The organism is Cryobacterium roopkundense, from assembly GCF_014200405.1.
Classification (GTDB): Bacteria; Actinomycetota; Actinomycetes; order Actinomycetales; family Microbacteriaceae; genus Cryobacterium; species Cryobacterium roopkundense.
Map to the genome: position 1 here is coordinate 1,771,862 of NZ_JACHBQ010000001.1, position 113,043 is coordinate 1,884,904.

Sequence of the window (113,043 nt, forward strand, 5' to 3'; positions counted from 1 at the left end):
CGACGAGCGAGTCAAGCGATTCAGACCATTCCGCGGTTTCATCCGGGTCGGCGTCGGCATTGGTCGTCGAGTACGGGTCCTGGTCGTTGACGGTCACAGTCGACCTCTCTCTGTTGTTCGCACAGCACTGTTGGTCACAGCACAGTTGGTCGAGCCGCGCAGTCGGCAGCTCGCATGTGATTCGGTGTGCCAGCAGAGGACGGGTCGGATTGCGACCATCGGCACCTCGCAAGCCTACAGATTCTCCGTGCGATATGCGCGCCGGGACACACGCGGGGTTAGGCTGAAGGATTGTTACTCCCGCGAAGATTCGCGGCGGAAGGGAAGCGCACCATGGCTCTTGAGAATGACACTCAGGCACCTGATTTCGAGCTCGTCAACCAATTCGGTGAGAGTATTCAGCTCAGCCAGTTCCGCGGGACCAAATCCGTTGCTCTGGTCTTCTTTCCGCTGGCCTTTTCCGGCATCTGCAGTGGCGAGCTGTGCGAACTGCGCGACAATCTCTCCCTCTTCGCGGACAGCGAGGTCGAAGTCATCGGTGTTTCCGTGGATTCCAAGCACGCCCTGCGCGTGTGGGGGGAGCAGGAGGGATACACATTCAACCTGCTCGCCGACTTCTGGCCGCACGGCGGCGTGGCCAAGGAATACGGCGTTTTCCTCGAGGAGAAGGGCTTCGCCAATCGGGCGACATTCCTGATCGACCAGCGGGGCATCATTCGTGCGAGTTTCATTACCGCGCCCGGTGAGGCCCGTTCGCTCGACGCCTACAAGGCGGCGCTCGAAGAACTCCAGCCCGCCTGACTGCGCGCAGGCGCGTCGAGGAGACTGTAGGCTAAGTACGTACCTGCCCGTGAGACCACGTGCTGCAGGGGCCTTTAGCTCAGTTGGTAGAGCGCCACGTTTACACCGTGGATGTCATCGGTTCGAGCCCGGTAGGGCCCACACTATTACTGCCCAATCAGAGTTTCAAAAAGAAGGGAGCCATGCGTTGTCGCGTGACTCCCTTACTAACTTAGTGATCTAGGTGGCCGCAGGATTCCCCTTGACGGACGTCGGCCGTGATCCATGCCGGTGCACCCACCGGCGCAGCAGCATCCGTTCAATGAGCGACCAGGTGGCAGAGACACCGAGGTAGAGCGCGGCGGCGAGGGGAACGATGGCCGCGAACCCGACCGTGATCAGCGGGAGCCAACTCAGCGCGCTCAGGGTCGTTGAGGGCGCGCCGAGCGTGGGCGCCACGCGCAGCATCCACCAGCGCGAGAGCAGAACAACGAGGCTGGTTGCGATCAGCAGCAGCGCGGGAACCGCGATGCCGAGCGCCGAGCCGCCCTGCACAATCAGTGCGGCGGGGCTGATGCCGAGCGCGCTACCGAACAACGTGTGGCCGAGCAACTCATTGGGATGGCCGCTGATCGTCGGCAGCACGAACAACCCGTAGACGACAGAGAGCACCGGGGCTTGCAGTAACAGTGGCAGGCAGCCGGCGAGCGGGGAAGCGCCCTCCGTTTCATAGAGCCCCAGGGTTTCGCGTTGCAGGCGTTCTTTATCAGCGCCGTGGCGCCGGCGCAGCTCAAGCAGGTGCGGAGCGAGGCGTTCTCGGGTGTGTTGCGCCCGAGCCTGCGACAGCCCGACGGGGATCAGCAGGAGGCGAACCAGAATGGTGAGCGCCACGATGGCCAGAGCCGCCGCGTTCGCTCCGGCAAGCGGAAACAGGGCGACGGCGAGGCCCTGGAGGAATTGATAAGCGACGTTGAGCGCCGCGGCGATTGGTGCGAAGGCATAGATATTCATGAAAAGCTCCCATGCGAGATACGGATATGTGGACCGTATGGTCGCGGGGAGCACACTCGTGCCCCGGTCAGGGGCGAGAAAGGACTCTAGGCGACCGCGAGAGCGCGGCCGGGAGCCCGTGCCTGCGGCTTACCGGGGGCATCCGGAACGCTTTGGCGAATACTGAGCGCAAGTTCGGGTGCGGCGAGCGGCTGCGGCCGCACGGAGCCCAGCAGCAAGGCAACCAGCGTGCCGAGCACCTCGCGAACGGATGCCGCGGCCACCGTCGCGACCGCCAACAGGGCGAACACCGCGAGCAGGGCTCCGTCGCCGCCGCCTGAAGCGGTCTCCAGCGAGGCTGCCCCCAGAGCGAGGACAACGCTGAGGCATTGCAGCAGCGGTACTCCCAGCCGGCGCATGGCGCTCTCCTCGTCTCGTGTTGGCTCGAGACTAGCAAAGCCCAGACTCACTTGGTGGTTGTGGGCGAAACGAGCGGGTAGAGCTGGTCTCGCGGGGCACCTGGCACGACTCCTTGCTGGTCTTGACCGCTCAGGACGAGGACGGGGGCTGACGGCGGGCCGCAATCGACATGTGACGCGCAGCTCGCCATGCTCGGCTAGAGTCGTAAACAGGCAGACCAATCTGGGTGTCTTGAGTAGGTGAGGCGTTGGTCTTCCAGCGGCAGGATTCGCCACCATCCCGGATTTTCTCGGAAGCCCAGCCCGACGACATGATTGTGGGGGCCATCTATGGCAGGACGCCAGCCATTCGGTGTTGCCATCGATCAGCTGTCGCGTGCCCACGAACAGAGCAGCAGCCTCTGCGATCCGTTTCTGACCGTGGTGCCGGTAGATGGCGCGGTGGTGTCCACCTTCGGTGCGCCCTTTGGCGCTGAAACCGTGTGCGCGAGCGACCAGAAGTCCGCTCGGTTCGACGAACTGCAGTTGGACCTCGGAGAGGGTCCGGGCTGGGATGCCCTGAGAACTGGGCTCCCCGTTGCCGTGCACGACATTCGTTCGGGTACGGAATCCCTCTGGCCGGCTCTCCTGAGCGCTGTGGGCGGCGTGGGGATTCGGGGCGTGAGCGCATTTCCTCTCATGATGGGGTCGCTGATGATCGGTGCCGTCGGCCTGTATTCGTGGAATCCCGGCACTCTGACGCCCCCCGAACGGCTCGATGCGTCCATGCTCGCCAGCATCGTCGCCAAACAAGTCCTGCGCCGCGCGCTGAACGCACAGACGTTTACGTCCCCCGAAGGGGATAATGAGAGTTATTCGCGACGTGTCGTGCATCAGGCGACCGGCATGGTTTTGGCTCAGCTCAACCTGTCGGCCGCGGATGCGTTGCTGATTATTCACGGGCATGCTTTCTCGAATGGTCGCACCGTTCGGGACGTGGCAGCCGATGTAGTGGCACGACGACTGGATCTCTCGTCGCTGCTGGATTCGTAAGATTGGATTATGGTGCCCCAGACACGTGAAGGTCAGTTGTTGGAGACCTTTGTTACCCTCGCCGACACACTCGTAGCGGACTACGACGTCGTTGACCTGTTGTGCACACTCGTAGACAAGTGCGCAGCACTGCTTGAGGCGGCCGCTGCCGGCATTATCCTCTCGGCCGGGGACGGTCAACTCGAGGTGGTGGCGTCGACTAATGAGCGCAGCCGGTTGGTCGAACTCTTGCAGCTGCGGGCAGGAAGCGGGCCGTGCGTCGAGAGTTTTCTGACGGGTCGGGCCGTTGCCGTTCCCGACATTGACACTGTCGGCGAGGTGTGGCCCCGATTCCGCGCCGGTGCTCTCGAGCAGGGGTTCGCGTCAATGCATGCCGTGCCGCTGCGCCTGCGGGCAACGACGATCGGGTCTCTCAACCTGTTCTGGGAACGCACGGGCGGATTGAGCGAAGCCGATATCAATACGGTCCAAGCTCTCGCGGATGTGGCCACCATCGGTATCCTGCAGGAACGCGCTATTCGCGAGAGCGACATCGTGCGCCAACAACTGCAGCGGGCCCTGAACAGTCGCGTGCTCATCGAGCAGGCCAAGGGAGTTCTGGCCTACACCCACGACGTTCACATGGGCGATGCCTTCGACCTGATCAGGGACTACGCGCGCAAGAATGGGATTCCCCTGGCCGATGTCGCCGAGCAGATCGTCAATCGCGCACTGTCCCTGTAGAGCATTCCCGTCACGCACGTTCCGTGCACGGAACGGTGCCCGCACGGAGCGGTACCTGTAGGACCCTCTCCGTACTCACGGGCAAGTCTCGAAATAATCTCAGTTTTCCCGAGAACCCCCAATCGAGGGTGAGTTGCGGCGTACACTGTTGTAAGCCACCCCAGACCCCGGTAGCGCTCAATTTCGTGGGCTTGCTAGGGGACATAATGAAGAATTTGTACTATCCGGGCGGTTCCGTCGTCACGGGAAGTGCTCTCGCTGACGCCATCATGGTGTACGCCGAAGCGTTGTGTAATCGGCGTCAGGTCGACGTTGTCGACATCCCCGTTGTCGGAGCCGACGGCCAATTGCTGAGGGCGCAGTTTCTGATCGGTGCGGCCAGCCAATTGGTCAGCGTGACGGCGGTGTCACTCCTGCCCGAGCTGGTCGAACCGGAAACACTCGACTTCCTCAATCGGAAGGCTCAGTCCGGAGCTATGATTCCTGCGGCCTGGACCCGTGAAGACCCTGCCCCGGCACAGTTCGACGAATTCGATTACTAGCTCGCCGGGCGGGCGTGTGTAATCGACGCCCGGCGTAGCGTCACCGGTAGGCTGAACCCGTGCCTTTTTCGCTTGCCGACGTCTCCCGTGTGGCCCATGACCTCTGGCCGCTGTCCGGAGCGGAAGCGTGGGACGCACCCGGGTTGACCTCGGGCAGTCTCGATCGCCCCGTCGCCTCTATCCACCTCGCCGTCGATGCGGTCGCGGGCACCGTGGATGAGGCCATCGCGGCCGGAACCGACCTTCTTCTTGTGCACCATCCTCTTCTTCTTCGAGGACTCACCTCGGTGGCGGAAGACCGGTATAAGGGCGCACTCCTGAGCCGACTCATTCGCGCGGATTGCGCCCTGCTGGCGGTTCACACGAATGCGGATGTCGTGACCGACGGGGTGTCGGACATTCTCGCCTTACTTCTCGGCTTGACCGGCGTGCAGCCGATCGTTCCGGGTGGTACTGCCCATATCGGTCTGGGCAGGGTCGGACAGCTCGTTGAGCCGATGACGCTCGGCCACCTCGCGCACGTTCTCGGCCGCCTGCTGCCGGCCACGGCATCGGGCATTCGAGTGGCGGGCGATTATCAGGCAGTCGTGCGCAGGGTTGCCCTGTGCGGTGGAGCGGGCGACTCCCTTCTGCGCGAGGCACAGGTTCTTGGATCCGACGTGTACATCACCTCCGATCTCCGGCACCACCCGGCTTCAGAGGCCCGGGAACAGGCTCGACTCTCCGTCGCGGGCACCCCTGCACTCATCGATGTCTCGCACTGGGCCAGCGAATGGCTCTGGCTCGATGGCGCTGCGGCCCAGCTCCGGGCGGCGTTGCCCGGGGTCCAGGTGACAGTCAGCGATCTCAACACCGATCCCTGGGACTTCGTCGTCATGCCGTGAGCGTGCCCCTCATTACTCTTCATCCCATCAATTACACACACGCAAAGGTCAGGACATCGTGAAGGCATCTCCACTCCAGCAGAAGGAGCTCCTGCGGCTCCAGGCCCTCGATATCAAGGTTGTGCAGGTGACGCACCAGACCTCGTCGCTGCCGCAGCTGTCGGAGCTGACGCTTCTGCAGCGCGAAGCGGATGCCGTCCGGGCCAAGATGACGAGGGAGGGTGGTGCCCTCGACGACGTGCGCACGGAACTGGGTCGCATCGAATCCGATGTTGCCGTCGTCGAAAAGCGCATAGCTCGTGACACAGATCGGGCCCAGCACACGTCTTCGATCAAAGATGTCCAGGCCTTGGAAACCGAGCTCACGGCGCTCCGCAAGCGTCTTTTCGACCTTGAGGAGATCGAGATTGCCGTAATGGAACGCCTCGAGGAGCACGAAGCGTCCGTTGCGGTCGTCGTTGCGGAGCGCGAGGCTCTGGCCGCGCGGATTCTCGCCGCCGAAACGGCTCGAGACGAGTCCCTGGAAGACCTCGACCGGCAGCTCGGCGAGCTTCGCCGCGATCGAGTCACCGTTGCGGCCACAATCGACGAAGAGTTGGTGGCTCTCTACGAGAAGCGCCGTGTCACCGGCCGCGGAAACGCGGCGGCACTCTTGCGTGCGCGCACCTGCAACGGGTGCACCATGACACTCACCGGAAACGACCTCGCCGAGGTCCGCCAGGCCGCTGCCGACGAAGTGCTGTTCTGCCCGGACTGCGGCGCCATTCTCGTTCGCACGGACGAATCCGGCATTTAGCCCTCGCCGGGAACGGTAAGCTTAGTATCCGGAATGGGTCGGCAAGACGGTCGCGTCATCTGAGTGTTTCCGGGATTCGTTTCGGGGACAGCGGGTGCCGAGGAACGTCCGGGCTCCACAGAGCAGGATGGTGGGTAACACCCACCCGGGGTAACCCGCGAGACAGTGCCACAGAAAGTAGACCGCCACCGGGCCGGGCCTTCGGGTTTGGGTTGGAGGTAAGGGTGAAACGGTGGTGTAAGAGACCACCAGAGGCCAGGGTGACCTGGTCGGCTAGGTAAACCTCGTCCGGAGCAAGGTCAGACAGAAAGCGCCAAGGCTGCTCGCCGAGCTTTCGGGTAGACCGCTAGAGGGCTGCGGCAACGTAGTCCCAAGATAGATGGCCGTCCACGGCACTTCGGTGCCGAGACAGAACCCGGCGTATCAGCCGGCCCATTCCACCCCCTGCATCGGCGCCTCTCACGGGCAGCTCCACTCGTATAATTTCTCCGGGCGCCCGGCCTGGCCGTATTTTTGGGTGATCGTCGCCTGGTCCTGGGTCACGAGAAATTCCAGGTACCGGCGGGCGCTTACCCGAGCCAGGCCCAACTCTCCCGCCACCGCGGCAGCAGACGATCCCGACGTGGCCGCGCGAAGCGCCGCCGTTACGGCGTCCAGAGTGGTGGGAGACAGACCCTTGGAGAGCTCCGCTGAGCCTCGTGGCACGTCGGGTTTCGGTCGTGGTCGGAGCATCTCATCGATTCCTGCTTGGTCAAGCGGACGTGCATGCCCGTTGTGACGCTCTCGCAGGGTCAGCCGGTGCTGCACATACTGATCGAGGCGATCCAGCAGCACGGCCGAGGCGAACGGCTTCACGAGATAGTGCATCACCCCGCCGGCCATCGCAGCCCGAACCGTCTCCAGCTCGCGCGCGGCCGTGATGGCAATGATGTCCACGGGGTCACCGGGGAGGAGGCGGGCAGCCCGCAACACATCGATTCCCGAGATATCGGGCAGGTGTATGTCGAGGAGCACTAGGTCCGGGCGCTTCGTCGAGATGAGCTCCAGACCTTCCGTCCCGGTCGTGGCCACCCCCACGACATCAAAGCCGCCGTGGGCCAGGAGGAAGCCGGTGTGAATACCGGCGATGTGACGGTCATCGTCGATGATGACCGTGCGGAGCAGTTTCATCTGAGAGAGTTCTCCTGGGTTGGTGGACGGACAGGCAAATCCAGCGCGGAGTCGAATCGTACGGTAAATTCTGCGCCGTTATCGGCGGAATCCCCTGCGCAGGCGAAACCGTGCCGACGGCGGGCAACGCGGCTCACGAGGGCCAGCCCGAACCCCCGCCCTCCTGGGTGCGTGGCATCCTTCGACGACAACCCCGGTTGAAAGATTCGCAGACGATCGGCCTCAGCCACGCCGGGGCCGTCGTCGCTGACCGTGAAGTCGATCTGCTCCCGCCACGAGCGAATACTCACATGAACGCGACCCCCTGAACCCACGGCATCGATTGCATTGTCGACGAGGTTTCCGAGCACAGTCACAGAGTCCGTTGTTCCGTCAGGGGCCAGCACGGAATCGGCGTCGACCACCAGGGTGATGCCCTTCTCAGCGCTGATCGTGCTCTTGGCCATCAGCAAGCTCGCCACGTCTGGATCGGTGATGCCGGGAGCGAGTCCTCCCGAGATCACCGAGCCGCCGTGACCCGATCGAGAGATGAAGTCTACGGCCTGCTCTATTCGACCCAGTTCGACGAGTCCGGAGATGACGTGCATCTTGTTGGAGAACTCGTGGGCCTGGGCACGCAGGGCGGCTGTCACATCACGTGCGCCGTCCAGATCGCTAAGAAGTTGATGCAGCTCGGTGCGGTCGCGGAGAATGATGACCCGGCCCACGAGCCGCCCATCCACCACGGCATCGCTCGCCCGGGCCAGTAAGACGCGCTCGCCCACCAGAATCGTCTCGTCGGCGTCGCTACCGCTCTTCAGAAGCCGCGCAAGATCCACACCGAGCACAGCAGCGGCCGGTCGTCCCACGACATCGCCTGGGGCCGCCAGGAGCCTGCGGGCTTCGTCGTTGAGCAGGGCAATGTTTGCCGAGGCATCAATGGCGGCCACCCCTTCGCCGATTCCATGGAGCATGGCGTCCCGGGTTTCCAGGAGGGCCGCGATCTGTTCGGGTTCGAGGCGATAGATTCGCCGCCAGGCCAGACGCGACACGTAGATGGCCCCCGCTGTTCCCACCAGCGCGGCACCGACGAGCCACAGGAGCAATTCGGGCAGAACTTCGCGCAGGTCGGTGGTGAGTGTGGCCTCCAGGATGCCCACAGAAGCCATACCGATAATGGTGCCGCCACCGTCGTAGATGGGAAGTTTGACCCGCCAGGATTCTCCCAGGGTGCCGGTTTGCGTGCCGACGTAGGGACGACCGGAGAGTGCAATGGAGGGATCGGTGGAGGTGGGTTTGCCGATGAGAGCGGGATTGGGATGCGAATACCGGATGCCGGCATCATCGGTGACGACAACATAGGTCACGTTGGTGGCTTCAGCAATCAACTCGGCGATCGGCTGGATGGTGGCGCTGGGGTCCGGGTCGTCGAAGGCCTGCACGATCGCCGGCAGCTCGGCAACGGACTGAGCCACAGTGACCATCCGCGCCTCGTACGCGGAACGGATCTGCTTCTCCTGCACGCGGACGGCCACCGAACCGGCCACCAGGACGACGATCAGCACGATGAGGAGCTGCAGGAAGAACAACTGCGTTCTCAGCGACATCGACTGGATCATTTCCCCATTCTCACACGAGACTCCCAGCCGACCTGTTCGGATGGGCCAGGGACCGGAGACTTCCTGACCGAAAAGACCAGAATGTGCACTATGACCGAATTCTTCCGTCGACCCGCACGCGTCTCTACGCTGGGATCCTGCGCAAGGATGCGCATCACACCGATGTGAGGAAATACCATGAAGCTCGACCCAATGACGCGTCGCTCGGCCTATGCCGTCGCTGCCGCGGCATCCGTGATTCTGCTGGCTGCCTGCAGCACGACGGCCGCCGACACCTCGTCGTCTACCGGCATCGACACACTCAACATCGTCGTTCCGGCCGACCCGGGCGGTGGGTGGGACCAGACCGGCCGCGCCATCGAGAAGGACCTGCAGACCAACAACCTCGTGACGAGCGCCTCGGTCGTCAATATCGGCGGGGCCGGCGGCACGAACGGCCTGGCATCGTTGAAGACCGAAAAGGACATGAACACTCTCCTGGTTATGGGTTACGTCATGGTCGGTGCCGTGGAGACCAACAATTCAGCGAATCGCATCGAAGACACCACACCGATCGCGCGGCTCACAGACGAACCGCTCGTCGTGGTCGTTCCCGAGAACTCGCCATACGAAACCATTGACGACCTGCTGGCCGACATCAATGCGCAGGGCCAGGGAGTATCGATCACGGGCGGTTCCGCGGGCGGTGCGGACCACATCTTGGGGGGAATGATGCTCAAGGCCGAGGGAATCAGTGCCGACAAGCTCAACTACATCCCGTATTCCGGCGGCGGCGAGTCGCTCGCAGCACTGTTGGGCAACAAGGTCAACGCGGGTATCTCCGGAGTCGGGGAATACGCCGAACAGGTCAAGGCGGGCAAGCTGCGAGCCCTGGCCGTTTCGGGCTCTGATGCCGCCCCGCAGCTCCCCGACGTCGAGACGTTGACCGACCAGGGCATCGACGTGGTGCTGACCAACTGGCGCGGCGTCGTAGCCCCCGGCACGATTGACGCTGCCCAGGCGCAAAAGCTCACGAAGTTGATGGAAGACCTGCACGCGAGCGACACCTGGAAGAGCACCCTGTCCGACAACAACTGGGCGGACGCCTTCATGATCGGCGACGAGTTTGCGACCTTCCTGACCGACGACATCGCCACCGTCAAGGTCACCCTGAAAGACATCGGTCTGCTGCAGTAGCCATGAGTTCTCAGCTACCTGAGACGGCCAGCGGGGGCAGCGCACTCGGCGTCACCCCCGTTCGGCCCGTCGGAGAAATAGTTTTCGCCCTGGTGATTCTCAGTCTGGGCATTGTCGGATTTGTTGCCGGAGCCGGAATCATGACTCCGTCGTCGGCCAGCGACATCGGGCCACGGGCCTTCCCTTTCCTCGTGTCCGGCCTGCTCGTTGTCATCGGAATCGGCTTGATCATTCAACTGCTGCGCGGGCATGTCGGCGTGGCTGACGAGGGTGAAGACGTGGACCCCACTGTGAAGACGGATTGGCTCACGGTGGCGAAGCTGGTTGTCTGCATCGCTGTGCACACGATTCTGATCGTGCCCCTCGGGTGGCCCGTTGCCGCGGCAGTGCTGTTCTTCGGCGCGGGCTGGTCCCTCGGGGCGAAGCCCTGGTGGCGCAACGCCCTCATCGCCGTCGCCCTCGCCCTCGTCCTGCAGTACGTGTTCGCCGGACTCCTCGGCGTGTCGTTGCCTGCCGGATTCCTCCTCGAAGGAGTGAGTTTTCTCAATGGATAATTTCATGAACCTGATGGATGGGTTCTCGGTTGCCATGCAGCCCATGTACCTGCTCTACGCGCTCGGCGGCGTCTTCATCGGAACGGCCATCGGCGTGCTTCCAGGGATCGGGCCGGCCATGACTATCGCTCTCCTGATGCCGATCACGTACAGTCTCGAGCCGACGGCAGCCATCATTGTTTTCGCCGGGATCTACTACGGCGGCATGTACGGGGGCTCGACAACATCGATCTTGCTCAACACGCCGGGGGAATCGGCGTCCATCGTAACGGCCCTCGAAGGCAACAAAATGGCGAAAGCCGGGCGCGGGGCTGCCGCGTTGGCGACCGCCGCGATCGGTTCGTTCGTTGCGGGAACTCTTGCGACGGTTCTGCTGAGCTTTCTCGCCCCCGTCGTGGCGGAATTCGCGGTTCAAATCGGCCCAGTCGAGTACGTCGCCCTGATGCTCGTGGCGTTCCTCACCGTGGGGGCGCTACTCGGGGCATCCGTTCTTCGTGGTCTCGCTTCTCTCGCTCTCGGCCTCTTCATCGCCCTCATCGGAGTCGATGCGCTGACAGGTCAGCAGCGCTACACCTTCGGTAATCCGTTCCTGGCCGACGGCGTTGACGTTGTGCTCGTGGCCGTGGGCCTCTTTGCCGTCGGAGAGGCGCTGTACGTCGCGTCGCGCCTTCGCCACGGCCCGGTGAAGGTGATTCCGGTCAGTGGCGGCTGGACGAAATGGATGAAGAAGGACGACTGGAAACGCTCCTGGAAGCCGTGGATCCGGGGCACCTTCATCGGCTTTCCCATCGGCACGATTCCGGCAGGGGGAGCGGATGTCGCCACCTTCCTCTCTTACGCCGCCGAGCGCCGGCTGGCCAAGGGCCCGAACAAGCGCCAGTTCGGAAAGGGGGCCATCGAGGGCGTGGCCGGGCCCGAATCCGCCAACAATGCGGCCGCGGCCGGAGTCCTCGTTCCGTTGCTCACCCTCGGAATTCCCACAACCGCCACGGCCGCCATGATGCTCGTGGCCTTCCAGCGATATCAGATCCAACCCGGGCCACTGCTTTTCGAAACCCAGGGTGCCCTCGTGTGGACGCTGATCGCGAGCCTGTACGTGGGCAATCTAATGCTGCTGGTGCTGAACCTGCCGCTCGTGGGGATCTGGGTCAAGATTCTGCAGATCCCGCGACCGTACCTGTACGCGGGAATTCTGGTGTTCGCCGGACTCGGGGCCTTTTCGCTGAATTTCACCCCGGTGGATGTCGGCATCCTCTTGGTCGTTGGGCTGCTGGGCTTCTTCATGCGACGCTACGGGTATCCGATCGCGCCGATGGTGGTGGGTTTGATTCTCGGGCCCATTTTCGAGAACCAGCTTCGGCGTTCTCTGGCCATCTCGCAGGGGGACCCGACAGCACTCGTTGCTTCTCCCATTGCGGCGACGATCTATGCGTCGCTCATTGTGATCTTCGCGCTGTCATATTGGATGAAACGACGCCAGCGCTCCATGGAGAGTGAGACCGCGTCGAGCGACTCGCCTTCTGAGAGAAGTGACGTCGCGGCGTAGGCGGCATCACCAGTGGATTCGACTGAATTCGGCGCGAAGTTTTCGACCTCGCGCCGGGTTCAGCGTCTCCAGCCAGGACAGGCGTCCCAGCAGGTGGGCGCGAAACTCCGGATGTGCTCCCCGGTTCTGGGACTCGGGTCCATGACGCGCACAGTTGTGGATGATCGCCTTGAGCCGGTCGCTCTCCTGGCGTGACATGTTAGTCTGCGTGTTCACGACGATGCCGGTTACGGTCTGTTTTACGCTTGCCCGCCGCACTCGGGTCTTGTGGGGGTTCACGAGGTGTCCCTCTGCGGCGACGATGCGCTCTACGCCGCGCGCGAAGGCATCCGCTCGTCGGGCCAGCGTCAGGTCGCCGCTAAACGCCAGGTCGTCGGCGTATCGCGTGTAAACGCTTGACGCCGCGGCCGCCCACCCCGCCAACCGTGAATCCAGCCTGCGAAGCGCGAGATTCGCGAGCATGGGAGATGACGGTGCACCCTGCGGCAGATGTGTGGCGGCGAGGGCCTGTCGGAGCGCGAAGCGCTCTTCGGGCCGTCCGCCGGCGGGCATGGCTGCAATGACCCGCGGGGGAGCGGCGGTCGTGCACAAGCCCGTGATTGTGTAGGCGACCGCTTCGGGAAGCCCGGCGCGGCGGAGTGTGCCGTAGATTCGGGCCCCCGTCACGCGGGCGAAGAACGTGGTGAGGTCCAGGGAGATCACCACGTCCGTACCGGTATGCCGTGACGCTCCCGTCACAGCGCTTCGGCCCGGCACGAACCCGTGCGCGGCATCGTGCGTGGGTACCAGCCCGATGACACCGGTCAGCAGGGTGCGCTGGGCGGATCGGAGCCGAGCGCCGGGGATTTCCAGCAGCCGCGGCGTGCGTCCTGCACGAGCGCGCCACTCGTAGCGATAGTGCTGGAGGGCCCCGGACGGGGCATGCCGATTCCACTGTCTTGTATCGGCAAACCAGTCAAGGTCGCCGATGGGCAGCTCGAGAAAGTCGGCGAGCTCGGCCAGGGTGCCGAGTGGCGGAACGACGCCGGGCACGGGTCGTGCCCTCGTCAGCGGAATGCGGTGATGCGCGAGGCCGATCGGAACGCCACTGGCATCCGCGTGGGCGACCGCGGCCCGGAAGACGTCGGCCGCTGCGATGAACGCTGTCAGTGCACGCGGGGCGTCGTGCGGAGCCTCCCGGTAGACCGTCAGGGTCTCGCGCACGAGCGGACCCAGCCACCGGCGTCGAGCGCCGAGAACCGCGCTGCCGGCTTCCGATAAGGCGGTGGCGTGCCAGAACTTCGACGACAGAAATGCGAGCGCCAGCGTGCTGGCAACCTCAGAAGACGACGGATGCGGTCGACGCGCCAGCACCAGGGCCGCCGGGGTGGCACCTCGCAGCTTCGACGTCATCGGGCGGCTGCAGGATCGGAAGCGAGCATGCGATGGTTTCCGGGCGACTCGTCACTGGGTGCAGGCGCCGAGCTGCGCGGAGCGCAGAGACGCGCCTGCGGCGCTCGTTCCAGGTCGGTCTTCGTGCCCCGGGGTAACCCCGGAGAGGGCAGCACATCACGTGCACTACCCGCCTCGCCCGGAAACCACCGCATGTGGGTCACACTAGCAAGCCAACGGTGCCAGGCGCTGGCTACCGGGCCTGTACGAGGTCGGCGGACACCGTGAACGTCTGCACCCGCGGCGGAAATTCGGGCGTGAGCCGCATCTCAACACGCAGGCGGCCAGCGCGGCCTTGAACGTGCCACACGAGATGCGTGGGGCTGGTCGAGGTTTCATGGGCGCCGATCAGGAGCGCCGCAGCGTCCGGTTGCCTAGACCCGGGTGCCAGACCGCCGACAGCCCGGATGGCCTTCGCTATGTCCTCCTTGCGGCGCTCGTAGCTGTCGTCCAGGGAGATGTTGTCGGCGAATACGACCTGGGCCGTCACGTCATCCCACTCTCGGATGAGTCCGGTCAGTGATCGTTGCGCTGATCGGGCGGCGGGTAAGACCGTGGACGCAGGGTGATGTGCCGCCGCGTCGAGCACGTCGAAGGCCTGCGTGGTCGCCAAGGAAAGCCGAGAATGCGTGGCATTGCCGAAAGCGACAATGCCGTGACCTCCGGCGGCTGACCAGCGCATGTGGGCGGAGAAACCCGGGTAGCCGCCGGAGTGCGACACCACGGCGCCGTGCGGGTACTGCTCGACGAACAGCCCGAAGCCGTAGCCGGTGGGGTGCCGCGGAAGCGTCGGAACAAAGCGGTGCAGTTGCTGCATCTCGCGCCGGCTGGCGCGAGAGAGCGGCGAAGGCGGTTCCACGGCGGGAGAAACGTCGAAGGCTTCGGCCAACCAGCAGGCCCAGCGCGTTACATCGGAGACGGTGCTGAAGAGCCCGCCGATGGGCGAGAAGGCGCCGGGCGAGGAGAACGGGAGCGCACGCCATCCGCCATCGAGCCAGCGGGTCCCCTCGGCGAGGCCGCCGGCGGCGGCAACCGAGGCGTCGAAGCCCGTGCCCGTCAGGCCCAGTGGAGTGAGAAAGCGTTCCGTGATCAGGTCGCGGTAGCCACGGCCGGCAGCCTTCTCGATGACACGCCCGAGAAGCGCGAAACCCAGGTTCGAATAGGCGAACCGCGTACCGGGCATCGACTCGATTGTGACGCCGCGCCGAAGGACATCGTCAAAGTCCGAATCTCCGAGGGCCTCCTGCCGATCTGCCCAGGGATCGTCGGTCGGCAGCCCGGCAGACATCGTCAGGAGCATTCGAATTGTCGGCACCGGGGCATCCGCTCCGGGAAGACGGGCCGAATCGAAGGCCGGCACGAAGCGGGTGATGGGGTCGTCGAGGTTCAGGGCGCCGCTGTCCCGCAGCAGTAGCACCGCGGCCGCGGTGAAACTCTTCGTACACGATGCAATACGGTAGGCGGTGTCGGGCCCAGGCAGAGCGCCGTCTGGCCCTTCCCCCGCCGCGCCGAACCGCACAAGGCCCACCCGTTCGAACGTGCCCCAGGCCAGGCTCGGTGCGGATCCGCGTGAGTGGTGCTCGGCGAAAACGGCGTCGACGGCATCGAGTGCGGCGGTCACCGTCTACTCCCGGAATTTGACCGCGAGCGCAGCCGCACCGAGGATTCCGGCGTTGTTGCGGTGCACGGCGGGAATAATGCGCGTCTTCAGGCGAAGTAACGGGAGGAAGTCCTCGTGATGCTTGGACACCCCACCGCCTACGATAAAAAGATCGGGGGAGAACAGCTGCTCGAGGGTCGCGTAGTACTTCTGCAGGCGTGCGGCCCATTTGTCCCAGCTGAGATTCTCCCGCTCCTTGGCGGAGTATGCGGCCCGGGTCTCGTAGTCTTTCCCGTCGATCTGGAGATGACCGAGCTCGGTGTTGGGCACGAGCACGCCATCGTTGAGCAGGGCGGTACCTATTCCCGTGCCGAGAGTCGTGAGGATCACGACACCGGCAACACCTGTGGCCGCGCCGAATTGGGATTCGGCGTAACCGGCGGCATCCGCGTCATTCACGAAGTGAATGGGAACCTTCAGTGCCTTTTCGAAAAGGGCCTCGGCTCCCAGACCGATCCATCTGTCAGAAACGTTGGCGGCGCTCATCGTGTGACCATGCTTGATGACGGCCGGAAAACACACGCCGACAGGGAGATTCTCGGTGTCGGAGGCCACCTGGCTAAGGAGCTGCTGCGTGGTCTCGATGATGTCTTGCGGGCGTCCGCCCTTGGGCGTGGGTAACTTGACCCGATCCGAGAGGAGGGCACCCGTGGAGAGATCGACGATCGCTCCCTTGATTCCCGTTCCGCCGATGTCAATGCCGATGGCCGTCGTTGCGCTCATTGTTAAAACCTACCCGTTACGGGAGAGTCAGAATTTCGGCGCCGCGCTCGGTCACCACGAGCGTGTGCTCGAACTGTGCGGTCACGCTGCGGTCCCTGGTCAACACTGTCCAGTCGTCGCTCCACATATCCCAGTCGGCCGACCCGCCCAGGGTGAGCATCGGTTCGATCGTGAAGACCATGCCCACCTCCATCACGGTGTCGTAGTGCGGGGCGTCGTAGTGGGGAATGATGAGGCCCGAATGGAACGCCGCACCCACGCCATGGCCGGTGTAGTCGCGAACGACGCCGTAGTTGAAGCGTTTCGCGTAGGACTCGATGGCGCGACCGATCACGTTGACCTGTCGTCCGGGAGCCACCGCCTTGATGCCGCGGTTCATCGCTTCCCTGGTACGGTCCACGAGCAGGGTGACCTCCTCGGTCGCTTCGCCCACGATGAATGTGACGTTGGTATCTCCATGGACTCCGTTCTTGTATGCGGTGATATCGAGGTTGACGATGTCTCCGTTTTCCAACACGGTGTTGTCGGGGATGCCGTGGCAGATGACCTCGTTCACCGAGCTGCACAACGATTTGGGGTACCCGCGATAGCCGAGGGTCGACGGATAGGCATCGTGGGCGACGATGTAGTCGTGCCCGATGACGTCGAGCTGCTCGGTGGTGACGCCGGGGCGGATGGCACGTCCCACGGCCTCGATTGCACGCGCGGCGATCAAGCCCGACTCGCGGATGAGCGCAATCTGTTCGGGGGGATACACGTCCGAGCCGGCGAAAGGGCTCGGACCTTTCTTACCGACGTATTCGGGACGCACGATGTGTGACGGAACGGGGCGCATCGACGACACGCTTCCAGGGATGAGGTGACCAGTTGAATCCTTAGGCATAAGATCAACCCTATGGCCGAGGACAAAGAAAACCAGTTCTGGTACAACATGCGCACAGGTGCCGTTGAACGGGGCTTCCAGTCGCCCTCCGTCGATCGGGTGGGCCCGTTTGCCAACCACGACGAGGCGACTCACGCCCTGGAAAAGCTTCGTGCCAATAGCGCCAAATGGTCTGAAGACGACGCGCGCGACGATCGCTAAACCGGAAACGTCCGAGAAGCACCGACCGAGGGACCTTACTCGTAGTTGTGCTCTGCAGCCGGGTAGGCGCCGGAGTTGACGTCATCCCGGAAATTGTGTACGGCATCCGTCAGGACCTGCCGCACATTCGCGTATTGGCGGACAAAACGCGGCACACGCCCGTCCGTCATGCCCGCGAAGTCAGTCCAGACCAGCAACTGACCGTCAACCGAGGGGCCGGCACCGACTCCGATCGTGGGAATGTCGAGCGCCGCCGTCACCCGTTTGGCCACCGAACCGGGCACCATCTCGAGCACCACGGCAAAGGCTCCGGCCTCCTGCACCGCCAGGGCATCGTCGATCAGATTCTGCGCGGCGTCACCTCGTCCCTGGATGATGTGGCCGCCGAGGCCGTGTTCGCTCTGTGGGGTGAAGCCCACGTGGCCCATCACCGGGATGCCGGCCGACACAATGCGCTTGATCTGCTTGTGGCTGCGAACGCCGCCCTCAAGTTTCACGGCGTGGGCTTGCGCCTCTTTCATGAAGCGAACCGCGGTCGCGAGGGCCTGGTCGGCGCCGCTCTCATACGAGCCGAACGGCATATCCGCCACGACGAGGGCACGCGTGACGGCGCGGGCAACCGCGCGCGTCAGGGGAATTAGCTCATCAATCGTGACCGGCAGGGTCGTTTCATACCCGAAGACGTTGTTCCCAGCCGAGTCGCCCACGAGTAGAAAGTCGATTCCGGCCTGATCGAAGATCTGCGCGGTCAGCATGTCGTAGCTGGTCAGGCCCGTGATCGGAATTCCCTGCTTCTTCGCGTTGTGGAAATGCCGGGTTCGAACCCGCTTGGGCCCGTCCGGGGCATGGCCGTAAGGGTGCTGCTCGGGAGCGGGCTGTGACGAGTCTGGCGTAGCGGGGCCTGGCGCGATCGATTCTGACATGCCACAAGTGTAGTCAAACCCGCAATACGCACGCCGAGACAGTACCCTAGAGGTGAACCAGAAGGGGCTGAATGGACAAGCAGCGCGATTTCGTTCTTCGTACCATCGAGGAGCGAGGAATCAAGTTCGTTCGACTGTGGTTCACCGACGTGGTGGGAACTTTGAAATCCGTCGCCATCGCGCCGGCAGAAGTCGAGGGCGCCTTCAATGAAGGCCTCGGGTTTGACGGCTCCGCGATCGAAGGCCTGACCCGTTCGTTTGAGGCAGACGTGCTGGCCCACCCGGACCCGACGACGTTTCAGATCCTTCCGTGGCGCGGCGAAGTCGACCCGACCGCTCGCATGTTTTGCGACATCACCACGCCGGACGGACAGCCTGCCGTCGCCGACCCCCGCAACGTGCTCAAGCGCACCCTGGCCAAGGCGGCCGAGCGCGGCTTCACCTTCTACACCCACCCCGAGATTGAGTTCTATCTGCTCAAGTCGTCGAAGTTCGGCAAGAACGGGCCCGTACCGGTTGATTCGGCCGGGTATTTCGACAACGTTCCCGGCGGAACCGCGCACGATTTTCGTCGCCGTTCGGTGCGCATGCTCGAAGACCTCGGTATCTCCGTGGAGTTCAGTCACCACGAGGCTGGGCCCGGCCAGAACGAGATTGACCTCCGCTACGCGGATGCGCTGACGACGGCAGACAACATCATGACCTTCCGCACCGTGGTGAAGGAAGTGGCCATCGAGCAGGGCGTCTACGCAACATTCATGCCCAAGCCCATGTCGGAGCATCCCGGATCCGGCATGCACACCCACATGTCGCTTTTCGAGGGCGATGTTAATGCGTTCTTCGAGGCGGGCGCACAATACCAGCTGTCTAAAATCGGTCGGCAGTTCATCGCCGGTCTGCTCAAGCACGCTCCGGAAATCACCGCCGTCACCAACCAGTTCGTGAACTCCTACAAGCGACTCTGGGGCGGCGACGAAGCCCCGAGCTTTGTCTGCTGGGGACACAACAACAGGTCGGCGCTGATCCGCGTGCCGCTCTACAAACCGAACAAGGGACAAAGCGCACGCGTCGAGTATCGCGCCATTGATTCGGCCGCGAACCCATACCTGGCCTACTCCCTCATGCTTGCTGCCGGCCTGAAGGGTATCGAAGAGGGCTACGAGCTTCCGGCGGAGGCCGAGGACAACGTGTGGAGTCTGAGTGACACCGAGCGCCGTGCCCTGGGCTACACGCAGTTGCCCGCCAGCCTCGACCACGCCATCCAATACATGGAAGAATCCGAGCTTGTTGCCGAGACCCTCGGGGAGCAGGTCTTCAACTATGTTCTGCTCAACAAGCGCCAGGAGTGGCGTGACTATCGCTCCCAGGTGACTCCGTTCGAGCTTCGCAAGAACCTCGAGATGTTGTAGGAGCGAACCGGGAGCTTGGCGATGGCGCGGGAAGTGCTCACTCTGACCGAATTGGCCAGGGTTGGTTTCGTCCATCTCAGCGAGGTGCGTGTGCGCCTCGCCGAGGTGAGTGAGCTGGGTGGGCCGGAGAGCGCGGAACTTCTGCCGCTCTTGGCGCGGGCCGCAAATCCGGATGCGGCACTCGGTGCCCTCGTCGACATGCTGCGCCAGGGAACGCCGGAGATCCACCACTTCCTGGCGAGCCCAGATTCCGCGTTACGTCTGGTGCGGGTGCTGGGAGCGTCAAGCGGATTGGCGGGTTTCTTTCTGCGGCACCCGGAAGAACTTGATGTCCTCGAGCAGCCGATGGGGTCGTTGCCCACCGTAGAGGAGCTGACCGACGACCTCCTCGACTCCGTCGGCGCTCGGGACGGGTTCTCCACTCTCGTCGATGACGCCGCCTGGGTAGCCCTTCGAGTGCGCTACCGGCGCCGGCTCGCGGCCGTCGCCGCGTTTGACCTGGAACAGGCCGACCCCCTGGCGGGAGTGGATGGTATCGCCGGCACGTTGGCCGACCTGGCGACGGCGGCACTCGAGGCGGCCCTCGCCGTTGCCCGCAGCATGACGAGCGGCACAGTAGCCGCACGGGGCGTGTTCCCACGCGAGCAGGTGGGGGCAACCCGGCTGGCCGTCATCGGCATGGGCAAGGCCGGGGCAAGCGAACTCAACTACGTCAGCGATGTCGACGTCATCTTCGTGGCCGACGGTAACCCGGAGGCCGGCCTGGATACGACCCGCGCCGTGGAAATCGCCATCAGACTGGCGATCCTCATGATGCGAGGCATGAATGAGGCATCCGTCGAGCCCGAACTCTGGGAGGTCGACCCGAACCTCCGTCCGGAAGGCAAAAGTGGTGCCCTGGTGCGTTCCATCGAGTCCCACATCGCCTATTACGATCGCTGGGCAAAGAGCTGGGAGTTCCAGGCCCTCCTGAAGGCGCGCACCCTCGCCGGTGATCGCGAACTGGGCGCCCGCTACGTGGAGGCCGTTGCCCCCAAGGTGTGGAGCAGCGCCGGCCGCGAGAATTTCGTCGAATCCGTGCAGCGGATGCGCGAGAGGGTCACTGACAACATCCCGGACGATGAAGTCGACTTCCAGCTCAAGTTGGGTCCAGGCGGACTGCGGGACATCGAATTCACCGTGCAGCTGCTGCAGCTCGTTCACGGTCAGTCCGACCCCGCTGTGCGGCAGAGGGGCACTCTTCCCGCCCTCACGGCTCTGGCCCAGGCTGGCTACGTCGGTCGAGCAGAGGCCGCCGAATTCGCCCAGGACTACCGAATGTTGCGCCTGATGGAACATCGCCTGCAGTTGGAGAAGCTGCGCAGGACGCATCTTGTGCCCCGGGACGAGGCCAACCTGCGTGTTCTCGCGCGCGCCACCGGGCTCGCAACAAGTGCGAGCGCCCTGTCCTCGCGCTGGGCGGAGACGAAGCAGCGTGTCCGGGGACTGCACGAGCGTCTCTTTTACCGTCCCCTGCTCAGCGCCGTGGCGGCGCTGCCGGCCGAGGGCCTCAACCTCACGAGCGCGCAGGCGGAGGCACGACTTGCCGCCATTGGCTTTATCAATACCCCGGGCGCGCTCGGTCATATCGCGGCGCTCTCCGGTGGGGTGTCCCGTCGGGCCACGATCCAAAGGCATCTCTTACCCGTGATGCTCCAGTGGTTCTCGCAGGGCGCCGATCCCGATTACGGTCTGTTGGCCTTTCGTCGTCTGAGCGACAATCTCGGCTCGACGTACTGGTTCCTCCGGATGCTGCGGGATTCTTCCGGCGCGGCCGAGCGTCTGACTCGAGTTTTGTCCGGGTCGCGCTACGTGGGGGAGCTGCTGGAGAAGATTCCTGAGGCGGTGGCCTGGCTGGAGAATGAGGAGGACCTGCGCCCCCGGCCACTGTCGGCCCTGCTGGATGAGACACGGGCAGTACTCGCCCGGCACGAGAGTGCGGATGCTGCGGCGTCCATCCTCCGCACGGCGCGTCGTCGGGAGATGCTGAGGCTCGCCTTCGGGTCGATCCTGGGCAGGATCTCCATTGATGAGTTGGCCGTCGGTCTCACCGATGTCACCTCCAACTTCATTCGCGGGGTGATCGCTGCGATACGCGGCCGCGAGCTGAACGAGCCGGGGGTCGCGCGGCCGCTGGCTCCGCAGACTCCCGACGGCATCGAGTTCGCGGTGATCGCCATGGGCAGGTTCGGAGGATCCGAACTCGGCTTCGGTTCCGATGCCGACGTCATGTACGTCTTCCGCAGCGGACTACTCGAGGGGGCAGCCGCCCACGAAAGGGCAAGTTTCATCGTTCGAGAGCTCAAGCGTCTGACCGATGACGACCGCCTGCCGCTCGACCTCGACATCGGTCTGCGCCCGGAGGGGAGCAACGGGGCCATTGTGCGGTCCCTCGACTCCTACGCGGCCTACTATGCACGCTGGTCGCTCACGTGGGAGGCACAGGCCCTGCTGCGCGGGCGCGGTGTCGCCGGTGACGTCGGCCTGCAGCGGGACTTCGAGCGGCTCGCCGACGAGGTGCGGTACCCGACCGCCATCGCCGACAGCGAAGTACGCGAGGTGAAACGCATCAAGGCGCGCGTTGAAAAGGAACGGCTGCCACAGGGGGCCGACCCGAACCGGCACCTCAAACTCGGGCGTGGGTCCCTGAGTGATGTCGAATGGTTCGTACAGCTCATGCAGCTACAGCACGCCGCGGCAGTACCGGCATTGCGCACGACATCCACGTTGGTGACCCTCTCCGCTGCTACGGATGAGGGGCTCATCGGCGCCGAGGACGCGGCTACCCTGCGCGCGGCCTGGCTTTTCGCCTCCCGCGCGCGTTCCGCAATCACCCTATGGACAAATAAGACCTCCGACGTGCTTCCCGGCGACAGGGCTCAGCTCGAGGGAATTGCTCGCGTGCTCGAGTACCCGCCCGGCTCGGCGACGCAACTCGAGGACGACTACCTGTCGGTGACCCGACGTGCCCGTGCCGTGTTCGAGCGTCTCTTCTATGGACCTATCGAGCGCCCAGGGCCCAACGTCGCCTGATCGGCTCGCGCACGGACGAGAGAAGGACCGCGTCCGGGGACGCGGTCCTTCTTGGTTCTCGGAACTACTTACACCCCGTAATAGAGCTCGAACTCGAAGGGGTGGGGACGCTGCGCGAGCGGCTTGATCTCGTTCTCGCGCTTGTACTCGATCCAGGTCTCGATGAGCTCCGGGGTGAACACGTTGCCTGCGAGCAGGAAGTCGTGGTCGGCCTCGAGCGCCTGCAACGCCTCTTCGAGAGAGGCGGGAACCTGCGGGATGTTCTTGGCTTCCTCGGGCGGCAGCTCATAGAGGTCCTTGTCGACGGGCTCGTGGGGCTCGATCCGGTTCTTGATGCCGTCGAGGCCGGCCATCAGCTGCGCAGCGAAGGCGAGGTACGGGTTGCCGGATGCGTCGGGCGCGCGGAACTCGAGACGCTTAGCCTTCGGGTTCGTACCCGTGATCGGGATGCGAATGGACGCGGAACGGTTTCCTGCGGAGTAGACCAAGTTAACCGGTGCCTCGAAGCCCGGAACGAGGCGGTGGTAGGAGTTCACCGTGGGGTTTGTGAAGGCGAGCACTGCGGGGGCGTGCTTGAGCAGGCCTCCGATGTACCAGCGCGCGACATCCGAAAGCCCGCCGTAGCCGGCCTCGTCGTAGAACAACGGCTTGCCCTCGGCCCACAGGGACTGGTGGGTGTGCATGCCGGAGCCGTTGTCGCCGAAGAGCGGTTTGGGCATGAAGGTGGCCGTCTTGCCCCAGTCGTGTGCCGTGTTCTTGACGATGTACTTGAACTTGAGCAGGTCGTCCGCGGCATGGACCATCGTGTCGAACTTGTAGTTGATCTCGCCCTGTCCTCCGGTACCCACCTCGTGGTGGCTGCGCTCGAGGATGAGGCCGGCGTCGATCAGCTTGAGGCAGATGTCGTCACGCATGTCGACGTGCTGGTCGACGGGGCTGACCGGGAAGTAGCCGCCCTTGAAGGGCGTCTTGTTGGCAAGGTTTCCCCCTTCTTCCTTCTTGCCGGAATTCCAGGCGCCTTCGCTGGAGTCAACCGAGTAGAAGCTCGTGTGCTGGTTCACTTCGTAGCGAACGTCGTCGAAGATATAGAACTCCGCTTCGGAGCCGAAGAAGGCGGTGTCTCCGATTCCGGTGGAGGCGAGGTACTTCTCGGCCTTCTTTGCTACCTGGCGTGGATCCTTCGAATAGATTTCGCCGTTGCGGGGGTTGTAGATGTCGAACAGCATGATGAGGGTGCGCTCGGCGCGGAAGGCGTCGATATAGGCGGTGGACACATCGGGGATGAGCTGCATGTCTGATTCGTGGATCGACGCGAATCCGCGGATCGACGAACCATCAAACATCTGGCCGACTGTGAAGAACTCTTCATCAACGGTCGAAGCCGGGATGTTGAAGTGCTGCTGCACACCAGGGAGGTCTGTGAAACGGATGTCAAGAAACTTGACGTCAGTCTCTTTGATGAACTTGAGCACTTCTGACGAATCGCGGAACATGCGGGTTTACTCCAAACGACGTGGGCGTGGATCTCGCAGTGTTGCACACTGCGGCTCCCTTGAGATTAGTGTGGCGGCATTACCCGACCGTGACGCTTATGTTTCACACATGTTACAGGCGGGGTCACTCGATAGACTCATCGAGTGCCCGACTCAGCCTCCAGATCCAGCCCCTCCGGACCACCCGCGCCGAGCGAATGGCCCGGTGAGCGCCTGGGTCTGCCGCGTTCGGGACCCGGCTCCGTGGCCAGGCCCGGACGAAGAATCGCCGGGGTTGCTATCGACTGGGCTCTCGCCGTCGTGGTCTCCGTCTTTTTCTTTCAGTACAACGCCTTGGCAACGACGGTGATCTTCGTGGTGCTGCAGCTCGTGTTCATCCCTACCCTGGGCGGGAGCATCGGGCACCGGTTCGTTGGCCTCCGGGTCGTCCCGCTCTTCGGCGGCTGGATCGGCCCCTGGCGCGGCATCGTACGGTCGGTGTTGTTGGGTGTCGTGCTTCCCGCCCTGGTCTGGGATTCGGACCAGCGCGGCTTCCACGACAAGTTCGCCGGTACCGTGCTCATCCGATCCTGACCGCTTCACATCATCCGGATACACAAAACGGGCACCCGCTGTGCGGGTGCCCGTTTTTGTGATCTGTGCTTAGCCGCGCTGCGGCCGAGCCTTCATGGGATCGACGCCTTTGGGGATGGGCAATTTAGTCGTCATGGAGGACAGACGGTTGTTGACGGCCAAAACCTCGGCCTTGGTGAGAGTGGGCTTGATGCGGGTCAGACGACGCGCCAGCTTGTGCAGGGGCACCGCGTCGGTGTCCGGTCCAACGGAAATGACCGTGACGGTGACGTTTCCGCCGACCTTCGCGACACGTCGTCGTTCGTCATCGACCATGCGTGCCGTCCGGGTCTTGGGACCCTCGCTGATGAGCACGACGCCGCCACGCCCCACGGCACGGTACACCGCGTCCTGGGTCTTGCCATTCACGGCCACCGGCATTTCACTCCCTACCCAGCCGCGCTTGAGCGAGCTGCGCAGCACGGCCCCGACGGCACCCGGCTGTCCTTCGATCTGGGAATAGGCGGCTTTCTCGGCCCGTCGACCCAGCACGATGAGCATGACGAGGATTCCCGCCAGCACCCCGGACACGGCCCACAAGATGATTGTGAGCACACTTCCCGGAGAGAGGAGCAGCCCGAGGGCCACACTGATGAGAACCGGGACCAGAAAACCGAGAATCAGGATCCAGACGATGTTGGAGTCGTAACGCCTCGTCATCTGGAAGACCTGCCACATTTGCTTCATGCGACCGGGCTTCTTCGGTTTTTTGGGGGACTTGTCCTTGCTGCGTGCCATGAACCTAAGACTACCCAGTCGCCTGAATGCTTCGTGACCGAATTTGGTTACGAAACCGCCTGCGCGAACCCGAGCGAGGCATCCGCGAGGCTACGCAATTCTTCGGGCACCTCTCGGCCCGTCGCCTGCATCGATTGAGCCCACAGTCGCCCCGCCCGGTAGGACGAACGCACGAGCGGTCCGGACAGCACCCCGATGAAGCCGATGGCCTCTGCCTCTTCCTTGAGTTCGACGAACTCCTCCGGACGAACCCAGCGTGCGACGGGCAGGTGACGTGCGCTCGGCCGCAGGTACTGCGTGATTGTGATGATGTCGGTTCCGGCGTCGTGGAGATCCTGCAGGGCCTGGCTCACTTCGGCGCGATCCTCGCCCATACCCAGAATCAGGTTGGACTTCGTGATCATGCCTGCGGTCCGGCCCTGGGTGAGAACGTCAAGGGAACGGTCGTAGCGAAATGCCGGACGAATGCGCTTGAAAATGCGGGGGACAGTTTCAACGTTGTGCGCGAAGACCTCCGGCTGGGCACCGAATACCTGGGCGAGATGGTCCGGATTTCCCGAGAAGTCGGGAACCAGAATTTCGACACCCGTTCCGGGGCTTTGCTGGTGGATCTGGCGAATGGTCTCTGCGTACAGCCACGCCCCCTCGTCGGGGAGATCATCCCTGGCCACGCCCGTCACCGTGGCGTAACGGAGGTTCATGGACACGACGGACTCACCGACACGACGCGGCTCGTCGGTGTCGTAGTCCGCGGGCTTACCGGTGTCGATCTGGCAGAAATCACAGCGTCGGGTGCACTGCGAGCCTCCGATCAGGAACGTTGCTTCACGGTCCTCCCAGCATTCGAAGATGTTCGGGCAGCCGGCTTCCTGGCAGACCGTGTGCAGCCCTTCGCTCTTGACGAGGTTCTGGAGTTTTCGGTACTCAGGGCCCATTTTGGCCACTGTCTTGATCCACTCGGGCTTGCGCTCGATGGGGGTTTCGGCGTTTCGAATCTCGAGCCGCAGGAGCTTGCGGCCTTCGGGGACGGCGCTCATGCTGACACCTTCGCTGTTGTGGAGGGAACGGAATTGGGAAGCCCCGAAAATTGCAGGCCGGATTGGAGGAAGTGTGCGGTCACGGATGCGATGACGTCGATCGGTTCGACGGTTCGCCCGAGCGCCCGCGACATTGTCGTGACCCCGGCGTCCCTGATGCCGCACGCGATGATGCGTGTGTAGGGTTCCAGGGAATTGCTGCAATTGAGAGCGAACCCATGCATCGTGACACCATTGGCGACACGGATGCCGATGGCGGCGATCTTCTCCTCGTTCCCGGCCCGCCCGACCCACACCCCGGAGCGCCCGGGCACGCGCACGCCGGCGATCTCGAAATCAGCCAGAACACCGATCAGGATCTCTTCAAGCTGACGCACATAGCCGACGACGTCGATCGGCTCGGCGAGTCGAAGGATGGGATACCCGACAAGCTGACCGGGACCGTGCCAGGTGATTTTGCCCCCACGGTCCACGTCAATCACTGGAGTGTCATCCAGCGGACGTTCCTCGGGCAGGGTTCGTTTGCCCGCCGTATACACAGCGGGGTGCTCGAGGAGCAGAACGGTGTCCGCTTTCTCCCCTAAGACGACGGATTGGTGGACTGCGCGTTGGAGCTCAAGGCCCTCAACATACGGCACGGAGTTGGCGCTTAGCCCCGCGACGACAAAGTCGAGCATGGGGGAAGTCTACGCCGTGAAGCCCCCGCGTCTCGCGGGGCACACTCCACCACCGGCTGCTTCGGGGTACGCAAGTGCACAGACGCACCTCAACACCCAAGCCTGGGCCAGGAATGCGCCACTCTGGTGTCAGTCGCCACCCAGCCCAGGAGGAAGCCCATGAAGCGAGCGCACGCGCCGGTCGACACATCGGCGCCACAGGAAGAATCCGATCCGGTCTGGGCCACCTTCCCGTCCGGGCAGGGCGATCGAATCGCGGGGGAGACCCTGCTGGCCGGCTACAGGGTGGTTCGACGCCTCGCCTCCACGTCGCGGGCCGACGTCTATCTGGGGCATTCGTCGCATGCCGGCGACGCCCCCGTGGCGCTCAAGATCTTCCGGCCCGACGCCGACCCCGAATCGATCGAGCGAGAGGTCAGAACACTGTGCGATTCCCGCCCGGGGCGATTCGTGCACCTGATCGATGTGGCCACGCTTCCCGATGCCCGAGTGTGTCTCGTGCTGGAGCGTCTAAACCCGCAATCCCTGGGTCGCCTTCTTCAAGATCGAAAGACCCTTGCGCCGGGCGAAGTTGTCTCGATCCTGGCACCGATCGTGACGACGTTGTCGTATCTGCACGAACACGGCCTGGCGCACGGGGCCCTCGACTCCGGCAATGTTTTGCTGCACCCGTCAGGGCGTCCAGTTGTGGCGGGCCTCGGGTCCCTGCACGAGCTCCCGGCCTCCCCGTCCGCGAAGATAAGTCTTCTTCGTGAGGACTATGACCGCCTCGCTGCGCTGCTAGACGACGTGCTGGGCCACCTAGACAGCGCGTGCGACGCGGCCGCCACTCAGGGTGCCACGCGGCTCATGGCTGACTTCAGGTCCGCCGCCCGGTGCAGCCCGTTCCGCCCAGCCCTGGGCGAACTGGAACGCAGCCTCTTCGAGTGGAACGTCGCCGCGCCACTCAAGATCAACCTCACCGGGCCGGCTGTGACACACGTGCAGCCAGCCGCCCTTCCCCGTGGTGCAGAGCCCGTTGCGGTCGACCGACGAGGCCGTCACAGCCTGCCCACAGCCCAGGCTATGCGAACACCCGACGTCTCACCGGTGAACGGCTGGACCTGGGACGACCTCGAGGGGACTCGACGGGGCGGTGAACCTCGGTCGGCCGGGCCGAACGTCGTCGAGGCCGCGCAGGGGCTGCCGCGGCGTCTGATCGCACGTCTGCTGCGTACGGTGCGGCCGACCGGCAGAGGAGCACGAGCGGGGGTGTTGGAACTGGCTAAGAGACAGGCCCTGGTTGCTCTAAGCACGCGTCTCGTGCAGAGTCTGAGGGCGCGGCGACGACCCCTGTCAATCGCCGCTCTGATTGCGGCGTCCGCTCTGGTGGGCGCACTGACCCTTCTCCCGCCCGGTGGGCAAGCGAGTCGCGGACAGATCGCCGCCCCGGCAGCACCCTTGCCGGAGGGCGTGGACCTGCCCGACCCCGCCGCGCCGCTCGCGATCGCAGACGATCCCGTGCGTGCCGTCCCTGGCTTGCTTACACAGCGGTCAGCGTGCCTGGAGGCCGCTTCTGTTGTCTGTCTGGACACAGTCGACCAGTCTGGATCGGCGGCCATGACGGCCGACAGCTACGACGCGCGTCAAGCGCAACAGGGGGCCGCTGTCGGCCCGATCCCGTCGTACGAGTCGTGGGTTGCGACTCTGGTGGAGCGAACGGGAAACATGGCTCTTGTCTCGCTGACACCGCCAGAGTCCATGGACCAACACAAACCGGCCTCGGTCCTTGTGGTCAAGGGCGAGGCCGGTTGGCGAGTGCGTGAAATCTTTACCTATTGAACGGGCAAGTTTCTGTCGTGCTGGGTCAGATTCCGAGGTTACCCTCGAAATCGCCGGCCTCGAGACGGGACTTCATGGTCGTCAGGAAGAGCGCCGCGTTGGCACCATCGATGATTCGGTGGTCATACGACAGGGCCAGGTACACACTCGAGCGAATGGCGATCGAGTCGAGGCCGTCGCTGGTGACAACCAGGGGTTTCTTGTACACGATCCCGGTACCGAGAATGGCACTCTGCGGCAGGAAGACAACGGGCGTGTCGAAAAGAGCGCCGCGCGACCCCGTGTTGGTCAGCGTGAACGTTCCTCCGGACAGCTCATCGGGCTTGAGCTTGTTGTCCCGCGTGCGTGCCGCGAGATCCGCGATCTGGTCGGCGAACCCGGCCAGGTCGAGGTCACCGGCGTTGCGTACGACCGGTGTCAGCAGACCACGTTCGGTGTCAACAGCGATGCTCATGTTTTCCTGGGCGGGGTAGACGATCGTGTCGCCCTCGATCGTCGCGTTGACGATCGGAACGGCCTGAAGAGCCTCGGCCGCGGCGAGGGCGAAGAACGGCAGGAACGACAGCTTGTTGCCGGTCTTCGCGTGGAACGCAGCCTTGACGCGGTCTCGGAGCATCGCCACGCGTGTGACGTCCACCTCGATGACTGTCGTGAGTTGGGCGGACGACTGCATCGAGATGACGGCACGTTCCGCAATGACCTTGCGCAGGCGCGACATCGGCTGAGTGGTTCCGCGCAGAGGCGACACCTCGACGGCGGGGGAGGCGCTGGGCGTCGTGGCTGCGGTCGAGGCCGCTTCAATGTCCTGCTTGCGGATGCGTCCGCCCACTCCCGTGCCACTGATCGTGGAGAGATCCACACCGGCCTCGTTCGCGAGCTTGCGCACGATCGGCGTCACGTAGCCGCTCGTACCCGCGTGCGATCCGCGGGCCGCAGGGACTGCGGCCGCAGGGACTGCGGCCGCAGGGACTGCGGCCGGCGCGGCCGCAGCGACCACGGCAGGCGCAACGGCCGCGGGTGCGGCAACCGCCGCAACCACGGGAGCCGCCACGAGCTCGGGTTCGGCGACGGGCTCGGGATCGGCGACGGGTGCCGCAACGGGAGCCGCAGCCGGCTCGGGAGCCGCCACGGGCTCCGGCGCGACCTCGGCTGCGGGAGCGGCAGCTGAGCCGTCCCCGATGGTGACGAGGGGGGTCCCGACCTCAACCGTTTCGTCTTCCTGAACCAGGATCGCTTCAATTACACCGGCAATGGGCGACGGGATCTCCGTGTCCACTTTGTCGGTCGACACCTCGAGCAGTGGCTCGTCGACCTCCACGCGGTCGCCCACGTTCTTGAGCCAGCGGGTGACCGTTCCCTCTGTAACACTCTCACCGAGTGCCGGGAGGCTGACGGATTCGCTCATGCGCATGTCTCCTTCAAAACCATTTGTTTTTTCATTGATTGCTTACTATCTGACTGTGGAGCCGGGGGAACCGGCTACATGGCGTGCAGGGGCTTGCCGGCGAGGGCCAGGAAGGCCTCACCGAGCGCCTCGTTCTGGGTGGGGTGGGCGTGGATCAGCGGAGCGATGTCCTCCGGGTACGCTTCCCAGTTGACGATGAGCTGGCCTTCGCCGATGAGTTCGCCGACGCGTGCGCCGATCATGTGCACTCCGACGACGGGGCCGTCCTTCACGCGCACGAGCTTGACGGATCCGCTCGTGCCGAGGATGGAGCTCTTTCCATTGCCGCCGAGGCTGTACTCGTAGGTCGCGATCTCGTCCTTGCCGAACTTCTCCGCAGCCTTGGCCTCCGAGTAGCCCACGGAAGCGATCTCCGGGTCGCAGTACGTGACCTTGGGAATATTGATGTCTTCGACGATGATCGGGTTCAGTCCCGCGATCTCCTCCGCCACGAAGATTCCATGCTGGAATCCGCGATGGGCGAGCTGGAGGCCGGGCACGATGTCTCCCACGGCATACACGCCGGGAATATTCGTGGCGAGCCGCTCATCGGTGATGACGAACCCGCGATCGACGGTCACGCCGACTTCCTCAAAGCCGAGGCCGGCGGTGGCCGCGCCGCGGCCGACGGCGACGAGAAGGAGGTCAGCCTCAATCGTGGTGCCATTCTCCAATGTCACGACGACGCCGCTCTCGTTCTGCGCGACGCTCTGGAAGCGCACGCCGAGCGAGTACTCGATGCCGCGCTTGCGGAAGGCCCTCTCCAGCTGCTTGGAGATGGATTCTTCCTCCATCGGCGCGAGGTGGGGCAGCGCCTCGATGATGGTGACGTCTGCCCCGAAGGACTTCCAGACGCTCGCGAATTCTACGCCGATCACACCGCCGCCGAGCACGGCGACCTTCTTCGGAACGTAATCGAGCGCCAAGGCCTGCTCGCTCGTTATCACGCGGCCGCCGATTTCCAGGCCCGGCAGCGAACGGGAGTATGAGCCCGTGGCCAGGATGATGTTCTTGCCCACGACGGTGTCGTCGCCCACCTGGACGGTGGTCGGGGAAATCAAGCGTCCCTCGCCGGAAATAACGGTGATTCCACGCGCCTTGATGAGGCCCTGCAGACCCTTGTACTTGCTCGAGACGATTCCCTCGCGGAAAGCCGTTACAGCCTGGATGTCTATCCCGTCAAACGTGGACTTCACGCCGTACTTGGCGCCTTCACGACTGACGTCGGCCACCTCGGCCGAGTGCAGGAGCGCCTTCGTGGGGATGCATCCCACGTGCAGGCAGGTTCCCCCGAGCTTGTCCTTCTCGATGAGACCTACGGTGAATCCCAGCTGCGAGGCACGCAGCGCTGCTGCATATCCACCGCTTCCGCCACCGAGAATGACAATGTCAAAGTTTTGTTCCGACACTCAACTACTCCCTCGCGCAGTACGCACTGCCGCTACTTTCCGGTGCGTGTGCTCCGGACAGGCAACAACGGCAAGCTTTTCTTGCCCCTCCGACTGTACTACGAGCGCGAAAAGTCCTCCGCCAGTCGGATGAGGGCCCGAACCGAGACGCCGGTCGGACCGGCGCCCGTGAAACCCCACGCGCCACCGGAGTTCTGAGCCGGGCCCGCGATGTCCAGGTGCGCCCAGGGAATGTTCGGTGCCACGAATTCCCTCAGAAACACACCGGCGAGGAGCATTCCGCCGGCCGTGCTGCCGATTTTCGCATTTGCGATATCTGCCACGTCGGAGTTCAAGGTGGCGCGCAATTCGTCGGGGAAGGGCATCTGCCAGGCATCTTCGGCCACTGTCGAGCTGGCCGTGATGACGCTTCGAACCAAGGCGTCGTCACCCATAGCGCCGAAATAGCGGTTTCCGAGGGCCACGACAGAGGCTCCCGTGAGTGTTGCGACGTCGATTATGGCGTCGGGGTTCTCTTCACCCGCAGCAACAAGTCCATCTGCCAGAACGAGGCGGCCCTCTGCGTCAGTATTCAACACCTCGACCGTGCGCCCGCCTCGCATGCGCAGCACATCGTTCGGCCGAATTGCCGACCCTGATGGCATGTTCTCCGCGATGCACATCCAGGCAGTGATTCGCACCGGCAGGGCCAGGCGCGCGGCGGCGATCGTGACCGCCAGCACGGTGGCGGCACCCGTCATGTCGTATTTCATGCCGACCATGGAAGCCGGCGGTTTGAGGGAAAGCCCGCCGGTATCAAAGGTGATTCCCTTTCCGACCAGGGCGAGGTGCTTGGCGGCCCCCTCCGGCGAATAGCTCAGCTTCACGAGACGGGGTGGGCGGGTTGAGCCCTGTCCAACTCCCGCGATGCCACCGAATCCCTCAGCGACCAGTTGTGCTTCATCCCAGACCGTGACGTCGATGGGAAGGTCGGCGGCAGCCTCCGCCGCGTGGCCTGCGAGGGACTCGGGGTAGAGATCGAGCGGCGGCATGTTCACGAGATCCTTCACGAGCCGGACAGCCTCTGCGCTGGCTTCAGCACGGGCCACGGCGGCAGGAGCCGCCACCGCAGTGTGAACCGACACTGCCTGAGCGGGGACCTTGGTGTCCTCCCGTGAACTGTGACGATACTGCGTGTAGCAATAGCCGCCGAGGGCGGCTCCTTCTAGAACGGCCTCCACCTCTGCCTCCGTCGTCACCGGCACAGCGAAGGCAACCGTGCGAAGACCCGTCAGTTGGCGAACCGCAGATCCGGCCGCGTACCGGAGGGAGTTGGTCGAGGTCTCCCGTCCCAGTCCAATCACAGCGATGCTGCGAACGGTGGGGTTGGAACCCAGCGGGGCGGCGATGCGCACAAGCTCGTCCCTGGCTCCAGTCATTCCGAGAGCCGAAAGCTGCCCCGCGACGAAATGCAGGGCCGGGTCGGCGAGCAGGGTGGGGCCGTCGGCCGACTGCACTGCGGCCACGACGATAACGTCCGCATCTGACTCGAAGACGGGCTGGTTGGACAAGAAAAGCTGGGGGACTGTCATAAGCCGATGGTACGCGCAGCCCGGGTGTTCGCTCTCGGCATCACGCTTCTGCGCTGGATACAAGCCCGGCAGGCGCGCCTCGGATTAGAGTTAATGCATGCGGGATCCCCTAGAACTTTACGAGCTGACCGCGGACGCTGACGGCGTACCCGAAGGGTTGAACTTGGTTGCCGGCCTGACCGGATTCGCGGACGCCGGGGGAGCGGTCTCTCAATTCACCGAATATCTTCTGGGCACTCTCGAGCACACTGTGATCGCCGAATTCGATGCCGACGCGCTGCTGGACTACCGTGCCCGTCGGCCGATCATCTACTTTGACAAAGACCATCTCACCGACTACCAGCCACCGCGCCTGCGGCTCTATCTGGCCCGCGATGAAATCGGTCAGCCGTTTCTGCTGTTGGCCGGTTTTGAACCCGATTTTCGCTGGGAGCAGTTCACCGCAGCGGTCTTGCAACTCGTGCGCCGCTTTACCATCGCGTCGACCACCTGGGTGCACGCCATTCCCATGCCGGTACCGCACACACGCCGAATCGGCGTCACGGTGAGCGGCAATCGATCCGACCTCATAGGGAGTATGTCGGTCTGGCGTCCGCACACTCAGGTCGCCGCCAATGTGCTTCACCTCATTGAATACCGCCTGCAGGAGACGGGAGCATCTACGGTCGGTTATGTTTTGCTGATTCCGCACTACCTCTCTGACACTGAGTTCCCGTCGGCAGCCCTCGCCGCATTGGAAAGTACGAGTGCCGCCACTGGCCTGATATTTCCGACCGACCGGCTTCGCGAGTCGAATCGCGAGTTTGTGGCCCGCATCGACGAGCAGGTACGCGACAATCCTGAACTGGCGAAGTTGGTCGGCACTCTTGAGCAGCGATATGACGCCTACATGGAGGGAAGCCCGCTGCGTTCTCCACTGACGGACGAAGACGGCGAGCTGCCGTCCGCCGATGAAATTGCGGCGGAACTCGAGAACTTCCTGGCGATCCGACGCACGAAGGACGATGGCTCCCTGAGTTGAGTCCTCTCAGTCCACGCTGATTTTAGTCGGGAAGAGGACCGCGGGTACATTGGGGGAGTGAACTCCCGTCGCTCGTGGTTAGTCTTCTACATCGGGTCGTTCGCGTACCTGTCTGCGGTATTGCAGCGCACATCACTGGGCATCGCCGGCGTCTCCGCCACGGAACGCTTCGGCGGCTCCGCCGCGGTGCTCTCGAGCTTGGCGGTGGTGCAGCTCATCGTCTATGCGGCCGCTCAGATTCCAGTCGGTGTCATGGTGGACCGCTTCGGTCCCCGCACCCTGATGTTGGGCGGAACTGCCCTCATGGTTGTAGGCCAGCTCACCCTCGCCTTTTCTCCGACCATCGCCGTCGCCATCGTCGGCCGTATCCTCGTCGGTGCCGGGGACGCCGCAATCTTCATCTCGATGATCAGGTTGATCAGTTCCTGGTTCTCCGGTCGCATCGTCCCTCTGCTCTCACAGTGGATGGGGAACATTGGCCAGCTGGGCCAGGTTCTGTCCGCCATTCCCCTCGCTTGGCTGCTGCACATCGGTGGATGGACGCAGGCGTTCGTCGCGGCCGCATCCGTCGCCGTCATCGCCCTGATCGTGTTGCTGATCTTCGTGCGCGATCGTCCCCCCGACGCCCATGAACTGCCACGATCGCAGAGTTGGGGGGACGCTCTCACGCAGCTGCGCATCAGCTTCAGACGGCCGGGCACCCAACTGGGCTTCTGGTCGCACTATGTGACGCAGTCCTCGGGGACCGTTTTCACTCTCCTCTGGGGATTCCCGTTCATGGTGTACGGACTCGGATACGAGCCCGCGCGAGCGGCGGGAATGCTGACGATTCTGGTCGGCGCCGGCCTGGTTTTCGGGCCGGTCCTGGGGATCCTCACGGCACGGCATCCCCTGCGTCGCAGCAACATCGTGCTCGGCATCGTGACGGCCATCGGCATCGCATGGTCGGTCGTGCTGCTCTGGCCCGGCACCCCGCCGGTCGCCGTGATCGTCGGGTTGCTGATCGTGCTGGGCATCGGTGGGCCCGGATCTCTCATCGGGTTCGACTTCGCGCGCACATTCAACCCGCAACGAAGCCTGGGATCGGCTAATGGAGTGGTAAACGTCGGTGGGTTCACCGCGAGCTTCACCATCATGTTCCTGATGGGTCTCGTCCTCGACATGCTGAACAATCTGCGAGTGGCCGGCGGCGCCGCGAGTGACCTGTACTCCCTAGACTCCTTCAAGCTCGCCTTCGCCGTGCAGTACGTCATCATCGGAATCGGTGTTGTCTTCCTCCTGCGCGCCCGCTCGAAAACACGCTCGCAGCTCTCCCGGGATGAAGGAATAGAAGTAGCACCCGTCTGGGTTGCACTCTCTAGAGCATGGAAAAGACGTAACGGGAGAGCGTAGTCGACCACCTGGCTTGCCGTCCAGACAAAACGTGCAATAATTAACAACAGGACCCGTTCTGGTCTTGGGAGTTCCGGCACACAGCTGGCACGGTTATCCCGGGACTTGACATGGGTCCTAGTACTGCCCGAAATCCCCGGAAATGTGGGGAGGCTGGCATGTGCGCATAACTCGGCATGAGAGGTGTTCGAATGGCAACCCCCGTAAAGACTGAGGTGCCCGAAGAGGCTGCGACCGCAGCTGCCGCGGCAGCACCGGCCGCTAAGGCCCCGGCCGCCAAGACAACAGCCGCACGGGCCACCGCGGCGAAGACGACAGCCGCTGCCAAAACGGCCGCGGCTAAGGCTGCTGCCGCCAAGCTGGCCGCCTCTGGTCCCGCCGCCGACAAGCCCGCCCCGCGTAAGCGTGCCGCCACCAAGAAGGCTGCGGCAAAAGACGAAGACACGTCCGACGAGGCCCCACTCGAGGACGACGACGCCGATGATGACTCGAAGCGCAGCGCTCCGACGGAGCCGTTGCCCAAGGGTGCGCTCGTGCTGTCGCTCGTCGACGACGAAGATGAAGTTCCGGTCTATTCCAGCGCGATCACCGGCGCAACCGCAGACCCTGTCAAGGACTATCTGAAGCAAATTGGCAAGGTCGCCCTGCTGAACGCGGCCGAAGAAGTCGAACTTGCGATGCGTATCGAGGCGGGCCTGTTCGCCGAGGACAAGCTGTCGGAGATGTCTGATGCCGAGAAGAAGACGGCCCTCGGCCGTGAACTCCAGTGGGTAGCCAAGGATGGCGCCCGTGCGAAGAGCCACCTCCTCGGAGCCAACCTTCGCCTGGTGGTTTCCCTCGCCAAGCGTTACACCGGCCGCGGGATGCAGTTCCTGGACCTGATTCAGGAAGGAAACCTGGGCCTCATCCGCGCCGTCGAGAAGTTCGACTACACGAAGGGCTTCAAGTTCTCGACGTACGCCACCTGGTGGATTCGACAGGCGATCACCCGCGCCATGGCCGACCAGGCTCGCACGATTCGCATCCCCGTGCACATGGTTGAGGTCATCAACAAGTTGGCACGCGTTCAGCGCCAGATGTTGCAGGACCTCGGCCGCGAGCCCACTCCTGAGGAGTTGAGCCGGGAGCTGGACATGACGCCGGAGAAGGTCGTGGAAGTCCAGAAGTACGGCCGTGAACCGATCTCGCTGCACACCCCGCTCGGTGAAGACGGCGACAGCGAATTCGGCGACCTCATCGAAGACACCGAGGCCGTCGTACCCGCCGATGCCGTGGGATTCACCATGTTGCAGAAGCAGCTCGAAAGCCTGCTCGATTCCCTCTCGGAACGCGAAGCCGGCGTCATTCGCATGCGCTTCGGCCTGGGAGACGGCATGCCGAAGACTCTCGACCAGATCGGGGACACCTTCGGCGTCACCCGTGAGCGGATCCGCCAGATCGAGTCCAAGACAATGGCCAAGCTGCGTCACCCGTCCCGGTCGCAGTCCCTACGCGACTACCTCGAGTAGGAGCGCCGGGTGCAGTATGCCCCGGCAATCCTGATCGGTAGGGTTGTCCGGGTGCTGGCGCGCTGGCGCAAGCCGGGTGGAGGTTCGGCGATTCCGGGTGTCGTGGTGAACAAGATCGCGCCCGGATTCCTGGCGTCGACGCTGAACGGGTTTCCGCGCGGCCTGGTGATCGTCACAGGTTCCAGCGGCAAGTCAACGACGACGAAAATGCTGGTCGCTGTTCTCCGTGCGCACGGATTGACCGTCTTCACCAACTCATCCACGGCGAATATCAGCCAGGGCCTCACCTCGGCCTTGCTGGAGCGCGTGAGCATAACCGGACGGATGTCGGACTCCATCGCTGTTTTGGAGATGGATGAGGGACACGGTGCACGCATTGCCGGCGACCTGTCACCGCGCGTCGTCGCGCTGACGAACGTGATGGTCGACCAGATCGACCGTTTTCATGATTCCGAAATGGTGGCCGCACTCCTGGCCAGGATTGCCGCCCGCGCCACCGAGACTGTCGTAATCAACGCCGACGACCAGTTCCTCATGGAGCTGGCCGGGGCTCTGACGGCTGCAGTGGCGCCGTACGGGGTGAATGCCGCCGTGCTCGCCGCCAACCCGCGCGGCCTCGGATACTCCCGCACCGCCCCTGAACGGCTGAAGGCCGTCGAAGGGGTGCTCGTGACGCGCGTCGATGGCCGACAAGCAGATGTCTGCTTCCCACCCTCCGCGAAGTCCGACCAGGTTTCACCTTCGATGACCGTGGCGCTCCCCGCGAGGGGAACGCATTACGCCGTTGACGCAGCCACCGCGCTGGCCACGGCTCGGGCGGCGCTCGGTGAGGAATTCGACCCGGCGGTGGCCGTCGCCGCGGTTTCGACGATCCCGGCTGTCTTCGGGCGCGGGGAGACTGTGACGGTACGCGGACAGCAGATTGAGTTCGTGCTGGTACAGAACCCGGCCAGTTTTCAGCTGAACGTTGACGCGCTCGAGCCGCAGACGGAACAGATTCTCGTCGTGATCGGTTCCGATGTGCGTGATCCGTCGTACTTCTGGCCCGTGGACACGTCGAGCCTGAAGAGGGTTGTCATCGCATCCGGGTCAAAGGCCCACGATATTGCGCTCCAGCTGGCCTACGACGACGTTGTCGTCGATCGGATCGTGCCGGATGTTGGCCTGGCTCTCGACGATTTCCTGGCCTTGCCGGCTCCCCAGCACGGTCTCAAGACCATCATTTTTTCGGCTGACGGCATGCGCCGCACACGCGCGCACCTCGGCCTGGCCACGAACAGCGAGGAGTAGGCATGCGCCCGCTCACAATCATCTCGATTCTTCCCGATCTCCTCAATACCAATGGCGATGCGGCCAACGCCAGGGTGCTCGCCCAGCGAGCGCGCTGGAGCGGCCAGGAGGCGAACGTCGTCGAGGTACGCACCCGGGCGGATCTTCCGGCAGACGTCGACTCGGTCGTGATCGGTTCCGGGTCCGACTCGCAACTGGTCGCGGCCCGCGATGTCCTGCTGACGATGGCGGAGGACCTCCGAGCCTGGACGACCGCGGGCGTTCCGATCCTCGCGGTGGGCACGGGGTGGGAGTTGCTCAGCTGGGGCATCGAATTGTCCGGGGGAGTGGTCGTCGAGGGACTTGGCCTCGTCGCCGGACGTGCCGTGCCGCGGGAGTCCCGCGCAATTGATGACCTTGTCGTCACGTCGAAGTACGGTCGCCTGGTGGGCTTCGAGAATCACGCCCGCGACTACGTTGGTGCCGAGGGTTCACCCCTCGGACGCGTCGTGGCGGGAACCGGAAACGGACACGGCACGGAGGGCGTCGTGATGGGGGACGTGATAGCCACTCACCTGCACGGGCCCGTGCTCGCCCGTAACCCCGGGCTCGCGGATCATCTGCTCCGTGCCGCGTTCGCGCGCCACGCCGTCGAGTACACGCCAGGCGCCCCCACCCGGCCGGTGGATGAGCTGGCGCGCGCGGCACGGAATCAGGTGGCGGTCCGCCTGTCCCTCGCGATCGACTGACGAGCGCCAGTACACGAAACCGGGCACCGCGTCTCTGACGCGGTGCCCGGTTTCGTGTACTCAGAGAGAACAATTACACAGAGTGTGTGTTCACAGAGTAATTAGGACCGCTGATCCTCGAGGAGTCGGCTCGACTCGTCGTGCCAGCTCTCGGCGATTGCCGACAACTTCTCCTGGTGCTTGCGGCCGTGGTGAGCACAGAACAGCAATTCGCTGTTGTTGACGACTACCCGAATGTAAGCCTGTGCGCCGCAGGCGTCACAGCGATCGGCTGCGGTCAGCTGGTGGGGGGCGCCCTGCGGGTCTGCTGCACCATTTTCGGTGGCGATCTTGGACATTTTTTCCTCCTCCAGACAAAAAACCTTGTTGCCTATGCACCAATGTAAACACGCCGTGCCTGTGTTATCGAGCACAATACGGGGTATTTCGCTTGCGGCGTACCGCCGGCGCGCGTGAGTGTCGATCACAGCGGCGCCTGCGCGGCCCGGTAAACTCGACAGTTGTGAGTTCTGACTATTCCGCGCGCCATCTTTCCGTCCTTGAGGGGCTGGAGGCCGTTCGCAAGCGCCCCGGCATGTACATCGGCTCAACGGATTCCCGCGGCCTCATGCACTGCCTCTGGGAAATCATCGACAACTCTGTGGACGAAGCGCTCGGAGGACACGGCAGCAGCATCAAGATCGAGCTGCATCCAGACGAAAGCGTCGAAGTTCGCGACACGGCCCGCGGTATCCCTGTCGATATCGAACCCAAGACCGGGCTGACGGGCGTCGAGGTCGTCTTCACGAAGCTACACGCGGGGGGCAAGTTCGGAAGCGGCTCCTACGCCGCCTCCGGAGGACTGCACGGCGTGGGCGCTTCCGTTGTCAACGCGCTGTCGGAACGACTTGACGTCGAGGTGGACCGTGACGGCAAGACCTGGGCCATGTCCTTCCACCGGGGCGAACCCGGTATTTTCGCCGACTCGGGGGAGAAGAGCCCCGACGCTCCCTTCACCCCCTTCGAGAACCAGAGTGAACTCCGAGTCATCGGCAAGGTGCGTCGGGGCGTGACCGGAACTCGCGTACGATACTGGGCCGATCGCCAGATCTTCACCAAGGGCGCCAGCTTCCAGACGGAGGAGGTGCTGGGACGGGCGCGCCAGACTGCCTTCCTCGTTCCGGGCCTCGCGATCGAGGTCGCCGACCGGCGCACACCAGAACCGGTGATCAGTTCCTTCCAGTTCGACGGCGGCATCTCGGAGTTCGTGGATCATCTCGCCACCGACACTCCGATCACCGACACCTGGCGCCTCACCGGCAGCGGCACGTTCAAGGAGACGGTCCCTGTTCTCTCCGACAAGGGAGCTATGGTGCCCACAGAACTCGAACGGGTCTGTCAGGTGGATATCGCCCTGCGCTGGGGAACCGGCTACGACACCGTGATTCAGAGCTTCGTGAACATCATCGCCACCCCGAAAGGCGGCACGCACCAGGCCGGATTCGATGCCGGCCTGCTGAAATTCCTTCGGGCCCAGGTCGAGCAGAACGCCCGCCGTCTGAAGGTCGGATCCGACAAGCTCGAGAAGGACGACGTGATGGCCGGCCTGACGGCTGTGCTGACGGTGCGCCTGCCCGAACCGCAATTCGAGGGACAGACCAAGGAAGTCCTCGGCACCCCGGCGGTTCGCGCTATCGTCGCGGCGGTCGTCGCGAAGACGATGAATGAGCGTTTCGTGTCGCCGAAGCGCGATGACAAGGCCCAGGCATCCGTCGTTCTGGACAAGATCGTGGCCGAGATGAAATCGCGCATTTCGGCGCGTGCACACAAGGAAACCCAGCGCCGCAAGAACGCCCTGGAAAGTTCGTCCCTTCCCGCCAAGCTCGTCGATTGCCGAAGCAATGACGTGTCAACAAGCGAGCTGTTTATCGTAGAGGGTGATTCGGCGCTCGGCACCGCGAAGCTCGCACGTGACAGCGAGCACCAGGCGTTGTTGCCCATCCGCGGCAAGATTCTCAACGTACAGAAGGCCTCGGTTTCGGACATGCTCTCCAATACGGAGTGCGCCTCGATCATCCAGGTGATCGGCGCGGGATCCGGCCGGAGCTTCGACCTCTCGGCGGCCCGCTATGGCAAGGTGATCATTATGAGCGACGCTGATGTCGATGGCGCACACATTCGAACCCTCCTCCTCACCCTGTTCTTTCGTTACATGCGTCCGATGATCACGGAGGGTCGCGTCTTCGCTGCCGTTCCGCCGCTCCACAGGGTCGTCGTAGTGAACCCGGGTAGCAAACCGAACGAAACGATCTACACCTATTCTGAGGTTGAGCTTCATAGCGTGCTGACGGCCCTCGAGAAAAAGGGCCGCCGCTACCAGGACCCGATCCAGCGCTACAAGGGCCTGGGGGAGATGGATGCCGACCAGCTCGCGACGACCACAATGGAGCGCGCGCACCGTACGTTGCGCCGCGTAAGGGTGACGGATGCGGACGCATCCGCGCGCGTCTTCGAGCTGCTGATGGGCAATGATGTGGCACCCCGTAAGGAGTTCATCATCGACAGCTCCGACAAGCTCAGCAGGGACCGCATCGACGTGTGACCGCGCGCGGGGTCAGGACGCCGCCGGCGTGAGGGAGGCGAAAGCGGTACTGGGCAGATCTTTCTCGCCGCTTTCGATCGCCTGCACGATTCGCAGGGCAACCGACGCCGGCGGGTAGCCGGCGGGCAGTCGCGGTGCCGTCCCGGCCAGGGGATGCGTAGACAGCGCAGTTTCGGTGTGCCCGGGTCTGGCGTCGATGACCCTGATCCCCGTTCTGCGCAGCTCCCGGGCCGTCGCCTGCACGAAGGCCGCCACGGCCGCCTTGGACGCCGAGTAGGCCGCCATGTGTGCGGTGGGACTCTCGCTGACCACTCCACTGAGCGTCAGCACGAAGGGCTCACGTCCGGCCGCGGCCGATTCTGCAAGCGCGGGAACCGCCTCGCGAAGGACCCGCATCGGCGCGAGAGCGTTGACCAAGAACAGCTCGGTCAAGGTCTCATCGGTCAGCTCGGAAGCCGGGCCGAAGGCAACGACACCCGCCGCGTTGATGATTCCGTCAAGCCGGCCACTCACCGCCAGGGCCTCACGCACCAGGGCCGCAACGGCGACGGGGTCCGACACATCCGCCACCACTCGCGCACCCGGCACATCGAGGGAGGCGAGCCCTGCCTCAGAGCGGCCGGAGAGGACCAGGAGCGCTCCACGCTCCGCGAGGAGTCTGGAGAGTTCGCGGCCGAGTCCGCCGGTGGCGCCGATGACGAGAATGGACGATCCTGCGATAGCTGTCATGCAGGTTACCCTAGCGCAGCGGCTGGCGCTTAGATCTCCGTTCCGATGGTGCCGATGATCGCGTCCAGCATGATTCCGGAAGCGTCACGACGCGCACCGGAATCGGGGAGCGAACGCGGAACGCCGTCAGGCGACACTGCGCGTGCCGGGCCTGGCCCGACCCAGGCCACCGAAATGGTGTCCTCGCCCTTGAGGAAGCGCTGAGACCGAACTCCACCGGTCGCGCGCCCCTTCGCAGGGTACTCGGAGAAGTCCGAGAGTTTCGCACTACCGGGGTCGGTCCCGGGCAGGGTTTGGCTTCCCACGGCAACGGTGGCAACGACGGCTATTTCGGCGTCCTCGGGAGCCAGACTCGTAAAGAACACCGCCTGGGAACCGGGGGAGAGCTTGACGCCGGCCATGCCGCTGGCGGCCCGCCCCTGCGGTCGCACTCCGGCGGCCGGGAAACGAAGCAACTGCGAGTCGGAAGCGATGAAAATCAACTCATCGGCCTCAGTGCCCTGCGCAACGCCCACGACTTCGTCCTTCGGCTTGAGAGCGATGATCTCGAAATCGGGCTTGTTGGCCCAGTCGCCGGGTGTCACACGCTTGACCACACCCTGCCGAGTGCCGAGGGCGATGGCGTTGGCCGTCTCCAAGGAGACGAGCGCAAGCACCCGCTCGTCCCTCCCCAACGCGAGATAGTCCACGACACGCACGCCCGCGGCCAGCAGGATCGAGGTGGGCGGCATCACCGGCAGGTCGACGGGGGAGAAGCGGATGAGGCGGCCCCGGTTAGTGACGGCTCCGACCTCGGTCCTGCTCGTGGTTTCGAGGGACGAGAGGATGGCATCGTGTTTGCTGCGGCGCTGCGGCGGTGTGATGCGCGGTGGCACGGAATCGTCAACCGCCACGAGATCCACTCGGGCGATGCGGCCCGTGGATGTGAGGAAGATCCGAGTGGGGATGTCCTGCACCTCCAGCACCGCGGCCTGCCTTTTCGCGGCAGCGGCGGACATTCCGGCAATGCTCGGCTTGGCCTCGGTCAAAACTGTACGCCGCGGCGTGCCGAACCTTTCCGAAACCGCGGCCAGCTCGTCCGACACGAGCGTGCGAATGGCGGCCTTGCTCGACAGCAACTTCTCCAGCATGGCAATTTCGGCGAGGAGTTGGTCGCGCTCGGCTTCCAGCTCAATTCTCGAAAAGCGGGTCAGGCGGCGAAGGCGCAGCTCCAGGATGTACTCGGCCTGTACCTGGCTCAGGTCGAAGACGTCGATGAGGCGAACCCTGGCCATCTCGGTGTCGTCGCTCGCCCGGATCACCTGGATGACCTCGTCGATGTCGACAATGGCGACGAGGAGGCCCTCCACGAGGTGGAGCCGCTCGAGCCGCCTGGCGAGCCGGTACGAGGATCGCCGCGTCACGACCTCGATGCGGTGGTTCACGTAGACCATGAGCAGCTCGCGCAACCCCAGCGTCTGTGGTGCACCATTGACGAGCGCAACGGCGTTGATGTTGAAGGAGTCCTCGAGCGGCGTGTAGCGGTAAAGCTGTTCCAGGACTGCCTCGGGGCTGAAGCCTGTCTTGATGCCGATGACGAGCCGGAGCCCCTTGGTGCGGTCGGTGAGATCGGTGACATCGGAGATACCGCTCAACTTCTTAGAGTTGACGCCGTCCTTGATCTTCTCGATCACTTTCTCCGGACCCACGAGGTAGGGCAACTCGGTCACGACAAGTCCGGTCTTGCGCGCGCTGATTGACTCGACTGACACCCGCGCCCGGGTCTTGAAACTGCCGCGGCCGGTCAGGTAGGCGTCTTTGATGCCCGTGAGTCCCACAATCGTCCCGCCGGTCGGCAGATCCGGTCCGGGTATGAACTCCATGAGGTGCTCGAGGGAGGCCTCCGGATAGCTCAGCAGGTGCCGGGCGGCGCCGACCACCTCGATCAGGTTGTGCGGAGCCATGTTGGTGGCCATGCCAACGGCGATCCCGCTCGCGCCGTTCACGAGAAGATTCGGGTAGGCGGCAGGCAACACGTCTGGCTGGGTGAGCTGGTTGTCGTAGTTGGGAACGAAATCCACGACGTCTTCGTCGAGGTTCTCGGTCATCGCCAACGCGGGCGCCGCGAGCCTGGCCTCGGTATACCGCGGCGCGGCGGGGCCGTCGTCGAGGGACCCGAAGTTGCCGTGTCCGTCGATGAGCGGCACGCGGAGCGAGAACGACTGCGCCATGCGCACGAGGGCGTCATAGATAGCCGTGTCGCCGTGGGGATGCAGCTTTCCCATCACCTCACCCACGACGCGAGCGGACTTCACATGTCCACGATCGGGACGCAAACCCATGTCGTTCATCTGGTAGAGGATGCGGCGCTGCACAGGCTTGAGCCCGTCGCGCGCATCTGGCAGGGCACGAGAATAGATGACTGAATAGGCATACTCAAGGAACGAACCCTGCATCTCAATCGAGACATCGACGTCTTCGATGCGTTCGGTGCCCGCGGTGGAAGTGGCGGCGGGTGGGGTGCTGTCTGCGCGGCTCATTCGTGAATTCTGCTTCAATCGTGGTTCAGGCGATCGGAAACTCGCCGGGATGCGCTGGTGACGGTGCACCGGCAGGGGTGCACTGGAAATTTCGGGTCGTGCCTATGTCAGACTTGGCCCAATGTCAACCATGATACCGGCCCGTCAATTCAGCAACCTGCGCCTTGCCGATGTTCTGACAAGTTCCCTCGCCGCCATCCGCGGCGAGCCGAACCCGCTCGGCCTGCCCGCCGTCGCGGCGGCAGTCGTCGTCCTCGCCGACGGACTGGGCGTGAACGCCCTCCGGGCCAGGGCCGGCCACGCCAGGTACCTGTCAGCCCGGTTGAACAAACCAGACATCATCGACGGCGTGTTCCCCGCCACGACGGCTGCGGGCATCGCAACGCTCACGACCGGGGTCGAACCCGGTCAGCACGGTCTGGTGGGATACCAGGTGCTTGACGCCGCCGGCGACCGCATCGTCAATCAGCTGACCGGATGGGACGACGGCATGCAGCCGGCGACGTGGCAGCGAGCACCGACGGTTTTCACGCAGGCGGCCGATGCCGGCGTGCCCAGCTTCGCCATCGGCCCCAAGCGTTTCGTCGACTCCGGCTTCACGCGTGCGGTCCTGCGCGGGGCGACCTACGTCGCTGCCGAGAGCATCGCCGATCGGTTCGTCGCCGCCCGCGGCATCCTCGCCGCCGAACCTTCCGCCCTGATCTATCTCTACGTCGCGGAGCTCGATGTGGCGGCGCACGCCCATGGCTGGGAATCCGGCCGCTGGCTGGCCCAGCTGGAGTCCCTGGACTCCGAAGTGGCTCGGTTCGCAGCGGACCTCACAGCGGACCAGGGACTGCTGCTGACGGCCGACCACGGAGTAATCGATGTTCCCCAGACCAAGCATGTGCTCTTCGACACAGTGGCGGCTCTGGTAACCGGCGTTCGCCACATCGGCGGCGATCCGCGGTGCCTCCAGCTGTACCTGGACCCGCGCCAGACGGAGATGACGGCTGACTCGCTCGCCGACGCCTGGCGTGCGGTCGAGGGCGATCGGGCGTGGGTTTACACCCGAGAAGAGGCAGTTGCCGCCGGCCTGTACGGACGGGTGGCGGACGACGTTCTCTCCAGAATCGGGGACGTGCTCGTGGCGGCTCGCAAGGGCGTCGCGTACTACGATTCCCGGCCGGCCAATCAGAGTTCACGTTCGATGATCGGCCAGCACGGTTCGCTCACCGACGACGAGCTTCGGGTGCCGCTGATCCGGTCGGGGGCGTTCTCGCGCTAACAGCACAAAAGCCGGACCCCAGCCCGTCGGGGCGTGGTCCGGCTCGTCGAGCGGGACCTACTAGGCCGGGTATTTTCCGCGCTTAACCTGAGGCTTCGGAAGGCGCATCGGTCGAAGCTGCAGGGCACGCATCGCCGAGTACCAGCGAACCTTCTCGACCTTGTCGGCACCGAATTTGGCTTCGATCTTCTTCGTGACGATGAAGCCCAAAATGACGCAGTCCACGATGGCCACGATGAAGAAGGCCCAGAGGGCGATGATGCCGTACGTAGCGATCGACGGAATGGTCGAGAGCAGGATGACGAGGAACATCACCGGAATCATGAGCTCGCCCACGTTGAACCGAGCATCCACGTAGTCGCGCACGTAGCGCTTCTGGGGGCCCCGCTCGCGCAGCGGAAGGTACTTGTCTTCGCCGTTGGCCATCCCGATGCGGGCGCGGTCTCGAGTCACCCGTGACTTGGCGCGAGCCTGCTGCGCCGCAAGCTTCCGGTCGTCCGGAACGAGCGGACGCTTGTTGGCAGCTTCCTGGCTCCGGCGCGTTGGAGTGGGCTGGCCTTTCCCGGCGGAAGTGCCGTTCAGGCGCGCTGCGGTCTCCGCAGCGCTTTCGATCGACGGCTGTGCGTCGGGGTTTACTGGTTGCTTAGCCACATCAAATCCTTGCAATTGGGTGCCTTAAGATTACCCGTATGACGGATAACTCACTGACAAATGCTGTGGAGACACAGGTAGACCCGACAGAGAACGACGATTCTGCGGTGCGTGTGGCGGTCGAACGCGGCCTTCCCTCGACCATCGCGGAGCTGTGTGCCCTCGTGCGGATTCCCTCCGTGGCCTGGTCGGCATTCGACAGGGCAACTGTGCTGCAGAGTGCTGAAGCCGTCGCACAGCTGGCACGCGATCTCCAGGTTTTCGACTCGGTCCAGATCAAGCAGGCGGGAATTCCCGGGGGCGACGAACTGGGCCAACCCGCTGTTCTCGCCACACGTGCCGCCCGAAACGGCCGGCCGACCGTGCTGCTCTACGCCCACCACGACGTGCAGCCTCCCGGTTTGGACGGCGACTGGGACTCCCCGCCATTCGAACCCACGGTTCGAGGTGATCGCCTGTACGGCCGCGGCGCGGCCGACGACAAGGCCGGTGTCATGGCGCACATAGCGTCGATCCGTGCCCTCGTCGAAGCGGCCGGAAGTGATTTCGAACTCGGGCTGGCCCTGTTCATTGAGGGAGAAGAGGAATTCGGCAGTCGCTCCTTCGCCACATTCCTGGACGAGAACAGAGATGCCCTCCGCGGCGACGTCATCGTCGTCGCCGACTCAAACAACTGGGACGTTTCCACGCCGGCGCTGACAACTGGGCTGCGCGGAAACGTGACGCTTCGCCTCGAGGTTCGCACGCTTGATCATGCGTCGCACTCTGGAATGTTCGGGGGAGCAGTCCCTGATGCCATGATGGCCACCATCACGCTGCTGGCCACCCTCTACAATTCGGACGGCTCCGTCGCCGTGGCCGGTCTCACCAGCCACCCCGGCCAGACGCCCGACTACTCCGAGGAGCAGTTGCGCGCGGAAACCGGGCTGCTCGACGGCGTGTCGCCCATCGGACACGGCTCCATCCTGAGCCGAATTTGGTCTCAACCGGCCATCACTGTGACCGGCATCGACGCCCCGTCGGTGGACAACGCGTCTAACACTCTGTCGCCCTGCATCACGGTACGCCTCAGCTGCCGGATCGCTCCGGGCCAGAAGGCCGACGAGGCAGCGGCAGCGCTCGAAGCGCATCTTCGTTCGCACGCCCCCTTCGGGGCGCACATCGACATCTCGGACGTGGATTGCGGTGAGCCTTTCCTGGTTGAAACGACGGGCTGGGCAGTCGCCGAAGCCCGGAAGGCGATGAACGACGCGTGGGGAGTCGCCCCCGTCGACATCGGTGTGGGAGGCTCAATTCCTTTCATCTCCGATCTGGTGCGGGTCTTTCCCGAGGCTCAGATCCTTGTCACTGGGGTGGAGGACCCGGATTCCAGGGCGCACAGTCCCAACGAGTCGCTGCATCTCGGAGTCTTCAAGCGAGCCGTCCTCTCTGAATCGCTGCTTTTGGCCCGTCTCAATCGCCGCACGGGGCACTAGCGGTAAACAAAACCCCGAGCTGGGAATGTCCCCGGGCCCACCAGCGTTCAGCGAGGTAGAATTGACCCTGAATTCTTCAGTGCGCGAGTCACTCGCGCACGACACCTTTAGACCGCCGCACCACGCGAGCACCAAGGAGAACCATGACTGACACCATGACCGACACGACCAGCACCGCAGCCCATGGTGTTGGCCTCAGCGATGTCGCTGCCGCCAAGGTTCGCAGCCTTCTCGCGCAGGAGGGCCGCGAGGACCTGCGCCTGCGTGTAGCGGTGCAGCCTGGCGGATGCTCCGGCTTGATCTACCAGCTTTACTTCGACGAACGAGTCCTCGAGGGTGACGCCGTCGTGGATTTCGATGGAGTGGGTGTCGTTGTCGACAAAATGAGTGTTCCGTACCTTGACGGTGCCAACATCAATTTCGAAGACACCATCGAGAAGCAGGGCTTCACCATCGACAACCCCAATGCGGGTGGCAGCTGCGCCTGTGGGGATTCATTCAGCTAACTGAATATCTGCGACATTCGGGAGATCATCCACGTGTGGATGATCTCCTTTCGCGTTATCCCGAGGCTCTCACCCGGCTCCGAGCACATTGGAAGTCGACTTGCCCCGAGGCGTGCACGGAAGACCGCCTCCCGCGGAGTAGGCTAGGAATCGGTCAAAGCACTTCCTGAGAAGTGTCCTCGAATCTCCCGAAAGGTCCCCGGTGCGCATTAACCACCGTCTCCGATGGGCTGCATTTCCGCTTGCAGCGACGCTAGTCATTGTTCTCGCCGGCTGCACGCAGGCCCAGCTACATGGCTATCTCCCCGGTTTTGAAGAAGGTCAACCGGCGGTGACTAACCAGACCGAACGCGTGGCCGGTCTATGGACCACGTCGTGGATCGTGCTCCTCATCGTCGGCATCATCACGTGGGGGCTCATCCTGTGGGCCGTGATCGTCTACCGACGACGCAAGGGACAGACCGGACTTCCTGTGCAGCTCCGCTACAACATGCCGATCGAGATTTTCTACACGATCGTGCCCCTCATTCTTGTCGTCGGATTCTTCGCCTTCACCGTTCGGGACCAGATCGCCATTGAATCGCGGTTTGAAAACCCTGACGTCACCATTGAGGTGCAGGCCAAACAGTGGGCCTGGGACTTCAACTATGTGAACGAAGACGTCTACTCCGCAGGTGTTCAGGCGCAGGCCGACCCGGACGGCGAACCTGGCGCACGACTCGAGGACGAACTGCCGACCCTCGTGCTGCCGGTGAACCAGAAGGTCGAGTTCAAGCTCGAATCTCGCGACGTCATCCACTCCTTCTGGATCATTGACTTCCTGTACAAGAAGGACATCATTCCCGGAAAGACCAACTACATGTCGGTCATCCCGGAGCGCATCGGCACCTACGCCGGAAAGTGTGCGGAACTGTGCGGCGAGTACCACTCGCTCATGCTCTTCAACACAAAGGTTGTCTCCCAGGCGGACTATGACGCGTACATCCAGTCGCTCCGTGCCGCCGGAAACACCGGTCAGATCGACAACGACTTCAACCGCCAACAAAACCTGCCGGGCACCGGCGCACCCACGGCTCAGGAGGGCAAGTAGGCCATGAGCACGACCATCACACGAATGGAGACCCCGGTCTCCGATTCCGCGGAACGCAAGGGCAACGTCCTCGTCAAGTGGATTACGTCCACTGACCACAAGGTGATCGGGTACATGTACCTGATTACCTCGTTCATCTACTTCTGCATCGGTGGCGTCATGGCGCTCATCATCCGGGCGCAGTTGTTCGCGCCAGGCCTCGAAGTTGTGCAGACCAAAGAGCAGTACAACCAGCTCTTCACCATGCACGGCACGATCATGCTGCTCATGTTCGCGACCCCGCTGTTCTTCGGATTCGCCAACTTCCTCGTGCCCCTCCAAATCGGAGCTCCCGACGTTGCCTTCCCGCGCCTGAACGCCCTGGCTTACTGGTTCTTCAACTTCGGAAGCCTCATCGCCGTAGCCGGCTTCCTGACCCCGCAGGGCGCGGCCTCGTTCGGCTGGTTCGCCTACCAACCGCTGGCGAGTACGACGTTCTCGCCGGGCGTCGGTGGAAACCTCTGGATGGTCGGGCTCGGCCTATCCGGTTTCGGAACCATCCTCGGTTCCGTCAACTTCATCACCACGATCATCACGATGCGTGCTCCGGGCATGACGATGTGGCGTATGCCGGTGTTCACCTGGAACTCCCTCATCACCGCCCTTCTCGCGCTCATGGTCTTCCCTGTCCTTGCCGCGGCTATGCTGGCCGCAGCTTCGGACCGTATCTTCGGTTCGCACATCTACGACCCTGCGAACGGTGGAGCGATCCTCTGGCAACACCTGTTCTGGTTCTTCGGCCACCCCGAGGTCTACATCATTGCCTTGCCGTTCTTCGGCATCGTCTCCGAGGTTTTCCCGGTCTTCAGCCGCAAGCCCATGTTCGGTTACAAGACGCTCATCTACGCCACCATTTCCATCGCGGCCCTGTCCGTGTCGGTGTGGGCTCACCACATGTACGTGACCGGCTCGGTACTTCTGCCGTTCTTCTCGCTCATGACTATGCTGATCGCAGTTCCCACTGGAGTGAAGATCTTCAACTGGATCGGCACCATGTGGCGAGGGTCAGTAACGTTCGAAACCCCGATGCTCTGGGCCCTCGGCTTCCTGGTGACCTTCACCTTCGGTGGACTGACCGGCGTTATTCTGGCCTCTCCTCCGCTCGACTTTCACGTCTCCGACACGTACTTCGTCGTTGCACACTTCCACTACGTGATCTTCGGTACCGTCGTATTCGCGATGTTCAGTGGCTTCTACTTCTGGTGGCCGAAATTCACCGGAAAGATGCTCAACGAAAGCTTGGGCAAGTGGCACTTCTGGTTGCTGTTCATCGGCTTCCACACGACCTTCCTCATCCAGCATTGGCTCGGAGTCGTGGGCATGCCTCGCCGGTACGCGACGTACTCTCCTGACGATGGGTTCACCTGGATGAACCAGGTGTCCACGGTCGGAGCCATGATCCTCGCCGTCTCGATGATCCCGTTCTTCCTGAACGTCTACATCACCGCCCGCAAGGCACCCAAGGTCACGGTCAACGACCCCTGGGGTTATGGATCGTCACTCGAGTGGGCCACGTCCTGCCCGCCGCCGCGTCACAACTTCACGTCCATCCCGCGCATTCGCTCGGAGCGACCGGCGTTTGATCTGAATCACCCGGAGGCCGGACTTCCCGTCGGCATCGGTGCGATCAAGGACGCGCCCGATTCCCCGACCTATGACGCCACATCGAACAAGGTGAAGTAAATGAGAACCAATGCACGCCTCTTCTGGGGCCTGGCCGTGTTCTTCGCCGTGGTGACAGTGATCTACGTCGCGTGGAGTCTGCTGGATCCCATGCACGCGGCCATCGAGTGGGCTGGCACGTTCATGTTGGCCCTGAGCGCGCTTCTTGCAGCCTTCATCGGTTTCTACCTGGGCAAGGTCTACACCGCACAGGGTGGGGAAGCCCCCGAGGACCGGCTGGACGGCAACATCGATGATGGCGACCCCGAGGCTGGATTCTTCAGCCCGTGGAGCTGGTGGCCCATCGTGCTCGCCGCCGCCGCAGCGCTTGTGTTCCTGGGGCTCGCCGTGGGCTTCTGGGTCGCGTACATCGGCCTCGCCTTTGGACTCATCGGCCTGGTCGGCTGGGTCTACGAGTACTACCGAGGCCTGTTCGCCCGCTAAGAGACACCGCATAGAAATACTGCCGACCTTCACTTCGAAGGTCGGCAGTTTTTTGTGTTCACGGCGTGTTGTCTCGCCGCCGGAAGCTGAAGAGATCGAACGCCGCAGTCACCGCGCGAAGAGCGGGCGTGCCCGCTGTGGCCGGGGCAGTGCCCACGGCGCCTGAGTGGTGCGCTGACGGCCCCATTCCGATCAGAGCGGCGACGGCTGGGGCCGGAAGGTTCAGCTGCTCAGACAGCCCCTGACGGGATTCCAGAGTGAAGTGTGCTGCGAGCCCCCCGGTGAGGTGCTGTGCCTTATCCGGCTGAATATCGAGGGCTAGGCCCGCCTTACGGAGTTCCTGAAGGTGTTCCTGTTGTGGAACCACGACCAGCAGGAGCCCTCCCTGACGAAGCACCCGGTGGAACTCGGCAGCGTTGCGGGGAGCGAAGACATTGAGGATGACGTTTGCCGCGCCGTCGCGGATGGGCAGCAGGGACCACACATCAGCCACGAGACCATCTATGCGGTCCGATGATCGCGCAGCGCGTGAAACGGCTGCGGGGGAGAGGTCCATGCCCAGGGCACGCGCGCTGTCGCCCACAGCAGCCAGAGCGCCGCGGAGGTAGTAGCCGGTGCCGCAACCGACATCGAGGATCCGCTCTGGATGCTCGGCGGCGACGGTGAGTGCGACGGTGCGCTCAAGGGCCTCGTACCAACCGGCTGACTGGAAGTTGTCGCGCGCGTCGAGCATGACGGCACTGTCACCGATGAATTTACGCGCACCGGGAAGCATCGTTGCGTACCCGCGTTTGTTGACGTCAAAGGAGTGCCCAGTCGGGCACGTGAATGTCAGGCCTTCGCCGACACCGAGGGGGAGAGAACAGTTCGGGCACCGAAGCCACTCCGATAGCGTCTGGAGTGACATCGATGCCCGATCTGGCTGGAGTTGAACTTCCTACTTCTCGGTGATCTCCGTCTGGTGATCTCCGTGAGCCTGACTAAGTTCGGCCTGGCTCACCGGCGTGATCCGGTCTTCGAAGAACCACCTGGACAAGCCGGCACGCACCTTCTCGACCACGGTGATCTTGCCCTGAGCGTTCGGGCGGGTCATGAGCGGCTTGAAGTCGTTGTAGCTGACCAGCTTCCAGCGCTCATACTCGTCCACCGGCTGGTGAACTTCGATGAACTCGCCACCAGGAAGCCGAACAATACGGCCAGACTCGTACCCGTGAAGCACGATCTCGCGATCCTTCTTCATGAGAGCGAGACACACTCGCTTCGTGATGAAGTACGCGACAACCGGACCCAGGATGGTGATCGCCTGGAGGGAGTGAATGACGCCCTCCATCGTGACGCGGAAGTGCGTCGCAATGATGTCTGACGACGCTGCGGCCCACAGTCCGGCGTAGAACGTGACACCGGCTGCGCCGATCGCGGTACGGGTCGGGGCGTTGCGCGGACGGTCGAGCACGTGGTGCTCACGCTTGTCTCCGGTGATCCACGCTTCGATAAACGGGTAGATCAGTACCAAAACGATGAAGATTCCGATAACGACCAGCGGCACCAGGATGTTCAGGGAGTACGTGTGGTTGAGCCAGACGAACTCCCACCCCGGCGGAATAAGGCGGAGAGCACCATCGGCAAAACCGATATACCAGTCCGGCTGGGTACCGGCCGAAACCGGTGAGGGGTCATACGGACCGTAGTTCCAGATGGGGTTGATCGTGAACAGCGAGGCGATCAGCATCACGACGCCGAAGACGATGAAGAAGAAACCACCGGCCTTGGCCGCGTAGACCGGAAGCACTGGATAACCGACAACGTTCTGGTTGGTGTGTCCAGCGGACGGGTACTGGGTGTGCTTGTGGACGACGACAAACAGGAGGTGCATCGCGATCAAAGCCACGATGATGGCCGGCAGGATCAGGATATGCAGTGAATACAGCCGCCCGACAATGTCGACTCCGGGGAACTCTCCGCCGAAGAGCAGGAAGGAGATCCACGTGCCTGCTACGGGTATGCCCTTGATGATGCCGTCGATGATACGGAGGCCGTTGCCGGACAGCAGGTCATCGGGGAGGGAGTAGCCCGTGAAGCCCTCGGCCATCGCCAGGATGAAGAGGATGAAACCGATCACCCAGTTCAGCTCGCGCGGCTTGCGGAATGCTCCCGTGAAGTAGATGCGCAACATGTGCAGGCCGATGGCCGCCACGAACAGCAATGCCGCCCAGTGGTGAACCTGACGCATCAGGAGCCCGCCACGGATGTCGAAGGATATGTCGAGGGAAGAGGCCATGGCCGCCGACATCTCAATGCCCTTCAGTGGCGCGTACGAACCTTCATAGTCCACGGGAACCATGGACGCCTGGAAGAAGAAGGTGAGGAACGAACCGGAAAGCAGGATGATGACAAAGCTGTATAGCGCCACCTCGCCGAGCAGGAAGGACCAGTGGTCAGGAAAAATCTTCCGACCGAGCTCCTTGACCGCACCGGAAATGCTCGTGCGTTCGTCGATGTAGTTAGCTGCTGAAGCGGTGAAGCCGGATGACTTCTTGACCTCGGCGTTTTTGCGGGTGTCTAACGAGGTCATTTACGCTCCCAGAAGCTCGGACCGACCGGTTCAGTGAAATCGCTCTGCGCGATGAGGTAACCTTCGGCGTCGACGGTGATGGGCAACTGCGGCAGGGCACGCTTGGCCGGGCCGAAGATGACCTCACAGTGGTTCGTGACGTCGAATTGTGATTGATGGCACGGGCACAACAGGTGGTGCGTCTGCTGCTCATACAGGGCAACGGGGCAGCCGACGTGGGTGCAGATCTTGGAGTATGCGACGATGCCCTGGTAGGACCAGCCTGCTCGCTCCGGGGTCTCGATCAGGAGGTCCGGATTGAGGCGCATCAGAAGCACGGCCGCCTTGGCCTTTTCCTCCAGACGACCGTGGCCCATCTCGGCCAGGCCTTCAGGGATCACGTGGAAAGACGAGCCGAGGGTGAGGTCGGCGGCCTTGATCGGAGTTCCGCTGGGGTCCAGCGCCAGGCGCGTTCCCTTTTTCCACATGGTCTCGTTGAGCAGGGCCACCGGATCCAGGTCCTGCGGGCCGAGGCCGCGGAAAAGCACAACCGCGGGAAGCGGGAAAGCGATGAGGGCACCGATGAGACTATTGCGGATGAGCGTGCGACGGCCGAAGCCGGACTCGTCGTTGGCCTGCTGGAAAACCTCTACGGCCCGAGCTCGTACCTCGTCCGTGCCACGAACCGGGTGGCGTTCGTCGACGCCCTCGTGGTCAGACATCAGGGCCTTGCCCCAGTGAACGGCACCGATGCCCAGCGCGAGCAGGGCTAGCGAGAGTCCAAGACCGATGAAGAGGTTGTTGAGTCGAACGGAGCCCGGGTCCTCGGCAGAGATCGGGAACGCCATGTACGCTGCGATGGCGAACACGCTGCCGACGATCGAGAGGTAGAAGAGCGTGTAGACAGCTCGCTCGGCCTTGCGCTCTTCCTTGGGATTGAGATCCGTGATGCGGGGGCGGTGCGGCGGGAACCCCGGGTTCTCTAGCGCATTCCGCACGACGACGCCGGTACCTGCAGACGTATCCGCACGCACGACGCTCGACGAGGCGGCGGCGGTTTCGTGCTCCGCGCCGTTATCGTCCTTGGCCATTGTTCTCCTTCTTACCAGCTGTCAATGTAATGCTGTGTCGCACGAGAAACCGATCAGTTCGACTTGGCTGTGATCCACACGGTCAGGGCCACAATGGTACCCAGTCCGAAGATCCAGATGAACAGACCTTCCGCAACGGGACCCAGAGATCCAAGGGCAAGTCCGCCCGGTGACGGGTTGTTCTCGACGTACTTGAGGTACGTGATGATGTCGCGCTTGCCCTCGGCCGACACGTTCATGTCGTTGAACACGGGCATGTTCTGCGGGCCGGTGACCATGGCCTCGTAGATGTGTGCCGCGGAGACATTCTTGATGGCGGGGGCAAACTTGCCCTCCGTCAAGGCTCCACCCGCGCCGGCCACGTTGTGGCACATCGCACAGTTGATGCGGAACAGCTCGGCTCCGTTGGCGGCATCGCCGGCTCCGTCAAGCACTTCGCCGGTGGGAATGGCCGGACCTGGTGCGAGGGAGGCAACGTACGCCGCAAGGGCTGCCGTCTGCTCCTCGGTGAACTGAACGGGCTTCTTCTGCGCCTGCGGGCCCTGCATCTGCATGGGCATGCGTCCGGTCCCGACCTGGAAGTCGACCGAGGCCGCGCCGACGCCGATGAGGCTGGGAGCTTCGCTGGAACCTTCGAGATCGAGGCCATGACAGGTTGCGCAGTTGGCAGCAAACAGCTTCTCACCCTCGGTGATGGTCTGCTGCGAAGTGGCGTCAGATTGTGCGGTCGCCGAGTTCGTGCTGAGTGCTGCATAGCCTGCGCCCGTGAAGAGCAGTCCGATGGCAATTAGTGCGACGCTGGCCAGGGGATGACGTCGACCGGTCTTGCGCTGCTTCTTGGCCTTGCGCGGCTGGGAAGCTGGGGTGGTGGTATTCGTGCTCATGCTGAAGGTGTCCGCTCCTGATTCTTATTTAAGAACGTAGACGACCAGGAAAAGCCCGATCCAGACGACGTCGACGAAGTGCCAGTAGTAGGAGACCACGATGGCGCTGGTCGCTTCCTTATGGCCGAAGTTCTTGACCGCGAACCCGCGACCAATGATGAGCAGGAACGCGATCAATCCCGCCGTCACGTGAATTCCGTGGAATCCGGTCGTGATGTAGAAGGCGGAGCCGTAAGCGTTCGAGCTGAGCGAGATGCCTTCGGATACGAGAGTCGCGTACTCGAAAATCTGACCGGTCACGAAGATCGCGCCGAGCGCATAGGTGAGGAAGAACCACTCCACCATGCCCCACTCGCTGAGCTTCCAGCCTGTTGAGCGTGCTTGCAGTCGTTCTGCCGCAAACACGCCGAACTGGCACGTCACGGACGAGGTCACCAAGATGAGCGTATTGATCAACGCAAAGGTGAAGTTGTGCTTATCAGCCTCGAAGAGCCACAGCTCAGGGGAGGTAGATCGAAGGGTGAAATAGATGGCGAAGAGTCCCGCGAAGAACATCACCTCGCTACCCAGCCACACAATGGTGCCCACAGCCACGCTGTTAGGCCGGTTCACAACGGGCGCATTGGCCGTCTGAGTAATTGAGGTGCTGGTCACCCCTCCATTATGGCCGATATCCGCACAGCTTTTTCTCAATCGGGCATGCGAGTCGATATTTTCTCGGGGTTAGGCTCCCCTTAAACAGGGGCCCCTGCCCGCGTGGATACGGGGAAGAACGGGCATTTCGCTAGGATTGGCGACATGCTCGAATCGCAGTCCTGGCCAAATATTCTTTCCGCCCTTCTTGACGGCGAAGACCTGAGCGTTGCTGATGCCGCCTGGTGCATGGAGCAGGTCATGGTGGGGGCGGCAACACCGGCGCAGCTGGCGGCCTTTCTGGTTGCCCTCCGGGCCAAGGGGGAGACGGTGGATGAGATCGTCGGATTCCGCGATGCGATCCTGGACCACGCGATTCCGCTCGATGTCGATGCCATGGGACTGGACATCGTGGGGACCGGCGGCGACAGGTTCGGCACCGTGAACATTTCGACGATGGCGTCCATCGTCTGCGCCGCAGTGGGTGTTCCCGTCGTCAAGCACGGCAACAGGGCCGCCAGCTCAGCATCCGGGTCATCGGACGTTCTCGCGGCGCTCGGGATCGACCTCGGTCTCCCTGCGGGACGGGTCGCCGAGATTCTGCGATCAACGGGTATCACCTTTGCCTACGCCGCGGCATTCCACCCGGGTTTCGGAAACGCGGCCGGCGTGCGCAAAGACCTCGGCATCCCGACGGTCTTCAACTATCTGGGGCCGCTGTGCAACCCGGCCCGGCCGGAGGCATCCGCCGTGGGCGTGGCGAGCCTTGACCGCGTGCCGCTGTTCGTCGGCGTCTTCCGGACGCGTGGGGCGACGGCGCTGGTCTTCCGCGGCGATGATGGCCTGGATGAACTCACCACGACCGGCCACAGCCACGTGTGGGAGGTTTCTCGCGGTCTCGTGACGGAGCACGACATCGACCCACGCGACCTGGGGATCAAGCGTTCCCAAATGAGTGATCTCGTAGGCGGGGATGCCGAGCACAATGCGGGTGTGGTGCACTCCGTGCTGGCCGGGGACGTCGGCCCCATTCGCGACATAGTTCTGCTCAACGCCGCCGCCGGTCTGGTGGCATTCGACCTCGCCAACGATCCGTCCCAGGTTCAAGTGGCGATCCTCGACCGCTTCCGCAGCAAACTGCTCGTCGCGGCGGACGCGATCGACTCGGGGGCGGGCGCCGCGAAACTCGAGGAATGGGTCACGGCCACCCGCATGGCATAACAGGCGGCGTATGTTGGGCATGGCGCCGCCGCTCTAGGCCGTCAGGTCTGCACGCTTCCCCCTGAGAGATTGGATGACCATGAAGAAACTCATCAACGATCCGAAGAATGTTGTGACTGAGGCTGTGGCGGGCTTTGAAGCCGCGCACTCAGACCTGATTCGCGTGTCACAGGAGCCGCTTTTCATCGTGCGCAAGGACGCGCCGGTGCGAGGGAAGGTCGGTATCGTCAGCGGCGGCGGCAGCGGGCATGAGCCCCTGCACGGGGGCTTCGTGGGAATCGGAATGCTCGACGCAGCCGTCCCCGGACCGGTGTTCACATCGCCGACCCCCGACCCCATCCTTGCCGCGACCAAGGCCGTCGACGGAGGCGCGGGCGTGCTGCACATCGTCAAGAATTACACGGGCGACGTGCTCAACTTTGAGACGGCGGCGGATCTCGCGTCGCTCGACGACATCGAGGTGCGAACCGTCATCACCAACGACGATGTCGCGGTCAAAGATTCGCTGTACACCGCGGGACGACGAGGCGTGGCTGGCACGGTGCTCGTGGAAAAGATCGCTGGAGCGGCCGCTGAGCTCGGGGGTGACTTGCAGGCCGTGACCGCCGTGGCCGAGAAGGTCAACGCTCGAGTTCGGTCGATGGGCGTCGCCCTCACACCGTGTGTGGTGCCGCACGCCGGGGAGCCGAGTTTCGTGCTCGCCGAAGACGAGATTGAGATCGGTATCGGAATCCATGGCGAGCCGGGCCGGTCGCGCATCCCTCTGGAGCCTGCGGACGCCGTCGTCGATCGACTTCTCCAACCGATACTCGAGGACCTTCCGCCTGCGTCCGGTGACCGCGTGTTGTTGTTCGTGAACGGCATGGGTGGGACGCCCCAGATCGAGCTGTACATTTTGTTCCGGCGCGCGGCAGAGGTGCTCACAGGAATGGGAGTCGTCGTCGCCCGTTCACTCGTGGGCAACTACACCACGAGCCTGGACATGCAGGGCGCTTCGATCTCAGTGCTTCAGCTCGATGACGAGCTCATCACGCTCTGGGACGCGCCGGTGCAGACCTCTGCGCTGCGGTGGGGAAGGTAGCGCATGCCACTGACCGGGGCATGGGCGACAGCCTGGATGACACTGAGTGCGCAGGTGGTCTCTGCGCGCCGCGCTGAGCTGAACACCCTGGATCGTGACATCGGTGATGGTGACCACGGTGAAAACATGGACCGCGGGTTCGAAGCCGTCGCAGGCAAGCTCGACACTCTGCCTGCGGAGGCGAGTCCAGCCGACGTGCTCAAGCTCGTGGCAACAACGCTCATCAGCACCGTCGGCGGCGCGTCAGGTCCGCTGTACGGGACGGCCTTCCTGAAGGCAGCGATCGCGGTCGGGGGTCTGGATCGCCTCGATCCGCAGGCGCTCGTGGCCCTACTGACGGCCGCACGCGACGGGATCGTCCTTCGGGGCAAGGCCGAGCTCGGCGACAAGACCATGGTGGACGCGTGGACGCCGGCGGTCATCGCCGCGGCCGCTGTGCAGAAAGACGGCGGGGATGTTGTTGCGTTACTGCGGGCGGCCGCCGAGGCCGCCGACCGCGGCGCGGTCGCAACCGAGCCGCTCGTGGCCCGCAAGGGGCGGGCCAGCTATCTGGGGGAGCGCGCACGGGGTCATCGCGATCCGGGGGCGGAGTCGACACGTCTGCTGCTGCGGGCCGCCGCCGACGCTGCGGACGTCTCATGACGACAAGCACACCTGGTGTGGGCATCGTTTTTGTGTCCCATAGCTCGAAAATCGCGGAAGGGCTCGTTGACCTGGCGCGACAAATGGCCGGGTCCGTGCCGCTTATGCCCGCAGGGGGAACAGATGACGAGGGGATCGGCACCAGTTTTGGCCGCGTGAGTGAGGCGATCGTCGCGGCCGACGGGGGCTCCGGCGTCGTCGTGCTGTGCGACCTCGGTTCCGCCATCCTGACTGCGGAAACTGCCGTGGATTTTCTGGACGAAGCCGTGCGGGCACGCGTTCGCATTGTTGACGCACCGCTGATCGAGGGAGGGGTCGCTGCGGCCGTCGCCGCACAGTCCGGGGGAGATCTGGACACTGTCGTGGCCGCGGCACGTTCCGCCCTCGGCCCTACGGTGCCCGGAACACGATCAGTCGCACCGGGCGTGCCGGGGGAGCCACCCGTGGTGACACGCAGCGTGACGCTCGTGAATCGAGACGGACTGCACGCACGGCCGGCCGCGGAGTTCGTGACGCTCGCGAGCACGTTTCGGGCTCACGTGACGGTGAACGGTACCGATGCGACCAGCTTGCTGGGGATCATGTCCCTGGGCCTGAGCCAGGGCATGACGGCCGAGATCTCGTGCTCGGGCAGCCAGGCTGAGGCGGCGGCGATGGCTCTCGCTGGACTCCTGGAATCCGGATTCGGCGAATCCGACGCTGGGGAAAATACGCTATAGCACAGTCTGTTGGTCCTGTCGAATTCGGCGTAGGGTAAACGCATGGTCGAACAGATGGAACCCGACAGAGGCGACGCACGCCTCCGGACCCTTGCCCAGGAATTGGGAGACAAGGCCTGCCCCGTGTGTGCCCGCCCGATGCGTGAACACTTCATCGATCACTCGACCAGGAACGCTGTGCTGAATTGCCCCGTTCCCCACCCCGGGGCCTGGGACAGGGACGCCTTCGAGCCCGTCAACGAGCTCGGAATGGTGATCCACGCGAGGCCGAATTCCACGCCATCCACACCCTGATTCACACTTCTCGGACACCTGTCCGAGAAGTGCTATACTAATTTGATGCATCCGGAAAAGGCCCTCGCGAACGTGCCGTCCGGAGGCACCGAAGCAACGCTCTCCCTCGCGACGCTTTCGCTCAAGGATCCGCGAGCAGAGCGAACCCGTCAGCTGATTTTCGGAGCGGTGGCAGACCTGATGTCCGCCCCTGCTGCGACGGCGCCTGCGACGGCCTCAGTGACGGATATCGTCAGGGGAGCGGGCATAAGCCGCAGCTCGTTTTATGCGCACTTCTCGAGCCTGGACGACGTGGCTTCCGAACTAGTGCGCACGCAGTTCGCGAGGATATCCTCCTCAGGGCCGCCGATCCCGGGGGAGACCCGGCCGGTTGGGCGACGAGCCGCGCGAGCGGGCTACACCCGTCTCGTGGAACACCTCGCATCGCACTCTCCGCTCTACGCCAGGGTGCGCGAACTGCCGCTCACCCGATCGACCTACGACGGCCTCGTTCGCGACTATTCCCGGCGGGTTGTCGAGACCGCAGCAATGCCGCGGTTCGTGCCCGATGGTATCAACGCTCAGATGGCTGCGACGTACACGGCCGCCGGGGCGCTGGGTTTGATCACGTCTTGGATGGGCGGCGACTTCGAGGCCTCCGCGGACGAGATCGTAGATGAACTCGTCAATTTGCTTCCCACCTGGCTCATTACCTCCGGCACCTGATTCATCGCCGACACACAGTCTCACTCAATAGAAACGGTCACCACTATGAACATCCAAATCGGCGAAACCCTCGTCTACCCGCACCACGGTGCTGTCACCATCACCGGCCTGGAGCAGCGCTCCATCAAGGGCCTCGAGAAGCAGTTCATGACCCTCAGGGTGCACACGAGCGAACTCACCATCCAGCTGCCGGTTGAGAACATCGACCTTGTCGGCGTGCGCGACGTGATCGACGCCGAAGGCGTGCAGGCCGTCTATGCCGTCGTCGTAGAGGAATTCGTCGAAGAGCCCGGAAACTGGTCGCGCCGTTACAAGGCCAACCAGGAGAAGATGGCAAGTGGAAGCGTTTACCGCGTCGCAGAGGTCGTGCGCGACCTCTGGCGTCGGGACCAGGACCGCGGCGTGTCCGCCGGCGAAAAGAGAATGCTGGAGAAGGCCCGCCAGATCCTCACCTCGGAGCTCGCCCTGGCGCAGAACCTCAGCGACGAAGACGCGGCCGAGCGCCTCGTGGAAGTGCTGGCCTCGTCCTTGGAACAGCCGACCGCAGTGAGCTGATCTGCCGGGAGGTTCGTGGGCCGAAACCTACCGCCTCTCGAATGCAGCGCCCTTCTGTTGACATAATGTGCATTATCGGTCATGTATCGAGGGCGGTGACACAGGCGATTGCAGCCGTGTGACTGGACTCGCCTGCGTCGGTTGGCTACGTCTGTTGGCTACGTCTGTCGTGTGCGTCAGGCGCCCACGTACGCGGCAAGGTGCTCTCCGGTGAGCGTGGATTGTGAGCGCACGAGGTCTGCGGGCGTTCCTTCGAAGACGATCCGGCCTCCGTCGTGGCCGGCGCCGGGTCCCAGGTCGATGATCCAGTCGGCATGGGCCATGACGGCCTGGTGATGTTCGATCACTATCACGGACTTGCCGGAGTCGACGAGGCGGTCGAGCAGGCCGAGCAGATTCTCCACGTCCGCGAGGTGTAGGCCGGCTGTCGGCTCATCGAGCACGTAGACTTCACCCTTTTCCGCCATGTTCACGGCGAGTTTCAGCCTCTGGCGTTCGCCGCCGGAGAGCGTCGGCAGCGGCTGACCGAGGCTGACGTAACCGAGCCCCACGTCGACGAGCCGGCCAAGTATGGTGTGAGCCGCAGGCACACGTGCCTCCCCCGTACCGAAGAACTCCTCGGCCTGCGTCACTGACATTGCGAGTACCTCGCTGATGTCACGGCCGCCCAAATGAAACTCGAGCACGGATGCGTCGAAGCGCTTCCCCTCGCACACCTCACACACCGTTGCCACACCGGCCATGATTCCCAGGTCGGTATAGATCACTCCCGCACCGTTGCAGTTGGGGCACGCGCCCTCTGAGTTGGAACTGAAGAGCGCAGGTTTCACCCCGTTCGCCTTGGCGAATGCCTTGCGAATCGGGTCGAGCATGCCGGTGTAGGTGGCGGGGTTGCTGCGTCGGGATCCCTTGATCGCGCCCTGGTCCACGGTCACGATTCCTTCCCTGCCGGAGACGGATCCCGTGATCAGGGAGCTCTTGCCTGACCCGGCCACACCGGTGAGCACAGTCAGCACCCCGAGCGGGATGTCCACGTCGACGTTCTGCAGATTGTGCGCGTCAGCACCGCGCACCTCGAGGACGCCCGAGTGCGATCGTACCGACGGTTTCACCACGGCCCTGTCGTCCAGGTGTCGTCCGGTGAGCGTGCCGCTGGATCGCAGCCCGTCCACGCTGCCCTGGAAGACGACCTCGCCCCCGTCGGAGCCGGCGCCAGGACCGAGGTCGACGGCGTGGTCGGCGATCACGATCATCTCCGGCTTATGCTCGACGACGAGTACTGTGTTGCCCTTGTCCCGCAACTGAAGCAAGAGGGTGTTCATGCGTTGGATATCGTGCGGATGCAACCCGATGGAGGGCTCATCGAAAACGTACGTGACGTCGGTCAGGGACGAACCAAGGTGGCGGATCATCTTGGTGCGTTGCGATTCCCCGCCCGAGAGCGTGCCTGACGACCTGTCGAGTGAGAGATACCCCAACCCGATCTCCACGAAGGAGTTGAGGGTGTCCCGCAGCGCTCCGAGAAGCGGCGCGACGGAGGGGTCGTGCAGTCCCGTGACCCAGCCGGCCAGGTCGCTGATCTGCATCGCGCAGGCGTCGGCGATGCTGATTCCCCCAACCTTCGAAGATCGGGCTCCCTCGTTCAGCCGTGTCCCGTCACAATCTGGACAGGTGGTGAAGATAACTGCCCGATCCACGAAGGCACGGATGTGCGGCTGAAGCGCGTCGACGTCTTTGGACAGGAAGGACTTCTGCATCTGCGGGATCAGGCCCAGATACGTCAGGTTGATCCCCTCGACCTTGATCTTGGTCGATTCCTTGTGCAGCAGATCGTGCAGCTCGTTCTTCGAGAATTCCCGAATGGGCTTGTCCGGGTCGAACCAGCCGCAGCCCCGAAAAATGCGGGCATACCAGCCCTCCGTGGAATAGCCGGGGATGCTCAACGCGCCCTCGTTGAGGGACTTGGAGTCGTCATACAGTGCCGTCAGGTCGAAGTCCGTGACAGACCCTCGACCCTCGCAGCGGGGGCACATCCCACCGGTGATGCTGAAGCTGCGCCGCTCCTTGACGGTCTCTCCCCCGCGTTGGATGGACACAGCGCCGGCACCGCTCATCGACGCCACGTTGAAGGAATACGCCTGTGGCGAGCCGATGTGAGGCTCGCCGAGCCGGCTGAAGAGGATGCGGAGCATCGCGTTTGCGTCGGTGGCCGTGCCGACGGTGGAGCGCGCATTGGCGCCCATCCGCTCCTGGTCCACGATGATCGCTGTCGTCAGGCCGCTCAGCACGTCGACGTCCGGGCGTGACAGTGTCGGCATAAAGCCCTGCACGAACGTGCTGTACGTCTCATTGATCATCCGCTGCGACTCCGCGGCGATAGCGCCAAAGACGAGCGAGCTCTTGCCGGAGCCTGAGACACCCGTGAACACCGTGAGACGTCGCTTCGGGATCTCGACGCTGATGTCCTTCAGGTTGTTCTCGCGTGCGCCCTGCACGCGAATCACGTCGTGGCTGTCGGCTCCGGGCCGCGTGCTCATCGTGGTTCCTTCCCTGCGTTGATTTCTGCGTTCCGGGTCGTGGGCAGGTGTCGCGCCCACCAGTCGAGAATGATCTCACTGCGCTGCACGCGGTGACGCGGGCGCCCGCTACGACTCAGCTCATGGTTCTCCCCCGGGAAGATCACGAGTTCGGCGGGGACACCGGCCTGGGTGAGCGCCGCATAGTAGCGTTCGCCCTGGGACAGCGGACAGCGATAGTCCTGCTCGGAGTGCAGCACGAGCGTGGGCGTGGTTACCTCATCGACCACTGCCTGCGGACTCTGGCTCACGACCAGTTCCCGGTCGGTACCGACATATTCTTCGCCGAAGAAATCGCCAATGTCTGAGGTGCCGACGAAGGCTTCAGGGTCAAGGAATCCACGCTCCACGATGGACGCGGCAAAACGATGGTCGTGAGCGATGATCCAGGCCGTGAGGTAGCCGCCGTAGGAGCCACCCATGATGCCCACCCGAGCTGAATCCAAGGCATCCGACGACGCGAGCGCCCCGTCAAGAAACTCCAGCACGTCGGTCATATCAACCGTGCCCATGGCTTGGCGAATCACCCGGCCGTGTGCCTGACCATAGCCAGCGGACCCACGAGGATTGCACATCACGACGGCATACCCGGCCTCCACATAGATCTGCGCCTCGTCGAGGAGGGCCACGGTGTACTGCGCGAACGGTCCCCCGTGGATATTCAGCAGCACCGGATGAGGGCCGGGACCTTCCGGCGCGAGAATCCAGCCGTGCACTGGATAGCCGTCCCCCGCAGTGACCACAGTCTCTACCGGATGACAAATACCGGATTCCCTGATCGAAGCGGAAAAATCTGTCAGGAGTCTCGGCCGCGGTCCCGCGAGCATCAGCTCTCCCCACGACCCGGCGTGCTGAACAGCGACGACCACGGTCTCACCGAGCACATCATGGGCAGTCGCCACGTGGGAGCCGTGGAGGAGGTTGGTCACAGCGCCGTCGCCGACGCGGTCGGGGTCGATGCCCACGATCTCCACGCGTCCACGTACCGTGTTGTGTGCGAGGACCACCCCGGCCGGGGTGACGCTCAGGCCACCGCTGGGGTCGAGGTCGATCGCTTCCGGGTCGGTGAGCCGCCGAGGTTCGGATCCCGCTGAGGTGCCGACGCTGTAGGCGGAGGTGTTCCTGGCAACAAAATCTCGGCCGCTCTTCCCCACATCGGAGGCCAAAAATACCACGCTGTCCGCGGTCGCCCATTCCAGGGCGGAGACGGCCAACTGCGCTTCGGCACTGAGCACGAGCGCGCAGTCCCCCGCCGAATCCAACGACAGTCGCCAGATCTCCGCGCACAGGTCCCTATCGCGGCGTGCGTGGCGAGCTGACACCGTCAGAACGCTGAGACCGTCCGCTGACAGGGCAAGCCCCGCATGGTCGTAATCGCCCGAGCTGATCCGGCGAGCGTCGGGGACCGATGTATGGTCAGCTGCCGACGCACCAGACGAGGCAGCATCGATGCTCGGTGCGGCCGCCGCGTGCGGCTCTGCCCACACATCCGGAGCAGCCACAAGGAACACATGTGCACGCCGGTCGACGGTGTAGCCGACCCCGTTTGCTCGGTAGCGCCGCGTCAGGATGCGACGGGCCGGTTCCGCTTCGAAGGTGAGGCCAGCGACCGTGCCGTACCGCCCCGGTTCGGGCACCCTCGCGAGGAACACCAGGTCGTGTGTGCCGGGGCGCCACCGGAAGTCGCTTACCCCGAGTGCCGCTGTCGTCACCTGCACGGGTTCGCCGCCCGCGGCATCGACCACGTACAGCTGGCCTCGACCGCCCGGACTTCTGCGCAGAAAACCGAGGAGTGCGCCATCGGGCGAGAACCTCGGCTGGGAGTCGCTGTGGCCACGGGTCACACGTCGAGGCTGCGGCTCCCCTTCCAGGGCGACGGACCAGAGCTGGCCGATATAGTCGTCGGCATCGAGGTCGGCCCGCTGCACCGACACGACGGCACGTGAGGCGTCCGGGTGGATCGTCGGGCGGGAAACGGATCGCAGCAGCGCAATATCCTGGGCTTTCACGATTACAGGGCGACGAAACCGGTGACGTCGCCGACGTAACGCGTGTTGTTCTCGGGTACGGGCTCGACGGCGGCCTGAACGATCTCCGCGGCGAACTCGCTCACGTTGTACAGGCGCCCCGCGGCTTCTTTCCGGAGGCCGAGTGCACCCGGGTTCGATCGTTCGAGCAGGGTGGCTGTGATCGTTCCTTCAATCATGTCGCCGGACACGACGACGAAACCGACTCCAGCCTTATCGAGCTGCGGAATCATGGCCCGGAGGGCGTCTTCCCCGGCACGCTTGCTGCGGGCTACCGGCTCATACTCCGGCATCGTGGGGGTGGTTGCGATGAAGTGCGCCTGGTGGCTCGTGACGTACACAACCCGCGAGCCTTCTCCCAGCAGGGGAAGAGCCGAGGCGAGCAGGTTGACCTGGGCATCGCGGTTGAGCAGCGTGGCGTAGTCCGCGGCCATGCCGCTCTCCATGCCGCCGGAGGCATTCATCACGAGGATGTCGAGTCCCCCGTACTCGGAACGGATGGTTTCGAACATCGCGGCGACCGAGTCGGGATCCGTGAGGTCAGCGCCGGCCGTGATCGCTTGTCCGCCGGCAGCGCCGATGGAGGCGGCCAGCTTGTTCGCCCTCGCCTCCTTGTTGCGGAAGTTGATGACAACGCGGGCGCCCGCTTCGGCGAAGTAGCCGACCGTGTCGGCACCGATACCTCTGGACGATCCAGTGACAAGTACACGCTTGCCGTCAAGTGATCCTGCTGCAAGTGGATTGGACACGCATGCTCCTCAGATGGTGGCGGGGCGGGGCGCTTTGGCAACCCGCTCGTCTTTCAGACTAGCAACTGCACAGCCAAAACCTGCCTCCTACCTGCTAGTTTGAAGGGTAGAACCTGTCGGAAGGGGCCCAATGGACACGTTCATCGCAGATTATGCGTGGATCGTTTGGCTGGTGCTAATTCTGCTCTTCGTCACCATAGAAATGATGACGCTCGAGCTCACGTTCCTGATGATCGCCCTCGGCAGTCTCGGCGGGCTGGTGGCAGGATTGCTCGGTGCGCCTTGGTGGCTGCAGCTTGTGATTGCTGCCCTGCTCGCACTCGTGCTGCTGCTCGGGATTAAGCCTCCGCTGCTGCGCGCTCTCAAACGCGGCGGCGACCCGACGAAGTCCAATGTGGACGCCCTGGTCGGCCTCGGCGGCAGCGTCGTGAAGTCCGTCGAAGGGGCGGGCGGGCTCGTCAGGCTCGCCAACGGCGAGACCTGGACGGCCCGGCTGTCCCCCACCGTGCCGCAACACGTGATCGAGCCCGGGGAACGGGTTGTCGTCATCGCAATAGACGGGGCGACCGCCGTGGTCACCCCCGCTGAAAGGAATGCTTCATGACCGACTCGGCATCGATCATCACCCAGGTGATCGTGATCATCGTGATCGTGGCGCTCATCGTCACCGTCATCGTGACCCTGGCCAAATCCATTCGCATCATTCCGCAGGCGAGCGCCGGTGTCGTGGAGCGGCTCGGCCGCTACCACAAGACCCTCATGCCGGGCCTGAACCTGCTGATACCGTTCATCGATCGCCTACGCCCGCTCATCGACATGCGTGAACAGGTGGTGTCCTTTCCCCCGCAGCCGGTCATCACCGAGGACAATCTGGTGGTTTCCATCGACACCGTCGTGTACTTCCAGGTGACGGACGCGCGAGCCGCAACCTACGAGATCAACAACTACCTCGGCGCCGTCGAGCAGCTCACGACCACGACCCTCCGAAATGTGGTCGGCGGGCTGAATCTGGAAGAAGCGCTCACCAGCCGGGACAACATCAACGGCCAGCTGCGCATCGTGCTCGACGAGGCCACCGGCAAGTGGGGTATCCGCGTGGGGCGCGTGGAACTCAAGGCGATCGACCCGCCCATTTCCATTCAGGACTCGATGGAGAAGCAGATGCGCGCCGAGCGTGACCGCCGCGCGCTCATCCTGACCGCTGAGGGAACCAAGCAATCCGCGATCCTGACGGCCGAGGGTGCCCGACAGGCCTCCATCCTGGAGGCCGAGGGATATGCCAAGGCCGCGGTGCTCCGTGCGCAGGGTGAGGCCGAGGCCATCACGACGGTCTTCAAGGCCATCCACGAGGGTGACCCCGACCCGAAGTTGCTGGCGTATCAGTACCTGCTCACGCTTCCCAAACTCGCCGAGGGAAGCGCGAACAAGCTCTGGATCGTGCCCAGCGAACTCACCGAGGCCATGAAGGGTATCGGCAGGGCCTTCGGCAGCAAGGGGGCCGACGGATCCACCCCGGCGAGCCCCGCTCCCCCGCAGGGCTAACCGATGTTCGACGTGCCCCATTCTGTTTTTCTGGCGAAGCCGGGTATCAGGGTTCTCGCGCATAGGGGGCTGGCAACCAACGCGCCGGAGAATACCCTGCTCGCGTTCCTGACGGCGCTATCCGCCGGGGCAACGCACCTGGAAACGGATGTGCACGCGAGCCTCGACGGGGTCGCTGTAATCAGCCACGGCCCCGACCTGGCCCGACTCGGACGAGACGTGCGTATCGACCAGCTCACCGTCACGGAGCTCAAGCACGTGCGGCTGGGCAGCGGCCAATTCGTGCCCTCACTCGCGGAGGCCCTCGATGCTTTTCCGGAGGCGCTGTTCAACATCGACATCAAGGCTGACGCCGCTGTCACGCCCACCGTCCAGGCCATTGTGGCGGCCCGTGCCACTCCGCGGGTACTGATCACGTCTTTTTCGGAAAGTCGGCGCCGGCGCGCGGTCGAGCTTCTGCCTGGAGTCGCGTCATCCGCTTCGTCCGCGGGCGTGTTGAAGGCCGTTCTGGCGGCGACTCTCGCTCCCCGCGGGGTTCTGCGCCATGCCCTCGCCGGTCTCGCGGTCGTTCAGGTGCCGGAGAAGTCGGGTGCGCTGCGCATTGTCACCCCGCGTTTTGTTCGCGCCATGCATTCGGCAGGCGTGGAGGTTCACGTGTGGACGGTGAATGAGCTGGCGGCGATGGAACGCCTGCTCGCCTGGGGAGTGGACGGCCTGATCACAGACCGCACGGATCTCGCGACGGCACTGATTTCCCGTCGAACCTGAGAGTTGCCCCCCAAAACGGGGGTTGCGGAAAGGTAACGCTCAGCTTAATGGTTTACAACTGGGTATGCATCGCGATAAATGTGATTGCATCGCGAGAGGAGACCACACAATGGCTGACCGCAGTTTGCGTGGCATGAGATTGGGCGCACAGAGCCTTCAGAGTGAAGAGGGCGTCACCTTTTCCGCACGAGTAAGCCACACCTATCGGTGTGCGACCTGCTCCAAGGAAACGGTCATGATTTTTTCCGCCGACGCGGAAGCCCCCGATGAGTGGGAGTGCAAGTACTGCTCCCGCGTGGCTACCCGCCTCGTCGATTCGACGCCGGTGATCGTGGATCACTCCGGCGAGAAGGTCGCCAGGAGCCACTGGGACATGTTGCTGGAGCGTCGCACCCGTGCGGAACTGGAGGAACTCCTGCAGGAGCGTCTCACTGTTCTGCGCGAGCGCCGTGGACAGCAGAAGATCGGAGCCTGACCTAGCGGTCTCGTTTCCCCCCGACGAGGCTATTCAGGCCAACAAGGCGGTTCAGGAGCTTAGCTCCGGAACCGCCTTGTTTTGTGCAATTTTTTTCGGCCGGCGGCGGCACACAGCACGAACCCGGCGAGGCCTAGCCCGGCGACGAGCCATTCGATTCCGCGACCGAGCGCCATGGCCGGGGTGATCGTGGCGCTCAGCGGCACGGTCTGCACCATGGCTCCCGGCGTCCACGTGGGCAGGCTGTCGAGCGTCTCGCCATCGGGGGTGATGATGGCACTCGTGCCGACGGTGGAGATGTTGACGACAGTGCGCCCGGCTTCAACGGCCCGGAGGCGTGCGATGGCGAGTTGCTGCACGCTCTCGTCGGTGTAGCCGAAGTCTGCGTTGTTCGTCTGGCCCAGAATGATCTCGGCGTCGTCGTTGATCATGTCGTGAATGAGCTGGTCGTCGGCGATGTCGAAGCAGATGGCGATGCCGGCGAGCACACCGTTGATGTCGAAGATGTTGTCGCGGGTTCCAATGCCGTAGTCCCGGCCGATCATGTCGATCAGGTCCGGTGCGAACGGACGCCAGAACGCCCGGTTCGGCATGTACTCAGCGAAGGGCACGGGATGCACCTTGTCGTAGATGTCGACAGCGCCCTCCCCCTCTTCCCACAGCAGCGAACTGTTGTAATACGTTTCATCCTGATAGGTGATGGTGCCGGCCAGCACCGGGGCGTTCATCTCACGGCTGATGTAGTCGAGGACCTTCGCCGCCTCGGGATTTCGTAGGGGGTCGATGTCGCTCGCGTTCTCCGGCCACACCACGAAGTCCACGGGCTCCTGCCCGATCAGCGGCAGGGTGGCCGAGGTGTGGTCACTCAAGATCTGTCCGGGCCTATAGACCGCGTTCAGCCCGGCGTCGGACGCGCCCTGAACGGCGGCGAGTCGCGTCGTGCCGCTCTGCACGATGGTGAACGCTGGAACGACAAGCAACCCGACAACGGCTGCGACTGCGACGGTGGCGCGTGCCAGGCCGCCGAGGTCGGTCTCCCGAAGCAACTGCACGACGAGGGCGCTCACCCAGACGATGAGGAAGCTGAGGCCCGAGAAACCCACCCATGCCGCGAGCGATCCGAAAGGTCCCTCCGATTGGGACAGCGCCACGCGGCCCCACGCGAACCCACCGTAGGGCCAGACTGCGGAGATGGCTTCCCGCGCCGTCCACAGGCCCGCCACGACGACGGGAACGAGGCCCAGCCGCCCGAGGCGTGAGCGCCAGAGCAGCGGACCTGTCCGTAGAACAACGGCCGTGAGGGACAGGCCAACGGCGAAGAAGATGCTCTGCAGCCCACCCAACGCGATCCACGGCACCGGGCCAAGGTACAGCGTGATCCAAGAGATGTGAATCAACCAGAATGACAACCCGGCCACGAACCCCACGAGCAGGCCCGTCCAGGGCCCTCGACCGAGCAACGCCACAAACATGAGCCCGACACCGACCGGAGCCAGGACCCACCAGTCCCGGTCGGGGAAGCTGGCGTCGAGAATAGCTCCGGCGAAACCCGCGATCACGAGGGCCGCCCAGAGGGGGAGGGCGAGGGCGCGCTCGCGCGGGGCCGTCGGGGCGCGCACTCAGGACACCGAGGAGTAGGCCACGATGCCGCGACGAACCGCGTCCATGGCCTGGCGAGCGCTGCGGCCCACCGGGCCGTCGGCCACGACAGAGAGCTGGTCGAGCAGGTCGATGGTTTGCTTGGTCCAACGCACGAAGTCGCCGGCGGCCATCTCGGCCTCGAGCAGCACGTCGCCGAGGCTGGCCCCGCGCGCCCACTTCCACATCGCGAGGCTCAGCCCCACTGATAGCGGCTTACTGCCGGGCAGCTTGTTGTCGCGCTCTAGGTCGTCGATGCGGCTCCAGAGGTCTGTCGTCTCATCGAATGCCGGTCGGAAGGCCCCGCGGGGAAGGTATCGCGCGTCAAGCAGTCCCTCTTCGCGGCGCGGCTCGAAGACGAGAGCGCAGGCCATGGCCGCGAGGCTCGCGGGGTCGAGATCGTTCCAGAGTCCGCGACGCAGGGACTCGGCAACGAGCAGGTCCCGCTCGGCGTAGATGCGGCGCAGGATCCGCCCGCTCTCGCTCAGCTCCACGCGTCCGTTCTCGTTCTGGGAGAGGTACCCGTAGCCGAGCAGCACGTCTGTCACGCGGTCAAAGACTCGGGCGATGGCTCCGGTGCGGGCGCTGATCTGGCGACTGATGGCATCCGTTTGCTGTGAGAGATGCCACCAGCGCTCTGCCCACCGGGCGTGCTGTTCCCGCTCGGGACAGTGGTGGCAGGCGTGGGCGCGCATCACCTTGCGCAGGTTCGCGATCTCGCGCTGACGCCTGTCGCGTTCTCCTCGAAGCGACGTATCGCTCTTGGACGCCTCGCGTTCTCGTTCCGATAGCCGACGGCGAATGGTGGTGTAATCGGCAAAGTCTCCGAGATGGCAGGTCATGGATTGCTGGAAGCCGGCCAGGGACAGCTCCTGCTGACGCACTGTCCGCGCCAGGTCGACGACAGACCGATCCGCCTGAAACTGGGCGAAAGACGACTCGAGCACCGCGCGCGTGCGATCCCGACCGAACTGATCGATGAGGTTGACGGCCATGTTGTAGGTGGGTTTGAAGCTCGAGTTGAGTGGGTAGGTGCGCTTGGAGGCGAGCGAGGCCACCGCCTGCGGGTCGAGGCCCTGCTGCCACTGGATGACGGAGTGACCGAGGGTGTCGATGCCGCGGCGCCCGGCGCGCCCGGTGAGCTGGGTGTACTCCCCCGGGGTGATCGGAACTCGCGCCTCGCCGTTGAATTTCTCTAGTTTGTCGAGCACAACGGTGCGGGCGGGCATGTTGATGCCGAGCGCGAGCGTCTCGGTGGCGAAGACGGCTTTGACGAGCTTCCTCTGGAAGAGCTCCTCGACGACCTCTTTAAAGGCGGGAAGGAGGCCGGCGTGATGCGCGGCGACGCCGCGCTCGAGTCCGTCGAGCCAGTCGAAATACCCCAGCACGCCGAGGTCTTCGTCCAGCAGGGTGCGGCAGCGGTCGTCCACGATACCGCGGATCTCGTCACGTTCCTGTTCCGTGGTGAGGCGCACTCCGGCGCGGAGGACCTGGCGCACCGCCTGATCGCAGCCGACTCGGCTGAAAATGAAGAAGATCGCCGGTAGCAGATGCTTGCCCTCAAGCATCCGCACGATTTCAGCGCGGTCCATGCGCCCCGCGTCGGTCCGCATCGGCACGAATGCCGGCCGTTGCTGGGTGCGACCGCGGTAGTCCGACCGCCGATCATCGCCGCTTCGGGTGTTGCCACGCCCGGCAGCTCGTGTCCCGGCGTGCGAGAGGCGCACGAGCTCAGGGTTGACCTTGTGCGTTCCCACGAGACCGGCGGCATCGAAAAGGTCAAGCATGTTGTTCTTGACCAGCACATGCTGCTCGAGGGGGACGGGGCGCTCCTCCGAGACGATGACATCGGTCTCTCCACGGACGGCCTGCAGCCAATCCCCGAATTCCTCGGCGTTCGACACGGTGGCACTCAGGGACACCATGCGAACGGACTGGGGCAGGTGGATGATGACCTCTTCCCACACAGCACCGCGGAAGCGATCGGCCAGGTAGTGCACCTCGTCCATCACGACAAAAGCGAGGTTCTTGAGCAGACCCGAGTCGGCGTAGAGCATGTTCCGCAGGACCTCAGTGGTCATCACCACGATGCGAGCCTGGGCGTTCACGTTCGTGTCACCGGTGAGAAGGCCCACCTGCTCCGCACCATACTCGGCGACAAACTCCTGGAATTTCTGATTACTGAGCGCCTTCATCGGCGCCGTGTAGAAGACCTTCTTGGTGGGGTCCTGCATCGCGAGGAAGATCGCGAATTCGGCGACGATGGTCTTGCCTGCTCCGGTGGGGGCCGCCACCAGCACACTGTTTCCGGCCTCAATCGACGCGCACGCCTCGATCTGGAATGGATCGAGGTCGAAACGCTGCGCCGTGCGAAATGCCTGCAGGACCGGCTGGGAAACGCGTTTGCGGGACTCCGAGTAGCGCTCGGCAGGAGATTTGGTGTGGGTCACGGGGATCCTAAAGCGCCAGTTCCTGTTCGAGGGAACGAGCTCGTTTGGCGGCACGGCGATCATGCAGCCAGGTGATTCCCCAGGCTGCGAAGTAGAGGACCACCATGGGGATGGCGAGCATGAACATCGATACGACGTCGGCGGCCGGGGTGGCGATGGCCGTGAACAGCACGATGACGAGAATGGCTATTCGCCATGACTTGATGATGGAGGACGCACTGATCACGCCAGCAAAATTCAGCAGAACGATGAACACTGGCAGCACGAAAGCGATGCCGATAGCCAGGACCAGTTTGAGCACGAAGTCGAAGTAGCTGATCGCGTTGATCAGCGCCGCGTCTTCGGCCGGTGCGAAACTCGTGAGCAGTTCGACCACGTTGGGGAGCACGAACCATCCCGCCGCGCATCCCGCAAGGAACAGGGGGATGGCCGAAAAGAAGAAGCCAAACGTGTACGCCTTTTCCTTGCGGGTCAGGCCGGGCACGAGGAAGGCGAAAATCTGGTACAGCCACACGGGACTCGAAATCACGAGACCGACATAGAAGGCGATCTTGAGCTGCAGATCGAACGCCGAGGTCATGTCGGGGTAATTGATCTGCGCGTTTCGGTCTTGGGCCAGCATGATCTGGGTGATCGGTGCCCGGAGCTGGTCCAGAACGAAATCCGCCTGGAACCACCCGATGACCGCACCGACGAGGATGCCGGCGGCGGCAAGGAAGAGTCGCTTGCGCAGCTCGATCAGGTGCTGACCGAGCGACATCTTTCCCTCTTTCGCGCCGCCCCGACGGCCCCGAACCGCCATTGCTCTAGGGCTTGGCCGCTGGATCGACGGGACCGTCAGTCTTGGGGTTCCCGTCGGCGGTGTCGTCACCCTTGTCGCCCTTGATTTCGGTCTTGAAGATCTTCATCGACTGGCCGAGGCTGCGGGCGAGACCGGGGAGTTTCGGTGCGCCAAAAAGTAACAGAACGATGAAAAGGATGATCACCAGGTGCCATCCGCTGAATGCATTACCGAGCATGAGGTAGTGTCCTCTGGATCATTTGTGCGTGTGTAAATAGTTTACCTTGGGCGATCAATTCGTCGCGACGTACCTGTCTGCGGTGTCGACGATTGCTCGTGTGCATCTCCGCCGCAAACCGCAGCGGTGTCGGATCCTGCAGCACAGCCGACCTGAAGGCGGGCAGAGCAGCACCGCCCCTGCCGTCACCGCCCCTATCGTCGCCGTCGATGTCTACAGCGGCGAGCTGACGACCGAGCGCGTCGAGCGCGTGCGCCGTGCGCATGGCCTTGCGAAAGAGCATGAAGCCCAGGCCGGCGAGCGTTGCCACGAGCAGGGTCGCCAGCAGCCCCCACACGACAATCCATGACCACCACGGCACGGTTCAGTCCTCCTCGTACGGTGCGGCACCGGCGGCCGCCCACTCCGCCACGATGCGTCGCGCCTCTGGCGGCTCCACCACGGTCACGACGCCGGCGAGCCCGGTGACCAATCGCTTGAGCGCGTGGTGGTGGGCCACGCGCAGGGTCGCCCGAACGCGGCCGAGGGATGCCGTGCTCTGCGGGTGCTGCGCGCTGTGAATGTGCGCGCTGTGAATGTTCTCCGGGCGGTAGTCGGTAATCAGGGCGAGGGCAGCTTCGGGGAGTTCGAGCACGATCTCCAGGTCGTCGAGGGACGGCACGAAAAGCGCCTCAGCGAGCTGTGTGTCGCTGTCTCGGGACCCGGCAGGTTCGGCCGTCACCGTGAGGTCGCTGATGCGGTCCAGCCGGAAGGTGCGAACAGCCCCACGCAGGTGGCACCAGCCACGCAGATACCAGTCCCGATCCACGGACTCGACGCGCAGGGGGTCGACACGGCGACTCACCTGGTCGCCGCGGGAGTTCAGATAGGCGAATTCAAGCTGCACGTTCGCCTGCACGGCGGCCTGGATGACCCCGATCGTTGTCGGGGACTCCCGGCTCGACACTCGCAGCTGGCTCGGGGTCGCGGATGCTCCCCTGGTGAGCTTCGCCATCAGGGAGGCTATGGCGTCGCGATCGGCGTTCTCCGGCAGCGCGGACAGATATTGCAACCCCGCGATCAGCGCGGCCGCCTCACGCGCCGAAAACCTCGGCGAGTCGTCGATGGCCACCTGGTGCGTAAGCACGATGCGGTCGTTGTCTTCGAATTCATCCCAGTGGATGTCGAATAGGTCGCCGTGCAGGTATTGGCTCGTCTCGCCGGGGATACCCGATACGGCGATCAGCCGAACGGCCGATCGCACGTGCTCGGCCGACACCCCGAATCTGCCCGCCACGTCATCAACGGCGACATTGTCGTGGTCGATCAGGTAGGGCACGAGTGCGAGCAGAAACGTCAGCTTGTCCGCGGCCAATCGCGGTTCGCGGGCGCTCACGGGTTGTCGTGGTGTGCGTCGTGAACCGTACGGAGCCGTACGAGGACGGCGGCGCGCAGCTCGGGAGGTGAGAGCACGATGACCTCAGGGCCGAAACCGGCCAGTTCGTCGGCAAGAATGGTGAGATCGGTGTAATGCAGGGCCACAGTGGCCCCATGAGCATCCTGGGACGCCTGAGCATCCTGGGACGCCTGAGCATCCTGGGACTCCTGACCCGCATCCTTCCTGCCCCGCTTGCCGAGTCTGACCTCTGCGTCGCTGCCCGCCACGACCGCGAGCACGGCAACCTGGCTATGCAAAAGCGCATCCAGCCCGTTCAGCGCTTCCTGGGCTGGGTCTACGGTGTCGCGTTCAAACGTTGCACCCGGAACCGGAACGACCGGGCCGACGATGCGGGACAGCAGGAAGGTTCGAGGCGCATCGGCGACCAGATCCGTGGCGAACAGGTGCCACCGCCCCTCGTGAAGCACAATGGCACGCGGCGCAACACGGCGGCGGCGCGACTGTGTCTCCCCCGGTTTCAGGTACGCGAACGACACGACGACACCGCGGTCCATTGCCTTGTTGAGCGGATCAAAGGACGCTTCCCGGGATCGGAGCAGTGGGGCATAGCCCAGAACCGGATCGCTCGAGTCGACACCGAGCGAATCGAGTTTCGTGAGAGCCCGCCGGGAATCGGCGGAGAGTGAGCCCTCGCGCCAGACCGTGGCCGCCAACTTCAACAGCATGATCTCGTCGGAGGAAAAGACCACGTCTGCGGGCAGGTCATACAGTCCCTTCGGGATGCGGTAACGGAGGTTGTGGTTACTGCCGGGATCGTCCGGCGGCTCGATCACGTCGAGCGGGATGCCGAGTTCCCGAATGTCGTCTTTGTCCCGCTCGAACTGACGCTCCAGGCTCGCGTTAGTTGCGTCCCTGGAGTAGCGCTGCCGGTAGCCCTGCACGGTGGCGAGGATCTCTCCCTTGGTCAGGCCTATCTCCGTGGCGACGAGCGCAAGAACGAGGCTGAAGAGACGTTCCTCAACGGTGACGGAACGCCGCGCGGCCGTGGCGTCTGCTCTTGGAATCTCGACGGGTGCTGCGGAGGGTTCATCAGCTGCGGAGGGCTCATCGGAAAGGGGCGGCACATGTGCGATTCTATCGCGCACGTGCCGCCCCTCCCGGCGTGAGTGAACATACGTCAGCTCGCGCCTAGTTCACTCCAAGGATGTCAACGACGTATACCAGAGTGGACCCGGGCGGGATCGTGGTGGCGCCCTGCTCCCCATAGGCCAGGTCGGGGGGAATCACGGCAACGAGCTGTGACCCGACGGTCTGGCCGATCAGGGCCTTCGCGAAGCCGGGGATCAGACCGCCCTGGGTCTGGGAGCCGTCGATCGCGACCACTTCGGTCGGGATCCCGGATTCCCAGGTGGACTCGAAGGTCGTCTTTTCGCCCCACACCAGTCCGGAGTATGCAATCGTGACAGGATCGCCCTCCTGAACTTCTGCGCCGGTGCCCTTCTTCAGCACGCCGACCTGCAGCTCTGCGGGCGGTGTGCCCGACGGAATCGTGATGCCGGGCGTACCGTCTTCCGCCAACACGACGGCGGGAAGCCCGTTCTCGGCAGGCTGGTCCGCGCCGTCAGCGCGGGTCAGGTAGGACTTGACGACGTCGATCACGAGGACGATCGTGTCGGTCGCGGCGATACCGGCGTCGGCGTTGCCCTCAGCACCGAAGGCGTCCGCAGGAGGCACCACCACGGCGAGGCGGGATCCGACCTGCGCACAGGAGAGAGCTTCGGTGAGGCCCTTGATTCCCGGGCCATTGACGACGGCACCCGACGCCGAGGTCTCGTTGTAGGCCGACTCGGTCACGACCTCTCCGGTCGTGCCGTTGTACACGCTGAGATCAATCTTGACCTTTTGTCCACTGACGACGGGTGCGCCCGTGCCCGGGATGACTTCGGCGAGCTGCGATGTTGCGGCCTTCAGCGGGTTAGGAAAATCAACGACAGGGACGGCGCCGAAATCTCCGGTCACTGAGACCAGGTCCGAGGCCGTACCTGGCTGCAGAGTCGGCTCACAGTTCGCCGCCTCGGTTCCCGGAGCGCTGCAGCCCGTCAAGGATGCAACGAGTAGTCCGGCGGTCAGAATCAGCGCGGATGCTTTGCGCACAAGTCCTCTTTCAGTTTGGGGGTGCCACGGTTCGGGCGGCGGGAAAATGCCGGGTGGGCGGGCAGAAGACTATTCTACCGGGGGCTCGAGGTCGCGGGCTTTGGACAGGCCCGCGCTCGTGCTGGCGGCCCTGGCGCGCTTGCGCATGCTCTTCGAACTGACGTTGCGTTCTCCGAGCGCGCCAGGAGTCCAGGCTTCCACGTCCGCGTCGTCGAAGTCCGTCTTCGATGGGCGGCGTTTCAGCTCGGGGAGGATGGTGTCGGGGGCCAGACGACGTGCCGTGATCAGAAAACCGGTGTGCCCGATCATGCGGTGGTCGGGGCGCACGGCGAGTCCCTCCACGTGCCAGCCTCGGATCATCGTCTCGTTGGAATCCGGGTTCGTGTAGAGGCCCGTTCCGCGGATGGCCTCGGCCACGCGGGAGAGCTGCGTGACTGTCGCAACGTAGCAGAGCACCACTCCCCCGGGCTTGAGGGCATCGGACACGACGCCGAGGCATTCCCAGGGCGCGAGCATGTCGAGCACGACTCGATCGACGCTGTGCGCGGGCATCACGTCCGGGAGGGTTTCCGCGAGGTCCCCGAGAGTGATCGTCCAGTTCTCGGGGTCGGAACCCAGGAATGTCGCCACGTTGTCGCGGGCGACGTCGGCAAACTCTTCGCGGCGCTCGAACGAGGCCAGGCGCCCGGCCGATCCGATAGCACGCAACAGCCAGAGGGATAGAGCGCCGGACCCGACGCCGGCCTCGACGACGGTCGCTCCCGGAAAGATATCGGCCTGTGCGAGGATCTGCGCGGCGTCTTTCGGGTAGATGATCGCGGCGCCGCGGGGCATCGACATGACGAAGTCGCTCAGCAGCGGGCGGAGGGCGAGGTGCTCGACGCCGACGTTGTTCGTGACGACGGAGCCATCGGGCTGCCCGATGATGTCGTCATGCGCCAAGATGCCGCGGTGTGTGTGGAAGCCTTGGCCTGGAATCAGGGCAATGGTGTTCATCCGTCCCTTGGGACCGGTTAGTTGCACGCGGTCGCCCGCGCGGAACGGGCCGCTGTTCTGTGGGACCTGGCTGTTGTTTGCGGTGCTGGTGCCGATATTACTCATGTGGCTACTGCGTTCTCGTGGTGATGGAAAATTCGGACAGGAGATCCAGGTCGATCCGGGACAAGCGCTCCCGATACAGCTCGGAGACGTGCTCAAGGGTGCGCCCGTCGAGAGTCGACCAACGCGTGTAGGCGGCGCTCTCGGGCAGGTCGATCTGGTGGGGAACGGCAACGGTAATGGTTCCCGCTGCCACGGCACTCGTGACTCCGGGGGTTGAGTCCTCGATCGCGACGCAGTGCGCCGGGTCTACGCCGAGTGTGGCTGCCGCGGTGAGATACGGCTCGGGGTGCGGTTTGCTGTTGGTGACCATGTCTCCGGCGATGATGAGGTCGAAGGCAGGGAAGTCGATCAGTTCGACGATTTGGCGCGCCATGCGCTTCACGGACATTGTCACCAGAGCGGTGGGAATGCCGGCGTCTTTGAGCTCGGCCAGCAGTTCGCGGGAACCGGGCCGCCAGGGAATTCCGTGCTCGGCCAGCTGTTCCTGCACGCGATCCGTCAGCCACTGCACGATGGCGTCGGCTTCCATGTCGACGCCTCTGCCTTGCAGGATGCTCGCCGAATTCCACAGGCCGGAACCCACCAGGAGCATGCAATCGTCGTGCGTCCACACGCCGCCATACGACGCGACGAGCTCGGTTTCGGCACGCATCCAGTAGGGCTCGGTGTCGACGAGAGTGCCGTCCATGTCCCAGAGTACGGCGGCGGGCAGGGGGGAATCTTTCTGGAACACATTCACGGAGTCCAAGTGTAGAGGGCACGGCCTATCCTTGACTGAAGGTGAACCGAACGGCGCACCCCGAGATCGAGGTTATGCACGGTGACAGACGGTAATGGGTTTCTAGGCGGACGGCTCTTGGTCGTGGCGTTCGAGGGCTGGAACGACGCTGGAGAAGCGGCCACCGGGGCCGTTCGCACGCTCAAAGACCTGCTCGACATGCGCGAGATCATGACCGTCGACCCTGAACTGTATTTTGACTACCAATTCAACCGACCGACGATTTCCACCAACGAGGATGGACTTCGCGTGATCGAATGGCCGAGCGCGACGATGTTCGGACCGAGAGCGCCGGGAGCGGCCAGCGTTCCTCTCGCCGAAGACGCGGAGCTTCGGGTGAGCGGAACGAATGCGGGGAACATCTATCTGCTGCTCGGCACAGAACCGTCACGCAGCTGGAAGAGTTTCGCGGCGGAGGTTTTTGATGCCGCCCTTGCCGCTGACGTGACCGGAGTGGTCTTTCTCGGCGCCATGCTCGCTGATGTGCCGCACACCCGGCCGATTTCCATATTCGTCTCGAGCGACAACGCCCTCGTGCGCAGCGAGCTGCAAATCGAACGCAGCAGCTATGAGGGCCCCGTGGGGATTCTCAGCATTCTCTCCGACGCGTCAGAGACCGCGGGGATTCCCACGCTGTCGATTTGGGCGTCCGTTCCCCACTACGTGCACAACGCGCCGTCGCCGAAGGCGATGCTGGCGCTGATCGACAAGCTCGAAGAGGTCATCGATGTGGTGATCCCCCGTGGCAACCTGGTGACAGAGGCCGCCGAGTGGGAGTCGGGCATCGACACTCTCGCGGCCGAAGACGAGGAAATGGCCGCATACATCGCCCAGCTCGAGCAGGCCCGCGACACCGTGGACTCGCCGGAGGCCAGCGGCGAGGCGATTGCCCAGGAGTTTGAGAAGTACCTGCGCAAGCGCGGGGACGGACGTGACGGGCGCGCCGATGGCCGCACGGGGCCTGACGGCCCCCGACAGTAGCCGCCCGGCTGCCGGGCGACGGCCGAATCAGGTCGCGAGCACGTCCACACCCAGCAGGGCGTTGATGGCCAGGGCCACAAGTGCCGGGTCGTCGACGCCGGAGTCGGCCGCGGAATCGAGCACAGAGAGCGTCGCTGGAGTGTCGAGGTCGTCGTTCAGGCATTCCCTGACTCGCTCGACGACCGAGGCAGCCGAGGCGACCCCTGTGGGCGCCGCGCCCTCCGCTGTCGCCGCGGAGAACGCAGCCCGGTATCGGGCCAAGCGGTGCTCTGCCGCGTGCAGCAGCGGCTCCGTCCAGGCCCAGTTGGTGCGGTAGTGCTGCGCCAGGAGGGCGAGGCGGATGGCACGCGGGTCGGTTCCCTGGCTGCGCAGGCCCGAGACGAGCACGAGGTTGCCGAGGGACTTGCTCATTTTTTCGCCCTGGTAGGCCACCATTCCGGTGTGGCTGTAGACGCCGGCCAGCGGGTGCCCCGATAGGGCGGCCGCGTGGCCGGCACTCATGTCGTGGTGCGGGAAGACGAGGTCTGAGCCGCCGCCCTGAACTGTGAAGTCAGTGCCGAGTTCCTTCAGCGCAATGACCGAGCACTCGATGTGCCAGCCCGGGCGTCCGGCACCGACTCTGGAGGCCCACTGTGGCTCCCCCGCGCGAGCGGCACGCCACAGCAGAGGATCGAGCGGATCACGCTTGCCCGCACGATCGGGGTCTCCCCCACGCTCGGCGAACAGCGCGAGCATCGTGTTTCGATCGAGATTGCTTTCGTCGCCGAGACGCCAATCGGTCTGAGACTCGGCCGCTTCGATGTCGAAGTACAGATCGGAGCCAATGACGCCATCCGCTCCGGGGACGGCGTCAGGGGTCTCCACGGGGTAGGCCAGGCCGGCGTCCCGCAGCTGGGAGACGGCGGCGGCGACCTCGCCGATGACCTCGGTCACTGCCACGTAGTCGTTCGGCGGAATGATGCCGAGAGCCTCCATGTCGGTTCGGAAGAGCTCCACCTGTGATTCGGCGAGCTCCCGCCAGTCCACTCCCGTGGCGGTGGCGCGTTCGAGGAGCGGGTCGTCGACATCCGTGACGTTCTGGGCGTAGTGCACGCGGAACCCCGCATCCAGCCAGACCCGCTGCAGGGTGTCGAAGGCCAGATAGGTGGCAGCGTGGCCGAGGTGCGTGGCGTCGTACGGTGTGATTCCGCAGACATAGAGCCGCGCGACGTCCCGCGGCCTGGCCTCGACCAAACCGTCCGTCGCGGTGTCATGCAGCCAGGGTGCGCCTGCGCGACCCGGGACAGACGGAATTACTGGTCGCTTCCAAGCACGCATGCCACCAGCCTAACTACGCGGAGATGACGTTCGTTGCCAACAGCACGAGAAGCACGGTGCCGAGCAGGATGCGATAGATCACGAACGGGAGGAAGCTGTGCTTCGAAATGTAGCCCATGAAGAACTTGATGACGAACAGGGCGACCACGAAGGCGACAACCGTGGCGACGAGCGTCTCGAGCGGCCCGAAGATCTCGGGCTTGCAGTTCGTGGCACCGGCGAGGCAGGGTTCCGCGATCGACTTGTACACCTGATAGAAACCGCTGCCGAACACAGCGGGGATGGCCAGGAGGAACGCGTACCGGGCGGCGGCGGAGCGCTCGTACCCCATGAACAGGCCGAAGGTGATGGTGCCGCCGGAGCGTGAGACGCCCGGAATCAACGCGAGGGACTGCGCGAATCCGTAGATGACGCCGTCGCCGACCGTCAGGTCATTCAACCGGCGACGCTTGGCACCCACGTGGTCCGCGATGCCGAGCAGTATTCCGAAGCCGATGAGCATGGCTGCGGTGATCCACATCGAACGCAGCACGGTCTCGATCTGGTCCTGGAAGAGCAGGCCGAGCACGACGATCGGCAGAGAGCCGAGGATGATGAGCCAGCCCATGCGCGCGTCAGGGTCGGTGCGGGGTACGCGGCCCACGAGTGACCGCGACCACTGGCCGATGATGCGCACGATGTCGTGCCAGAAGAAGATGACGACGGCGAGTTCGGTGCCGATCTGGGTAATCGCCGTGAATTGTGCGCCAGGGTCCTCGCCGGTGCCCAGCAGTTGGCCGACGATCGAGATATGTGCGCTAGATGACACCGGAAGAAACTCGGTCAGTCCCTGGACGAGGCCGAGGATGATCGCATTGATGAAGTCCACGCGTGCCGCTTCCGCTGTCGAGTGCCCGAAGGCCGATGAGTTGCCCGAGGGCCGATCAATACCGTGAGAGCAGATCCGTCAAAACCTGCCTGCCAAACACTAATGCGTCCAGGGGCACTCTTTCATCCACGCCGTGGAACATCGCCGGAAAATCCAAATCGGAGGGGAGCCGGAGCGGCGCGAAGCCATAGCCCTTGATGCCCAGTGTGCTCAGTGCCTTGTTGTCGGTTCCGGCGGAGAGCAGATAGGGCAGTACAGGGGCGCCAGGGTCATGTCGGCCAAGGGTCTCCACGACGGCATCGACGAGCGGACCGCCGAATTCGATCTCTAGTCCGATGTCGCGGTGCATGATGACGATCTCGATATCCGGTCCCACCAGGTCGGCGATTTCGGCGAGAACACTGTCTTCCTCACCGGGGAGCGAACGGATGTCAATGAGCGCCTCGGCCGTGTCTGGGATCACGTTGTGCTTGTACCCGGCGGCGAGGCCCGTAGGGTTCGTCGTCGTGCGCAGGCTGGCCTGAATGAAACCGGCGGCGGTGCCCGTGGCAAGGGCGAGTTCGTCGGGGCCGACGCGTTGCGGGTCAACGTCTAGGATGCGGGCAAGCTCGGCGAGCAATTGGGTGGTCGTGTTGGTGAGCCGGATGGGCCACTCACGACGTCCGACCTTCGCCACGGCCTCGGCCAGCCGTGTGATGGCATTGTCGTGGTGGATGCGGGAACCGTGGCCGGCGCTCCCCCGCGCCACGAGCTTCACCCAGATGAGCGCCTTCTCCCCGGTCTGCAGCAGGTAGGCACGCTTACCGGCCAGGGTGATTGAGTAACCGCCGACCTCGCTGATGGCTTCCGTGGCCCCCGTGAAGAGCTCCGGTCGCTCCCGAGCGAGGTAACCGGAGCCGAGCACTCCCCCCGCCTCCTCGTCGGCGAAGAAGGCGATCACGAGGTCGCGTTCCGGTGCGCCGCCGCTGCCGATGATGTCGGTGAGGGACGCGAGAATCATGGCATCCATGTTCTTCATGTCCACAGCGCCGCGGCCCCAGAGCAGGCCGTCTTTGATGACGCCACCGAACGGGTCCACGCTCCAGTTGGCCGGATCGGCCGGCACCACGTCGAGGTGCCCGTGCACCACGAGGGCACTGCAGCTGCTGTCGCGCCCTGTCACGCGGGCCACCACACTCGTGCGGCCCGGCTCGGAATCAATGAGTTCAGGGGCCAGCCCCAGGCCGCGCAGATGCGCGGCCACGTACTCCGCCGCATCCGTTTCGCCGTTGGATCGACCCTCTCCGTAGTTGGTGGTGTCGAGGCGGATCAGGTCGCGAGCCAGAACGGCCGTTAGGTCGAGGTCGGAGTCTGACGGGGAGCTGGACGTGAGGGAAACCATGGTGTTCACGCTACCTGCAACGTGCACTCGGTGGCGTGGGTCAAACGAGCTCAGAATCCGTGCTAGATTATTACCTCGGCAGCCGGTTTTACACGGAGGCCGTTTCACCCAGTCCGGGTGGCGGAATTGGTAGACGCGCTGGCTTGAGGTGCCAGTGCCCGTTAAGGGCGTGTGGGTTCAATTCCCATCTCGGACACGGAGATTACGTAAGCGGTAATCAACGAGGACTGGTTGAGACAGTTCAGAGGGCCGGATCCTAGGATCCGGCCTTCTCTCGTTAACGCCCCTATTCCGCGAGCCTCAGGTGCACTAGGTTCGAGCCATGCTCCAGGCGCTCGGACAACTGCTCCCGATCGCAGTCGCGATCGCCCTGAGCACCGTGCCCATCATGGCCACGGTCCTGATCCTGATGTCTCCCAACCGGGATCGTTCTTCGGTGCCGTTCCTCATCGGTTGGGTGGTGGGAATCGCCGCCATGGCCGGAGTGTTCACGCTCGGAGCCCAAGCGTTTCCCGCACCGGGCACGCGCGGACCTCACGGCTCAGCACTTCTGGGCCTTGTGCAGATCTTCATCGGGCTCGCTCTCGTGGCCCTGGCAGTGATCAGCTGGCGGCGCGGGCGTGCCCACCCCACGGAAGGGATTCCCCGATGGTTGCGCCGGGTGGGTTCCTTCGGCCCGTGGTCGTCGTTCGGGCTCGCGATGGGGCTCAACGTGCGCCCGAAGGCCCTGCTGCTCAGCGCCGCGGCCGGATTGTCTCTTCGGGTCGGTTCGCTCTCGCCGGAATCGACGCTGATCGTGCTCGGCATCTTCGCCGTCCTGGCGTCCGCGACGGTGTCGGTGCCGATTGTGGCGGCAATCGCCTCACCGGAGCGGGCCGAGACCTGGCTGGTCGCCAGTGAGAGCTGGATCAATCGGAATAGCCGCACCGTGACCAACCTCATCGTCGTTGTGATCGGCGTGGTCATTCTCGGCAACGGACTCCGGCTGCTGTAGCTGTAGCTGTAGCTGTAGCTGTAGCTGTAGCTGTAGCTGTAGCTGTAGCTGTAGCTGAGGAAGTCTTCGGTTCGCGGGCACGCAGCTGCACGGGCTACCTTTGAATGCATGACAATAGAGTCTCTGGTCTCGCCTTTCTTCCGTCTTGACGCCTACATAGCGCTGCCCCGCGTGGAAGGTCTCGCCCTGTCACCGGATGGACGGCAGGTCATCCTCACGGTTGCGACCCTCGCTCGCGATCACACGACGTACGAGCGGGCGCTGTGGTCGGTGGCCGCGGACGGCACCGGGAGCCCGGTTCGACTGACCCGATCCGCCAAGGGCGAGTCGGGGGTGGCTTTCACCGGATCGGGGGACGTTCTGTTCGTGTCGGCCAGGCCCGACGCGTCCGCACAGAGCTCGACCACCCCGAAGGACGCGGAGGTCGCACAGCTCTGGCTGCTGCCCGCCTCCGGCGGTGAGGCTCGCGCCGTGACGCGGCTCGCGGGCGGCGTGTCGAATATCGCCGCCACAGCCGCGGCCTCCGACACCGTCGTGATCGCGGCGGACATTCTCGTGAGCGCCGGCGATCTCGAAGCGGATGCCGTGCTGCGCAGGGAGCGCACAGACAAGAAAGTCGCCGCCATTCTGCATGAGAGCTACCCTGTGCGGTTCTGGGACCATGACCTGGGGCCCGCGCAGCCGCACCTCTTTGCGCTCGAGCTGTCGGCGCTCCACGATGCTGTGCCGATACACGACACTGTTGCAACGGATGCCACGTCCCCGAACACCGCGTCCCCGTACGCCACGGATCTTCCGCGGCCCGCGGACCTCACTCCGATGCCGGGACGCTCGGCCGAGACCGGCGGCCAGTCGCTCACTCCGGACGGACGCACGGTGATTGCTTCCCTGCGGGTGCAGGAACAGCGCTCCGGTCGGCACGTTCTCGTCTCCATCGACGTTGCGACCGGAACGCACACCGTGCTGCTGGCCGAGGACAGGGTCGACTTCGAATCCCCCGTGGTCAGCCGTGACGGAAGGCACGTGGCTTATGTTCGCAGCGTCTTCTCCACGCCCGCCGGTCCCACCGACCAGGAAATCTGGATCGCTGGCATCGACGGGTCGAACCGGCGTCGGCTTGCGGCGGCGTGGGACCGCTGGCCCTCGAGCATGGCCTTTGACGCTGACGACGCCGCGCTCATCGTCACAGCGGACAACGACGGTCGTGGACCGGTTTTCCGCGTGCCCGTGGACGGATCCGTTGTTGAGCAGATCACGACCGACGAGTTCAGCTACTCGAACGTGGCAGTGGACGTGGCAACGGGCGACCTTGTAGCGTTACGTTCCTCATGGATGGCCCCGGCGCATCCGGTGCGTATTTTTCGCTCCGGAGCCGTCGTCGCACTGCAGACCCCGGCGACCCTTCCGGTGGCACCGGGCACGATCACCGAGGTCGAGACTGTCGCCGAGGACGGCACACGAGTGCGCGCCTGGCTGCTGCTGCCGGAGGGGGCGTCGGCCGAGCAGCCGGCGCCGCTGCTGCTGTGGATTCACGGCGGGCCGCTGAACAGCTGGAACGCCTGGAGCTGGCGCTGGAGCCCGCTGCTTGCTGTGGCGCGCGGCTACGCCGTGCTGCTGCCCGACCCGGCGCTGTCCACCGGCTACGGGCTCGACTTCATTGCGCGGGGCTGGGACTCCTGGGGGGCCAAGCCCTACACCGACCTGCTGGCCATAACGGATGCCGCGGAGGCCCGGGCCGACATCGACGAGAGCAAGACTGCCGCGATGGGCGGCTCCTTCGGTGGATACATGGCCAACTGGGTAGCCGGCCACACCGACAGGTTTCAGGCGATCATCAGCCACGCGAGCCTGTGGGCCCTCGACCAGTTCAACGGCACGACCGATAACTCGCAGTATTGGCAGAGCATCTTCTCGGCGCAGGGAATGATCGACAGCTCCCCGCACCACAGCGTGCGGGACATCGTGACACCGATGCTCGTGATCCACGGCGACCACGACTACAGGGTGCCAATCGGGGAGAGCCTGCGCCTGTGGTCGGAGCTGGCCGAGCACCACGCCCAGCCTGACGGGACCACGCAGCACAAGTTCCTCTATTTTCCCGATGAGAACCACTGGGTGTTGGGACCCCAGCACGCCGTGGTCTGGTACGAGACGGTGTTTGCGTTCCTCGACCAGCACGTGCACGGCGCAGAATGGAAACGGCCGGAGCTGCTCGGCTAGGGGCAGGGGACGGCCGTCAGGAGAGGATGTCCTTCGTGCTGAAGCGGCCGTAGGCCAGTGCTCCGAAGACCAGAATATACGCACCCTGCAGGAGCGCGTTCGACGCGAACGACGACAGGTCGAGGGGTTGGCGCAACAGGTCGGCGAAGCCGAGCCAGTAGTGGCTGAACAGATACGGGTGCAGCCAGGAGAGTTGTGGCAGCACGTCCAGGATCTGCGCGACGACCGACACCACGACAGTGGCGGCCATGGCACCGACCGGCACGTCGGTGAGGGTTGAGATGAAGAGTCCGATGGCCGCCAGTCCCAGTAGGGACAACGTCACGTAGCCCGCGATCAGGAGCGATCTCAGCACGGACTCCATGACGGTGATGGTGTCACCGGACAGCAGGGTGACCGGGCCGATCGGGAACAGCGCCGCGCCGATCAGTGCGCCGGCGAGGGTGAGGGTGAGGGTGGCCACGAGGCAGAAGACGGCCGCGCCGACGTATTTCACCAAGAGCAGCCGCACGCGACCGGCGGGTGCCACGAGCAGGTAGCGGAGCGTTCCGAGGCCCGCTTCACCGGCGATGGTGTCGCCGGCCACGACTCCGATCGTAAGCGGCAGGAACAACGGGATAGCCACGACCATGGCTGTGAATCCGACGAAAAGCCCGTTCTGCGTCACCCGGTCGAGAAAGGGCGGGCCTTCCCCCGGCGAGAGGGGGTCCGAGGACAGTTTGACCGCGACGGCAAGCAGGATGGGGATCAGCGCAACGGCCACGAGCATCGCCCAGGTGCGGCGGCGGCGAAACAGCACCGAGAGCTCGGAGCCGAGCAGTGCCCAGCCTGCCGATCGCCGTCCGGCGCGCACCCCAGCCGGTTCCATCACGTCACTGGACGACATCAAAACCTTCTCCGGTCAGCGCAACGAAACGTTCCTCGAGGCTCGGCTCTTCGACAGCGAGTCCACGGATTCGTACCCCTGCGGACACGAGGGCCGTCACAACGGCGTCGGGTGTACGGTGCTCTCCGGGGAACGGCGCTTCGATCCAGGGGTCCTGGCCCGGGACATCCGTTTGCGTGGGTGCCAGCCCCAGGTGCACGAGCACTCTGCTGGCCGCATCGGGGTCGGGTGTACGCAGGCGCAACCGGGGTTCGCTCCCCCTGCCAAGGTCGGCGAGCGTGCCCTGGGCCACCAGGGTGCCGGCGCTCATGACGGCGGCGTGGGTACACATCTGCTCCACCTCGGCCAGCAGGTGACTCGATACGAAAACCGTCGTGCCCTCGGCGGCGAGGGAACGGATGAGGCTGCGCACCTCGCGGGTTCCCTGCGGGTCAAGCCCATTGGTCGGCTCGTCGAGCACCAGCAGGTCACGGTGCACCAGCAGGGCATTGGCGATGCCCAGCCGCTGCTTCATGCCGAGAGAATATGCGTGCGCCTTCTTCTTCGCGGCGTGGCTGAGGCCCACTCGCTCGAGGGCCTGATCGACGCGGGCGCTGCGTGTGTGGGACGGCGCGAAGCGGTCGGCGGTGTCCAGGCGACTGAGGTTTGCGGCGCCGGACAGGAACGGGTAGAACGCCGGTCCCTCCACGAGTGCGCCAACTCGCGGCAGCACGTCGTGCAGGCGTGCGGGCATGCTTTCTCCCAATACGCTGATCTGACCGCTGGTAGCAGCGGTCAGGCCGAGGAGCATGCGGATGCTGGTGGTCTTGCCGGAGCCGTTCGGTCCGAGAAAACCAAAGACGGCGCCGCGCGGAACGGCCAGGTCTATGCCGTTGACGGCTGTCTGTCGAGCGAAACGCTTCGTGAGCCCTCTGGTCTCGATCGCCAGATCGAGACTAGAGCCTGGCACCACTGACTCGCCCGATGTCGCGTCGGCGACCGTCACTGAACCGCGGCGGCGGCTTGCAAGCGCTCGAGCGGCACGGAGCCGACGAACACACGCCCGTCGGTGGCGAGGAAGACATTGACGAGTGACGTGGAGAGAGCGCGCCCGCCGGTGACCTCGGTGGTCAGTTGGGCCAGGAGCGGGTTGGCGGACAGCTCGGCAGGAACCGAGGACGCCGCGATTTCTGCCACGGCATCCCAGCCGGAGCCGGCGATCACGGGCAGGTCACTTGTCGGCTCGACCGGAGCAGCATCTGACTGGGGGGCCTCAGACTTCATCTTCTCCATGTCGGCTGCGGTGGGAACGGGGACCTCGGTCACCGTGGCGCCGGCCGGAGGGGTGAAATCGAACCGATCGGCGGATGGCACGGACAGATCGAGGCTCGTGAAGCCCAGCTGGAATGCCGGGGCCTTCTGACCAACGGCCGCGACGGTGACGCGCAGGGGCAGGCCGGTTTCAGAGTCCACCGCGATGGTCACAGACTCGACCAGCGTGTCGGAGGTATTGGGGTTGAGTACGAGTTCATACACCGTTCGTCCGGCGACGGTGCCGTCGTTACCGACCGACACGGCCGTTGTCGGGTTGATCTCGGTCAGGAAGTGCTCGGCGATCTGTGCGGGTGTCGCGAGACCGGTCGGGGCTTGGGCCTCACGCGCCGCAGCCTTGTCTTTCCACGATGACTTCAGCTCGGCTGGAATGGCCAGATGGGAGACCTCGTTGGTCTGCGAATCGTAGGTCCAGGCATCCGTGCCGTTCACGATGAGGTCGCGTTCGTCCATCTTGTCGAGAATTTGCACGCGCGTTCTGTCTGCACCGTCCACGTACACGCGTGCTTCATGTGAGCCGGTAAGAAACTCCAGCGCGGAGGTGACGGCCCCCGCGCCTGCTGCTTCGGGCAGTGATCCGGACATTCCGGCGCCGAGATCAACATCGGGAAGCCCGATGTCTGAGGACTGCTCCAACGCGCCCGAGAACGCCGTGACCGTGCTGTCGTTGACCATCAGCAGGATCTGCTCGGCGGTCTTGTCTGGCAGGTCAATGGCCGCTCCAGCCTGCAGAGGCACGGCGATAACGCCGACCGCGATGACTGCGGGAACAACAATGGCAGGAAGCCACTTCACCGAGGTGCGCGGCACGATCAACGATCCATTTCGCGAGGATTCATGCCCGTGACTCTACGCCGAGTGGCTGAGAATTGCCTCTCCGGCGTCCTGCGCGCCACGCTCAGCCGGCGCGGGTTGCGAGGGCCGTGCGAGCGCGGTGCATCGAGGATTCAAGACCCCAGGTGGCGCAGAGCCGATCGAGTTCGGCCGCCTGTGCGGGGGTACTGGCGCGGATGCGTGCGTCGAATTCGGGCATTGCGAGGGTACGCACGACATTCACGACCGCCGGAGCGACGGTCAGGTAGTCGGCGGCGGCCCGGACTTTGGCGCGCGCGGACGCCGCCATGTCGGAGGCCGGATCTGCGGCGGCTGCCACGATTGAATCGAGGTTGCCATACCGGGAAAGCAAGGCCACGGCGGTCTTCTCCCCCACGCCCGCCACTCCGGGCAGGCCGTCAGAAGCGTCTCCGCGCATCGCCGCGAAGTCTGCGTATTGGGTGGGGGCGACTCCGTACTTGGTCTCGAGGGCGGCATCCGTCAGAATTTCGAGGCGTGACATGCCGCGACCGGTATAGATCACGCGCACCTCGCGCGAGTCGTCGATGAGCTGGAAGAGATCGCGGTCGCCCGTGACGACATCCACAGGCATCACGGCGTTCGAGGCCAGCGATCCCAGCACGTCGTCTGCTTCATGGTGCGCCGCGCCGATCACGGGTATTCCGAGGGCGCCGAGCACCTCGCGGATGACTGCTACCTGCGGTGTGAGTAGGTCGGGCACGTCTTCGATTGAGGGGTCAGCGTCGGTCGGCGCCGCCTGGGCGACGCGGTGGCTCTTGTAGGTGGGAATGAGGTCCACGCGCCACTGCGGGCGCCAGTCGTCGTCCCAACAGGCCACGATCTCGGTCGGTTTGAACTCGCTCGCGAGCCTCGCGATCATGTCGAGCAGGCCTCGAACGGCGTTCACCGGCATGCCGTTGGGGGCCCTCATGGTGTCGGGCACCCCGTAAAACGCGCGGAAATACAGGCCAGCGGTGTCGAGGAGCATGCGGCGCTCCGGCAGATCCGTCACGGCGCTATGCCCGTGTTCCGCGGACGAAGCCGTCCTGGAGGTATCCGCCGGCCTCATCCAAGACCTCCCGAGCAAGCAGCGTCAGGTCGTCTCTCGTTCGACCAGTATTCGAAGCCCATACGGCCAGCCTGTCCGCGAGGTCGTCTTCGCACAGGCGTAAACGTCGAACGATCCATTTGCCGCCGCCAAGCCAATGGTCACGGGTGAGCATCAGCAAATCTGCGGCCTCCCGAAACACATCGGCACTGAGCATGAAGATCTCCGCACTGTCCTCGCTTCCGGACAGGTCATCCACGAGAGCGCTCAGGCCGTACCGGCGGAGTTCGCGCTCGTTTGCGGAGAGGGGCAGCGGCCCCCGCCGCATGCGGTCCCGAGCGTCTCGTTGCCATTCCAGGCCGCGTCCATCGACGTCGGTCAGCAAAGCTCCGTGAGCGCAGAGATCCGCTATGACCGGATGGCGGGCATCGCCCTCCCTCTTGTACCAATAGCGCAGGCTGGACGGAGTGTGAACGAAAGCTTCCACCAGCCACCCACGAAATGTCGTGGTCTCTGCATAGTTGGCATGGCCATCCGCATACAACACGGCGATGTCCAGATCCGATGTCGACGTTAATCGACCCGACGCCGCGCTTCCGCCGAGAATGGACGCCGTGGCTTCCGGATGCATCGTGTTCACGAAGGCACGGGCAGTGTCGTAGACAGTCATAGAGCCATGCTGGCACACGCATCCGCGTCCCGGAGTGCAGGCGGCGTCGCGGGTGTTCCGCCGACCTTCAGGCGACCCGGTACTTGTAGCCGATGTGCGACCCGATGAAACCCAGACGCGTGTAGAACCGGTGCGCGTCATGTCGTGCCGCGTCGGAGCTGAGCTGAATCAGGTGCGTATCGAGGTCGGCGGACGCGTTATCTCTCACCCAGCGCAGCATGGCTCCTCCGATGCCGTTCGAGCGCTGATCGCTTCGCACCCGCACCGCTTCGATCTGGAGACGTGTCGACCCACGCCGCGCCATTCCCGGGATGCGCGTGAGCTGCATCGTGCCAACCAGGGAGTTGGAATCATCGACGACAACAAGGAGTGCATTTCCTGCATCCGCGGTAACGGCACGGAACGCGGTGAGATAGGCAGGCCGGTCCTCAGCGGCGCCAAGATCACCCCGCGTTGCGCTGATCGAATCGTCGGCCAGCAACTGCATGAGGGCGTCGAGATCACCCTCAACGGCGTCACGAAGCGTGACAAGGCCGGTGGCGACCCCGAGTGACACGGGCAACGCTAAATCTTGAAGCATTCGACCAGTCTGGTGCATGACGCGACAGCAGACGTTAGGAGCCGCTCGGAGCCTCGTCCGTGATGCCGATGAACTGGCTGCCGATTCCGTCGCACTCGGTTCGTCCGAAACCGGCGGCTGGCTCGGGCACCTCGTCGAACCCGTGGTTCGAACAGCTGATGTAGGTGAACACCGGCCACCACTTCTTGGGGCGCACGGCCTCGGTGTAACCACACACGTCGCAGGTGAGCTGGACCCAGACAGGCTTCTTGCCCGTGCGGTTGGCCCGCGACTGTATGAGCCAGGCCGGGGGGTCTTCCTCCAGCTTGGCGAGCTGCGCCTCGCCCATGCGCGACGGAATGCCGTGACGTGCCGCCATCTCGAGCGGGATATCCAGGCGCAGGGCGACTTCTCTTCTCGTAATCATCTTCATCAAGAATAGGCGGTGACGAGCCACGCTGCGCCGCCGGCTTGACGCGCCCTGCACCGTGCACCGTGCGCCACGCTGGCCTCCGCTTGTGTTTGAAGGAGTCCGCATGACGAGCACACCGCCCCCGCCCCGGGGAAGCGCACGCATGTCACGCGGACTCACGATCACGCTCATCATCGGGCTCGTGCTGGTGGGCCTTGTGCTCATTGCTGGGGCACTCGTGCAGACAGGACTCCTGACGGGAAGCCCGATTGCCATCGACAAGGACGCTCCGGCCGGAACCAGCGTCGTCATGACGATTCCGAACGCCGCAGTCACCCTCGTGCCCAGCTCTGACAGCCGCGTTCACGTGGCCGGGCGAGGGTCGCACTTCGGCTCCGAGCCCACTGCCACTTTGTCGACTGAATCAGGCGCGACGACGATTTCCGGCGGCTGCCCCGACGGTTTTTTCGTGCGCTGCTCCCTCCGGCTCAACGTAGCGGTTCCCGCCTCCGTCAGTGTGGACGTCGACGGGCGCAATGGAAGCATCACTGCGACCAGCTTGATCGGGAATCATCGCCTGCACACCACGAACGGTGCCATCGAGGTCACGGAGACCCGAGGCCCCCTGCGTCTCTCGAGCACCAACGGCGCCGTGAGAGTGATGGAGTCCCATTCCAACCGCGTGACCGCCAGCACAACGAACGTAGCCGTGCAGCTCGACTTCACGTCGGCACCCACAACGGTCGAGGCTCTGAGCACCAATGGTGCCGTCCCTGTGCGCGTACCCAACACGGGAGTCGCCCACTGCGTGGATCCCCGAACCACGAACGGCAAGGTCGAGACGGCGACGGTACCCAGCGACCGCACCGCCACCCGCACGATCACGGCCGAGACCACCAACGGCAGCGTGACCATCGCGGCCCAGTAAACCACCGGTTCTGCCCTGGTCTAGAACGGGCCGGGTTCGCCGGGGTTGGGCTTGGGTGTGTTAAACCAGTTGAACGGGGTCGGTGCGCCGGGTTGATCCGGTGCGTCGGTGGTGGGTCGTGGCAGGGGTGTGACGAGGCGGGTGGCGGGGTCAGTGGCGTAGTGCTTGCCGGCCGGTGATGTCCAGTGCATCACCCCGTCGGGAGTCTGCTTGACGGTCCGGGCGGTGTTGCGTTTGAGGGCGTGGTCTGCTCGGCAGAGGTGCGCGAGGTTGACGTTGCCCGTGGGGCCGCCGAACTGCCGGTCGATGGTGTGGTCGATGTCGCAGAACCTCGCCGCTTTGTTGCACCCGGGAACCCGGCACGTGGCGTCTCGGATTTGCAGGTACTTTGTCAGCGCTCGTGGAACCTTGAACTGCTCGGCGCTGACGGACAGCGCGATTCCGGTATGGGGTGTACGAGGATGCGGGTGAAACTCGTCGCGGTTCCGGCGAGGCGCCGCGCGGTCTCCGGGTCGATCGGCCCGTACCCTTCGAGTTCGCCGGGCTCCTCGCTCTTGCCCATCAGCGTCAGCACCGGGACGGTGATGTTCACCGTGGCACGCAGACCGGCACCGAGGCCGGTCTCTGTGACCCCGGTCAGGAGCAGGTCCGTCGCGACATCGGTTCGCAGCTGGGCCAGCGTGCGGGTCTCGTCGATGTCTTGCAGGTTCGTGGCCGCGTCGCTGACTCGGTTGAACACCGCCTGCAGGTCATCGGAGGCGGCGGAGATCCACAGCGTAGACATGCCGTCGATGCCGGGGAACAGCTGCACGCGCCGGTCGGTGAGGCACTTGGTGCGCCGGATCGCGATGGACTCCGGGTGCAGGCGTTCCCGCACCTTGCGGGCCATGATGTCGAACTGCGCCACCGTGAGGGTCTTCGCGAACGGCAGCAGCGCCGCCTCGAAGTCCGGCTGCGACAGTACCGGGATCGACGCGACGTGGTCGATCATGCGCTGCGCGTGCCGCTGACTGATCTCGCCGTTGAGCAGAGCCGTGCGGGTGAGGGGCAGAGCCTGCGCGAGGCACTGGCTATCCCGAATAAGTCCCTGCGCGGTGCCCTGCGGGATTCGCAACGCACACGCCAACTCCAGGACGAACCCCCGCTCGGCCGCATACTCGCCGTCCCAGCCGTCCTTGCTGGCCTTCCCGGTCTCCGCCACGGCCAGGGCCCGCGTATACGCGTCATCGATGGCATCCGCCCTGCCCGCCTGAGCGAAGCAGATCAGCCTCTCGAAATACAGCACCCGGTCAATATCCAGAACCGGCGTGTGCTCCTGTTCGTCGAACAGCGCCCCAGGAGGCACCGCCTCCAGGAATCCCCCTTCGTCAGATCACGTTGGTCCGACCCCGAAAAGAACACCTCATCAGGCTCATCCACCGCATTCGCCTCCCTCACACCCACCTCAGCGAGCCCCTGACTACCCCTACCGAGCGGAGCAGGCCTCTGGCACCTCCGAATGTTTCATACCACCATTTTACCTCTAATAGAAGATATATCCCCCTTACGATTTCAGTGAGATGCCCATATCTAAGTGGCGCATGACCGTCTGCAATGGAGCAATCGCTATCTCACTGAAATCGTAAAGGGGACGTACATGCGAATCACGCGCGCGCGGGGCGCGTGAAATAATGAGCCATGCCTACTACCGCATCCCCGCTTGGACTCCTGCTCGACGTTGACGGCCCGATCGCCAGCCCGATCACCCGCACGATCGCGACTCCGAGCATCCTGACCGACCTCGTGACGCTGGCGGGCGCCAACGTACCCATCGCATTCATCACGGGCCGGTCCCTACGTGTCAGGGTTGGGTGAGGCCAGTACCTCAGAGCAAGTTCGCCGTTTGACGTAGGGCGAGAATCAGGAATCATCACCATGTCCAGTCCGTCTTTGAGCGCAGTGCGCGACGATAGTCATATGAGTAGTCCCGGACCCCGAGCTGGTGGTCCGACCTCGAGAAGGTCGTTCACCCCAGCGCAGAAGCTTGCGTACCTCGCCGCGTATGACACGGCCATCAAGAACAACGAGGGCGGCACTTATCTGCGCACCGAAGGGCTCTACTCCTCGCAGATCACCGAATGGCGAAAACTGCGTGACGCGGGTGTCCTCGCGGGGAAGAAGCCCGGTGAGAAGATTGGCCGGTTAACTCCGGAGCAAGCCGAAATCGCCCGGCTACGTCGCCAGTTGAGCAAGACCGAGCAGCGGTTGGAAACGACGGGGGTGGCGTTGGAGATCATGTCAAAAATGCACGAGCTACTCGAAAGTCTTTCGAAGAGCTCGCGGGACGAAACACCGTGCGCGTTGCCGTAATGACCGCGTACCGCGAACTGGCCAGCCGAGGAATCAACACTCGCGTCGCGGCCGACCTGGTCGGGATCCCTCGAGCGACAGCCACAAGGAAACGACGCATTCCCGTCCGTGGCCCGGCCCCGGTTCCGGCGAACAAGATCGGCGACGAAGGCCGCCGCGAGATCCTCGACGTCGTCAATTCACAGCCGTTCGTGGACCTGCCGCCGATCCAGATCTACGCCCAACTGCTCGACGCGGACACGTACTTGTGCTCCATATCAACGATGTATCGGGTGTTGAACGAGAACCAGCAGGTCAAGGACCGCCGCCGACAGGCACGCCACCCGGCCCGGGCGATCCCGGAACTGACGGCGACGGGACCCGGCCAGGTACTCAGCTGGGATATTACGAAACTCGCCGGCCCGATCAAGGGCAAGTACTTCGATGCTTACGTGATGATCGATATTTACTCCCGCTACATCGTCGGCGCCTATGTTCACGCGTCGGAATCCGGCGAGCTGGCGGTGGAGATGATGAAGGAGATCTTCGGCATTCACGGCGTCCCTCAGGTCGTTCACGCCGACCGCGGCACGTCGATGACGTCCAAGACCGTCGCGGCGCTGTTGTCTGACTTGGAGGTCACCAAATCGCACTCGAGGCCTCGGGTGAGTAACGATAATCCCTACAGCGAGGCCTGGTTCAAGACCCTGAAGTTCGCTCCGACGTTCCCCGAACGCTTCGGCTCCCTTGCCGACGCGAAGACGTTCATGGCCTCGTTCGTCGACGGCTACAACCACGAGCATCGCCATTCCGGGATCGGCCTCAACACGCCAGCAGACGTTCATTACGGCCTCGCCGAGGCGAAGGCCATCGAACGGGCAGCGACGCTGGACGCGGCACGCGCACGCTTCCCAGAGCGATTCAGCACCAACAAGGCGCCGCAGATCCTGTCCATTCCCAAGACGGCATGGATCAATAAACCAGCCCCCAAACCTATCGAGAATGAAGGGCTCGAACTAGCCGCCTAAACTCCCACTGGCCTCATCCACCTTGACAAATTCCGGGTCGGCAGCATTCATCAGGGAACAGGTTGTCGCACCGCTCCTCGCAGAGGGCCTGCCAGAAAGCTTCCGCATGTACGGGGTGTGCGAGAAAGGCGCCGTGTGGTTTGCCATCGGCGCACAGGGAATGGGCGAGATCGCGGTGGACGAGAGCGTCGCGCTCCCGCAAACTGTCGTCGACGCGCTGCGTCTCCTCGTGCACGAGGATTTCGCCGACACGATGTTCTTCGACGAGACCAAGCAGGCCATGGTGTCGGTGGAACAGCGAACGGATGTCGACAGCGAGGCGTATAAGGCCTGCCAGCCGGCGTTCAACCAGGCTGCTTTTGCCATCCTGGAGCGGCACGGCCTCGGCGTGCGGTTCGAAGACCAGGTTGCGCCGAACGCGGCCGGTGAGGTGCCGTTTCGCCTCGACGCCACCATCATCTCAACCGACATCGAATCGGTCACCCTCGATAAGAACCACGCGGCCGAACGCGCCCTTGCCTTCTTCGCGGAAGGCGGTCCGCTCCCCCACCTGTGGCGCTCCGTCGGCGACTCCCGCAGCGACTACCGCATGGCGGACCACCTGCACGAGGCGGGCTACGACGTGTCCCACGTGGATGTTCGGCCGCTCGACGGAATCCTCGATCGCCCCTACCCGGTGATCGTGATGGGCGAGCAGATCCACGACGAAGCCGGCGCGAGCTTTCTTGACCATTGGGTGGAGAAGCTGGGTCTGAGGTAGGAGCAGGTGCGCCCGAGACCGCTGGGCCCTGCAATGAGCAGAAAAGAATAGGGAATCTCAGAGATTCGACTGGTGCGAGGAGTGTGGCGATCGCTCCTTCGTCGCGCCTCCATCAGCGCTTGGATCGAGCTTGTCAGTGATGATGGTTGCAGGGGGTTGGCCCGGTCTGACTCGGAGCTTGTCTGACGCTTCGGTTGTCTTTGTCTCGATGCGTCGACCGGTGTCCAGCCCCCGCACGCATTGTCGTGTTCGGGAGCACCACCATGACTTAATAGGAGCTTGACTCCAGCCTCTTCACTGACTTGTCTGACGGTGCCCCTGAACACTGACCCTCAAACAGAAGGGCTGTATTCAGCATGACCTATTCCCGCAAGGATCTGATCCTCGGCGTCGATACGCACAAAGATTTTCATCACGCGGCGGTGATCAACCACGTCGGAAAATCGATCGCCGACCGGAAGTTCGACGCCACCTCCGCCGGGTACTCCGACCTCATCGCCTGGGCGACCGGCGTCGGCCGGATCGGCCGCGCCGGCATTGAAGGGACCGGGTCCTACGGCGCCGGCCTCACCCGCGAACTCACCCGCCGTGGCATCCCCGTCATCGACGTAATCGCGCCGGATAAGCAGCTGCGACGGCTGCGCGGCAAGACCGACCAGATCGACGCTTACAACGCGGCCCGCGCCGTCCTCAACGAGCTCGCCACGGCCGTCCCGAAGACCCAGGACGGCTTCGTGGAGGCCCTGCGAGTGCTGCGCACCTCCCGTCGCTTGCTAGTCAAACAGCGCACCGAGAGCATGAATCAGTTGCAATGCCTGATCGTCAGCGCGCCCGCAGACCTGCGCGTGAGCCTCGCGAAGCTCAAGGCGAAGAACCTGGCTCTGCGCTGCTCAAAGATCCCCGTGCGCAAGGCGGACGACCTCGTCATGACCGAAACAAAGAATGTCCTCCGCTCCCTCGGCAAACGCTATTTGGAGTTGCTCACAGAAGCCGACCGGCTGATGAAACGCCTCGGCGCCATCGTAAAAGAGCACGCCCCGGAACTGCTCGCCGTGCACGGCGTTGGGCCGGACGTCGCCGCGACAATGCTGATCGTCGCCGGCGAAAACGTCGACCGCCTCAACAGCGAATCCGCCTTCGCACACCTGATCGGTACTGCCCCGATCCAAGCCTCATCCGGGAAGACCAACCGACACCGATTGAACCGTGGCGGCCATCGCCAAGGCAACTCAGCGGCCTACCGAATCGTCATGGTCAGGATGAAATCCCACGAGAAAACCCGCGACTACGTCGTCAAGGCCCTCGCCCGAGGAAAGACCAAACGAGAGGCCATGCGCCTCCTCAAACGCTACGTCGCCCGAGAGATATTCCAAATCCTCATCACCATCAGAGAACGCCACCAACAAGCCGCAATCTCAGCTTGACATCTATAGGAGCATCGAGATCGGGAGTGGCTAGCTGGCCACGAAGCGGATGCCGTTTTGCAGGGTACTGCGCAGTTCGAAGACCTTCTCAAAGCTACCGCGGTCCATTCCCGGGAAACCGTCACGCAGGAGCCCGTTGAGGCGTGACCTCGGCACGACGATGACCATGGGGTGTCGCCCGCGTTTGGGCACCGTGGGCGTGCCGTCGACAGCACCGTCGGGGACCACGACGATGAGGCCCGTGAATCGAACGCGAACGAGGCGGGTGAATGCCTTCGCGCTCACCTGGAAGCTGTGAACCGGGTCGTCGTCCTCTGGTACCTCGTCTCCAACGAGCTCCCCACGGCGCAGCTGCACGGTGCCACCCCAGTCCTCGGACAGGATGGCAAATAGTCCGGCCGGGCCGAGCACGACGTGGTCGAGCTTGTCGCTGCCATTTCCGGAATCCACGTCATGCCACGCGGTGAAGCCGATGCCGAGACCGGACACGAGGTGGGCCGTCGCCTCCTCGGCCAGCGCCTTCGCGAGGGTGTGACGGATGCCGCGGGGTGCCGACCGCACGAGTGACGGCAGATACGGGTCGTCGACGACGGTCCCTCTGCCAGCCCATTCCCGAATCAGGGTGAGGTAGCGCTGCCGCACCTGGCCGCCAGGGTGACCGTGCATGCGGGTCTTGAGGCCGGTCGGTGACGAACGGGATGACGACCCGGGCGTCGACGACGCACGGAAGGCATCCGTCGTGGGCTCGGGGTCGCCGAAGCGCGTGCGATCGTAGGCCGCCCGGCCTTCCGGAGTGCCCACCCGTTCCCAGGCAATCTGCACGGCGTGGAATTGAGCTGCGCTGCCGCCCACGTCGGGGTGCGTCTTGCGCAATTTCAGCCGGTACGCACGCCGGAGATCCTCGTCGCTCGCTTGGGCGGACACCCCCAGCACCTCATACGGTGTGGACGCGGCAGGGCTCTCGTGCATCCGGGGAGGTACCTTTCGTGCTGTCTGAAAAACTGTGAGTCAGTATATGAACATACCGGGCGTGGCTGAAATCTCGCCGAGGGCGGGGTCTCGCCCCGTTGTCGGGATCTCGACAAGCTCGATCAACGGAGACGGCGCCCTCTGTGCGACGATCAGCTCGTGAAGAAACCTGAACAGTTGCGCCACATGCATCGATACAGCACACGCCTGATCGCAATGCTCGTCGTGGGAGTCAGCGCGGCCCTCGTGACCGGATTGCTTGACGCCTGGCTATTCTCGCTCATCATCGGCTGGGCTGCCGCCTGCGTGACCTACATCGCGTGGGTCTGGCTGGCCGTCAGCCAAATGGATGCCACGCAAACCGCCAGTCACGCAACGCGCGAAGATCCCTCCCGCCGCGCGTCCGAGCTGCTGGTTTTGCTCGCCAGTCTCGCGAGCCTAGGCGCCATCGGATTCCTGCTTACGGCGGCTTCTACATCCACCCTGTCTGAACGGGGCGGTTTGGCCGCCATCGCCGTGGCGAGCGTCGCCCTGTCCTGGGCGCTTATCCATACGCTCTATACGTTGAGATACGCCTCGCTCTACTATCGAGACGCCGACGGCGGCATCGATTTCAATCAAGCGGATGCGCCGAGCTACGGAGACTTTGCCTATCTCGCCTTCACGATCGGAATGACCTACCAGGTCTCGGACACGTCCATTCTGACGCACTCGATACGCATGACGACGCTGCGCCATGCGCTGCTGTCGTTTCCGTTCGGCGCGGGAATACTGGCGGCGCTGATCAACCTCGTGGCAGGGCTGTCGCCCTGAGCCACGGGACTCGCGGAACCGGTTAGTTGCGCAGCCAGTGGAACGGGATTGCGAGCGACACACAGATGGCGACGATCCCGGCGATGAAGATCGGACCCTGCAGGGCCGTTACCGTGAAGGCGAGCCCGAAGAGCCAGAAGCCCAGGATGAAAACCGCCAGCGCGATAATAAAGGCGACGACATTCATGTGGTGATCCTCTCGATGTGGTGACCGCCGAAATTCTCGGGCCACCTCATTCGAGCGTACCGGTCAGGGCCGATCGAGCTTAACCAAACGGGGCAAGACGAGCCATATCAGTACCGTGGTGAGCAAAATCAATGCGCCCGCCACAATTCCGGCCGCTCGACCGACGACGACATCGAAGATGAGCAGGACCGCTCCGGTAAGAACCACGGAGAGCCCGATCAGCGTCGCACGCAACATAATGCTGCCGATCGCCACGATCTGGGCCATGGCGTGACGGTGGAACAGGTGCCGGTGAAGGCTGACCGGACCGAGGCCGAGCGCGGTCGTGGCCACCGCCGTGAAGATCAACGCGAGATAGACGGTGAGTTGGTAGGAGTCCAGAGATTGGAACCGAGTTTGAAACGCGGCGGCCAGCAGAAAACCCGTGATGATCTGAGTACCGGTCTGGGTGACCCGCAGCTCCTGCAGGATCGAGTTCCAATTGCGATCCAGGCGCTCAGTCGTCGTTTCATGCCGGGCATTATTCTGCTCTCCGGGTGCCGGATGATCCGGGTAAACCATGATCGTGCTCTACATCGTGTCGCTGCGGGCGGAATCGCCGGCAACCGGCTCGATGAGCTCCGGCCCATTGCCAACGATCGGCGCGACCTCGTAAAAGCGCAGGGTCTCGGCCTGGGAACGCGAAGCTGCAACGGCCGCATCGACGAAGGCCTGGTCGCCGACGGTGTGCGGGTCAAGCCATTGGTCCCAGGTCTCCTCGGGAAGTGCCACGGGAATACGGTCGTGGATGGCGGCGAGCGGCCCCTGGGCATCCGCTGTCAGGATGGTCGCCGAGAGTACCCAGCGGGCGGGGTCATCCTCGGCCAGGGCCGGATTGCGCCACCAGGAGTAGAGGCCCGCGAAGGCGAGCGGCATGCCATCGTCGGAGTGCACGAAGTAGGGAGTCTTCTTCGCGCCCACGGTGTGCCACTCGTAGTAGCCCGTGGCCGGTACGAGCGCCCGACGCGACGCGACCGACTTCTTGAAGGTGGGTTTCTCCGCGGCCGACTCCGAACGCGCGTTGAACGTAGGGAATGACGACGCCATCTCGGTGGCGAAGGAGGGAATAAGCGACCACCGCGCCGACTCAAGCCGACGCACGGCGGGCTCCTGCTTGGCTGACTCAAGCACAATGGGAATCTGCTCGGTCGGTTTGATGTTCCAGGAGGGCTCGGGCAGGTTGCTCCCCTCGTGCTCTACTTCGAACATGGCGGCGAGATCGGACGCCGTATCGGTAATGATGTATCGACCACACATAGAGGTCAGATTACTCCAGCCGCGTGAGCGTGCGCCCAAGGCGACTTCGGCTAGCGTCGATTCAATGGATGACCGATTCAGCGACGACCGCTACAGCGCAGATGTACTCTCCCCCGGCTGGCAGAAGGTGGGGCGCATCGTCATCCCGACGCAGGAAGCCAGCAGGGACCTCGTCGTAGAAGAGGTCGCCACCGGGTTCTGCGGTGCCGTGATGCGCGTCGAGAAGAACATCGTCACTCTCGAAGACCGCCACGGCAAACTCCGGCTCTTTCCGCTCGGCAGCGGGTTTCTGCTGGACGGCAAGCCCGTCACCCTGATCGCCCCGACCATGGCGGCGGCCCTCGGACGTGCTCGAACCGCCTCGGGATCGATGGCCGTAGCGGATGCCCCGGCCCGCGTCGCCAGGGCTAGCCGGATTTTCGTCGAGGGCCGGCACGACGCCGAACTCGTGGAGAAGGTCTGGGGCGCAGACCTGCGCATCGAGGGCGTTGTTGTGGAGTATCTCGAGGGTATCGACCACCTCGAGGAGATCCTTCGGGAGTTCAAGCCAACAGCCGCGCGCAAGGTGGGCGTTCTCGTGGATCACCTGGTGCCAGGCTCCAAGGAGAGCCGCATTGCAGAGGCCGTGGCGCACGGGCCGCACGGGCGCACTGTTCTCGTGGTGGGCCATCCCTATGTCGATGTGTGGCAGGCCGTGAAGCCAGCCCGGGTGGGACTGAAATCGTGGCCGCAGATTCCGCGCAGCATCGAGTGGAAGCACGGCATCTGCGACGCGCTCGGTTGGCCCCACGAGGAGCAAGCCGACATCGCTCGCGCGTGGCAGCGCATCCTCGGGCAGGTACGCACCTATGCAGACCTGGAACCACAGCTCCTCGGACGCGTCGAACAGCTCATCGACTTCGTCACAGTGGAATGACCCCGAATGGCCCTACTTAGGGGTATTCCCTCGAAAAAGTATGACGGTTTTGTTTCAAAACGCCGCCCGATTTAGTAACCATACGAACTTGTGAGCTAGTGTTGGTTCTGAAGTTGTAGTGCTTGCACGTCTTAAACGCATTGATCTCGGTTGATGCGCCACATTCCTTTCGGAAGCGGACGACGAATACCGCGACGAACGGCCCCGACAGTCGGGGTCGGTCTAACACTCCTGGAGGAGTTTTACAAATGGCAACAGGTACCGTGAAATGGTTCAACGCTGAAAAGGGCTTCGGCTTTATCGCACCCGACGACGGAAGCGCCGATGTTTTCGCGCACTACTCCGCGATCGCGTCGAACGGCTACAAGTCCCTCGATGAGAACCAGAAGGTCGAGTTCGAGGTCACCCAGGGCCCCAAGGGTCCCCAGGCCGAGAACATTCGCGCCCTCTAAATAGAGCTCAGTAACGCCCTCGCCTCTGGCGGGGGCGTTACTTCGTTAACATGTGCAAGCGGCACAGAGAGAAGGGCCCGATCACGGCGATCGGGCCCTTCTTCTGCGTGACTGGCTGCTACTTGACGAGGTCCTGCCAGCCGTCACCGTCTACGTATTCAAATATCAGGTTCGTCTCGGTGTGAGCCACGGCCGGGTGCTCCGCGAGATGCTCCAGTACGAAGTCACGCAGGTCAGACGCATCCGCTGCGGCCACGTGCAAGAGATAGTCATCAGCGCCTGCGGTGTGGAAGAGGCCGATCACGCCAGGCCAGTGCGGCGCCGCGTCGCGAAAGTCATCGATCTGAACCCGCGCGTGTTTAGCGAGCCGCACCGAGATGAGCGCCTGCAAAGACGCACCCAGGGCAGCAAGGTCGATATTGGCCCGGTAGCCGCGAATGTGACCGAGCTGCTGCAGCCTCCGCAGGCGCAGCGAGACGGTGGACTCCGCCACTCCGATCTCCGCAGCCAGCGCGGCGCCCGACGCGCGTGCGTTCACGGATAGTGCGCGCAGGAGCGCACGGTCGACACGGTCAAGTTCTGGCTTCTTCGATTCCATCGGCGTGCTCCCTCGTTGCCAAGCAGCTTATGCGATTTTTCTGCCACCCAGTGGCAGGGTCTGCATGCCCCCTTGTGCACATGAGCAGAATCTGTTTCTGTCAGAGGATGTTGCCAACGATGCCACGCATAGAAACCCGCGCTGTCCACTCCGGAATGGACAGCGTCACGGAAAGCGGATCCCACGTACCCGTGATCGACCTGTCTACGACAAATCCCCTGACCGGAGTTGAATCCGGCGGGGATTCGTACGAGAATCTGGCCACGGGAGGCGCTCTGCAGTCGGGCGACTCTGCCGTGTACCAACGTCTCTGGCAGCCCGGAGTCGCCCGGTTCGAGAATGCCCTCTCCTCACTCGAAGGCAGTGAGGGCACTGTGGCGTTCGCCACGGGAATGGCGGCGTTGTCCGCCGTTCTGCTGGCAGCGGTGACAGCGGGAACCCCGCACGTGGTGGCTCTTCGCCCCCTCTACGGCGGCACCGACCACGTTCTCGCGACCGGTCTGCTCGGCACCACTGTGACGTGGACCGACGTCGACGGCATCGCCGCCGCGATCCGCCCCGACACCGGACTGGTGATCTTGGAGAGCCCGGCCAATCCCACGCTCGAACTCACCGACATCCGCTCGGTGATCGAAGCGGCCGGCACGGTGCCGGTGCTCGTGGACAATACCTTCGCCACTCCGGTCCTGCAGCGACCTCTCGAACTCGGCGCGACCCTGGTGCTGCACAGCGCCACGAAATACCTCGGCGGGCACGGCGACGCGATGGGCGGAACCGTCTCCGGGCCGATGGAGTGGATGGTGCGGCTGCGTCAGATGCGGGCGCTCACCGGCGGCCTGCTGCATCCGCTGTCTGCGTACCTGCTGCACAGGGGGCTGCGCACGCTGCCCGTGCGGGTGCGCGCCCAGCAGACCACGGCAGGCGACATCGCGGCTCGGCTCGTGGGGCACCCCGCGCTGACACGCGTGCTCTACCCTGGGCTGCCCGGTCAGGACCCGCAGCGGCTGATCGGGCGTCAGACCGAAGGCGCCGGCTCGCTCATCGCGCTCAACTTCGCCGGCGGGTTCGACGCCGGGGTGCGGTTCACGGAAGCGTGCAGACTGATCACACACGCGGTATCGCTCGGCGGAGTCGACTCGCTCGTGCAGCACCCGGCGTCGCTCACCCACCGTCCAGTGGAGGCCAGCGCGCGCCCGGCGGCTGGAATCGTGCGGCTGTCGATCGGGCTGGAGCACGTCGAGGACCTGATAGAGGACATCCTGACGGCCCTCGATGCCGCGCTGGGAGCGCCCACTGCGGCGGAAGCCGTGGTGCTCTCGGCGTAGTCCGTGGAGTCCGCGTTGGCGAGACCGGCTCGCGAGGTCTCGATCGCTCCTTCGTCGCGCCTCGACCAGCGGGACCGCCGCCACGCTCGGAGGTCTCGATCGCTCCTTCGTCGCGCCTCGACCAGCGGGTGCGAGTTGGAGGATCGCGGGCGTTGGCGGGACTGGCGCAGCTAGCTGCGGCCGAGGCGGCGGCGGAGCAGGTCGATGCGCGCCTGCAGCTGGGTGACGCTCGCCTGCGCCACGGCCGGGCCGCCGCAGAGGCGCCGCAGCTCGGAGTGGATCATGCCGTGGGGCTCCTCGGCCAGCTTGGACCACATGCCCACGAGGCTCGAGAGCAGCGTGCGCTGCTCCTTGAGCGTGCGGTACAGGGGCGGCGGGTCCTGCGGGGCGATCTCCCCCGTCACCGGATCCTTACGCTTGTCCGTGGAACGTTTTGCCTGACGGGACTGGCGCTGCCGCAGCAACTCGGACACCTGCTCGGGTTCGAGCAGGCCGGGGATACCGATGAAGTCGAATTCCTCGTCGGTGCCCGGCTCGGCCAGCTCGCCGAACTCGTCGCCGTCGAACATGACCATGTCGAACGTGGCCTGCGAATCGAGTGCCTGCCAGGTGAATTCTTCTTCACCGAGGCTATCGGAGGCCTTCTCGTCTTTGTTCGCTGCCGCGACCATGGCGTCTTCGGGGTTGTACATGCCGTCGTCGCCGTCGTCACGGTTGCTGCGGTCGAGCGCGTGGTCGCGTTCAAGCTCCATGGCGTTGGCGAGACTGAGCAGCCCGGGCACATTGGGTAGGAAGATCGACGCCGTCTCACCGCGTCGGCGGGCACGCACGAAACGGCCGATCGCCTGCGCGAAGTACAGCGGGGTAGACGCGCTCGTGGCGTACACGCCCACCGCGAGCCGCGGCACGTCGACACCCTCGGACACCATGCGCACTGCCACCATCCAGCGCCGGTCGTTTTTCGAAAACTCGTCGATACGGTCGCTGGCCTCCTTCTCGTCGGACAGCACGATGGTGACGGGTTCACCGGCGATCTCCTCGAGAATGACGGCATAGGCGCGTGCGGTGCTCTGGTCGGTCGCGATGACGAGGCCACCGGCATCCGGGATTCCGTGGCGCACCTCGGTGAGGCGCTGGTTGGCGGCGCGCAGTACGTCGGGGATCCACTGTCCGGTCGGTTCGAGCGCCGTGCGCCACGCCTGGCTCGTGATGTCTTTTGTGTTTCCTTCGCCGAGCTTGGCTTCCATCTCGTCGCCCGTGCGGGTACGCCACTTCATGTGGCCGGCGTAGACCATGAACATGACCGGGCGCACCACCCCGTCGGCGAGAGCCCGGCCGTACCCGTAGGCGTAGTCGCTCTGAGACATGCGGATACCGTGCTTATCGGGCAGGTAGCTCACAAAGGGGATCGGCGAGGTGTCGGAGCGAAACGGCGTTCCGGTCAGCGACAGCCGGCGCGTGGCCGGACCGAACGCCTCGCGGATGGCGTCCCCCCAGCTGAGCGCGTCGCCGCCATGGTGGATCTCGTCGAGGATCACGAGGGTGCGGCTGGATTCGGTGAGGCGCTTGTGCAGGGCCGCCCTGGCCGCCACCTGGGCATACGTCACGACGACGCCGTGGTAATGGCTGCCGTAAATGCCGTCGGCGTTCTTGAACATGGGGTCCAGGCGGATGCCCGCGCGCGCCGCGGCATCCGCCCACTGGTTCTTGAGATGCTCGGTCGGTGCCACGACCGTGATGCGGTCGATGGTGCGCCGGGAGCGCAACTCAGCGGCGAGTCGCAGCGCGAACGTGGTCTTGCCGGCTCCCGGTGTCGCGGCCGCGAGGAAATCCCGGGGCTCGTGCTGAAAGTAGGCCTCGAGGGCCTCGGCCTGCCAGGCCCGCAGCTTGCTCGCGGTGCCCCACGCGGCTCGCTCCGGAAAGGAGGGGGACAAGTGTTCGGCTGCACTCGTTCCCTGCGCGGGACCGAAAACAGATGGAGTATTCACTTCTCCTCAAGATACCAAGTTGTGCCGCGCCCCGTGTGTACCGACAGAATGAAATCATGACGAAGCAACAGCATCCGTGGTCCCGCTACGTGGCCCTCGGAGATTCCTTTACGGAAGGCATCGGCGATCCCGAGCCCACAAGTCCCGGTGGCAGCCGGGGTTGGTCCGATCGAGTGGCCGAAGTGCTCAGCGAAGGCACTGAGGATTTCGCCTACGCGAACCTGGCCGTGCGCGGAAAATTGATTCGACAAATTTCCCACGAACAGATCGAACCCGCCCTCGGGCTGCGTCCGGACCTGATCACGTTCTCGGCGGGCGGCAACGACGTGCTGCGCCCCGGCACGGACCCCGACGAGATCGCCGCCCGCTGCGAGGAAGCGATCGGTCGGCTCAGCCGGGATGGCGCGACCATCGTGCTGTTCACCGGGGCAGACGTTGGCTTCTCCCCGGTGTTCCGCGGTATCCGGGGCAAGGTCGCCATCTACAACGAGAACCTGCGGGCAGTGGCGGCGAAGTACGACTGCATCGTGTCCGACATGTGGTCATTGACCGAGATCCAGGACCCCCGGCTGTGGGCTCCCGACCGTTTGCACCTCAACTCGCTCGGACACCACACCGTGGCACGGATGGTGCTCGCTTCGCTCAACGTGGCCAACAACCTCGAGCCGCAGCAGCCGGAGCCGATGCCCGGCAGCACGTGGCGCCAGGCGCGCACCGAAGACCTCGCGTGGGCGCGCACCTACCTCGTGCCGTGGGTGCTGCGGCGAATCCGCCACCAGTCCTCGGGCGACCACATCTCCGCCAAGCGTCCGGTCGCGGGGCCCTTCTTCACGGAATAGCCGCGCGGTCAGCCCCGCCGGTATCGCGCGATCGGGTTGTCCAGGTTTCCCGCCATTTGCAGACTTGCCGACGGATCGGCGAGGTCAAGCATCTGGCGGTTGTTGCGCAGCTGGAGCCGGTTGAGGCACGAGCGCGGAAACTCGTCGGCAAACAGGTCGTGCCGGGCGAAAGCCTCCGCGAGGTGGGGCGCCGCGTGCTGGTACCGCGTGACGGTGTCGGCCACGAGTGACCAAAACTCCTCTTCGGGAAACAGGCCGTCTTCGGCGAGCGCGTCGGCGAGGAACCTGAAGAAGCAGTCGAAGACGTCGGTGAAGATCGCCAACACCTGCTCTTCGGCGGGAACCGCGGCACGGATGCGGTCCACATCCGGGGGAAGCGGCATCCGCTCCCCCATCACGACGATCTCCTCGGCGATGTCCTTCATCAGCATGCGCACGGGTACGCCGTTATGGAGCACGAGGATCACGTTCTCCCCGTGCGGCATGAACGCGAGCTCGTAGGCGTACAGGCAGTGCACGAGGGGCACGAGGTAAGCGCGCAGGTAGGCCCGCAGCCAGTCGGCGGGCGCGATCCCGGATGTGGCGATGAGGGCAGCGACGAACGAAAGACCGTTGGCGTCACGGTGCAGGAGAGAAGCCATCGTGGCGACGCGCTCACCCGCCTCGAGCTGCGGAAGCGGACTTTCCCGCCAGAGAGCGGAGAGCATCTTGCCGTAGGGCGACCCGGGCGGGCCCGCCGCTTCGTAGTAGCCGTTGTGATAGCCGATAGCCGCTACTTCGCGCAGGATGTCGAACCGCGCCGCCTGCAACTGCGGGTCGTCGGCGACGAGCCCCTGCAGCCAGTCGTTGATCGCCGGCGTGTTCCGCATGTACTGCGGTGACAGCCCGCGCATGAACCCCATGTTGAGCACCGACAGCGCGGTCTTCACGTAGCAGCGCTCCGGGGCATCGAGGTTGAAGAAGGTGCGGATGGACTGCTGCGCCTGGTACGTGTCCTCTCCGACACCGAGATACACGATGTGCTGCCGCGCAACGTCCGCCGCGTAGGTGATGGCGACCTTGTTGTCCCACTGCCACGGGTGAAGCGGCATGAGGAGGTAATCCGCGTCGTCAAGCCCCAGGGTTGCCAGCCGCTCCCTGAAGAGGTCGAGCGTGCGCTCGCCGAGTTCGCCGCGCAGGTGCGTGTCGTAGTCGAGGGAATCGATCGACGAGAACACGGCCTTCCTGCGCAGCACCGCGATCCAGACCAGGTGCACGCGTGCGCCGGTCTCCGGGGCGTAGCGCCGATAGTCGTCGAGCCCGAAACCCAGGCGCCCATTGTTCGCAACGAAGCACGGGTGCCCCTCGGTCATGGAGCGTTCGATCCTCTGCCCCCACGCCGCGGCGTCGGCGTGCGCGTCTCCAGCGGCGAGCTGTCGCGAGCTCTCCCGGGAGTTCTCGAGCTTGTAGGCGCTCGCGGCGAGGGTACTGCTGATCTCCTCGAGGTAGAGCGGCAGCACGTCGTGCGCGATGGCGAGCGTGTGGCGGAACTCCAGCATGAACTCGAGAACGTCGAGCGGCAGGTCTTCGCCCTCACGTCGACGACGGATGCTGGGGGCCGAGATGCTCCAGTGGTCCAGGTGCCGCCGGGTGGCGTGAAAGAGATACTCCGTCGCTCCGTCGTCGCTGAGGAGCCGATACACGCCGGAGCCGGTCTCCTGCGGCTGGAGGAGGCGCTCGTGGGCGAACTCGGCGAGTGCCTTACGCAGCAGCTGCCGGGAGGCGAGCCGCCAATGCTCCGGGCTGAGGTGCGTCGGGACACCCGTCGTCGTGGGAGAACCGCCGGCGAGGAAGCTCTCCCTCGTGCACAGGCTCAGCCGGGCGGTTTTGCCCGGCAGGGGCACATCGGCCTGCGGCCTGAAGCCGACGGCCGCATTGAGCGCCAGAATCTTCTCGTTGCGCGCATCGGGTTCGACCACGACCCGGCCCACCGCCGGATCTGTGAACAGGAACACCATCACGGCCCGCATCACGGCGAGCGTGAAGCCGTGCACTGGCGTGTCGCTCGGGGCGACGAGCAGGTGCATGCCCGCGTCGCCCACTGAGCGCACATAGTGCTCCCCCACGGGTTCGTGCACGGGGTCGTACCGTTCCATCAGGAAGGCGGGGTTGCCGTCCTGGCAGCCGAGGAAGGCCTCTCTATGAGCGCTCTGAGAAATCTCGGTGAGCATGGTGCGCACGTCGGCGAGGCTCGCCGTGAGCATGCCCCAGTATCGTGCGCGGGGCTCCACCAGCCAGCCGTGCAGCAGCTCGGTGTCGGTGTCGGGGTCAACGGGACGGAAGGTGAAGGTCATGCGTGAGCTCCCAGGAGGTCGGGGTGTGCGGTGACAGGCGCTGCGGCATCCGCTTCGGGGGCGCCGAACTGTTGGAAGGCGATGCGGGTCTCCACCGGATACGGTTCTCTGCCGAGCATGTCGCGGATGAT

Annotated in this window: 108 protein-coding genes, 2 tRNA genes, 1 other RNA gene and 1 pseudogene (2 of these 112 only partly in view); 54 read left to right on the forward strand and 58 right to left on the reverse strand. The window is 64.2% G+C overall.

Annotation, left to right across the window (positions count from 1 at the left end; translation table 11 throughout):
- Positions 1–97, reverse strand: partial view of a pyruvate dehydrogenase (acetyl-transferring), homodimeric type gene (gene aceE / locus BJ997_RS08290; RefSeq protein ID WP_035836510.1) — the start only. 2,630 nt of this gene lie to the left of the window's left edge; the window shows 97 of its 2,727 coding nt (coding positions 1–97); it begins with the start codon at positions 95–97; its stop codon lies beyond the left edge, outside the window.
- Positions 98–333: 236 nt separating this feature from the next.
- Here aceE and BJ997_RS08295 point away from each other — a divergent pair, with 236 nt between their 5' ends.
- Positions 334–801 (forward strand): peroxiredoxin, encoded by a 468-nt coding sequence (locus tag BJ997_RS08295; RefSeq protein WP_035836511.1) that lies wholly within the window; start codon positions 334–336, stop codon positions 799–801.
- Positions 802–869: 68 nt separating this feature from the next.
- A tRNA-Val gene (locus BJ997_RS08300) sits at positions 870–942 on the forward strand.
- Between the two features lie 78 nt (positions 943–1,020).
- Here BJ997_RS08300 and BJ997_RS08305 read toward each other — a convergent pair.
- Both BJ997_RS08305 and BJ997_RS08310 read right to left on the reverse strand, forming a co-directional pair.
- The gene (locus BJ997_RS08305; RefSeq protein WP_035836512.1) at positions 1,021–1,791 is read right to left on the reverse strand and encodes a YidC/Oxa1 family membrane protein insertase; all 771 of its coding nucleotides are present in this window, start codon (positions 1,789–1,791) and stop codon (positions 1,021–1,023) included.
- A gap of 86 nt (positions 1,792–1,877) precedes the next feature.
- Entirely contained in the window at positions 1,878–2,189 is a 312-nt protein-coding gene (locus BJ997_RS08310; protein WP_035836513.1) for a DUF6412 domain-containing protein, read from the reverse strand.
- 330 nt (positions 2,190–2,519) lie between these two features.
- Between BJ997_RS08310 and BJ997_RS08315 the strand changes: the two genes are divergently transcribed.
- The 6 genes from BJ997_RS08315 to rnpB all read left to right on the forward strand — a co-directional run bounded on the left by BJ997_RS08315 (position 2,520) and on the right by rnpB (position 6,605).
- Positions 2,520–3,221 carry a GAF and ANTAR domain-containing protein gene (locus BJ997_RS08315; RefSeq protein ID WP_035836514.1) on the forward strand — a complete coding sequence of 234 codons (702 nt, stop codon included), beginning with the start codon at positions 2,520–2,522 and terminating at the stop codon, positions 3,219–3,221.
- Between the two features lie 9 nt (positions 3,222–3,230).
- The gene (locus BJ997_RS08320; RefSeq protein ID WP_035836515.1) at positions 3,231–3,944 is read left to right on the forward strand and encodes a GAF and ANTAR domain-containing protein; all 714 of its coding nucleotides are present in this window, start codon (positions 3,231–3,233) and stop codon (positions 3,942–3,944) included.
- A 206-nt stretch (positions 3,945–4,150) separates the two neighbouring features.
- Complete coding sequence (locus BJ997_RS08325; RefSeq protein WP_035836516.1) at positions 4,151–4,486, forward strand: hypothetical protein; 336 nt, start codon at positions 4,151–4,153, stop codon at positions 4,484–4,486.
- A 59-nt stretch (positions 4,487–4,545) separates the two neighbouring features.
- The gene (locus tag BJ997_RS08330; protein WP_035836517.1) at positions 4,546–5,370 is read left to right on the forward strand and encodes a Nif3-like dinuclear metal center hexameric protein; all 825 of its coding nucleotides are present in this window, start codon (positions 4,546–4,548) and stop codon (positions 5,368–5,370) included.
- Positions 5,371–5,428: 58 nt separating this feature from the next.
- On the forward strand, positions 5,429–6,166 hold the full coding sequence (locus BJ997_RS08335) for a zinc ribbon domain-containing protein (RefSeq protein ID WP_035836518.1): 738 nt from the start codon (positions 5,429–5,431) through the stop codon (positions 6,164–6,166).
- 34 nt (positions 6,167–6,200) lie between these two features.
- Positions 6,201–6,605: RNase P RNA component class A (gene rnpB / locus BJ997_RS08340), an RNA gene on the forward strand.
- A 20-nt stretch (positions 6,606–6,625) separates the two neighbouring features.
- Here the strand turns inward: rnpB and BJ997_RS08345 are convergent.
- Both BJ997_RS08345 and BJ997_RS08350 read right to left on the reverse strand, forming a co-directional pair.
- Complete coding sequence (locus BJ997_RS08345; protein WP_052542209.1) at positions 6,626–7,336, reverse strand: response regulator; 711 nt, start codon at positions 7,334–7,336, stop codon at positions 6,626–6,628.
- Entirely contained in the window at positions 7,333–8,922 is a 1,590-nt protein-coding gene (locus BJ997_RS08350) for an ATP-binding protein (RefSeq protein ID WP_244962581.1), read from the reverse strand. The genes BJ997_RS08345 and BJ997_RS08350 overlap by 4 nt, the downstream gene beginning before the upstream one ends.
- A 189-nt stretch (positions 8,923–9,111) precedes the next feature.
- On the opposite strand from BJ997_RS08350, the gene BJ997_RS08355 reads away from it, so the two are divergent.
- The 3 genes from BJ997_RS08355 to BJ997_RS08365 are packed head-to-tail and all read left to right on the forward strand — an operon-like array spanning position 9,112 to position 12,210.
- Positions 9,112–10,110: a Bug family tripartite tricarboxylate transporter substrate binding protein gene (locus BJ997_RS08355; RefSeq protein ID WP_035836519.1), complete on the forward strand. Its 999-nt coding sequence runs from the start codon at positions 9,112–9,114 to the stop codon at positions 10,108–10,110.
- Positions 10,111–10,112: 2 nt separating this feature from the next.
- Positions 10,113–10,664, forward strand: coding sequence for a tripartite tricarboxylate transporter TctB family protein (locus BJ997_RS08360; RefSeq protein ID WP_035836520.1), 552 nt, complete (start codon positions 10,113–10,115; stop codon positions 10,662–10,664).
- Positions 10,657–12,210 carry a tripartite tricarboxylate transporter permease gene (locus BJ997_RS08365; protein WP_035836521.1) on the forward strand — a complete coding sequence of 518 codons (1,554 nt, stop codon included), beginning with the start codon at positions 10,657–10,659 and terminating at the stop codon, positions 12,208–12,210. Before BJ997_RS08360 ends, BJ997_RS08365 begins: the two co-directional genes overlap by 8 nt.
- 6 nt (positions 12,211–12,216) lie before the next feature.
- Here BJ997_RS08365 and BJ997_RS08370 read toward each other — a convergent pair whose 3' ends face one another.
- The 4 genes from BJ997_RS08370 to map form a co-directional block, all read right to left on the reverse strand.
- Positions 12,217–13,602 carry a reverse transcriptase family protein gene (locus tag BJ997_RS08370; protein ID WP_183323355.1) on the reverse strand — a complete coding sequence of 462 codons (1,386 nt, stop codon included), beginning with the start codon at positions 13,600–13,602 and terminating at the stop codon, positions 12,217–12,219.
- Between the two features lie 232 nt (positions 13,603–13,834).
- Complete coding sequence (locus tag BJ997_RS08375; RefSeq protein ID WP_052542567.1) at positions 13,835–15,262, reverse strand: serine hydrolase domain-containing protein; 1,428 nt, start codon at positions 15,260–15,262, stop codon at positions 13,835–13,837.
- Between the two features lie 3 nt (positions 15,263–15,265).
- Entirely contained in the window at positions 15,266–16,024 is a 759-nt protein-coding gene (gene ppgK, locus BJ997_RS08380; protein WP_035838830.1) for a polyphosphate--glucose phosphotransferase, read from the reverse strand.
- A gap of 16 nt (positions 16,025–16,040) precedes the next feature.
- On the reverse strand, positions 16,041–16,907 hold the full coding sequence (map, locus tag BJ997_RS08385; RefSeq protein WP_035838827.1) for a type I methionyl aminopeptidase: 867 nt from the start codon (positions 16,905–16,907) through the stop codon (positions 16,041–16,043).
- Positions 16,908–16,919: 12 nt separating this feature from the next.
- Here map and BJ997_RS08390 point away from each other — a divergent pair, with 12 nt between their 5' ends.
- A complete protein-coding gene (locus BJ997_RS08390) occupies positions 16,920–17,108 on the forward strand; it encodes a hypothetical protein (RefSeq protein WP_035838824.1) in 189 nt (62 codons plus the stop codon).
- A 35-nt stretch (positions 17,109–17,143) separates the two neighbouring features.
- On the opposite strand, the gene panB is transcribed toward BJ997_RS08390, so the two are convergent.
- Entirely contained in the window at positions 17,144–18,031 is an 888-nt protein-coding gene (gene panB / locus BJ997_RS08395; protein WP_052542566.1) for a 3-methyl-2-oxobutanoate hydroxymethyltransferase, read from the reverse strand.
- Positions 18,032–18,102: 71 nt separating this feature from the next.
- Here panB and glnA (BJ997_RS08400) point away from each other — a divergent pair, with 71 nt between their 5' ends.
- Together glnA (BJ997_RS08400) and BJ997_RS08405 are read left to right on the forward strand one after the other, a co-directional pair.
- Positions 18,103–19,440 carry a type I glutamate--ammonia ligase gene (gene glnA / locus BJ997_RS08400; protein ID WP_035838820.1) on the forward strand — a complete coding sequence of 446 codons (1,338 nt, stop codon included), beginning with the start codon at positions 18,103–18,105 and terminating at the stop codon, positions 19,438–19,440.
- Positions 19,441–19,461: 21 nt separating this feature from the next.
- The gene (locus BJ997_RS08405) at positions 19,462–22,512 is read left to right on the forward strand and encodes a bifunctional [glutamine synthetase] adenylyltransferase/[glutamine synthetase]-adenylyl-L-tyrosine phosphorylase (protein WP_035838819.1); all 3,051 of its coding nucleotides are present in this window, start codon (positions 19,462–19,464) and stop codon (positions 22,510–22,512) included.
- 68 nt (positions 22,513–22,580) lie between these two features.
- On the opposite strand, the gene glnA (BJ997_RS08410) is transcribed toward BJ997_RS08405, so the two are convergent.
- On the reverse strand, positions 22,581–24,005 hold the full coding sequence (gene glnA, locus BJ997_RS08410) for a type I glutamate--ammonia ligase (RefSeq protein ID WP_035838818.1): 1,425 nt from the start codon (positions 24,003–24,005) through the stop codon (positions 22,581–22,583).
- Between the two features lie 144 nt (positions 24,006–24,149).
- Between glnA (BJ997_RS08410) and BJ997_RS08415 the strand changes: the two genes are divergently transcribed.
- Entirely contained in the window at positions 24,150–24,578 is a 429-nt protein-coding gene (locus BJ997_RS08415) for an RDD family protein (RefSeq protein ID WP_035838816.1), read from the forward strand.
- Between the two features lie 69 nt (positions 24,579–24,647).
- Here the strand turns inward: BJ997_RS08415 and BJ997_RS08420 are convergent, their stop codons facing one another.
- Genes BJ997_RS08420 through lipB form a run of 3 tightly spaced genes read right to left on the reverse strand, consistent with a single transcriptional unit; the run spans position 24,648 to position 27,069 of the window.
- Entirely contained in the window at positions 24,648–25,355 is a 708-nt protein-coding gene (locus BJ997_RS08420) for a DUF4191 domain-containing protein (RefSeq protein WP_035838815.1), read from the reverse strand.
- A 47-nt stretch (positions 25,356–25,402) separates the two neighbouring features.
- Positions 25,403–26,392 (reverse strand): lipoyl synthase, encoded by a 990-nt coding sequence (gene lipA / locus BJ997_RS08425; protein WP_035838813.1) that lies wholly within the window; start codon positions 26,390–26,392, stop codon positions 25,403–25,405.
- The gene (lipB, locus tag BJ997_RS08430; protein WP_035838811.1) at positions 26,389–27,069 is read right to left on the reverse strand and encodes a lipoyl(octanoyl) transferase LipB; all 681 of its coding nucleotides are present in this window, start codon (positions 27,067–27,069) and stop codon (positions 26,389–26,391) included. The genes lipA and lipB overlap by 4 nt, the downstream gene beginning before the upstream one ends.
- A gap of 159 nt (positions 27,070–27,228) precedes the next feature.
- Between lipB and BJ997_RS08435 the strand changes: the two genes are divergently transcribed.
- On the forward strand, positions 27,229–28,890 hold the full coding sequence (locus BJ997_RS08435) for a protein kinase domain-containing protein (protein ID WP_035838809.1): 1,662 nt from the start codon (positions 27,229–27,231) through the stop codon (positions 28,888–28,890).
- A 25-nt stretch (positions 28,891–28,915) separates the two neighbouring features.
- Here BJ997_RS08435 and sucB read toward each other — a convergent pair whose 3' ends face one another.
- The 3 genes from sucB to BJ997_RS08450 form a co-directional block, all read right to left on the reverse strand.
- Entirely contained in the window at positions 28,916–30,295 is a 1,380-nt protein-coding gene (gene sucB / locus BJ997_RS08440) for a 2-oxoglutarate dehydrogenase, E2 component, dihydrolipoamide succinyltransferase (protein ID WP_183323357.1), read from the reverse strand.
- Positions 30,296–30,369: 74 nt separating this feature from the next.
- Complete coding sequence (gene lpdA, locus BJ997_RS08445; RefSeq protein ID WP_035840932.1) at positions 30,370–31,743, reverse strand: dihydrolipoyl dehydrogenase; 1,374 nt, start codon at positions 31,741–31,743, stop codon at positions 30,370–30,372.
- A 98-nt stretch (positions 31,744–31,841) separates the two neighbouring features.
- Positions 31,842–33,314 (reverse strand): leucyl aminopeptidase, encoded by a 1,473-nt coding sequence (locus BJ997_RS08450; RefSeq protein ID WP_183323359.1) that lies wholly within the window; start codon positions 33,312–33,314, stop codon positions 31,842–31,844.
- A 97-nt stretch (positions 33,315–33,411) separates the two neighbouring features.
- Between BJ997_RS08450 and BJ997_RS08455 the strand changes: the two genes are divergently transcribed.
- The 5 genes from BJ997_RS08455 to BJ997_RS08475 all read left to right on the forward strand — a co-directional run bounded on the left by BJ997_RS08455 (position 33,412) and on the right by BJ997_RS08475 (position 39,253).
- Complete coding sequence (locus BJ997_RS08455; RefSeq protein WP_035840266.1) at positions 33,412–34,335, forward strand: proteasome assembly chaperone family protein; 924 nt, start codon at positions 33,412–33,414, stop codon at positions 34,333–34,335.
- A 57-nt stretch (positions 34,336–34,392) separates the two neighbouring features.
- The gene (locus tag BJ997_RS08460) at positions 34,393–35,727 is read left to right on the forward strand and encodes an MFS transporter (RefSeq protein ID WP_183323361.1); all 1,335 of its coding nucleotides are present in this window, start codon (positions 34,393–34,395) and stop codon (positions 35,725–35,727) included.
- A 191-nt stretch (positions 35,728–35,918) separates the two neighbouring features.
- Positions 35,919–37,235 (forward strand): RNA polymerase sigma factor, encoded by a 1,317-nt coding sequence (locus BJ997_RS08465; protein WP_035840263.1) that lies wholly within the window; start codon positions 35,919–35,921, stop codon positions 37,233–37,235.
- Between the two features lie 9 nt (positions 37,236–37,244).
- Positions 37,245–38,525 (forward strand): MurT ligase domain-containing protein, encoded by a 1,281-nt coding sequence (locus BJ997_RS08470; protein WP_052542754.1) that lies wholly within the window; start codon positions 37,245–37,247, stop codon positions 38,523–38,525.
- A gap of 2 nt (positions 38,526–38,527) precedes the next feature.
- A complete protein-coding gene (locus BJ997_RS08475) occupies positions 38,528–39,253 on the forward strand; it encodes a type 1 glutamine amidotransferase (RefSeq protein ID WP_183323363.1) in 726 nt (241 codons plus the stop codon).
- A 101-nt stretch (positions 39,254–39,354) separates the two neighbouring features.
- On the opposite strand, the gene BJ997_RS08480 is transcribed toward BJ997_RS08475, so the two are convergent.
- Positions 39,355–39,591, reverse strand: coding sequence for a DUF7455 domain-containing protein (locus tag BJ997_RS08480; protein WP_183323365.1), 237 nt, complete (start codon positions 39,589–39,591; stop codon positions 39,355–39,357).
- A 164-nt stretch (positions 39,592–39,755) separates the two neighbouring features.
- Between BJ997_RS08480 and BJ997_RS08485 the strand changes: the two genes are divergently transcribed.
- Complete coding sequence (locus BJ997_RS08485) at positions 39,756–41,834, forward strand: DNA gyrase/topoisomerase IV subunit B (protein ID WP_183323367.1); 2,079 nt, start codon at positions 39,756–39,758, stop codon at positions 41,832–41,834.
- Between the two features lie 12 nt (positions 41,835–41,846).
- Here the strand turns inward: BJ997_RS08485 and BJ997_RS08490 are convergent, their stop codons facing one another.
- Together BJ997_RS08490 and BJ997_RS08495 are read right to left on the reverse strand one after the other, a co-directional pair.
- Complete coding sequence (locus BJ997_RS08490; RefSeq protein ID WP_035837115.1) at positions 41,847–42,563, reverse strand: SDR family NAD(P)-dependent oxidoreductase; 717 nt, start codon at positions 42,561–42,563, stop codon at positions 41,847–41,849.
- A 29-nt stretch (positions 42,564–42,592) separates the two neighbouring features.
- Positions 42,593–45,082 carry a DNA gyrase/topoisomerase IV subunit A gene (locus BJ997_RS08495; RefSeq protein WP_035837114.1) on the reverse strand — a complete coding sequence of 830 codons (2,490 nt, stop codon included), beginning with the start codon at positions 45,080–45,082 and terminating at the stop codon, positions 42,593–42,595.
- A gap of 121 nt (positions 45,083–45,203) precedes the next feature.
- On the opposite strand from BJ997_RS08495, the gene BJ997_RS08500 reads away from it, so the two are divergent.
- Positions 45,204–46,349 (forward strand): alkaline phosphatase family protein, encoded by a 1,146-nt coding sequence (locus BJ997_RS08500; protein ID WP_035837113.1) that lies wholly within the window; start codon positions 45,204–45,206, stop codon positions 46,347–46,349.
- A 60-nt stretch (positions 46,350–46,409) separates the two neighbouring features.
- Here the strand turns inward: BJ997_RS08500 and BJ997_RS08505 are convergent, their stop codons facing one another.
- Positions 46,410–47,000, reverse strand: a complete 591-nt coding sequence (locus tag BJ997_RS08505; RefSeq protein ID WP_035837112.1) for a DUF3043 domain-containing protein — start codon at positions 46,998–47,000, stop codon at positions 46,410–46,412.
- Between the two features lie 38 nt (positions 47,001–47,038).
- Between BJ997_RS08505 and BJ997_RS08510 the strand changes: the two genes are divergently transcribed.
- The 5 genes from BJ997_RS08510 to ctaF all read left to right on the forward strand — a co-directional run bounded on the left by BJ997_RS08510 (position 47,039) and on the right by ctaF (position 52,216).
- Positions 47,039–48,475 carry a dipeptidase gene (locus tag BJ997_RS08510; RefSeq protein ID WP_035837111.1) on the forward strand — a complete coding sequence of 479 codons (1,437 nt, stop codon included), beginning with the start codon at positions 47,039–47,041 and terminating at the stop codon, positions 48,473–48,475.
- A gap of 155 nt (positions 48,476–48,630) precedes the next feature.
- Complete coding sequence (locus tag BJ997_RS08515; protein ID WP_035837121.1) at positions 48,631–48,981, forward strand: HesB/IscA family protein; 351 nt, start codon at positions 48,631–48,633, stop codon at positions 48,979–48,981.
- A 202-nt stretch (positions 48,982–49,183) separates the two neighbouring features.
- On the forward strand, positions 49,184–50,071 hold the full coding sequence (ctaC, locus tag BJ997_RS08520) for an aa3-type cytochrome oxidase subunit II (RefSeq protein WP_035837110.1): 888 nt from the start codon (positions 49,184–49,186) through the stop codon (positions 50,069–50,071).
- A 3-nt stretch (positions 50,072–50,074) separates the two neighbouring features.
- Positions 50,075–51,793, forward strand: coding sequence for an aa3-type cytochrome oxidase subunit I (gene ctaD, locus BJ997_RS08525; protein WP_052542334.1), 1,719 nt, complete (start codon positions 50,075–50,077; stop codon positions 51,791–51,793).
- Entirely contained in the window at positions 51,794–52,216 is a 423-nt protein-coding gene (gene ctaF / locus BJ997_RS08530) for an aa3-type cytochrome oxidase subunit IV (RefSeq protein ID WP_035837109.1), read from the forward strand.
- 58 nt (positions 52,217–52,274) lie between these two features.
- On the opposite strand, the gene BJ997_RS08535 is transcribed toward ctaF, so the two are convergent.
- From BJ997_RS08535 to ctaE, 6 genes and pseudogenes are all read right to left on the reverse strand, one after another.
- Complete coding sequence (locus BJ997_RS08535; RefSeq protein ID WP_160175886.1) at positions 52,275–52,949, reverse strand: methyltransferase domain-containing protein; 675 nt, start codon at positions 52,947–52,949, stop codon at positions 52,275–52,277.
- Between the two features lie 33 nt (positions 52,950–52,982).
- Positions 52,983–53,123, reverse strand: a pseudogene (locus BJ997_RS22095) (putative RNA methyltransferase); the annotation flags it as partial.
- A 30-nt stretch (positions 53,124–53,153) separates the two neighbouring features.
- Entirely contained in the window at positions 53,154–54,788 is a 1,635-nt protein-coding gene (qcrB, locus tag BJ997_RS08540; RefSeq protein ID WP_035837107.1) for a cytochrome bc1 complex cytochrome b subunit, read from the reverse strand.
- Complete coding sequence (qcrA, locus tag BJ997_RS08545; RefSeq protein ID WP_035837106.1) at positions 54,785–55,858, reverse strand: cytochrome bc1 complex Rieske iron-sulfur subunit; 1,074 nt, start codon at positions 55,856–55,858, stop codon at positions 54,785–54,787. The genes qcrB and qcrA overlap by 4 nt, the downstream gene beginning before the upstream one ends.
- A 53-nt stretch (positions 55,859–55,911) precedes the next feature.
- Positions 55,912–56,742: a cytochrome bc1 complex diheme cytochrome c subunit gene (gene qcrC / locus BJ997_RS08550; RefSeq protein WP_035837105.1), complete on the reverse strand. Its 831-nt coding sequence runs from the start codon at positions 56,740–56,742 to the stop codon at positions 55,912–55,914.
- A gap of 24 nt (positions 56,743–56,766) precedes the next feature.
- Positions 56,767–57,396 (reverse strand): aa3-type cytochrome oxidase subunit III, encoded by a 630-nt coding sequence (gene ctaE / locus BJ997_RS08555; protein WP_183323369.1) that lies wholly within the window; start codon positions 57,394–57,396, stop codon positions 56,767–56,769.
- A 144-nt stretch (positions 57,397–57,540) separates the two neighbouring features.
- Here ctaE and trpD point away from each other — a divergent pair, with 144 nt between their 5' ends.
- The 7 genes from trpD (at position 57,541) to BJ997_RS08590 (ending at position 62,592) form a co-directional block, all read left to right on the forward strand.
- Positions 57,541–58,596: an anthranilate phosphoribosyltransferase gene (gene trpD / locus BJ997_RS08560; RefSeq protein WP_035837104.1), complete on the forward strand. Its 1,056-nt coding sequence runs from the start codon at positions 57,541–57,543 to the stop codon at positions 58,594–58,596.
- A gap of 79 nt (positions 58,597–58,675) precedes the next feature.
- On the forward strand, positions 58,676–59,677 hold the full coding sequence (gene dhaK, locus BJ997_RS08565; RefSeq protein WP_035837118.1) for a dihydroxyacetone kinase subunit DhaK: 1,002 nt from the start codon (positions 58,676–58,678) through the stop codon (positions 59,675–59,677).
- 3 nt (positions 59,678–59,680) lie between these two features.
- Positions 59,681–60,319, forward strand: coding sequence for a dihydroxyacetone kinase subunit DhaL (gene dhaL, locus BJ997_RS08570; RefSeq protein ID WP_035837103.1), 639 nt, complete (start codon positions 59,681–59,683; stop codon positions 60,317–60,319).
- The gene (gene dhaM / locus BJ997_RS08575) at positions 60,316–61,038 is read left to right on the forward strand and encodes a dihydroxyacetone kinase phosphoryl donor subunit DhaM (protein WP_035837102.1); all 723 of its coding nucleotides are present in this window, start codon (positions 60,316–60,318) and stop codon (positions 61,036–61,038) included. Before dhaL ends, dhaM begins: the two co-directional genes overlap by 4 nt.
- A 42-nt stretch (positions 61,039–61,080) precedes the next feature.
- Entirely contained in the window at positions 61,081–61,332 is a 252-nt protein-coding gene (locus BJ997_RS08580; RefSeq protein WP_183323371.1) for a hypothetical protein, read from the forward strand.
- Positions 61,333–61,377: 45 nt separating this feature from the next.
- Positions 61,378–62,037 carry a TetR/AcrR family transcriptional regulator gene (locus tag BJ997_RS08585; RefSeq protein ID WP_035837101.1) on the forward strand — a complete coding sequence of 220 codons (660 nt, stop codon included), beginning with the start codon at positions 61,378–61,380 and terminating at the stop codon, positions 62,035–62,037.
- 45 nt (positions 62,038–62,082) lie between these two features.
- Positions 62,083–62,592 carry a CarD family transcriptional regulator gene (locus BJ997_RS08590; RefSeq protein ID WP_035837100.1) on the forward strand — a complete coding sequence of 170 codons (510 nt, stop codon included), beginning with the start codon at positions 62,083–62,085 and terminating at the stop codon, positions 62,590–62,592.
- Between the two features lie 176 nt (positions 62,593–62,768).
- Here BJ997_RS08590 and BJ997_RS08595 read toward each other — a convergent pair whose 3' ends face one another.
- The 3 genes from BJ997_RS08595 to BJ997_RS08605 are packed head-to-tail and all read right to left on the reverse strand — an operon-like array spanning position 62,769 to position 67,944.
- Positions 62,769–65,129, reverse strand: coding sequence for an ATP-binding cassette domain-containing protein (locus BJ997_RS08595; protein ID WP_035837099.1), 2,361 nt, complete (start codon positions 65,127–65,129; stop codon positions 62,769–62,771).
- Positions 65,126–67,177: a S9 family peptidase gene (locus tag BJ997_RS08600; RefSeq protein WP_035837098.1), complete on the reverse strand. Its 2,052-nt coding sequence runs from the start codon at positions 67,175–67,177 to the stop codon at positions 65,126–65,128. The genes BJ997_RS08595 and BJ997_RS08600 overlap by 4 nt, the downstream gene beginning before the upstream one ends.
- Positions 67,178–67,179: 2 nt before the next feature.
- Entirely contained in the window at positions 67,180–67,944 is a 765-nt protein-coding gene (locus tag BJ997_RS08605) for an SDR family oxidoreductase (protein ID WP_035837097.1), read from the reverse strand.
- 130 nt (positions 67,945–68,074) lie between these two features.
- Between BJ997_RS08605 and BJ997_RS08610 the strand changes: the two genes are divergently transcribed.
- The 4 genes from BJ997_RS08610 (at position 68,075) to BJ997_RS08625 (ending at position 70,729) form a co-directional block, all read left to right on the forward strand.
- Positions 68,075–68,548: an NfeD family protein gene (locus BJ997_RS08610; protein ID WP_035837096.1), complete on the forward strand. Its 474-nt coding sequence runs from the start codon at positions 68,075–68,077 to the stop codon at positions 68,546–68,548.
- Positions 68,545–69,486 carry an SPFH domain-containing protein gene (locus BJ997_RS08615; protein WP_035837095.1) on the forward strand — a complete coding sequence of 314 codons (942 nt, stop codon included), beginning with the start codon at positions 68,545–68,547 and terminating at the stop codon, positions 69,484–69,486. The genes BJ997_RS08610 and BJ997_RS08615 overlap by 4 nt, the downstream gene beginning before the upstream one ends.
- A gap of 12 nt (positions 69,487–69,498) precedes the next feature.
- On the forward strand, positions 69,499–70,254 hold the full coding sequence (locus BJ997_RS08620) for a glycerophosphodiester phosphodiesterase family protein (RefSeq protein ID WP_338080923.1): 756 nt from the start codon (positions 69,499–69,501) through the stop codon (positions 70,252–70,254).
- A 109-nt stretch (positions 70,255–70,363) separates the two neighbouring features.
- Positions 70,364–70,729, forward strand: coding sequence for an RNA polymerase-binding protein RbpA (locus BJ997_RS08625; RefSeq protein WP_035837373.1), 366 nt, complete (start codon positions 70,364–70,366; stop codon positions 70,727–70,729).
- A gap of 59 nt (positions 70,730–70,788) precedes the next feature.
- Here BJ997_RS08625 and lnt read toward each other — a convergent pair whose 3' ends face one another.
- From lnt to BJ997_RS08645, 4 genes are read right to left on the reverse strand one after another with little or no spacing between them, the layout of a single operon-like run.
- Positions 70,789–72,348 (reverse strand): apolipoprotein N-acyltransferase, encoded by a 1,560-nt coding sequence (lnt, locus tag BJ997_RS08630; protein ID WP_035837375.1) that lies wholly within the window; start codon positions 72,346–72,348, stop codon positions 70,789–70,791.
- The gene (locus tag BJ997_RS08635) at positions 72,349–74,817 is read right to left on the reverse strand and encodes a DEAD/DEAH box helicase (RefSeq protein WP_035837376.1); all 2,469 of its coding nucleotides are present in this window, start codon (positions 74,815–74,817) and stop codon (positions 72,349–72,351) included.
- A 7-nt stretch (positions 74,818–74,824) separates the two neighbouring features.
- Positions 74,825–75,577, reverse strand: coding sequence for a twin-arginine translocase subunit TatC (gene tatC, locus BJ997_RS08640; RefSeq protein ID WP_035837378.1), 753 nt, complete (start codon positions 75,575–75,577; stop codon positions 74,825–74,827).
- 46 nt (positions 75,578–75,623) lie between these two features.
- Complete coding sequence (locus BJ997_RS08645; protein WP_035837380.1) at positions 75,624–75,836, reverse strand: Sec-independent protein translocase subunit TatA; 213 nt, start codon at positions 75,834–75,836, stop codon at positions 75,624–75,626.
- A gap of 46 nt (positions 75,837–75,882) precedes the next feature.
- Between BJ997_RS08645 and BJ997_RS08650 the strand changes: the two genes are divergently transcribed.
- Complete coding sequence (locus BJ997_RS08650) at positions 75,883–76,185, forward strand: hypothetical protein (protein ID WP_152602244.1); 303 nt, start codon at positions 75,883–75,885, stop codon at positions 76,183–76,185.
- Between the two features lie 15 nt (positions 76,186–76,200).
- Here BJ997_RS08650 and BJ997_RS08655 read toward each other — a convergent pair whose 3' ends face one another.
- The 5 genes from BJ997_RS08655 to BJ997_RS08675 all read right to left on the reverse strand — a co-directional run bounded on the left by BJ997_RS08655 (position 76,201) and on the right by BJ997_RS08675 (position 81,208).
- Positions 76,201–77,211 carry a WYL domain-containing protein gene (locus tag BJ997_RS08655; RefSeq protein WP_183323377.1) on the reverse strand — a complete coding sequence of 337 codons (1,011 nt, stop codon included), beginning with the start codon at positions 77,209–77,211 and terminating at the stop codon, positions 76,201–76,203.
- Positions 77,208–78,338: a helix-turn-helix transcriptional regulator gene (locus tag BJ997_RS21925; RefSeq protein WP_236629038.1), complete on the reverse strand. Its 1,131-nt coding sequence runs from the start codon at positions 78,336–78,338 to the stop codon at positions 77,208–77,210. The genes BJ997_RS08655 and BJ997_RS21925 overlap by 4 nt, the downstream gene beginning before the upstream one ends.
- Before the next feature lie 64 nt (positions 78,339–78,402).
- Positions 78,403–79,368 carry an FKBP-type peptidyl-prolyl cis-trans isomerase gene (locus BJ997_RS08665; RefSeq protein ID WP_035837385.1) on the reverse strand — a complete coding sequence of 322 codons (966 nt, stop codon included), beginning with the start codon at positions 79,366–79,368 and terminating at the stop codon, positions 78,403–78,405.
- 69 nt (positions 79,369–79,437) lie between these two features.
- Entirely contained in the window at positions 79,438–80,469 is a 1,032-nt protein-coding gene (locus tag BJ997_RS08670) for a tRNA (adenine-N1)-methyltransferase (protein ID WP_035837386.1), read from the reverse strand.
- 4 nt (positions 80,470–80,473) lie between these two features.
- Entirely contained in the window at positions 80,474–81,208 is a 735-nt protein-coding gene (locus BJ997_RS08675; protein WP_035837405.1) for an HAD family hydrolase, read from the reverse strand.
- Between the two features lie 81 nt (positions 81,209–81,289).
- Here BJ997_RS08675 and BJ997_RS08680 point away from each other — a divergent pair, with 81 nt between their 5' ends.
- Positions 81,290–82,228 carry a proteasome assembly chaperone family protein gene (locus BJ997_RS08680; protein WP_035837388.1) on the forward strand — a complete coding sequence of 313 codons (939 nt, stop codon included), beginning with the start codon at positions 81,290–81,292 and terminating at the stop codon, positions 82,226–82,228.
- Positions 82,229–82,255: 27 nt separating this feature from the next.
- Here BJ997_RS08680 and mshC read toward each other — a convergent pair whose 3' ends face one another.
- The 3 genes from mshC to BJ997_RS08695 are packed head-to-tail and all read right to left on the reverse strand — an operon-like array spanning position 82,256 to position 85,794.
- Positions 82,256–83,545 (reverse strand): cysteine--1-D-myo-inosityl 2-amino-2-deoxy-alpha-D-glucopyranoside ligase, encoded by a 1,290-nt coding sequence (mshC, locus tag BJ997_RS08685; RefSeq protein ID WP_035837390.1) that lies wholly within the window; start codon positions 83,543–83,545, stop codon positions 82,256–82,258.
- Between the two features lie 13 nt (positions 83,546–83,558).
- Positions 83,559–84,413 carry an undecaprenyl-diphosphate phosphatase gene (locus tag BJ997_RS08690; protein WP_035837391.1) on the reverse strand — a complete coding sequence of 285 codons (855 nt, stop codon included), beginning with the start codon at positions 84,411–84,413 and terminating at the stop codon, positions 83,559–83,561.
- A 55-nt stretch (positions 84,414–84,468) separates the two neighbouring features.
- Entirely contained in the window at positions 84,469–85,794 is a 1,326-nt protein-coding gene (locus BJ997_RS08695; RefSeq protein ID WP_035837393.1) for a M20/M25/M40 family metallo-hydrolase, read from the reverse strand.
- A gap of 111 nt (positions 85,795–85,905) precedes the next feature.
- Between BJ997_RS08695 and BJ997_RS08700 the strand changes: the two genes are divergently transcribed.
- From BJ997_RS08700 to BJ997_RS08710, 3 genes are all read left to right on the forward strand, one after another.
- Positions 85,906–85,990 (forward strand) — tRNA-Leu (locus tag BJ997_RS08700).
- A 126-nt stretch (positions 85,991–86,116) separates the two neighbouring features.
- Positions 86,117–86,788: a GAP family protein gene (locus tag BJ997_RS08705; RefSeq protein WP_035837395.1), complete on the forward strand. Its 672-nt coding sequence runs from the start codon at positions 86,117–86,119 to the stop codon at positions 86,786–86,788.
- A 108-nt stretch (positions 86,789–86,896) separates the two neighbouring features.
- A complete protein-coding gene (locus tag BJ997_RS08710; protein ID WP_035837397.1) occupies positions 86,897–89,008 on the forward strand; it encodes a S9 family peptidase in 2,112 nt (703 codons plus the stop codon).
- 16 nt (positions 89,009–89,024) lie between these two features.
- On the opposite strand, the gene BJ997_RS08715 is transcribed toward BJ997_RS08710, so the two are convergent.
- The 7 genes from BJ997_RS08715 to BJ997_RS08745 all read right to left on the reverse strand — a co-directional run bounded on the left by BJ997_RS08715 (position 89,025) and on the right by BJ997_RS08745 (position 94,743).
- Positions 89,025–89,894, reverse strand: coding sequence for an ABC transporter permease (locus tag BJ997_RS08715; RefSeq protein ID WP_052542382.1), 870 nt, complete (start codon positions 89,892–89,894; stop codon positions 89,025–89,027).
- Complete coding sequence (locus tag BJ997_RS08720) at positions 89,881–90,843, reverse strand: ABC transporter ATP-binding protein (RefSeq protein WP_236629039.1); 963 nt, start codon at positions 90,841–90,843, stop codon at positions 89,881–89,883. Before BJ997_RS08720 ends, BJ997_RS08715 begins: the two co-directional genes overlap by 14 nt.
- Positions 90,844–90,875: 32 nt before the next feature.
- Complete coding sequence (locus tag BJ997_RS08725) at positions 90,876–92,015, reverse strand: LolA family protein (RefSeq protein WP_052542387.1); 1,140 nt, start codon at positions 92,013–92,015, stop codon at positions 90,876–90,878.
- A gap of 88 nt (positions 92,016–92,103) precedes the next feature.
- Complete coding sequence (locus tag BJ997_RS08730) at positions 92,104–93,042, reverse strand: 5'-3' exonuclease (RefSeq protein ID WP_084141321.1); 939 nt, start codon at positions 93,040–93,042, stop codon at positions 92,104–92,106.
- 13 nt (positions 93,043–93,055) lie between these two features.
- Positions 93,056–93,757: a nucleotidyltransferase domain-containing protein gene (locus BJ997_RS08735; protein WP_052542384.1), complete on the reverse strand. Its 702-nt coding sequence runs from the start codon at positions 93,755–93,757 to the stop codon at positions 93,056–93,058.
- Positions 93,758–93,824: 67 nt separating this feature from the next.
- Positions 93,825–94,337 (reverse strand): GNAT family N-acetyltransferase, encoded by a 513-nt coding sequence (locus BJ997_RS08740; RefSeq protein WP_035837399.1) that lies wholly within the window; start codon positions 94,335–94,337, stop codon positions 93,825–93,827.
- 34 nt (positions 94,338–94,371) lie between these two features.
- Positions 94,372–94,743: a hypothetical protein gene (locus BJ997_RS08745; protein ID WP_035837401.1), complete on the reverse strand. Its 372-nt coding sequence runs from the start codon at positions 94,741–94,743 to the stop codon at positions 94,372–94,374.
- 109 nt (positions 94,744–94,852) lie between these two features.
- On the opposite strand from BJ997_RS08745, the gene BJ997_RS08750 reads away from it, so the two are divergent.
- A complete protein-coding gene (locus tag BJ997_RS08750) occupies positions 94,853–95,656 on the forward strand; it encodes a DUF4097 family beta strand repeat-containing protein (protein ID WP_183323379.1) in 804 nt (267 codons plus the stop codon).
- A 391-nt stretch (positions 95,657–96,047) separates the two neighbouring features.
- Here BJ997_RS08750 and BJ997_RS08760 read toward each other — a convergent pair whose 3' ends face one another.
- A complete protein-coding gene (locus BJ997_RS08760) occupies positions 96,048–97,001 on the reverse strand; it encodes a DUF222 domain-containing protein (protein WP_052542385.1) in 954 nt (317 codons plus the stop codon).
- A 332-nt stretch (positions 97,002–97,333) separates the two neighbouring features.
- Between BJ997_RS08760 and BJ997_RS08765 the strand changes: the two genes are divergently transcribed.
- The 4 genes from BJ997_RS08765 to BJ997_RS08780 all read left to right on the forward strand — a co-directional run bounded on the left by BJ997_RS08765 (position 97,334) and on the right by BJ997_RS08780 (position 101,196).
- Complete coding sequence (locus BJ997_RS08765) at positions 97,334–97,510, forward strand: hypothetical protein (protein WP_160175892.1); 177 nt, start codon at positions 97,334–97,336, stop codon at positions 97,508–97,510.
- A 102-nt stretch (positions 97,511–97,612) separates the two neighbouring features.
- Positions 97,613–99,012 (forward strand): IS3 family transposase gene (locus BJ997_RS08770; RefSeq protein ID WP_183323782.1). Its coding sequence is split into 2 segments (ribosomal slippage): positions 97,613–97,934 and positions 97,934–99,012, totalling 1,401 coding nucleotides; the frame shifts between segments, so codons are not numbered across the junction.
- A 22-nt stretch (positions 99,013–99,034) separates the two neighbouring features.
- Complete coding sequence (locus BJ997_RS08775; RefSeq protein ID WP_183323383.1) at positions 99,035–99,772, forward strand: hypothetical protein; 738 nt, start codon at positions 99,035–99,037, stop codon at positions 99,770–99,772.
- A 356-nt stretch (positions 99,773–100,128) separates the two neighbouring features.
- Positions 100,129–101,196, forward strand: a complete 1,068-nt coding sequence (locus BJ997_RS08780) for an IS110 family RNA-guided transposase (RefSeq protein ID WP_183323385.1) — start codon at positions 100,129–100,131, stop codon at positions 101,194–101,196.
- A gap of 30 nt (positions 101,197–101,226) precedes the next feature.
- On the opposite strand, the gene BJ997_RS08785 is transcribed toward BJ997_RS08780, so the two are convergent.
- Complete coding sequence (locus tag BJ997_RS08785) at positions 101,227–102,165, reverse strand: J domain-containing protein (RefSeq protein WP_035840333.1); 939 nt, start codon at positions 102,163–102,165, stop codon at positions 101,227–101,229.
- A gap of 159 nt (positions 102,166–102,324) precedes the next feature.
- On the opposite strand from BJ997_RS08785, the gene BJ997_RS08790 reads away from it, so the two are divergent.
- Positions 102,325–102,978, forward strand: a complete 654-nt coding sequence (locus BJ997_RS08790) for a DUF1345 domain-containing protein (protein WP_236629162.1) — start codon at positions 102,325–102,327, stop codon at positions 102,976–102,978.
- Positions 102,979–103,000: 22 nt separating this feature from the next.
- Here the strand turns inward: BJ997_RS08790 and BJ997_RS08795 are convergent, their stop codons facing one another.
- The 3 genes from BJ997_RS08795 to BJ997_RS08805 all read right to left on the reverse strand — a co-directional run bounded on the left by BJ997_RS08795 (position 103,001) and on the right by BJ997_RS08805 (position 104,461).
- Positions 103,001–103,165 (reverse strand): hypothetical protein, encoded by a 165-nt coding sequence (locus tag BJ997_RS08795; RefSeq protein ID WP_160175926.1) that lies wholly within the window; start codon positions 103,163–103,165, stop codon positions 103,001–103,003.
- Between the two features lie 63 nt (positions 103,166–103,228).
- On the reverse strand, positions 103,229–103,726 hold the full coding sequence (locus tag BJ997_RS08800; protein ID WP_035840311.1) for a DUF6328 family protein: 498 nt from the start codon (positions 103,724–103,726) through the stop codon (positions 103,229–103,231).
- Between the two features lie 9 nt (positions 103,727–103,735).
- The gene (locus tag BJ997_RS08805; protein ID WP_035840310.1) at positions 103,736–104,461 is read right to left on the reverse strand and encodes an SOS response-associated peptidase; all 726 of its coding nucleotides are present in this window, start codon (positions 104,459–104,461) and stop codon (positions 103,736–103,738) included.
- A 64-nt stretch (positions 104,462–104,525) separates the two neighbouring features.
- Here BJ997_RS08805 and BJ997_RS08810 point away from each other — a divergent pair, with 64 nt between their 5' ends.
- Both BJ997_RS08810 and cspE read left to right on the forward strand, forming a co-directional pair.
- On the forward strand, positions 104,526–105,377 hold the full coding sequence (locus tag BJ997_RS08810; RefSeq protein WP_035840309.1) for a DUF3097 domain-containing protein: 852 nt from the start codon (positions 104,526–104,528) through the stop codon (positions 105,375–105,377).
- A 248-nt stretch (positions 105,378–105,625) separates the two neighbouring features.
- Positions 105,626–105,829, forward strand: coding sequence for a transcription antiterminator/RNA stability regulator CspE (cspE, locus tag BJ997_RS08815; RefSeq protein WP_035840308.1), 204 nt, complete (start codon positions 105,626–105,628; stop codon positions 105,827–105,829).
- A 118-nt stretch (positions 105,830–105,947) separates the two neighbouring features.
- Here cspE and BJ997_RS08820 read toward each other — a convergent pair whose 3' ends face one another.
- Positions 105,948–106,427 carry an Lrp/AsnC family transcriptional regulator gene (locus BJ997_RS08820; protein WP_035840307.1) on the reverse strand — a complete coding sequence of 160 codons (480 nt, stop codon included), beginning with the start codon at positions 106,425–106,427 and terminating at the stop codon, positions 105,948–105,950.
- A 119-nt stretch (positions 106,428–106,546) separates the two neighbouring features.
- Between BJ997_RS08820 and BJ997_RS08825 the strand changes: the two genes are divergently transcribed.
- A complete protein-coding gene (locus BJ997_RS08825) occupies positions 106,547–107,752 on the forward strand; it encodes a trans-sulfuration enzyme family protein (RefSeq protein ID WP_244962582.1) in 1,206 nt (401 codons plus the stop codon).
- Between the two features lie 170 nt (positions 107,753–107,922).
- On the opposite strand, the gene BJ997_RS08830 is transcribed toward BJ997_RS08825, so the two are convergent.
- Positions 107,923–109,740 carry a DEAD/DEAH box helicase gene (locus BJ997_RS08830; protein WP_035840022.1) on the reverse strand — a complete coding sequence of 606 codons (1,818 nt, stop codon included), beginning with the start codon at positions 109,738–109,740 and terminating at the stop codon, positions 107,923–107,925.
- A 56-nt stretch (positions 109,741–109,796) separates the two neighbouring features.
- On the opposite strand from BJ997_RS08830, the gene BJ997_RS08835 reads away from it, so the two are divergent.
- Positions 109,797–110,579: an SGNH/GDSL hydrolase family protein gene (locus BJ997_RS08835; protein WP_035840021.1), complete on the forward strand. Its 783-nt coding sequence runs from the start codon at positions 109,797–109,799 to the stop codon at positions 110,577–110,579.
- An 8-nt stretch (positions 110,580–110,587) separates the two neighbouring features.
- Here BJ997_RS08835 and BJ997_RS08840 read toward each other — a convergent pair whose 3' ends face one another.
- Together BJ997_RS08840 and BJ997_RS08845 are read right to left on the reverse strand one after the other, a co-directional pair.
- The gene (locus BJ997_RS08840) at positions 110,588–112,912 is read right to left on the reverse strand and encodes a GNAT family N-acetyltransferase (protein WP_035840027.1); all 2,325 of its coding nucleotides are present in this window, start codon (positions 112,910–112,912) and stop codon (positions 110,588–110,590) included.
- Positions 112,909–113,043, reverse strand: the final stretch of a protein-coding gene (locus BJ997_RS08845; RefSeq protein ID WP_183323389.1) for a lysine N(6)-hydroxylase/L-ornithine N(5)-oxygenase family protein. 1,212 nt of this gene lie beyond the right edge of the window; 135 of the gene's 1,347 nt are visible here — the last part of the coding sequence; its start codon lies beyond the right edge, outside the window; its stop codon occupies positions 112,909–112,911. Before BJ997_RS08845 ends, BJ997_RS08840 begins: the two co-directional genes overlap by 4 nt.

Excerpts from the sequence above, each read along its gene's own strand:
- BJ997_RS08295 (WP_035836511.1), top strand. The coding sequence starts at position 334 with ATGGCTCTTGAGAATGACACTCAGGCACCTGATTTCGAGCTCGTCAAC.
- BJ997_RS08305 (WP_035836512.1), bottom strand. The coding sequence starts at position 1,791 with ATGAATATCTATGCCTTCGCACCAATCGCCGCGGCGCTCAACGTCGCT.
- BJ997_RS08310 (WP_035836513.1), bottom strand. The coding sequence starts at position 2,189 with ATGCGCCGGCTGGGAGTACCGCTGCTGCAATGCCTCAGCGTTGTCCTC.
- BJ997_RS08315 (WP_035836514.1), top strand. The coding sequence starts at position 2,520 with ATGGCAGGACGCCAGCCATTCGGTGTTGCCATCGATCAGCTGTCGCGT.
- BJ997_RS08320 (WP_035836515.1), top strand. The coding sequence starts at position 3,231 with ATGGTGCCCCAGACACGTGAAGGTCAGTTGTTGGAGACCTTTGTTACC.
- BJ997_RS08325 (WP_035836516.1), top strand. The coding sequence starts at position 4,151 with ATGAAGAATTTGTACTATCCGGGCGGTTCCGTCGTCACGGGAAGTGCT.
- BJ997_RS08345 (WP_052542209.1), bottom strand. The coding sequence starts at position 7,336 with ATGAAACTGCTCCGCACGGTCATCATCGACGATGACCGTCACATCGCC.
- BJ997_RS08350 (WP_244962581.1), bottom strand. The coding sequence starts at position 8,922 with ATGTCGCTGAGAACGCAGTTGTTCTTCCTGCAGCTCCTCATCGTGCTG.
- BJ997_RS08355 (WP_035836519.1), top strand. The coding sequence starts at position 9,112 with ATGAAGCTCGACCCAATGACGCGTCGCTCGGCCTATGCCGTCGCTGCC.
- BJ997_RS08360 (WP_035836520.1), top strand. The coding sequence starts at position 10,113 with ATGAGTTCTCAGCTACCTGAGACGGCCAGCGGGGGCAGCGCACTCGGC.
- BJ997_RS08365 (WP_035836521.1), top strand. The coding sequence starts at position 10,657 with ATGGATAATTTCATGAACCTGATGGATGGGTTCTCGGTTGCCATGCAG.
- BJ997_RS08370 (WP_183323355.1), bottom strand. The coding sequence starts at position 13,602 with ATGACGTCGAAGCTGCGAGGTGCCACCCCGGCGGCCCTGGTGCTGGCG.
- ppgK (WP_035838830.1), bottom strand. The coding sequence starts at position 16,024 with ATGAGCGCAACGACGGCCATCGGCATTGACATCGGCGGAACGGGAATC.
- map (WP_035838827.1), bottom strand. The coding sequence starts at position 16,907 with ATGCCTAAGGATTCAACTGGTCACCTCATCCCTGGAAGCGTGTCGTCG.
- BJ997_RS08390 (WP_035838824.1), top strand. The coding sequence starts at position 16,920 with ATGGCCGAGGACAAAGAAAACCAGTTCTGGTACAACATGCGCACAGGT.
- panB (WP_052542566.1), bottom strand. The coding sequence starts at position 18,031 with ATGTCAGAATCGATCGCGCCAGGCCCCGCTACGCCAGACTCGTCACAG.
- glnA (WP_035838820.1), top strand. The coding sequence starts at position 18,103 with ATGGACAAGCAGCGCGATTTCGTTCTTCGTACCATCGAGGAGCGAGGA.
- BJ997_RS08405 (WP_035838819.1), top strand. The coding sequence starts at position 19,462 with ATGGCGCGGGAAGTGCTCACTCTGACCGAATTGGCCAGGGTTGGTTTC.
- glnA (WP_035838818.1), bottom strand. The coding sequence starts at position 24,005 with ATGTTCCGCGATTCGTCAGAAGTGCTCAAGTTCATCAAAGAGACTGAC.
- BJ997_RS08420 (WP_035838815.1), bottom strand. The coding sequence starts at position 25,355 with ATGGCACGCAGCAAGGACAAGTCCCCCAAAAAACCGAAGAAGCCCGGT.
- lipA (WP_035838813.1), bottom strand. The coding sequence starts at position 26,392 with ATGAGCGCCGTCCCCGAAGGCCGCAAGCTCCTGCGGCTCGAGATTCGA.
- lipB (WP_035838811.1), bottom strand. The coding sequence starts at position 27,069 with ATGCTCGACTTTGTCGTCGCGGGGCTAAGCGCCAACTCCGTGCCGTAT.
- BJ997_RS08435 (WP_035838809.1), top strand. The coding sequence starts at position 27,229 with ATGAAGCGAGCGCACGCGCCGGTCGACACATCGGCGCCACAGGAAGAA.
- sucB (WP_183323357.1), bottom strand. The coding sequence starts at position 30,295 with ATGAGCGAATCCGTCAGCCTCCCGGCACTCGGTGAGAGTGTTACAGAG.
- BJ997_RS08450 (WP_183323359.1), bottom strand. The coding sequence starts at position 33,314 with ATGACAGTCCCCCAGCTTTTCTTGTCCAACCAGCCCGTCTTCGAGTCA.
- BJ997_RS08455 (WP_035840266.1), top strand. The coding sequence starts at position 33,412 with ATGCGGGATCCCCTAGAACTTTACGAGCTGACCGCGGACGCTGACGGC.
- BJ997_RS08465 (WP_035840263.1), top strand. The coding sequence starts at position 35,919 with ATGGCAACCCCCGTAAAGACTGAGGTGCCCGAAGAGGCTGCGACCGCA.
- BJ997_RS08475 (WP_183323363.1), top strand. The coding sequence starts at position 38,528 with ATGCGCCCGCTCACAATCATCTCGATTCTTCCCGATCTCCTCAATACC.
- BJ997_RS08480 (WP_183323365.1), bottom strand. The coding sequence starts at position 39,591 with ATGTCCAAGATCGCCACCGAAAATGGTGCAGCAGACCCGCAGGGCGCC.
- BJ997_RS08490 (WP_035837115.1), bottom strand. The coding sequence starts at position 42,563 with ATGACAGCTATCGCAGGATCGTCCATTCTCGTCATCGGCGCCACCGGC.
- BJ997_RS08495 (WP_035837114.1), bottom strand. The coding sequence starts at position 45,082 with ATGAGCCGCGCAGACAGCACCCCACCCGCCGCCACTTCCACCGCGGGC.
- BJ997_RS08500 (WP_035837113.1), top strand. The coding sequence starts at position 45,204 with ATGTCAACCATGATACCGGCCCGTCAATTCAGCAACCTGCGCCTTGCC.
- BJ997_RS08510 (WP_035837111.1), top strand. The coding sequence starts at position 47,039 with ATGACGGATAACTCACTGACAAATGCTGTGGAGACACAGGTAGACCCG.
- BJ997_RS08515 (WP_035837121.1), top strand. The coding sequence starts at position 48,631 with ATGACCGACACGACCAGCACCGCAGCCCATGGTGTTGGCCTCAGCGAT.
- ctaD (WP_052542334.1), top strand. The coding sequence starts at position 50,075 with ATGAGCACGACCATCACACGAATGGAGACCCCGGTCTCCGATTCCGCG.
- ctaF (WP_035837109.1), top strand. The coding sequence starts at position 51,794 with ATGAGAACCAATGCACGCCTCTTCTGGGGCCTGGCCGTGTTCTTCGCC.
- BJ997_RS08535 (WP_160175886.1), bottom strand. The coding sequence starts at position 52,949 with ATGCTCGACGCGCGCGACAACTTCCAGTCAGCCGGTTGGTACGAGGCC.
- qcrB (WP_035837107.1), bottom strand. The coding sequence starts at position 54,788 with ATGACCTCGTTAGACACCCGCAAAAACGCCGAGGTCAAGAAGTCATCC.
- qcrA (WP_035837106.1), bottom strand. The coding sequence starts at position 55,858 with ATGGCCAAGGACGATAACGGCGCGGAGCACGAAACCGCCGCCGCCTCG.
- qcrC (WP_035837105.1), bottom strand. The coding sequence starts at position 56,742 with ATGAGCACGAATACCACCACCCCAGCTTCCCAGCCGCGCAAGGCCAAG.
- trpD (WP_035837104.1), top strand. The coding sequence starts at position 57,541 with ATGCTCGAATCGCAGTCCTGGCCAAATATTCTTTCCGCCCTTCTTGAC.
- dhaK (WP_035837118.1), top strand. The coding sequence starts at position 58,676 with ATGAAGAAACTCATCAACGATCCGAAGAATGTTGTGACTGAGGCTGTG.
- dhaL (WP_035837103.1), top strand. The coding sequence starts at position 59,681 with ATGCCACTGACCGGGGCATGGGCGACAGCCTGGATGACACTGAGTGCG.
- dhaM (WP_035837102.1), top strand. The coding sequence starts at position 60,316 with ATGACGACAAGCACACCTGGTGTGGGCATCGTTTTTGTGTCCCATAGC.
- BJ997_RS08580 (WP_183323371.1), top strand. The coding sequence starts at position 61,081 with ATGGTCGAACAGATGGAACCCGACAGAGGCGACGCACGCCTCCGGACC.
- BJ997_RS08585 (WP_035837101.1), top strand. The coding sequence starts at position 61,378 with ATGCATCCGGAAAAGGCCCTCGCGAACGTGCCGTCCGGAGGCACCGAA.
- BJ997_RS08590 (WP_035837100.1), top strand. The coding sequence starts at position 62,083 with ATGAACATCCAAATCGGCGAAACCCTCGTCTACCCGCACCACGGTGCT.
- BJ997_RS08595 (WP_035837099.1), bottom strand. The coding sequence starts at position 65,129 with ATGAGCACGCGGCCCGGAGCCGACAGCCACGACGTGATTCGCGTGCAG.
- BJ997_RS08610 (WP_035837096.1), top strand. The coding sequence starts at position 68,075 with ATGGACACGTTCATCGCAGATTATGCGTGGATCGTTTGGCTGGTGCTA.
- BJ997_RS08615 (WP_035837095.1), top strand. The coding sequence starts at position 68,545 with ATGACCGACTCGGCATCGATCATCACCCAGGTGATCGTGATCATCGTG.
- BJ997_RS08625 (WP_035837373.1), top strand. The coding sequence starts at position 70,364 with ATGGCTGACCGCAGTTTGCGTGGCATGAGATTGGGCGCACAGAGCCTT.
- tatC (WP_035837378.1), bottom strand. The coding sequence starts at position 75,577 with ATGTCGCTCGGTCAGCACCTGATCGAGCTGCGCAAGCGACTCTTCCTT.
- BJ997_RS08645 (WP_035837380.1), bottom strand. The coding sequence starts at position 75,836 with ATGCTCGGTAATGCATTCAGCGGATGGCACCTGGTGATCATCCTTTTC.
- BJ997_RS08670 (WP_035837386.1), bottom strand. The coding sequence starts at position 80,469 with ATGAGTAATATCGGCACCAGCACCGCAAACAACAGCCAGGTCCCACAG.
- mshC (WP_035837390.1), bottom strand. The coding sequence starts at position 83,545 with ATGCGTGCTTGGAAGCGACCAGTAATTCCGTCTGTCCCGGGTCGCGCA.
- BJ997_RS08695 (WP_035837393.1), bottom strand. The coding sequence starts at position 85,794 with ATGGTTTCCCTCACGTCCAGCTCCCCGTCAGACTCCGACCTCGACCTA.
- BJ997_RS08705 (WP_035837395.1), top strand. The coding sequence starts at position 86,117 with ATGCTCCAGGCGCTCGGACAACTGCTCCCGATCGCAGTCGCGATCGCC.
- BJ997_RS08710 (WP_035837397.1), top strand. The coding sequence starts at position 86,897 with ATGACAATAGAGTCTCTGGTCTCGCCTTTCTTCCGTCTTGACGCCTAC.
- BJ997_RS08715 (WP_052542382.1), bottom strand. The coding sequence starts at position 89,894 with ATGTCGTCCAGTGACGTGATGGAACCGGCTGGGGTGCGCGCCGGACGG.
- BJ997_RS08735 (WP_052542384.1), bottom strand. The coding sequence starts at position 93,757 with ATGACTGTCTACGACACTGCCCGTGCCTTCGTGAACACGATGCATCCG.
- BJ997_RS08740 (WP_035837399.1), bottom strand. The coding sequence starts at position 94,337 with ATGCTTCAAGATTTAGCGTTGCCCGTGTCACTCGGGGTCGCCACCGGC.
- BJ997_RS08745 (WP_035837401.1), bottom strand. The coding sequence starts at position 94,743 with ATGATTACGAGAAGAGAAGTCGCCCTGCGCCTGGATATCCCGCTCGAG.
- BJ997_RS08750 (WP_183323379.1), top strand. The coding sequence starts at position 94,853 with ATGACGAGCACACCGCCCCCGCCCCGGGGAAGCGCACGCATGTCACGC.
- BJ997_RS08765 (WP_160175892.1), top strand. The coding sequence starts at position 97,334 with ATGCCTACTACCGCATCCCCGCTTGGACTCCTGCTCGACGTTGACGGC.
- BJ997_RS08780 (WP_183323385.1), top strand. The coding sequence starts at position 100,129 with ATGACCTATTCCCGCAAGGATCTGATCCTCGGCGTCGATACGCACAAA.
- BJ997_RS08785 (WP_035840333.1), bottom strand. The coding sequence starts at position 102,165 with ATGCACGAGAGCCCTGCCGCGTCCACACCGTATGAGGTGCTGGGGGTG.
- BJ997_RS08795 (WP_160175926.1), bottom strand. The coding sequence starts at position 103,165 with ATGAATGTCGTCGCCTTTATTATCGCGCTGGCGGTTTTCATCCTGGGC.
- BJ997_RS08800 (WP_035840311.1), bottom strand. The coding sequence starts at position 103,726 with ATGGTTTACCCGGATCATCCGGCACCCGGAGAGCAGAATAATGCCCGG.
- BJ997_RS08805 (WP_035840310.1), bottom strand. The coding sequence starts at position 104,461 with ATGTGTGGTCGATACATCATTACCGATACGGCGTCCGATCTCGCCGCC.
- BJ997_RS08810 (WP_035840309.1), top strand. The coding sequence starts at position 104,526 with ATGGATGACCGATTCAGCGACGACCGCTACAGCGCAGATGTACTCTCC.
- cspE (WP_035840308.1), top strand. The coding sequence starts at position 105,626 with ATGGCAACAGGTACCGTGAAATGGTTCAACGCTGAAAAGGGCTTCGGC.
- BJ997_RS08820 (WP_035840307.1), bottom strand. The coding sequence starts at position 106,427 with ATGGAATCGAAGAAGCCAGAACTTGACCGTGTCGACCGTGCGCTCCTG.
- BJ997_RS08825 (WP_244962582.1), top strand. The coding sequence starts at position 106,547 with ATGCCACGCATAGAAACCCGCGCTGTCCACTCCGGAATGGACAGCGTC.
- BJ997_RS08835 (WP_035840021.1), top strand. The coding sequence starts at position 109,797 with ATGACGAAGCAACAGCATCCGTGGTCCCGCTACGTGGCCCTCGGAGAT.
- BJ997_RS08840 (WP_035840027.1), bottom strand. The coding sequence starts at position 112,912 with ATGACCTTCACCTTCCGTCCCGTTGACCCCGACACCGACACCGAGCTG.